The 113,914-nt window shown below is 70.1% G+C and carries 98 protein-coding genes, 3 tRNA genes and 3 pseudogenes (2 of these 104 only partly in view); 62 read left to right on the top strand and 42 right to left on the bottom strand.

From position 1 onward, the window contains the following. Window positions 1-284, top strand: the 3' portion of a protein-coding gene (locus tag QOL88_RS19350) for a DinB family protein (RefSeq protein WP_097217728.1). Its footprint begins 256 nt before the window's first position; the window shows 284 of its 540 coding nt (coding positions 257-540); its start codon lies beyond the left edge, outside the window; its stop codon occupies window positions 282-284. A 67-nt stretch (window positions 285-351) separates the two neighbouring features. Next, window positions 352-924 (top strand): GNAT family N-acetyltransferase, encoded by a 573-nt coding sequence (locus tag QOL88_RS19355; protein WP_097217730.1) that lies wholly within the window; start codon window positions 352-354, stop codon window positions 922-924. Between the two features lie 249 nt (window positions 925-1,173). On the opposite strand, the gene QOL88_RS19360 is transcribed toward QOL88_RS19355, so the two are convergent. Beyond that, window positions 1,174-5,472: a WD40 repeat domain-containing protein gene (locus QOL88_RS19360; protein ID WP_097217732.1), complete on the bottom strand. Its 4,299-nt coding sequence runs from the start codon at window positions 5,470-5,472 to the stop codon at window positions 1,174-1,176. A 413-nt stretch (window positions 5,473-5,885) separates the two neighbouring features. On the opposite strand from QOL88_RS19360, the gene QOL88_RS19365 reads away from it, so the two are divergent. The 3 genes and pseudogenes from QOL88_RS19365 to QOL88_RS19375 form a co-directional block, all read left to right on the top strand. Further along, window positions 5,886-6,377, top strand: coding sequence for a hypothetical protein (locus tag QOL88_RS19365; protein ID WP_257027824.1), 492 nt, complete (start codon window positions 5,886-5,888; stop codon window positions 6,375-6,377). A gap of 94 nt (window positions 6,378-6,471) precedes the next feature. Next, window positions 6,472-6,687 (top strand): ferredoxin, encoded by a 216-nt coding sequence (locus QOL88_RS19370; protein ID WP_097217735.1) that lies wholly within the window; start codon window positions 6,472-6,474, stop codon window positions 6,685-6,687. 9 nt (window positions 6,688-6,696) lie between these two features. Continuing rightward, window positions 6,697-6,777: pseudogene (locus tag QOL88_RS19375) on the top strand (hypothetical protein); the annotation flags it as partial. A 220-nt stretch (window positions 6,778-6,997) separates the two neighbouring features. Here the strand turns inward: QOL88_RS19375 and QOL88_RS19380 are convergent. The 5 genes from QOL88_RS19380 to QOL88_RS19400 form a co-directional block, all read right to left on the bottom strand. Further along, window positions 6,998-7,774, bottom strand: coding sequence for a glycosyltransferase family 2 protein (locus QOL88_RS19380; protein WP_179878907.1), 777 nt, complete (start codon window positions 7,772-7,774; stop codon window positions 6,998-7,000). A 40-nt stretch (window positions 7,775-7,814) separates the two neighbouring features. Next, window positions 7,815-7,946 carry a hypothetical protein gene (locus tag QOL88_RS19385; protein WP_257027825.1) on the bottom strand — a complete coding sequence of 44 codons (132 nt, stop codon included), beginning with the start codon at window positions 7,944-7,946 and terminating at the stop codon, window positions 7,815-7,817. 99 nt (window positions 7,947-8,045) lie between these two features. After that, window positions 8,046-8,125, bottom strand: a tRNA-Ser gene (locus QOL88_RS19390). An 862-nt stretch (window positions 8,126-8,987) separates the two neighbouring features. Continuing rightward, window positions 8,988-9,692 carry a GNAT family N-acetyltransferase gene (locus tag QOL88_RS19395; RefSeq protein ID WP_306456177.1) on the bottom strand — a complete coding sequence of 235 codons (705 nt, stop codon included), beginning with the start codon at window positions 9,690-9,692 and terminating at the stop codon, window positions 8,988-8,990. Next, entirely contained in the window at window positions 9,604-10,362 is a 759-nt protein-coding gene (locus QOL88_RS19400) for a GntR family transcriptional regulator (RefSeq protein WP_097217741.1), read from the bottom strand. The genes QOL88_RS19395 and QOL88_RS19400 overlap by 89 nt, the downstream gene beginning before the upstream one ends. Before the next feature lie 736 nt (window positions 10,363-11,098). Here QOL88_RS19400 and QOL88_RS19405 point away from each other — a divergent pair. The 13 genes from QOL88_RS19405 (at window position 11,099) to QOL88_RS19465 (ending at window position 21,939) form a co-directional block, all read left to right on the top strand. Further along, on the top strand, window positions 11,099-11,368 hold the full coding sequence (locus QOL88_RS19405) for a DUF6284 family protein (protein ID WP_097217743.1): 270 nt from the start codon (window positions 11,099-11,101) through the stop codon (window positions 11,366-11,368). Beyond that, window positions 11,368-11,793 (top strand): hypothetical protein, encoded by a 426-nt coding sequence (locus QOL88_RS19410; protein WP_257027826.1) that lies wholly within the window; start codon window positions 11,368-11,370, stop codon window positions 11,791-11,793. Before QOL88_RS19405 ends, QOL88_RS19410 begins: the two co-directional genes overlap by 1 nt. Continuing rightward, on the top strand, window positions 11,790-12,689 hold the full coding sequence (locus QOL88_RS19415) for a DUF2637 domain-containing protein (protein WP_097217747.1): 900 nt from the start codon (window positions 11,790-11,792) through the stop codon (window positions 12,687-12,689). Before QOL88_RS19410 ends, QOL88_RS19415 begins: the two co-directional genes overlap by 4 nt. Continuing rightward, window positions 12,689-13,024 (top strand): RRQRL motif-containing zinc-binding protein, encoded by a 336-nt coding sequence (locus QOL88_RS19420; protein WP_097217749.1) that lies wholly within the window; start codon window positions 12,689-12,691, stop codon window positions 13,022-13,024. The genes QOL88_RS19415 and QOL88_RS19420 overlap by 1 nt, the downstream gene beginning before the upstream one ends. A gap of 31 nt (window positions 13,025-13,055) precedes the next feature. Then, window positions 13,056-13,616, top strand: coding sequence for a hypothetical protein (locus QOL88_RS19425; protein WP_097217750.1), 561 nt, complete (start codon window positions 13,056-13,058; stop codon window positions 13,614-13,616). Window positions 13,617-13,715: 99 nt separating this feature from the next. After that, window positions 13,716-15,833 carry a cell division protein FtsK gene (locus QOL88_RS19430; RefSeq protein ID WP_097217752.1) on the top strand — a complete coding sequence of 706 codons (2,118 nt, stop codon included), beginning with the start codon at window positions 13,716-13,718 and terminating at the stop codon, window positions 15,831-15,833. Between the two features lie 203 nt (window positions 15,834-16,036). Next, the gene (locus QOL88_RS19435) at window positions 16,037-16,501 is read left to right on the top strand and encodes a hypothetical protein (RefSeq protein WP_097217754.1); all 465 of its coding nucleotides are present in this window, start codon (window positions 16,037-16,039) and stop codon (window positions 16,499-16,501) included. A gap of 90 nt (window positions 16,502-16,591) precedes the next feature. Next, window positions 16,592-17,659, top strand: a complete 1,068-nt coding sequence (locus tag QOL88_RS19440) for a DNA cytosine methyltransferase (protein WP_097217756.1) — start codon at window positions 16,592-16,594, stop codon at window positions 17,657-17,659. Next, window positions 17,656-18,555 carry a bifunctional DNA primase/polymerase gene (locus QOL88_RS19445; RefSeq protein ID WP_097217758.1) on the top strand — a complete coding sequence of 300 codons (900 nt, stop codon included), beginning with the start codon at window positions 17,656-17,658 and terminating at the stop codon, window positions 18,553-18,555. Before QOL88_RS19440 ends, QOL88_RS19445 begins: the two co-directional genes overlap by 4 nt. Then, window positions 18,552-18,980, top strand: coding sequence for a hypothetical protein (locus tag QOL88_RS19450; RefSeq protein WP_257027827.1), 429 nt, complete (start codon window positions 18,552-18,554; stop codon window positions 18,978-18,980). The genes QOL88_RS19445 and QOL88_RS19450 overlap by 4 nt, the downstream gene beginning before the upstream one ends. Next, window positions 18,977-20,137, top strand: coding sequence for a DUF3631 domain-containing protein (locus QOL88_RS19455; RefSeq protein WP_097217760.1), 1,161 nt, complete (start codon window positions 18,977-18,979; stop codon window positions 20,135-20,137). Before QOL88_RS19450 ends, QOL88_RS19455 begins: the two co-directional genes overlap by 4 nt. A 177-nt stretch (window positions 20,138-20,314) precedes the next feature. After that, a complete protein-coding gene (locus QOL88_RS19460; protein ID WP_097217762.1) occupies window positions 20,315-20,500 on the top strand; it encodes a helix-turn-helix transcriptional regulator in 186 nt (61 codons plus the stop codon). Between the two features lie 62 nt (window positions 20,501-20,562). Next, window positions 20,563-21,939 carry a tyrosine-type recombinase/integrase gene (locus QOL88_RS19465; protein ID WP_097217764.1) on the top strand — a complete coding sequence of 459 codons (1,377 nt, stop codon included), beginning with the start codon at window positions 20,563-20,565 and terminating at the stop codon, window positions 21,937-21,939. Between the two features lie 134 nt (window positions 21,940-22,073). Here QOL88_RS19465 and QOL88_RS19470 read toward each other — a convergent pair. Then, window positions 22,074-22,160, bottom strand: a tRNA-Ser gene (locus QOL88_RS19470). A gap of 63 nt (window positions 22,161-22,223) precedes the next feature. Then, window positions 22,224-23,684, bottom strand: a complete 1,461-nt coding sequence (locus QOL88_RS19475; protein WP_097217766.1) for a S1C family serine protease — start codon at window positions 23,682-23,684, stop codon at window positions 22,224-22,226. Between the two features lie 288 nt (window positions 23,685-23,972). On the opposite strand from QOL88_RS19475, the gene QOL88_RS19480 reads away from it, so the two are divergent. The 3 genes from QOL88_RS19480 (at window position 23,973) to QOL88_RS19490 (ending at window position 26,809) form a co-directional block, all read left to right on the top strand. Next, a complete protein-coding gene (locus QOL88_RS19480) occupies window positions 23,973-24,800 on the top strand; it encodes a glycerophosphodiester phosphodiesterase (protein ID WP_097217768.1) in 828 nt (275 codons plus the stop codon). 175 nt (window positions 24,801-24,975) lie between these two features. Then, window positions 24,976-25,614, top strand: a complete 639-nt coding sequence (locus QOL88_RS19485) for an ATP-binding protein (RefSeq protein ID WP_097217770.1) — start codon at window positions 24,976-24,978, stop codon at window positions 25,612-25,614. 205 nt (window positions 25,615-25,819) lie between these two features. After that, a complete protein-coding gene (locus QOL88_RS19490) occupies window positions 25,820-26,809 on the top strand; it encodes a DUF5926 family protein (protein WP_097217772.1) in 990 nt (329 codons plus the stop codon). Window positions 26,810-27,042: 233 nt separating this feature from the next. Here the strand turns inward: QOL88_RS19490 and QOL88_RS19495 are convergent, their stop codons facing one another. After that, on the bottom strand, window positions 27,043-27,708 hold the full coding sequence (locus QOL88_RS19495) for a hypothetical protein (protein WP_097217774.1): 666 nt from the start codon (window positions 27,706-27,708) through the stop codon (window positions 27,043-27,045). 55 nt (window positions 27,709-27,763) lie between these two features. Further along, window positions 27,764-28,429 carry a bifunctional DNA primase/polymerase gene (locus tag QOL88_RS19500; protein WP_097217776.1) on the bottom strand — a complete coding sequence of 222 codons (666 nt, stop codon included), beginning with the start codon at window positions 28,427-28,429 and terminating at the stop codon, window positions 27,764-27,766. A gap of 504 nt (window positions 28,430-28,933) precedes the next feature. Here QOL88_RS19500 and QOL88_RS19505 point away from each other — a divergent pair. Continuing rightward, window positions 28,934-30,448 carry a PP2C family protein-serine/threonine phosphatase gene (locus QOL88_RS19505; protein ID WP_097217778.1) on the top strand — a complete coding sequence of 505 codons (1,515 nt, stop codon included), beginning with the start codon at window positions 28,934-28,936 and terminating at the stop codon, window positions 30,446-30,448. 117 nt (window positions 30,449-30,565) lie between these two features. Then, window positions 30,566-32,050 carry an aminopeptidase P family protein gene (locus QOL88_RS19510; RefSeq protein ID WP_097217780.1) on the top strand — a complete coding sequence of 495 codons (1,485 nt, stop codon included), beginning with the start codon at window positions 30,566-30,568 and terminating at the stop codon, window positions 32,048-32,050. Between the two features lie 72 nt (window positions 32,051-32,122). Here the strand turns inward: QOL88_RS19510 and QOL88_RS19515 are convergent, their stop codons facing one another. Then, window positions 32,123-32,953: a triphosphoribosyl-dephospho-CoA synthase gene (locus QOL88_RS19515; RefSeq protein WP_097217782.1), complete on the bottom strand. Its 831-nt coding sequence runs from the start codon at window positions 32,951-32,953 to the stop codon at window positions 32,123-32,125. Window positions 32,954-33,217: 264 nt separating this feature from the next. Here QOL88_RS19515 and QOL88_RS19520 point away from each other — a divergent pair, with 264 nt between their 5' ends. Beyond that, on the top strand, window positions 33,218-36,211 hold the full coding sequence (locus QOL88_RS19520) for a glycine--tRNA ligase (RefSeq protein ID WP_097217784.1): 2,994 nt from the start codon (window positions 33,218-33,220) through the stop codon (window positions 36,209-36,211). Between the two features lie 248 nt (window positions 36,212-36,459). Here the strand turns inward: QOL88_RS19520 and QOL88_RS19525 are convergent, their stop codons facing one another. After that, a complete protein-coding gene (locus QOL88_RS19525; protein ID WP_097217786.1) occupies window positions 36,460-36,924 on the bottom strand; it encodes an ATP-binding protein in 465 nt (154 codons plus the stop codon). Between the two features lie 244 nt (window positions 36,925-37,168). Here QOL88_RS19525 and QOL88_RS19530 point away from each other — a divergent pair, with 244 nt between their 5' ends. The 9 genes from QOL88_RS19530 to QOL88_RS19570 all read left to right on the top strand — a co-directional run bounded on the left by QOL88_RS19530 (window position 37,169) and on the right by QOL88_RS19570 (window position 47,189). Beyond that, window positions 37,169-37,990, top strand: a complete 822-nt coding sequence (locus QOL88_RS19530; RefSeq protein ID WP_097217788.1) for a hypothetical protein — start codon at window positions 37,169-37,171, stop codon at window positions 37,988-37,990. Between the two features lie 168 nt (window positions 37,991-38,158). After that, window positions 38,159-38,902, top strand: a complete 744-nt coding sequence (locus QOL88_RS19535) for a YcnI family copper-binding membrane protein (RefSeq protein ID WP_097217791.1) — start codon at window positions 38,159-38,161, stop codon at window positions 38,900-38,902. Between the two features lie 92 nt (window positions 38,903-38,994). Further along, complete coding sequence (locus QOL88_RS19540; protein ID WP_097217793.1) at window positions 38,995-39,648, top strand: SCO family protein; 654 nt, start codon at window positions 38,995-38,997, stop codon at window positions 39,646-39,648. Next, window positions 39,645-40,151, top strand: coding sequence for a copper chaperone PCu(A)C (locus QOL88_RS19545; RefSeq protein WP_097217795.1), 507 nt, complete (start codon window positions 39,645-39,647; stop codon window positions 40,149-40,151). The genes QOL88_RS19540 and QOL88_RS19545 overlap by 4 nt, the downstream gene beginning before the upstream one ends. Before the next feature lie 13 nt (window positions 40,152-40,164). Beyond that, complete coding sequence (locus QOL88_RS19550; RefSeq protein ID WP_097217797.1) at window positions 40,165-42,264, top strand: copper resistance CopC/CopD family protein; 2,100 nt, start codon at window positions 40,165-40,167, stop codon at window positions 42,262-42,264. Window positions 42,265-42,270: 6 nt separating this feature from the next. Then, on the top strand, window positions 42,271-43,560 hold the full coding sequence (gene efeB / locus QOL88_RS19555; RefSeq protein ID WP_097217799.1) for an iron uptake transporter deferrochelatase/peroxidase subunit: 1,290 nt from the start codon (window positions 42,271-42,273) through the stop codon (window positions 43,558-43,560). A gap of 62 nt (window positions 43,561-43,622) precedes the next feature. Next, window positions 43,623-44,555 carry a prephenate dehydratase gene (pheA, locus tag QOL88_RS19560; RefSeq protein WP_097217801.1) on the top strand — a complete coding sequence of 311 codons (933 nt, stop codon included), beginning with the start codon at window positions 43,623-43,625 and terminating at the stop codon, window positions 44,553-44,555. A gap of 541 nt (window positions 44,556-45,096) precedes the next feature. Beyond that, window positions 45,097-46,374, top strand: a complete 1,278-nt coding sequence (gene serS, locus QOL88_RS19565; protein WP_097217803.1) for a serine--tRNA ligase — start codon at window positions 45,097-45,099, stop codon at window positions 46,372-46,374. Continuing rightward, complete coding sequence (locus QOL88_RS19570) at window positions 46,371-47,189, top strand: HAD family hydrolase (RefSeq protein WP_097217806.1); 819 nt, start codon at window positions 46,371-46,373, stop codon at window positions 47,187-47,189. The genes serS and QOL88_RS19570 overlap by 4 nt, the downstream gene beginning before the upstream one ends. 78 nt (window positions 47,190-47,267) lie before the next feature. Here QOL88_RS19570 and QOL88_RS19575 read toward each other — a convergent pair. From QOL88_RS19575 to QOL88_RS19600, 6 genes are all read right to left on the bottom strand, one after another. Beyond that, window positions 47,268-47,354 (bottom strand) — tRNA-Ser (locus QOL88_RS19575). Window positions 47,355-47,636: 282 nt separating this feature from the next. Further along, window positions 47,637-47,915: an SGM_3592 family protein gene (locus QOL88_RS19580; protein WP_097217808.1), complete on the bottom strand. Its 279-nt coding sequence runs from the start codon at window positions 47,913-47,915 to the stop codon at window positions 47,637-47,639. Window positions 47,916-48,017: 102 nt separating this feature from the next. Continuing rightward, window positions 48,018-48,737 (bottom strand): ABC transporter permease, encoded by a 720-nt coding sequence (locus QOL88_RS19585; RefSeq protein ID WP_031104061.1) that lies wholly within the window; start codon window positions 48,735-48,737, stop codon window positions 48,018-48,020. A gap of 9 nt (window positions 48,738-48,746) precedes the next feature. Then, complete coding sequence (locus QOL88_RS19590) at window positions 48,747-49,658, bottom strand: ABC transporter ATP-binding protein (RefSeq protein ID WP_097217810.1); 912 nt, start codon at window positions 49,656-49,658, stop codon at window positions 48,747-48,749. Beyond that, complete coding sequence (locus QOL88_RS19595) at window positions 49,655-50,572, bottom strand: hypothetical protein (RefSeq protein ID WP_097217812.1); 918 nt, start codon at window positions 50,570-50,572, stop codon at window positions 49,655-49,657. The genes QOL88_RS19590 and QOL88_RS19595 overlap by 4 nt, the downstream gene beginning before the upstream one ends. Then, window positions 50,562-51,530 (bottom strand): ABC transporter ATP-binding protein, encoded by a 969-nt coding sequence (locus QOL88_RS19600; RefSeq protein WP_097217814.1) that lies wholly within the window; start codon window positions 51,528-51,530, stop codon window positions 50,562-50,564. The genes QOL88_RS19595 and QOL88_RS19600 overlap by 11 nt, the downstream gene beginning before the upstream one ends. 180 nt (window positions 51,531-51,710) lie before the next feature. Between QOL88_RS19600 and QOL88_RS19605 the strand changes: the two genes are divergently transcribed. From QOL88_RS19605 to QOL88_RS19620, 4 genes are all read left to right on the top strand, one after another. Beyond that, window positions 51,711-53,468, top strand: coding sequence for an SDR family oxidoreductase (locus QOL88_RS19605; protein WP_097217815.1), 1,758 nt, complete (start codon window positions 51,711-51,713; stop codon window positions 53,466-53,468). 184 nt (window positions 53,469-53,652) lie between these two features. Continuing rightward, complete coding sequence (locus QOL88_RS19610) at window positions 53,653-54,201, top strand: RNA 2'-phosphotransferase (protein WP_097217817.1); 549 nt, start codon at window positions 53,653-53,655, stop codon at window positions 54,199-54,201. An 83-nt stretch (window positions 54,202-54,284) separates the two neighbouring features. Next, complete coding sequence (locus QOL88_RS19615; protein ID WP_097217819.1) at window positions 54,285-55,187, top strand: LLM class flavin-dependent oxidoreductase; 903 nt, start codon at window positions 54,285-54,287, stop codon at window positions 55,185-55,187. Window positions 55,188-55,324: 137 nt separating this feature from the next. Next, window positions 55,325-56,194 carry an HAD-IIB family hydrolase gene (locus QOL88_RS19620; RefSeq protein ID WP_257027828.1) on the top strand — a complete coding sequence of 290 codons (870 nt, stop codon included), beginning with the start codon at window positions 55,325-55,327 and terminating at the stop codon, window positions 56,192-56,194. Between the two features lie 19 nt (window positions 56,195-56,213). On the opposite strand, the gene QOL88_RS19625 is transcribed toward QOL88_RS19620, so the two are convergent. The 4 genes from QOL88_RS19625 to QOL88_RS19640 all read right to left on the bottom strand — a co-directional run bounded on the left by QOL88_RS19625 (window position 56,214) and on the right by QOL88_RS19640 (window position 63,575). Beyond that, window positions 56,214-57,287: a M23 family metallopeptidase gene (locus QOL88_RS19625; protein WP_097217823.1), complete on the bottom strand. Its 1,074-nt coding sequence runs from the start codon at window positions 57,285-57,287 to the stop codon at window positions 56,214-56,216. A 253-nt stretch (window positions 57,288-57,540) separates the two neighbouring features. Further along, on the bottom strand, window positions 57,541-61,029 hold the full coding sequence (gene cydD, locus QOL88_RS19630) for a thiol reductant ABC exporter subunit CydD (RefSeq protein WP_097217825.1): 3,489 nt from the start codon (window positions 61,027-61,029) through the stop codon (window positions 57,541-57,543). A gap of 12 nt (window positions 61,030-61,041) precedes the next feature. Then, window positions 61,042-62,046: a cytochrome d ubiquinol oxidase subunit II gene (gene cydB, locus QOL88_RS19635; protein WP_097217827.1), complete on the bottom strand. Its 1,005-nt coding sequence runs from the start codon at window positions 62,044-62,046 to the stop codon at window positions 61,042-61,044. Window positions 62,047-62,066: 20 nt separating this feature from the next. Then, window positions 62,067-63,575 carry a cytochrome ubiquinol oxidase subunit I gene (locus QOL88_RS19640; protein WP_097217829.1) on the bottom strand — a complete coding sequence of 503 codons (1,509 nt, stop codon included), beginning with the start codon at window positions 63,573-63,575 and terminating at the stop codon, window positions 62,067-62,069. A gap of 149 nt (window positions 63,576-63,724) precedes the next feature. On the opposite strand from QOL88_RS19640, the gene QOL88_RS19645 reads away from it, so the two are divergent. After that, window positions 63,725-64,117, top strand: a complete 393-nt coding sequence (locus QOL88_RS19645) for a cyclophilin-like fold protein (protein WP_097217831.1) — start codon at window positions 63,725-63,727, stop codon at window positions 64,115-64,117. A 96-nt stretch (window positions 64,118-64,213) separates the two neighbouring features. On the opposite strand, the gene hisC is transcribed toward QOL88_RS19645, so the two are convergent. Beyond that, window positions 64,214-65,293 carry a histidinol-phosphate transaminase gene (hisC, locus tag QOL88_RS19650; RefSeq protein WP_097217833.1) on the bottom strand — a complete coding sequence of 360 codons (1,080 nt, stop codon included), beginning with the start codon at window positions 65,291-65,293 and terminating at the stop codon, window positions 64,214-64,216. Between the two features lie 431 nt (window positions 65,294-65,724). On the opposite strand from hisC, the gene QOL88_RS19655 reads away from it, so the two are divergent. From QOL88_RS19655 to QOL88_RS19665, 3 genes are all read left to right on the top strand, one after another. After that, window positions 65,725-66,840, top strand: a complete 1,116-nt coding sequence (locus QOL88_RS19655) for a LacI family DNA-binding transcriptional regulator (RefSeq protein ID WP_097217835.1) — start codon at window positions 65,725-65,727, stop codon at window positions 66,838-66,840. A gap of 299 nt (window positions 66,841-67,139) precedes the next feature. Beyond that, window positions 67,140-68,231 carry a metallophosphoesterase gene (locus tag QOL88_RS19660; protein ID WP_097217837.1) on the top strand — a complete coding sequence of 364 codons (1,092 nt, stop codon included), beginning with the start codon at window positions 67,140-67,142 and terminating at the stop codon, window positions 68,229-68,231. Window positions 68,232-68,414: 183 nt separating this feature from the next. After that, window positions 68,415-69,281, top strand: coding sequence for a hypothetical protein (locus QOL88_RS19665; RefSeq protein WP_097217839.1), 867 nt, complete (start codon window positions 68,415-68,417; stop codon window positions 69,279-69,281). A gap of 120 nt (window positions 69,282-69,401) precedes the next feature. Here QOL88_RS19665 and QOL88_RS19670 read toward each other — a convergent pair. After that, window positions 69,402-69,530: pseudogene (locus tag QOL88_RS19670) on the bottom strand (thiamine biosynthesis protein ThiC); the annotation flags it as partial. Window positions 69,531-69,606: 76 nt separating this feature from the next. Between QOL88_RS19670 and QOL88_RS19675 the strand changes: the two are divergent. Then, complete coding sequence (locus tag QOL88_RS19675; RefSeq protein WP_257027829.1) at window positions 69,607-71,172, top strand: recombinase family protein; 1,566 nt, start codon at window positions 69,607-69,609, stop codon at window positions 71,170-71,172. A 135-nt stretch (window positions 71,173-71,307) separates the two neighbouring features. On the opposite strand, the gene QOL88_RS19680 is transcribed toward QOL88_RS19675, so the two are convergent. Beyond that, complete coding sequence (locus QOL88_RS19680; RefSeq protein ID WP_257027830.1) at window positions 71,308-72,084, bottom strand: replication initiator; 777 nt, start codon at window positions 72,082-72,084, stop codon at window positions 71,308-71,310. 457 nt (window positions 72,085-72,541) lie between these two features. Between QOL88_RS19680 and QOL88_RS19685 the strand changes: the two genes are divergently transcribed. Together QOL88_RS19685 and QOL88_RS38870 are read left to right on the top strand one after the other, a co-directional pair. After that, the gene (locus QOL88_RS19685; protein ID WP_097217841.1) at window positions 72,542-74,467 is read left to right on the top strand and encodes a pentapeptide repeat-containing protein; all 1,926 of its coding nucleotides are present in this window, start codon (window positions 72,542-72,544) and stop codon (window positions 74,465-74,467) included. Window positions 74,468-74,589: 122 nt separating this feature from the next. Next, window positions 74,590-74,832 (top strand): annotated as a pseudogene (locus QOL88_RS38870) (DnaA ATPase domain-containing protein); the annotation flags it as partial. Between the two features lie 1,009 nt (window positions 74,833-75,841). Here the strand turns inward: QOL88_RS38870 and thiC are convergent. Then, the gene (gene thiC, locus QOL88_RS19695) at window positions 75,842-77,644 is read right to left on the bottom strand and encodes a phosphomethylpyrimidine synthase ThiC (protein ID WP_097217843.1); all 1,803 of its coding nucleotides are present in this window, start codon (window positions 77,642-77,644) and stop codon (window positions 75,842-75,844) included. Between the two features lie 254 nt (window positions 77,645-77,898). Here thiC and QOL88_RS19700 point away from each other — a divergent pair, with 254 nt between their 5' ends. Continuing rightward, on the top strand, window positions 77,899-79,611 hold the full coding sequence (locus QOL88_RS19700; protein WP_097217845.1) for a YibE/F family protein: 1,713 nt from the start codon (window positions 77,899-77,901) through the stop codon (window positions 79,609-79,611). A 118-nt stretch (window positions 79,612-79,729) separates the two neighbouring features. Here the strand turns inward: QOL88_RS19700 and QOL88_RS19705 are convergent, their stop codons facing one another. The 4 genes from QOL88_RS19705 to QOL88_RS19720 form a co-directional block, all read right to left on the bottom strand. Continuing rightward, on the bottom strand, window positions 79,730-80,164 hold the full coding sequence (locus QOL88_RS19705) for an SsgA family sporulation/cell division regulator (protein WP_030849994.1): 435 nt from the start codon (window positions 80,162-80,164) through the stop codon (window positions 79,730-79,732). Between the two features lie 98 nt (window positions 80,165-80,262). Next, window positions 80,263-80,988, bottom strand: coding sequence for an IclR family transcriptional regulator (locus QOL88_RS19710; protein WP_306456178.1), 726 nt, complete (start codon window positions 80,986-80,988; stop codon window positions 80,263-80,265). Between the two features lie 329 nt (window positions 80,989-81,317). Continuing rightward, window positions 81,318-81,530, bottom strand: coding sequence for a DUF5326 family protein (locus QOL88_RS19715; RefSeq protein ID WP_030189024.1), 213 nt, complete (start codon window positions 81,528-81,530; stop codon window positions 81,318-81,320). Between the two features lie 165 nt (window positions 81,531-81,695). After that, window positions 81,696-82,013 carry a cupin domain-containing protein gene (locus QOL88_RS19720; RefSeq protein WP_097217849.1) on the bottom strand — a complete coding sequence of 106 codons (318 nt, stop codon included), beginning with the start codon at window positions 82,011-82,013 and terminating at the stop codon, window positions 81,696-81,698. Between the two features lie 60 nt (window positions 82,014-82,073). On the opposite strand from QOL88_RS19720, the gene QOL88_RS19725 reads away from it, so the two are divergent. The 5 genes from QOL88_RS19725 to QOL88_RS19745 all read left to right on the top strand — a co-directional run bounded on the left by QOL88_RS19725 (window position 82,074) and on the right by QOL88_RS19745 (window position 85,926). Beyond that, the gene (locus QOL88_RS19725) at window positions 82,074-82,451 is read left to right on the top strand and encodes a phage holin family protein (RefSeq protein ID WP_097217851.1); all 378 of its coding nucleotides are present in this window, start codon (window positions 82,074-82,076) and stop codon (window positions 82,449-82,451) included. 6 nt (window positions 82,452-82,457) lie between these two features. Beyond that, the gene (locus QOL88_RS19730) at window positions 82,458-82,949 is read left to right on the top strand and encodes a low molecular weight protein-tyrosine-phosphatase (RefSeq protein ID WP_097217853.1); all 492 of its coding nucleotides are present in this window, start codon (window positions 82,458-82,460) and stop codon (window positions 82,947-82,949) included. Further along, the gene (locus tag QOL88_RS19735; RefSeq protein ID WP_257027831.1) at window positions 82,946-84,187 is read left to right on the top strand and encodes a cystathionine gamma-lyase; all 1,242 of its coding nucleotides are present in this window, start codon (window positions 82,946-82,948) and stop codon (window positions 84,185-84,187) included. Before QOL88_RS19730 ends, QOL88_RS19735 begins: the two co-directional genes overlap by 4 nt. Window positions 84,188-84,382: 195 nt before the next feature. Beyond that, complete coding sequence (locus QOL88_RS19740; protein ID WP_097217855.1) at window positions 84,383-85,288, top strand: LysR family transcriptional regulator; 906 nt, start codon at window positions 84,383-84,385, stop codon at window positions 85,286-85,288. Window positions 85,289-85,443: 155 nt separating this feature from the next. Next, window positions 85,444-85,926 carry an NUDIX domain-containing protein gene (locus tag QOL88_RS19745; protein ID WP_097217856.1) on the top strand — a complete coding sequence of 161 codons (483 nt, stop codon included), beginning with the start codon at window positions 85,444-85,446 and terminating at the stop codon, window positions 85,924-85,926. Window positions 85,927-85,934: 8 nt separating this feature from the next. Here QOL88_RS19745 and QOL88_RS19750 read toward each other — a convergent pair whose 3' ends face one another. Then, the gene (locus QOL88_RS19750) at window positions 85,935-87,539 is read right to left on the bottom strand and encodes a globin domain-containing protein (protein WP_097223086.1); all 1,605 of its coding nucleotides are present in this window, start codon (window positions 87,537-87,539) and stop codon (window positions 85,935-85,937) included. Window positions 87,540-88,131: 592 nt separating this feature from the next. On the opposite strand from QOL88_RS19750, the gene QOL88_RS19755 reads away from it, so the two are divergent. Beyond that, the gene (locus QOL88_RS19755; protein ID WP_097223087.1) at window positions 88,132-88,995 is read left to right on the top strand and encodes a GNAT family N-acetyltransferase; all 864 of its coding nucleotides are present in this window, start codon (window positions 88,132-88,134) and stop codon (window positions 88,993-88,995) included. 85 nt (window positions 88,996-89,080) lie between these two features. Here the strand turns inward: QOL88_RS19755 and QOL88_RS19760 are convergent, their stop codons facing one another. After that, window positions 89,081-89,503, bottom strand: coding sequence for a GlcG/HbpS family heme-binding protein (locus QOL88_RS19760; RefSeq protein ID WP_097223088.1), 423 nt, complete (start codon window positions 89,501-89,503; stop codon window positions 89,081-89,083). Between the two features lie 68 nt (window positions 89,504-89,571). Further along, window positions 89,572-90,780, bottom strand: a complete 1,209-nt coding sequence (locus QOL88_RS19765) for an MFS transporter (RefSeq protein ID WP_097217859.1) — start codon at window positions 90,778-90,780, stop codon at window positions 89,572-89,574. A gap of 142 nt (window positions 90,781-90,922) precedes the next feature. Here QOL88_RS19765 and QOL88_RS19770 point away from each other — a divergent pair, with 142 nt between their 5' ends. Beyond that, window positions 90,923-91,387, top strand: coding sequence for a MarR family winged helix-turn-helix transcriptional regulator (locus QOL88_RS19770; protein WP_030849956.1), 465 nt, complete (start codon window positions 90,923-90,925; stop codon window positions 91,385-91,387). A 58-nt stretch (window positions 91,388-91,445) separates the two neighbouring features. Then, on the top strand, window positions 91,446-91,898 hold the full coding sequence (locus tag QOL88_RS19775) for a GNAT family N-acetyltransferase (protein WP_097217861.1): 453 nt from the start codon (window positions 91,446-91,448) through the stop codon (window positions 91,896-91,898). A gap of 57 nt (window positions 91,899-91,955) precedes the next feature. Here the strand turns inward: QOL88_RS19775 and QOL88_RS19780 are convergent, their stop codons facing one another. Together QOL88_RS19780 and dnaB are read right to left on the bottom strand one after the other, a co-directional pair. Then, the gene (locus QOL88_RS19780) at window positions 91,956-93,341 is read right to left on the bottom strand and encodes a serine hydrolase domain-containing protein (RefSeq protein ID WP_097217863.1); all 1,386 of its coding nucleotides are present in this window, start codon (window positions 93,339-93,341) and stop codon (window positions 91,956-91,958) included. 73 nt (window positions 93,342-93,414) lie between these two features. After that, window positions 93,415-94,896, bottom strand: coding sequence for a replicative DNA helicase (gene dnaB / locus QOL88_RS19785; RefSeq protein ID WP_097217865.1), 1,482 nt, complete (start codon window positions 94,894-94,896; stop codon window positions 93,415-93,417). A 460-nt stretch (window positions 94,897-95,356) separates the two neighbouring features. On the opposite strand from dnaB, the gene QOL88_RS19790 reads away from it, so the two are divergent. Then, complete coding sequence (locus tag QOL88_RS19790) at window positions 95,357-96,694, top strand: MATE family efflux transporter (protein WP_097217867.1); 1,338 nt, start codon at window positions 95,357-95,359, stop codon at window positions 96,692-96,694. A 172-nt stretch (window positions 96,695-96,866) separates the two neighbouring features. Here the strand turns inward: QOL88_RS19790 and rplI are convergent, their stop codons facing one another. From rplI to rpsF, 4 genes are all read right to left on the bottom strand, one after another. After that, window positions 96,867-97,313 (bottom strand): 50S ribosomal protein L9, encoded by a 447-nt coding sequence (gene rplI, locus QOL88_RS19795; protein ID WP_030847101.1) that lies wholly within the window; start codon window positions 97,311-97,313, stop codon window positions 96,867-96,869. Between the two features lie 18 nt (window positions 97,314-97,331). Then, a complete protein-coding gene (rpsR, locus tag QOL88_RS19800; protein ID WP_003949403.1) occupies window positions 97,332-97,568 on the bottom strand; it encodes a 30S ribosomal protein S18 in 237 nt (78 codons plus the stop codon). Window positions 97,569-97,613: 45 nt separating this feature from the next. Continuing rightward, entirely contained in the window at window positions 97,614-98,210 is a 597-nt protein-coding gene (locus tag QOL88_RS19805) for a single-stranded DNA-binding protein (protein WP_097217869.1), read from the bottom strand. A 71-nt stretch (window positions 98,211-98,281) separates the two neighbouring features. Next, the gene (gene rpsF / locus QOL88_RS19810; RefSeq protein ID WP_030847098.1) at window positions 98,282-98,572 is read right to left on the bottom strand and encodes a 30S ribosomal protein S6; all 291 of its coding nucleotides are present in this window, start codon (window positions 98,570-98,572) and stop codon (window positions 98,282-98,284) included. Between the two features lie 263 nt (window positions 98,573-98,835). Between rpsF and QOL88_RS19815 the strand changes: the two genes are divergently transcribed. The 3 genes from QOL88_RS19815 to QOL88_RS19825 all read left to right on the top strand — a co-directional run bounded on the left by QOL88_RS19815 (window position 98,836) and on the right by QOL88_RS19825 (window position 101,543). After that, window positions 98,836-99,141 carry a hypothetical protein gene (locus QOL88_RS19815; RefSeq protein WP_031102701.1) on the top strand — a complete coding sequence of 102 codons (306 nt, stop codon included), beginning with the start codon at window positions 98,836-98,838 and terminating at the stop codon, window positions 99,139-99,141. 167 nt (window positions 99,142-99,308) lie between these two features. Continuing rightward, window positions 99,309-100,430: a peptidoglycan bridge formation glycyltransferase FemX gene (femX, locus tag QOL88_RS19820; protein WP_031102699.1), complete on the top strand. Its 1,122-nt coding sequence runs from the start codon at window positions 99,309-99,311 to the stop codon at window positions 100,428-100,430. A gap of 81 nt (window positions 100,431-100,511) precedes the next feature. After that, entirely contained in the window at window positions 100,512-101,543 is a 1,032-nt protein-coding gene (locus QOL88_RS19825; protein ID WP_097217871.1) for an alanine racemase, read from the top strand. A 101-nt stretch (window positions 101,544-101,644) separates the two neighbouring features. On the opposite strand, the gene QOL88_RS19830 is transcribed toward QOL88_RS19825, so the two are convergent. Both QOL88_RS19830 and QOL88_RS19835 read right to left on the bottom strand, forming a co-directional pair. Then, window positions 101,645-103,159, bottom strand: coding sequence for a glycosyltransferase family 87 protein (locus QOL88_RS19830; RefSeq protein ID WP_097217873.1), 1,515 nt, complete (start codon window positions 103,157-103,159; stop codon window positions 101,645-101,647). Window positions 103,160-103,286: 127 nt separating this feature from the next. After that, on the bottom strand, window positions 103,287-105,938 hold the full coding sequence (locus QOL88_RS19835; RefSeq protein WP_257027832.1) for a transglycosylase domain-containing protein: 2,652 nt from the start codon (window positions 105,936-105,938) through the stop codon (window positions 103,287-103,289). Between the two features lie 402 nt (window positions 105,939-106,340). Between QOL88_RS19835 and QOL88_RS19840 the strand changes: the two genes are divergently transcribed. From QOL88_RS19840 to QOL88_RS19855, 4 genes are all read left to right on the top strand, one after another. Further along, on the top strand, window positions 106,341-107,024 hold the full coding sequence (locus QOL88_RS19840) for a PadR family transcriptional regulator (protein ID WP_097217877.1): 684 nt from the start codon (window positions 106,341-106,343) through the stop codon (window positions 107,022-107,024). A 44-nt stretch (window positions 107,025-107,068) separates the two neighbouring features. Further along, window positions 107,069-108,151 carry an inositol-3-phosphate synthase gene (locus tag QOL88_RS19845; protein WP_097217878.1) on the top strand — a complete coding sequence of 361 codons (1,083 nt, stop codon included), beginning with the start codon at window positions 107,069-107,071 and terminating at the stop codon, window positions 108,149-108,151. A gap of 89 nt (window positions 108,152-108,240) precedes the next feature. Continuing rightward, the gene (locus QOL88_RS19850) at window positions 108,241-109,503 is read left to right on the top strand and encodes an MFS transporter (RefSeq protein ID WP_097217881.1); all 1,263 of its coding nucleotides are present in this window, start codon (window positions 108,241-108,243) and stop codon (window positions 109,501-109,503) included. Between the two features lie 123 nt (window positions 109,504-109,626). Continuing rightward, on the top strand, window positions 109,627-110,139 hold the full coding sequence (locus QOL88_RS19855; RefSeq protein WP_097217883.1) for an LppU/SCO3897 family protein: 513 nt from the start codon (window positions 109,627-109,629) through the stop codon (window positions 110,137-110,139). 118 nt (window positions 110,140-110,257) lie between these two features. On the opposite strand, the gene QOL88_RS19860 is transcribed toward QOL88_RS19855, so the two are convergent. Then, window positions 110,258-111,703 carry a CCA tRNA nucleotidyltransferase gene (locus QOL88_RS19860; RefSeq protein WP_097217884.1) on the bottom strand — a complete coding sequence of 482 codons (1,446 nt, stop codon included), beginning with the start codon at window positions 111,701-111,703 and terminating at the stop codon, window positions 110,258-110,260. 280 nt (window positions 111,704-111,983) lie between these two features. On the opposite strand from QOL88_RS19860, the gene QOL88_RS19865 reads away from it, so the two are divergent. After that, window positions 111,984-113,914, top strand: partial view of a DUF6049 family protein gene (locus tag QOL88_RS19865; protein WP_097217886.1) — the 5' portion only. Its footprint extends 475 nt past the window's final position; the window shows 1,931 of its 2,406 coding nt (coding positions 1-1,931); it begins with the start codon at window positions 111,984-111,986; its stop codon lies off the right edge, out of view.

The following is a 113,914-nucleotide window of genomic DNA, read 5'->3' on the forward strand; positions in this document are numbered from 1 at the left end:
CCCGGGGCCGCCCGCCCCGCGACCGCGAGGACATCGTCTGGCCCGGCGAGGGCGCCCCCACGGTGGAGTGGCTGCGCGGCCTGCGCACCGAGTGGCTCAAGGTCCTGGACGACCTCACCGACCCGGACCTGGACGCCGCGGCCTCGTTCCCCTCGCCGGACGACCCCGAGCACACCGTCGCCCACATGCTGGCCTGGGTGAACGCGGAGCTGATGAAGAACGTGGCCGAGATCGGCCAACTGCGGCTGCTGCGGGCGGCGTCCGCACAGGGTGAGGCGCGGTGAACGCGTTCGGCCCGGTCGGGTCCCGTCTCCCGGGGCGCGACCGCCCCGCGCGTGGCATCGTGGGGGCATGAGCATCGTCGTCCGGCCGGCCGGGGACTTCGAGGACGTCCGTGCCGTGCTCGGGCCGAAGTCCCCCGGGGTGAACGTCTGCTGGTGCCTGAGCTACCGGATCCCCTCCCGGCTCAACAACGAACTGCGCGGCCCGGCCCGCGGCGAGTACGTCGCCGAACTGTGCCGCGCGGAGCCACCCCCGGGCGTGCTCGCCTACGACGGTGACGAACCGGTCGGCTGGGCCGCCGTCGCCCCGCGTGCGGACACCTCGTTCGCCCGCAACCGCAAGATCCCGCACGTCGACGACCTGCCGGTGTGGTCGCTCTGGTGCGTCCGGGTCCGCCCCGGCCACCGCAAGCAGGGCATCTCGCACGCCCTCATCGCCGGCGCCGTCGAGTTCGCCCGGGACCGGGGCGCACCGGTGATCGAGGCGTATCCCCTGGACAACGGCGACGCCAAGGTCGACCTGACGATGGCCTACGCGGGTCTGCGGAAGAACTTCGAGCGCGCCGGCTTCGTCCACGCGGCGGACACGACCTCGGTCCTGGCCGGTCATCCCCGGATCCTGATGCGGCTCGACCTGCGCTGAGAGATGCGCCTCGAACGGTGCTGAACAGGGGGCTGAACAGAGCACTGAAAAGGGCGCTGAAAAGGGCACTGAAAAGGGCACTGAAAAAGGCTCGACCGCTGGCGACGGGGGATGCACCAGCGGTCGAGCTATGGCCAAGGGTAACAAGCGCTTGCCCACCACGAGCCGACTGGCCGTCACGAAGCCCAGGTTGTGACTCGTCTCACGCAACTGTCGTGCCGGCCGGGCCCGTTGGGCGGGACGGTCTCGTCAGCCGTCGCACGGCGGATCGTAGGAGAGCCGGGGCAGGTACTCCCGCCAGGTGTCCTGCGTCAGGACGCCCCGGGTCATCGAGCAGATGCGGCGCACGGCCGTGTCGACGTCGAGATCCCAGAGCCGGATGGTGTCCGCCCCGCTCGACACCCCCAGCATGTGGCTGTTCGGGCTGAACGCCAGGAAGGTGCCGGTCTTGGAGTTGGGGCTCATCGACTGGCCGATCGCGGTGGCGTGTGAGGGGTCGGAGACGTTCCACAGCCGCACGGTGCTGTCGTTGCCGCCGCTGGCCAGGGTGCGGCCGTCCCGGCTGAACGTCAGTGACACGACCGCCTCCGTGTGGCCCGTGAGCCGCGCCTGCTGGGAGGCCTCGGCAGGCTCCGAGATGTCCCAGAGACGGACCGAGTTGTCGTCACCGGCGCTGGCCAGGGTGCGGCCGTCGCGGCTGAAGGCGAGCGCGTTGACCGCTCCGAGGTGGCCCCGCAGCGGCTTTCCGATCAGGGTCACCCGGCCGGGGGCGGTCACGTTCCACAGCCGGATCGTGCCGTCCGCGCTGCCGCTGGCGAGCGTCCGGCCGTCCGGGCTGAACACGAGATGGTTGACATAGCCCTTGTGGCCGGTGAGGGGCTTGCCGAGCGGGCGCGGGCGGGCCGGGTCGCCCACGTTCCACAGCTGGATGGTGCGGTCGTCGTAGGCGGTGGCCAGGACCTGCCCGTCCGGGCTGAAGGCCAGCGGGTCGGCGTACCGGATGTGCAGGGGGGCGGGAGAGCCGTGGCGGACCGGGTGTTCGGGGTCGCGGACGTTCCACAGCTCGACCAGCCGGTCGCCCGTCACGACCGCGAGGGTGCGGCCGTCCGGGGAGAACTCCAGGGAGCGCACGTCGCCCTCGCCCGGGCGGAACGGCTCGCCCAGCCGCACCGGCCTGCCGGGCCTGCGTACGTCCCACAGCCGGATCCGCCCGTCCCGCGCCGCCGTCGCGAGTAACCGCCCGTCCGGCCGGAACACTCCGGTCCGGCCGGTCATGTCCGACGTCGGCAGCGACCACAGGCGGACCTTGTTGTCCCCTGCCCCGGTGGCGAGGGTCCGCCCGTCGGGGCTGAAGCCCAGCGCGTACATCTCGCCGCTGCTGCCCGCGAGGGGCCCGCCGACCTGCGACGGGTACTCCGGGTCGCTGACCTTCCACAGGCTCGCGGTGCTGTCCGCGCTGGCCGCGGCGAGCATGTTCCCGTCGGGACTGAAGGCCACCGACCAGACCGGCCCGGTGTGACCGGTCAGCGGCGCGCCGATCGCGGCCGGGCGGCCGGGACCGGCCATGTCCCACAGTTGTACGGTGCTGTCCGCGCTGCCGCTGGCGAGGGTGCGGCCGTCGGGGCTGAAGGCCACGGAGTGCACGGTGGCCGTGTGCCCGGTCAGCGGCGTCCCGGCGGGCTGCGGGCGCGCGGGGTCGGAGACGTCCCACAGCCGGATCGTGCCGTCGTCGCCCCCCGCGGCCAGCGTCCGCCCGTCCGGACCGAACGCCACCGAGCGCACGGCGGCCGTGTGCCCGGTCAGGGGCTCGCCCAGGGCCCGCGGCCGGCGCGGGTCGGCCGTGTTCCACAACCGGACGGTGTGGTCGTCGCCCGCGGAGGCCAGCGTGCGCCCGTCCGGGCTGAAGGCGATCAGGTAGATCGTGCCGTCGTGTCCGGTCAGGGGCTTGCCGAGCGACTTCGGCTGCCCGGGGTCGGACACGTCCCACAGCCGGATCGTGCCGTCGTCGGAAGCGCTGGCGAGCGTCCGGCCGTCCGGGCTGAAGACGGCGCTGCTCACCCAGCTCGTGTGCCCGGTCAGGGGCTTGCCCAGCGGCCTCGGGCGCTTGCGGTCGGCGACGTCCCACAGCCGCACGGTCCGGTCGTAGCTGGCGGTGGCCAGGATCCGTCCGTTCGGGCTGAAGGTCGTGAGGTAGACGGCGCCCGTGTGGCCGCTGAGGGGAGTGGAGAGCGGTGCGTTCACGATGGAGATCAGGCGGCTGTTCGCGCCCTTGTCGTCCGGCCGCAGACCGTGCGCCACCAGGTCGAGCTGCGCGGACAGCGATGGATCGGTGTCCTGCATCCGGTCGGACTGCGCGAGCACCTGCTCGAAGACGGCCTCGTCCCGCTGCTTCCAGGCGACGACGGCCGCCCCGACGGCCACCATCGCCAGGACGACGAGCGTCGCCACCGCGCCCCGGCTGATCCAGGTGATCCGCCTGCGCAGCCGCACCGACGCGGCCAGGAACTCCACGGCGCTGCGGGTCAGGAACGTGTCCCCGGCGGACCTCGCCCAGCCGTGGGCCTGCTCCAGCCGGGAGCCCCGGTAGAGCAGCGAGGCGTCGCGGTTCGACTCCTCCCAGGCCCGGCCGTCCTCCTCCAGGCGCTGGCGCAGCAGATTGCCCTGCCGGTCCTCGTCGATCCAGTCGCGCAGGCGCGGCCAGGCGTGCAGCAGCGCCTCGTGGGTGATCTCCACGGTCTCCGCGTCGAGCGTCACGAGCCGGGCGCGGACCAGCGCTTCGAGGGACTCCTCGGTCTTGCCCGGGTCGGTCGACTCCTCGGCCAGCTGACGCCGGGTCCCGCGGCGGCGCGTGGCCTGGGTGTCCTCGCCCAGCCGGACCAGGCGGAGCAGGAGCAGCCGGGCCGCGGAGCGCGCGGCCGGGTCGAGGCCGGTCCAGGCCCGTTCGGCGGTCGCCGCGACCGCGCCCTGGATGCCACCGGCCGCGCGGTAGCCGGCCAGGGTGAGCCGGCCCGCCTTCCGGCGCTGCCAGGTGGCGAGCAGGGCGTGCGAGAGCAGCGGCAGCACGCCTGCGTCGTGCGCCCCGCGCGGGCCATCGGTGCTGACCTCCCGGACGATCAGCTCCGCGAGCCCCGGTTCCAGCTCCAGGCCGACGGCCTTCGCCGGGCCGGTCACCGCCTCGCGCAGTTCCGTGGTGGTCAGCGGCCCGAGCACCATGTGCCGGTGCTGGAGCGCGTCGGCCAGCTCGGGGTACCGCAGGCAGCGGTCGTAGAAGTCGGCGCGTATGCCCAGCACCACGATCGCCGGGGCCGGTTCGCCGGGGCCGGCGGGCGAGCAGGCGGCGTGCAGGACCTCGACGAAGGCACGCCGGTCCGCCTCGTCGGGACAGAGGGTGAACGTCTCCTCGAACTGATCCACGATGACGACCGGCCGGGCTCCGGAGGGATCCACGCGTCGGGCCCAGGCGGAGACGGCGACGCGGACGGCTTCGGGGGAGGGGGAGTCGGGCGGGGCGGTGGAGGAGCGCGGGGCGGTGGAGGGGGGTGGGACGGTGGTGAAGGGCCGATCGTCGGCGACGGGCGGGGTGGCGGGTTCCGGGGCGGTCGGGTGCCCGGGCTGCCGCGGGGCGGGGTCGTCCGCGGGGGAGGGCCCCGGGCGCTCCGTGGGGGAAGGCCCGGGCCGCTCCGCGAGGGAGGCCTCGGAAGAACCGGGCCGCTCCGCGAGGGCGGCCTCGGATCCCGCTGCCTCGGGCCGCGCCGGGGCTTTCCCGGGCGGGATCGAGGCCGAGACGACGGCCGCCAGCTCGGGGATGCACCGGCTCAGTTCCGCCAGCGGGTCGCCGCCCGGTACGAGCTGCACGACCTCTCGCGCCCGCCCGCTCCCGTCGGCGTTCCCGTCGCCGTCGCCGTCGCCGTCGCCGTCGTCACCGCCCAGCGCGCCGTCCCGCAGGGCGGGCACCAGACCGGCGTTCAGGAGCGAGGACTTCCCCGCCCCCGACGCGCCCACGAGCATGACCAGCCCGCCGGCCTCCGCGACGGCCCCGAGCTGGGTGACGAGCGCGTCGGTGCTCCGCTCCCGGCCGAAGAACCACCGGGCGTCCTCGCGTCGGTAGGAGGCCAGCCCCCGGTACGGGCACACCCCGCCGGGCGCGGACGCGGTCTCGTCCGCGGGCCGCTGACCGTCCTCGGCGGCGGACGCGGACCCCGAGGGACGCTCGCCGACCGGGTCGGCCACCGCGCTTTCCCACAGCCGCTGCCACTGGCCGAGGTCGTACAGACCGGGAGAGACCGGAGTCGGCCGCGAGCGCCGCGCGTCGGGAATCAGCACGTGCAGCACCGCCGCCAGGGCGGGGAACTGGGCGGGTACGTTCCGGGCCCGCCGCCAGTCGCTGATGCGCTGGGCGGACACCCGCACGGGCCGACCGCGTTCGTCGACGCGCTGAAGCCGGACGACCGCCTCGGACACCCGCTTGAGGGGAGGGTTGCCGGCTTCCTTGTACAGCAGTGCGAGGCGTTCCGCGAAGGCGGTGCGTGCCCCCGAGTCGGAACTCAAGGTCTCAGCTCCTTACTTCCACGCCTGGACGTCCGGACCGGAAAACTCACTCTATATGGCTGACCTGCGGCAATACCGTCCGCCAGGTGCCGGAACCTCCTCCTCCATGGCCGGAAATGGCAGGATCCGAACGCAGCAGAGCACCCATCCGGTCAGCATCCGTCCGAGTCGGACGACGGCAGCTCCACCGTTCGGTACCGGTCCCCACGAGGGGAGGGACCGGTGCCGGACGACGTGGTGAGCCTCCCCGACGGACCCCGCCCAGCAACCCCGTCGGACATCACCCCGTACCCCCGCCGGACCGTGTACGCACACCCGGCGAACCCACTCGACCGACCCTGGATAACTGACGACCCGTCAGCTATGGTCACCCTGCCGTACCGCTTCCGGAGCGATGTACAGGGGTGAGCGCAGTGGAGTCACGTCCCGAGAGCCCACGACCGCAGGGTGCTCCGCGCTGGGTCGCGATGTTCTACCGTCCGGCCACGGGCTCCTGGCGGACGGCCGCGCAGTCGCCCCACCGCACCCCCGTGCTGTACGCCCTCGGCGAGATGACCCAGACCCTGCGCGCACGGGGCGACGAGGTGACGATCGCCCTGTGGGGACCGAGGGACGGCGCATGGCACCGCTTCGACACCCCGCGGCGCCGGACCACCACTTCTCAGCCCATTCCCGAGCTGATTCCCGAGCCCGGCCCCGAGCGCTCCCCCGGCGAACCGGCCAAGCTGGCGGAACGGATGACCGGCCGCCGCCACCAGGCCCTCATGGCCGGCCTGACCAAGGCGGGCCTCTACGACCTCTCCCCCGAGGACGACACGACCGTCCAGGCCCTGGTCGAACGACTCGACGAGGCCGCCGTACGACGGGTCGCCCACTGGCTGGCGACCGCCGGAGGTACGCGGTAACCGGCCCGGTTCAGCCCGCCTCCCACTGGGCAGTCAACTCCCGACGGCCATGGGGTTCCTGGTCCCGATGCCGTCAGGAGGGGGACAAAGGGGCATGAAGGTCTTCGTGGACCGCGACCTCTGCTACGGCTCCGCCGAGTGCGCCCACCGGGCCCCGGCGGTCTTCGACTTCGTCGACGGCTTCGGCGTCGTCCGCCCGGGCCGCGAGGAGCCGGGCGAGGATCCGTCGATCCTGGAGGCGGTCGAGAAGTGCCCGAGCCAGGCGATCAGCATCACCCAGGCACCGCCGCCGGCACCGGAGCGGCCATAGCGAGAACGGATGCCGACACCGAGCCTGCTCGCGGTCTTCGCCCATCCCGACGACGAGTCCCTGTCGGCGGGCGGTGTCCTCGCCCGCCACGCGTCCAAGGGTGCGCGCACGGCGGTCGTCACGGCGACCTGGTCGGCGGACACCCAGCGCGCCGCGGACTGGCCGAGGCGCTCCACATCCTGGGCGCGGGGAGCCGCGCCCAGGCCTCGTCGCCGCCCTCCCCGCGCCCGAACGGGAACGGCTGCTGGGCACGGAGTACTACACCCGCCACGACCTGACACCGACGGCCGCGGCGCAGACCGAGTTGCTCTCATAGAGCGGCCGAGGTACTCCACCGAAGTCGGGACAGCGCCCTGGCCCTGGCCTCCACGACAGCCATCCGTACCTCGCGCTCGGCCCGGTCCACATGGGCCGCCTGGCCGGTCACCTGTCCCTCCCACTTCCGGTACAGCAGGCCCACCTCCCCCGAGAACCAGCCCCGGCTCACCGCGTTCAGCGCCAGCAACAGCCCCGTGTCCTCCGAGGCGGGCAGCGCCATCCAGCCGCCCAGGGCGAGCAGCAACTCCCGGCGCACGAACAGCGAGGCGGGATGCACCTGCGCGAGGAAGCCGTTCGCCTTCCAGTGCGCGAGCACCGCCCCGCGCTCGATCGGCCCCTGGTCAGGATCGCCCGGGAACCCGACGGTCGACCCGTCGGGCAGGAGGTCGAGCACCCGGGACGTGGCCCACCCGAGGTCCGGGTCCCCTTCCAGCACGGCGAGGTCCCGCGCGAGCGCGCCCGGCGCCAACTGGTCGTCGGCGTCGAGGACCTTCACGTACGCCCCGCCCCCGTGGGCCAGCGCCATGGTCCTCGCGACACCGGGCCCCCCGGCCCGCCCCTGCCGGAACGTCACGCGAGCGTCCCTCGGCACGTACGGCCCGACGTCCTCGCTCTCCCCGTCCTCCTGCACGACCCAGTGCCACTCCCAGCCCTCGGGAAGCCGCTGCGCGCACAACGACGCGTAGGCCTCCGGCAGGAACCGGGCATGGGGGCCGTGCACAGCGGTGACGACGACGATCCGCCGACTCCGACTCACGACGACGCTCACCCACCCTTCTCCGACCGGCACGCCCTGGTGATCGTAGTGCTCAGTACGTGCCCGGCCGCCCCGCGCCAGCCCCCCTCGCCTCGTCCTGGGCTTCCCGCCCGGCGAGGGTGATCATCACGGCGGCCCGGGCCTTGGTGTTGGTCATGGCACTCGTGGCGTCGTTGGGGTTCACGCCGGAAGACGACGCAGGGCGCCCGGCCGTTGCCCCACGCACAAGGGGCGCCTCTCGGCGAGAGGCGCCCCTTGCGTACTGCCACATCTATGACCTGCGCGGAGGCGGTGGGATTTGAACCCACGGTGACATCGCTGCCACGACGGTTTTCAAGACCGCGAGTTTGACTCACGCCGTACGCCGCTTGACCTGGTTATTCGTCCTGCCCGGTCTCACTTGGTGCCTCAGACTGGCCGCAGGTTGGCCACGAGGCACTCGGACGCGTCCGCGGAACTGGGTGGGTTTACGGTTCGCCCGCCGGGCCACCGCCGGAGGTCCCGCCCCGCCGCAGCATCTGAATCAACGGGACGAGCACAGCTACGACTCCGGCGGAAGTACCAAGCGGGGCCGCAAGCCGCGGGAAAACCAAGACCAAGGCAACTACCGTGATCCCGACGGCAGCGACTCCGATCACCAGCAGGCCCTGCCCGCGGGCCCCCTCAGAGCGCTTCGGCCCATCCCCCTTGCGGCTGACGCCGACCTGAGAATGCGGCGACTCCGGGTTCGTGGGTACGGTCATGACTAGACCTTTCTCAGCTAGGGACAAGGTCGGGGCGGCTCCCGTGCCAGCGGGGGCCGCCTTTTTCTGCGACCACGCCACCCGTTAGCGGGCAATGGTGACAGTCCTGCGACCAGCCGCCAATCTGGTTATCCACAAGGCCTGTGGATAACCAGTCAATAACTGTGCGTAAACCCGGGTTATCTGTGCACGACCCGGTGGACAAGCCTGCGAACAAGTCACAGAAGCGTCCACACAGCTGCCTCTGAGCTGGGAAAACGCGATCTACACACTGTGGAGAAGAAAAACTTCCCAGAGTGACGGTCACTACTGGCTGTAAACGCGGAAGTCCTTATTCCGCGCTTACAGCTACCCGTGTAGATCTCGAAGAAAGGGGCGAATCTTAGTGCCTGGGTCTGACAATCAGTTCTCATGCCTCACGATGGACTCCGCGCGAGGCAATGGTTCGGGATAGCCATGGAGACGGGCCAAGACGGGGCCTTTCACGGCTGGCCAGCGCGTTGACCCCTCTGAGCTGGCACCTCGGAGCGGGTGGCTTCGCCTCCATCCGGTTCCCGGTTGGGAGAGACAAGCAAAGGGTTCTCTGGCATGACCAGCTCGCCAACCGGCCGTTGCGCCAACCATCCCGACCGCCGGTGTGACGGCTCCTCCGTGCGCACGTGCCTGAAGCGCAGACGTTCGTAGTAGGCGTGCAACTGCGTATTCGTGCGCCAGGTGTCGATGCGCACCCAGGTGCGACCTTCCAGTGCTGCCAGGCGGCACATCCAGTCAATAACCCGCGTGCCGAGGTGCCGCCCGGATGCTTCGCGCGCAACGATCAGCTTGTACAGGTACAGGGCTGATTCAGGGCGGTCCGCGTCCGTCCAGAAGTCGCGGTCGACGGGGCCGCGACTCACCGTTGCGAGCACTTGGTCGTGCTCATCAACGACGACCCAAGCGCGCCCCTCATCTATGCTGGCCCGCCACTTCGTGATGGCCTTTTCGCCGGTCTCAGGATCGCTCCACTGGTCCGTGCCCTTGGTTCGGAGCCACTCCTCTGCCTCTGTTCGGAGAGCCAAGAGGGCGGGTACGTCCTCCGCCGCTGCGGGGCGGAGGTACTCAGTCGGTGCTGACTTCATAGAGGATCTTGTGCCTGTCTCCGGGGAGGATGGTGACCATGCAGCGGAGGGGACGGCCGTCCGCGTCATAGCCGGTTCGGGTGTGCTCTGCAATTGGTGTGGCCGCAGGAAGGGCGAGTAGTTCTGCCTCCTGGCGAGTCGGCATGCGGACGGAGATCTCGTCCCTGTACTTGGCCTGCACGAGCCCAACGGAGGCCAGTACGCCGCCGGGTGCGGAGACGTCGCGCGGCTCCATCAAGGGCGTGCCGGTCACGAGCTCTTGAGGGAAGTACGAGTCGGCGAGGGCGTAAGGCCGGTTGTCTATGTACCGGACACGCTTACGCGCCACGGCCAGGCCGTCTGCGGGGAGTTCGAGGCATTCGCGGACGTGGGGCGGCGGCTCCACGATCGACACTGTGATGTCCTGGCGGGGGGCGTTCCCGTTCTCCGAAATCGCACTGGCCCACTGGTCGCCGGCGGTCTGCCCTTCCACCGCTGTGGCGTGGCGACTCCGGCTCTCCAGCGTCGTCCAATTCCATACGACCGGCGGGTAGTCCTCGCGAACGTACTTCCCTTGCCCCTGTCCGGTGACTACGAGTCCTTCCTCGATCAGGAGGCGGACGCCGGCGCGGATGGTCTCGCGGCTGTAGCCGTACTGGCCCATCATCTTGGATTCGCTGGGGAGTGCCTCACCGCCCCCCAGTTGCCCGGACTGGATCTGTTGGCGCAGGTCAGAGGCGATTTCCTGAGCCTTTGTCATACCGCGTCGCACCGGTGATGCATCTCCTCTACTCCGACTCCTCCGTACAAGTTAGACCAGGGGGCTTGACTCTCCAAGCGCGACTCGTGCAATCTCTTGCCCAACGGCACTCCTCCAGACAAGGCGGACGGGGTGTCACGTACGGTTCGCCCGTACAGGCTGCGCCGGAGGAAAGCCCTGCGAGGGGTCAGTACGAAGGGAGCGGCGATTGATTGAAAAGTGAACAGTGATCGTGCGGGGCCGACGCGGGAGCGGCGGTCGCGGTAGGCGTCTAGGGCGAGGGCCCGGGGGCGAACCGCCATGACGAACGCCGCTCTCCCCCTATGTGCTTGGCAGGCGCCACCCGGATCGGGTGTGGGGAGGTGCAGCGGGGCCCCAATGCACGTGGCGGATATGAGAAGACCGCCCCCGCGACGACCGGGTGACGTCGTCGGCGGCACGCCACCCTGCACCGTTTCGTGCAGGCCGCCCTGCTGGCGTCAGAGCAGTGACGATGACGCGCCCGACATCCCGGCTCGGGATCGGTACTCCGTGGCAACGGTGCACCGGTGAAGCCAGGTCCCATCTTTCCCGCTCGCAGCGTCAATCGCTGCGGCCGGTTGCCTCCGCTGCTCGTCTCGTACGAGCAGCGCTGAGGGGAGCCGGATATTCCGACTTCAACGGCGCGCACCCCCCGGAGTTGCAGCTCCGAGGGGTGCTGTTCGGGCCGTTTCACCTGCTAGGGAGACCACGACCCATGAACCACATCGTGACTGTTCAGGACGCTGTTACCGCGTTCGCCGACTTCATGGAGCCGACGAACGCCGAGCTGGACGCGATCGAGCAGGAGATGCCCGTGATTCTCGCGGACGTCGACCTGCTTGACGCGCACATCGTCACCCTCGACCGCACGCCGACCGAGCTGGACGTTCGCCGCATCCGCCGGGCCCGGCGCCGGGCGCTGGCCGCGCGGGTCACGCTGGTCAACCGCGCGGCCGGCACGAGCCTGCCGGGCGGTGCCGCCTGATGTCCCGCTTCGACCTCACGCCCCTCGACCTCAGCACCCTCGACGCCGCCCGCCAGACGCTCGCGGATGCGGAGAGCGTGAACCTGCTGGACGGCAGCGCCATGGCCTGCATGATCGGCCGCCTTGAGGTCGCCGTGAAGCGGCTGATCGAGATGGTCGACGAGACGGACGGCGGGAACGTCGTCCGGTGCCCGGCGGCACACCCGGAGGACCCGACGCCCTGCGGTGGCCCGGTCGTCGTGACCATCATTGATGCGGAGAACGCGGGCGCAGACGGATGCGAGCACCACGCCGCCCGCATGCTGGCCTCGATCATCGGCGCTCGCCCGGTCGCCAAGCCGGACGCCCCCGCCGGGGTGGCCGTGCGCATCTTCCGCACCGCGCACCACACCCACCCGTTCCCGTGGCTGGGGGGCCGGTCATGAACCTTCACCGCAAGGGACGTGCCGCCCTCGTGCTGGCCCTGGTCGCCGTGGTCGCCATGGCGTTCCGGGTGTCGTGGAACGCGCTGCGGGACATCGCCGGCGCCGTGGGCGCGGACGACACGGCAGCGATGCTCTACCCGTTCGTGGTCGACGGACTGATGGCGCTCGCCCTGATCGCCACCCTGGTACTCGCCGACCCCGACCGCACGTTCGCCCTGCGCGTCCTGGGGGCCTACACCGTCGCTTCTCTGGTCCTCAACTACGTGCACGGCCTGGTCCCGGAGCTGCACGGCCGCACGGTCGACTGGGGACGGCTGGCCGACTGGGACCCGGCGAACTGGGCCCTGGTCCTGCTCGCCACATCGCTGCCGGTCGGGTCGATCTACTTCGGCTCCGACCTGGTCGCCAAGGTGCTGCACCACCGCCCGGCCCCGATTCCGGCCGTGAGCACGAATGCGGAGGAATCCACCGAGACCGAGAGGAAACGGTCTACGGCTGACCTCGCGGTATCGACCCCCGGGCCGATCACGCCGAACGCGACCGTACTGCCCCGACCTGTGGCCGTTGGCTTCCTGAAGTCGACGCTCCCAGCCAAGCCGCTCCCCTCGATCGAACCGCCCCTCGCCGCCCCGATCGAGCGGCGCGCGGTGGCCGCTGAGTCGACCCGACCGCGCCGCGCCACCGGGCGCGTGCCGGCGGTGGCGAAGTCGACCCGACCGAAGCGCACGCCGGAACAGTTGCTCGCCGAAGCACGCGAAGCGACAGCCGATTGGCCGGACGCGAAGGTGACCGGCGAGGGCATCCGCCGCGCCATCCACACGTCACCGGCGAACGCCCGGTCGCTGCGTGACACGATCCTCGCCGAACGCGCCACAACGGCGGCTGAGGCAGCGTGATGGCTGCGCTGCCGGTGTTCCGGTGGCGCCTGGCCCCGGACGGATACGCCACCCGCCGCCAACTCCGCGCACAGGGCTTGCGGCCCGGTGGACAGGACGTGGCCGCGACGCTCGAACGGCCACGCCGCCGCCGCGGGCCGCTGGTCGCCTACCTCTACCGCGTCGACCTCGCCAAGCCCGTACGGCCCATGACGCCGGCGAAGTGGGCGGCCCTGACCAAGGCCAACACCGCCCGCCGCACCTGCCCGTCCTGCGGGCGGGATGCGGGCTACGTCATCCCCACCTCACTCGGCATGTGCGTCACCTGCGCCTACCCCAACGAATGCGCCGCCTGACCTGCGCCAATCCCTGAAACGGAGACCAGTCGTGAAGACGACCGTGAGCACGCACAAGCTGCCCGGCTACGGCTCCACCCTGCGCACCTCCAAGCGGCTGACCGAGCAGGCCGTCAAGCTCGTCGCCCGGTCCGTGTCCGGCCGCATGCCGGACGTGGAAGTCGTCCTGACCAACGAACGCGGCATGGCCGAGTTGATGGTCGCCGCTGACATCGCACTGGCCGGCGCCGCCGACCGCCGCGCCCTCAACCGCGCCACCCGGGAAGCCAAGCGGACCGCGCGCGAGATCCAGGGAGCGGCGATCCCGCGCCCAGACGGCTCGACGCTGATCCTGATCAACGCCGACAAGCACCCCACCCCGGCTGACTTCGCCGTGACGCTCGTGCACGAACTGGTCCACGCCATGCAGTTCAGCCGCAAGGGCGTCCTGGAACGGATCGTGCGCAACACCCGCGCCGGACTCGGCATCGAGCGCCAGTCCCGCCGCCAAGCCCGCGAACACGAGCAGCTGGTCGAGCTGGACGAGAACGAGGCGCACAGCCGCGAGTACCTCGCCGAAAAGCTCGTCCCCGGCGCCCGCGCCGCCGCCTGAAGCACCCCGCACTACGCCCGGGGGTGGCCTCTCGTCGGCCACCCCCGGCGTCTCCCTCAACTCCCGCCCCTGCTCGGGGCAGTCAGGAGAACCCTCAGCATGTCCGACAACGTCGTACGCCTCCACAAGAACCCTGAACCCGCTGCTCAGGACGCCTCCGTGACGACACTGACGGTCGTGTCGGACAGTCCCACCTCGGCGCCGGTGCCGTTGTGGGTGCGCTCCGGGCGGGCCGTCAAGCGGCTCGCCACCGACGAGCGCACCACGACCGCCCTGCGCGGTGTGGCCCGGCACGGTCTCTACACGTTCAACGGGGGCCGGATCGTGGCCCGCCGTACCTGGGACGGCCGCACCGGCTCCCGCTACGAGCGCATGATCCGCGCCGCTGAAGCCGCGGGGAACCACGAGCTGGCCGAGGAGTGGGAAGAGCGTCTCCAGCGCTTCCGCGACGCGCGGCACCGGCGCCGCATGGACCTGCTCACCTCGCCCGTCGACGTGGCCAAGGGCGCCGCCATCGGCACCGGGATGAGCATCGGAACTCTGGTCGCCCTCGGGATCGTGATGGCCCTCAACACCAAGGACGTCGCCGACGTCATCACGCCGCTGACTGCGGTGATCGAGTTCATCGGCCTGCTCATCACCATCGTTCAGGTGGTCTGGCCCTACGCCGTCACCCTCGGGCCGCTGTTCGCCCTGCTGGCCCTGTGGTCGGTCGGCCGCAAGCAGCAGGCCGCACCGAACTGGGCGCTGCCCGACACCGTCCGGAATGGGGAGGGTGAGCCGATCACGCCGTCCATCGTGGTCAAGGCCCTGCGTGACCTCGGCGTGCCGGCGCTGCGCAATGCCATCAAGGAGATGGGCGATGCCGGCGCCTCGATGCTCGGACCCATCCGGATCGCCGGATGCGGTGTGGAAGTCGACGTGACACTCCCGTCCGGGGTGTCCACGGTGGAGGTGCAGAACAAGCGCCGCAAGCTCGCCGAGAATCTGACCCGGCACGAGCACGAGGTGTTCATCACCATCCCGACCGCCGCCCGCACGGTACGGCTGTGGATCGCCGATTCCGGGGCGCTGGACGAGCCGATCGGCCCGTCCCCGCTGGTCGTCGACGAGACGATGACCGCCGACTACGCCAAGGGCCGCGCCCCCTGGGGCCAGGACCTCCGTGGGGACGCGGCGCTGCTGAGCCTGTATCAGCGGATGCTGCTGGTCACGGGCCTGTCCAACCAGGGCAAGACGGCCGCGCTGCGAGCGCTCGCGCTGTGGCTCGCCTTCGACCGCACCGCCGAGTTCCGCATCGCCGACCTCAAGGGCGTGGGCGACTGGGCCATGTTCGACGGGCTGGCCACGGTGCTGATCCAGGGTCCGACCGATGAGCACGTGATCGAGGCGACCGAGATGGTCGAGGACGGGGTGGAGGAGATGAACCGCCGTCTCCAGGCCCCGCCCGGCACCGCCTTCCCGCCGCTGATGCTGCTGGTCGACGAGGCGCAGGTGGCGTTCATGTGCCCCGCCAAGGACGAGCAGAAGCGCCCCTACGGTGGGTCCAGGAACGAGTCCCGGTACTTCATGGCCTGCCGGAAGGTCCACAACCAGGGCCGTGCGGTCAACGTGCTGCTGTGGCAGGGCACGCAGGACCCCACCGACCAGAACCTTCCCAAGCTGGTCCGCGAGGGCGCCCACACCCGCGCCTCCCTCGCCCTGGGCACCGAGTCACAAGCGCGCATGGCGCTGGGGGACAAGGCCGTTGACGGCGGCGCCGCTCCGCACCTGCTGCGTCAGGGCCTGGACAAGGGAACGCTCGTCGTCGCCTCCGACGGCATCGACGTCCCGGCCGGGCAGGCGTCCATCACGGTGCGCACGCACTACATCAGCACCGACGACGCAACTGAGATCGCGGAGCGGGCCAAGGCCCTGCGCGACGGGGTCACCACCCTGCACGTCATCGAGCGGGGCGAGGAGCGTGACCCGCTCGCCGACATCGCGTCCGTCCTCGGTAACGCCTCTCGCGTCCTGACCGCCGACGTCCTCAAGCGGCTGTCCGCGCTCAGCGAGGACGCCTACGGCCGGTGGACGCCCGGCGACCTCAAGCGCGTGCTGGAGGACGTCGGCGCCGAGCCGTACAAGTCCGAGGGCCGCATGGTCGTCGGCCGCGACCGCGTCGCCCGCGCCCTCGCCAACCGCAACAACGAGGGTTCCGCTTCTGCCAACGGATGACAGGGAGCCGACCCCCAACGGGCCGGGGAGGCAGGGAGAACTCCCTCAGCGCCTCCCTGACCCGCCTCCCCTGCCCTGAGCTGCGCAAATGATCGCTCAGGGAGGCAGGGAGGCGCGCAGGTCAGACCCCCGAAACACCCCTCCACAGCACACCCGAAGGGTGTGTCTCTGCCTCCCTGACCCATGACCGGAAGGGATTCCGCATGTACCCCGACCACACCCACCAGCCGCCCACCGAACGGGCCATAGAGGTACATCAGCCGACCCCGCTCCCGCCCGCCCTCGCCGTCCCGGCACCGGTCGTACAGGTCCAGCCGAGCAGTGTTCCGGCGGTGGCGAGCATCGTCCTGCCCGACGGCCGTGTCGTCACCGGCTACGCCGTCAACCCCGCCCAGCCCGAGCCGCTCGCGGCCAAGCCGCCCGTCTCGCGTGCGGCGGTGAACGTTGCCCTCGGGGGCGTCGGGTTCCTCGCGGTGTGCGGCGGGCTCATCCTGCTCACCTCGTTCATCGCCGCACTCACCGCCTTCATCACCCAACTCATCACCCTGGCCGCCGTCATCTTCGGCGGATGGATCGCCGTGCAGATCTTCAGCGCGAGCGGCCACCAGCGCGGGACCACGGTGAACATCCGCAAGGCCACGTTCAAACGCAACCACTTCCACGGCTAGCTACGCCAAGGGCGGCCCCCGATTCCGCCAAGAACACCGGGGCCGCCCTTGTCCACCTGCCAACCACTTGACCTGTGGAGGTCTCCCAGCATGACGCAACCCACCGACATCCGGCGAGTGCCCGGCTCGCCGCCGACGATCGTCGCCCTGTGCGCCGGCTACGGCGGCTTAGAGGCCGCGATCCGGGCCCGCATCGGCGGCCAGGTCGCCGCCTACGCCGAGAACGACCCCCACGCCGCAACCGTGTTCGCCCACCGGCACCCCGAGGTGCCCAACCTCGGGGACATCCGCAACGTCGACTGGGACCAGGTCCGCGACGTGTACCGGCCGGACGTGATCGGTGCCGGCTTCCCCTGCCGCAACACCTCCAACGCTGGACGAAGGGACGGGATCAATGGGCAGTGGTCGCGGGTCTGGAAAAACGTCGCTCAGGCTGTGGGCCACCTTCGACCGCGCCTCGTCTTCCTGGAAAACGTGGCGGCGCTCCGCTCGCGGGGGCTGGACGTCGTCGCCGCGGACCTGGCCACGCTCGGGTATGACGTCCGGTGGACATGCGTACGAGCTGGTGACCCCGAAGTCGGCGCCCCGCACGAACGGGACCGCTGGTTCGCCGTCGCCCATCCCGCTGATGCCGACCCCCACCAGCTCGGACGGCACTGGCGGCCCCGGCACCAGCCCGAAACGCAAGGGCGGGTTGAACCTGCGCACCGCAGTGACCCGCCTGCCGGCACCCCCTCCCGGCGCCTGAGGCTGCTGCCCACCCCGAAGGCGTCCGACGGCCCGCACGGCGGACCCAACCAGCGCGACACCTCCGGCCGCTACTACCTCCCCGGACAGGCCGTTCGCCTGGACGAGCGGTGGGTGTCCACCGACGGCACCGACTACGGCCCTGCCATCCACCGCTGGGAGCACATCACCGGACGGGCGGCGCCCTGCCCGACCGAGCCCGGACGCCTCGGCAAGCCGCGACTGTCCCCGGCGTTCGTCGAATGGATGATGGGCCTGCCCGGAGGATGGGTCACCGCCGTGCCGGGCATCCCCCGCAAGGAACAACTGAAGATCCTCGGCAACGGCGTCGTGCCACGCCAGGCACACCACGCCTACGGATGGTTGCTTGGTACCGCCACGGCCAGGCCGTCGCTGGGGGTGGCCGCATGAGCGAGTACCTGACGCGCGCCGCCCTGAACGCCGCCGAACGAGGCTGGCACGTCTTCCCGCTCCGTCCCAACACCAAGCGGCCAGCCCTGCACGGGGAGACCGCCTGCCCCCGCACCGGGCCGTGTGTGAGCGGACACCGCAAGTGGGAGGAGCGGGCCACCACCGACCCCGACCGTATCCGGGCTGCCTGGGCGCACGCCCCGTTCAACGTCGGAATCGCAACCGGCCCCTCCGGACTGCTGGTCGTCGACCTGGACGTGCCCAAGGACAACAGCAACGCCGACGCGCCTGACGGCGCGGCGACCTTTGAGGCGCTCTGCGAGCGCACCGGGCAGCCCGTCCCCCGCACCCGCACGGTCCGGACGGCGAGCGGCGGACACCATCTGTACTTCACCGCCCCCGCCCCCGTGCGGCTGCACAACACCGCCGGGACACTCGCCCCACTGGTCGACACCCGAGCATGGGGCGGATACGTCGTCGCCGCCGGCAGCACCATCGACGGCACCCCCTACGAGCTGGAGGGGCCCGCCCTGCTGCGGCCCCTGCCCGACTGGCTCAAGACCCTGCTGGTGCCCCCGCACCCCGTCAATCGGCTGCCTGTGGCCGCACCGGCCGGCGGGCGCCGCCGCCCCTACGTCGCGTCCGCCCTGGCGAAGGAGACGGCCGCCGTCGCCACAGCTCGCGAGGGGCAGCGCAACGCGACCCTCCTGCGCGCGGGGCGGGCGCTGGGCCGGTTCGTCGCGTCCGGCGACCTGACCCGTACCGAGGTGGAAGAGGCTCTTCAAGGGGCGGGGGAGTCGGCCGGACTGTCCGCTGCCGAGTGCCGCGCCACCCTGCGCAGCGCCCTGGACTGGTCCATCGCCCACAACCAGACCCGCCCGGCGGTGGCGGCATGAGCAACTCTCCCCGCCCTTTGAAGAGCATCGCCACCGCCCCGACGGGGCTGCGCGCCGCCCGACCGGCCGCACCCCGGACGGCCGTGGGCGAACCGAAAGGCGCCGCCCGCAAGGGCGTCGTGACTGCTCTTCCCTGCTCGAACCGGCTCCCGGCCACGGAGATGCAGCCCGACGCCGACCCCACGCCGGACCGGCCCGGCATCCGCATCTACGCCCCGCCCGTCTACCGGCACCCCTACGACGGGGCCCGCTGGTCCAAGCGCTACGGCAACACCCCCACCGCCGCCTACGCCTGCACCTGCGGACAGACCGGCACCGCCACCGCGCCCAGCGCCGTGGCCGCACTGGTCACCGAGTACGACGCCCACAAGTCCGCATGCACCGGAAAGCCTGCTGCATCCCTGGAAGGGAGGGCCGCCGCATGACCCCCACCATCGACGGGGCCGCGCTGCTCAACGAGGTGGAAGCCTTCCACCGCCGGTTCAACGTCTTCCCCACCGACGCCGCGTACGTGGCGGTCGCGCTGTGGGACGCGCACGCCCACCTGCTCGACTGCTTCGACTCCACCCCTCGGTTGGCGTTCCTGTCGCCGGAGCCCGGCTCGGGCAAATCGCGTGCGCTGGAGATCGTCGAAACCCTCGTGCCGCACCCGATGGTGGCCGTGAACGCGTCGGCTGCCGCGCTCTTCCGGGCCGTGTCCGGGGCCGATGGTCGGCCCACGATCCTGTTCGACGAGATCGACACGATCTTCGGCCCCAAGGCGGGGGACAACGAAGATCTGCGCGGCTTCCTCAACGCCGGTCACCGCCGAACCGGCGTCACCTACCGGTGCATCGGAGACGGCGGCAACCAGACCGTGCAGGCCTTCCCCTCGTACTGCGCGGTCGCCGTTGCCGGACTCGGCTCCCTGCCCGACACGATCCTGACCCGCTCCATCGTCATCCGCATGCGCCGGCGGGCCCGCAACGAACGCGTCGAACCCTTCCGGGCCCGCATCCACGAGGCGGAAGGTCACAAACTCCGTGACCGGCTCGCCGAATGGGCAGAATGGGCACGGGGGTTCGTGCTCGGGGCCTGGCCGGAGATGCCCGACGGCGTCACCGACCGCCCCGCCGACGTGTGGGAGCCACTCCTGGCGATCGCGGACGCCGTCGGGGGCGACTGGCCCCGACGGGCGCGCGAAGCGTGTGTGACGCTCGTCAAAGCCGCCCAGACCACCGACAAACACAGCCTGGGCATCCGCCTGCTGACCGATTTGCGCGACCACGTTCTCATTGGCGTGGACAAGCTGCCCACCATCGCCATCCTCGACCGGCTCAGCGCCCTCGACGACGCCCCCTGGGCCGACCTCGACGGCAAGCCGCTCGACAACCGGCGCCTGGCCCGGATGCTCGGCGAGTACATGACCGCCGACAACACCCCCGTCCGATCCCGCAACATCCGCACCGCCGGCGGAGTCCTCAAGGGCTTCCACGCCGAGGACCTGGCGGACGCCTGGGCGCGCTACTGCCCGCCCCCTCCCCAGGACTCCGCTACATCCGCTACGCCGCTACAGCCCAGCTCAGAGCCCCTGAATCTGTAGCGGCACCCAAGCGTGTAGCGGCTACGCCCACCACCCCGTAGCGCATGCGTAGCCGCTACACGCCGCTCCTCCGCTACAAAAGCACCCCCGCTGACCTGCGATGTAGCGGCGTAGCGGATGTAGCGGACTTCCCAGAAGGGCCGCGAGATGCCCTCAGCCCGAAAAGGAGTCACCGCCTTGGCCAGCACCAAGATGCTCAAGCTCCCCGAAGTCCTCGAAGAGATCGAGATGAGCCGCGCCGCCTTCTACCGCATGCGCGCCCGCGGCAAGGCCCCGAGGCTCATCAAGCTCCCCAACGGACAGCTCCGCTGCCGCCGCACCGACCTGGACGCGTGGTGGGCCGAACACGAGATGTGCGCCTGACTCGCGACCGACCCGAGGGGACCCCGCTACCTGGCGGGGTCCCCTCAATGCAGAGGAGAGCAATGCACAGCTATGACGTGCGCATCTGGAGCATCCGGAAGCGTCCGAGCAAGACCGCGCCGTTCCAACTTCGGTGGCAGGTGGACGGCAAGGAGCATCAGGAGAAATTCGCCACCAAGACGCTCGCCGACGCGCGACGTGCGGAGCTGCTGACCGCGACGCGCAAGGGCGAGCCATTCGACACGGAAACCGGTCTGCCCGTCTCCGAAGTGCGCGAGCGGAACCGTACGAATTGGTATGCCCATGCCCGCTCTCACGCCGCTCGCAAGTGGCCAACCGCAGCAGCGAAGCACCGCGCGAGCATCGCTGAAAGCCTGACCATCGCCACGATGGCGCTCTGCCCCATGGGTAAGGGCCGCCCGGCGGACGACCTATTGCGTCGCGCGCTTTACCAGTGGGGATTCAACGCGGGGCGCCACGACCAGGAACCACCGGAAGCGGAGGCCAAGGCGCTGACGTGGGTGGAGCGCAACACGCCGGCCGTGGTCGACCTGGACAGCGCCCAGCGCGTGCGCACGGTGCTGGAGCATCTGGCCAAGCGGCAGGACGGCAAGCCGGCCGCCGCAAACACGTTCCGGCGCCGCCGCGCGGTGCTGAGCAACTGCCTGCGGCTGGCCGTCGAACACGAGCTGCTACCCGGCAACCCCCTGCACCGCGTCCACTGGGAGACTCCCAAGGCGGTGGAGGAACTGGATGTGCGCAGCGTCGCCACGCCAGCGCAGGCACGGGCTCTGCTGGACGCCGTTCGTGCTCAGGGCCGTCGCGGGGCCCACCTGGTCGCGTTCTTCGCGTGCATTTACTACGCGGCGATGCGTCCCGAGGAAGTCTCCATGCTCAGCGCCGACCAGTGCGACCTCCCCTCGGAGGGTTGGGGACGGCTCATGCTCGCGGGCGCCCGGCCGCAGGTCGGCTCGGCATGGACGGACGACGGCAAGCCGTATGAAGAACGGCAACTGAAGCACCGGGCCCGCCGCGCGGTCCGCCCGGTGCCCATCCCGCCCGTTCTGGTCGGCATCCTGCGGGACCATCTCGAAGCGTCCGGGACCACGACCGACGGCCGACTGTTCAGCGCCGTGCGCGGTGGTCCGGTCCGGTCGCAGGAGTACGGCGCGGTGTGGAAGGCGGCCCGCCTAGAGGCACTCACGCCCGCGCAGGTCGCATCTCCCCTGGCCGCCATCCCGTACGACCTGCGCCACGCGTGCGTTTCGTTCTGGCTCCGCTCCGGGGTGAGTCTGGCCGAGACGGCCCGCCGCGCGGGACAGAGCGTCGCAGTGCTGCAGCGCTACTACGCCAAGGTGCTGGACGGCGAGGAAGACAGGATGAACGCCCTGATCGAGCAGGGCTTGGCCGAGCACGACAGCGGGGTCGAGGAGCCCTGATCCCTGGCCGCAGGTTGGCCGCACGCACTGGTCAAAGCCGGGATGCGGGCGATTCAGGGTGAGACAAGGTGCACGCAGAGGGGGCGCCCCGACGGACGGGGCACCCCCTCTGACCTGCAACTCTATGACCTGCGCGGAGGCGGTGGGATTTGAACCCACGGTGACATCGCTGCCACGACGGTTTTCAAGACCGTTCCCTTCGGCCGCTCGGGCACGCCTCCCCGCGCCGACCGTGATCGGCGGCGCGGGGACAAGGGTAACGGGTCGGTGCGGGCGGGTGGGGGTCAGTTGTCGCCGACGCGGGAGCCGAGCGTGACGTCGACCGTGTGCTGCTTGCCGCCGCGCTCGTAGGTGATCGTGACCTTGTCACCGGGCTGGTGGGTCCAGATCTCGCCGATCAGCGTGGGGCCGGAGTCGATCACCCGGTCGTCGAGCTTGGTGATGACGTCGCCCGGCTTGAGGCCCGCCTTGGCGGCCGGGCCACCCGGCTCGACCGGTGCCGCGCCGCCCGCGCCCTGGTCGGTGATCTGCGCGCCCTCGGAGCTGTCGTCCAGGGAGACGGACGCGCCGATCTTCGCGTACACCGGCTTGCCGTTCTTGATCAGCTCCTGGGCCACGTACTTGGCCTGGTTGATCGGGATGGCGAAGCCCAGGCCGATCGAGCCCGACTGACCGGTGCCGAAGCCGCCGTTGCCGGTGGACTGGATCGCGGAGTTGATGCCGATGACATTGCCCTGCGCGTCCAGCAGCGGACCGCCGGAGTTGCCCGGGTTGATCGAGGCGTCGGTCTGTAGGGCGCTCATGTACGACGCCTGGCTGCCGCTGCCGTCGCTGGAGGCCACCGGTCGGTTCTTGGCGCTGATGATGCCCGTCGTCACCGTGTCGGACAGGCCGAACGGGGCGCCGATCGCGATGGTCGAGTCACCGACGGCCACCTTGTCCGAGTCGCCGAGGGTGAGGGGCTTCAGGTCGGAGGGGGCGTCCTTGAGCTTGATGACCGCCACGTCGTAGCCCTGCGCGTGACCGACCACCTCGGCGTTGTACTTCTTGCCGGTCGGGAAGGTCGCCGTGAGCTTGCCGCCGTCCACCGCGTCCGCCACCACGTGGTTGTTGGTGACGATGTGGCCCTGCTTGTCGAAGACGAAGCCCGTGCCGGTGCCGCCCTCGCCGCTGGTGCTCTCGGCCTCGATCGTGACCGTGCTGGGCAGCGCCTTGGCGGCGACACCCGCGGTCGTGCCCGGGTCGCGCTTGACGTCACCGCCGTTCGCGGAGGCCGAGACCGTCGTCGAGCCGGTGCTCTCGTCGTTGTCCTTCGCCAGCACGTAGCCGAGCCCGCCGCCGAGGCCGCCCGCCACCAGGGCGGCCACCAGGACCGCGGCGATCAGGCCACCGCGCCCGCGGCCGGACTTCGGCGCCGGCTGCTGGTACGACGAGCCCCAGCCGCCCGGGCCGGACCCGGAACCGCCGTCGCCGTAGGGGGCGGTCGGCGGCGGGGGCGGGGGCCAGGACGGGTCGGGGGCGGATGAGGAGGCGCCGGGGTGGCCGGCGTCACCGTGGGCGCCCTGCCCCTGGTGACCTTGGGGAGCCTGCCCCTGGTGACCTTGGGGAGCCTGCCCCTGTGCGTCCTGCCCGTACGGGCCCTGGGGGGCCTGTGCCTGGGGCGCCGGAGCAGCGGGAGCGTCCACCGGCACGGGGGGTGCGGACGGGGCGGGGGGTACCGCGGTGCCCTCGTTCTCGGTGCTCACAGCTTCTCTCCTAGATCCACGGCTGTTTTCCGGGTCGCACTCGGTCACGCTTTTCCACGCCGGTCGACGGGTCCGGCGCGCTGCAGCTGTGCTTGTCCCTTTGTATGCCGTCAGCTTTTCCCACAGGCCGTCAGAGCACCATAAGCGGTGCCTGTGTGTCCGCGACCATTCTTTATATAGGTCATTACCGGCGAAAAGGATGCAATCCCAATGCCTCCGTCCGGACCTGTCCCACCGTCGAGTCCGTCCGACCGGACGCGTACCCGCACTCGGTGGCACCATGACGCGGTGACCCACGCACGACAGCACGTGATTCAAGTCGTCGCCCACCGCGGAGCCTCCGAGGACGCCCCGGAACACACCCTGGCCGCGTACACCAAGGCGATCGAGGACGGCGCGGACGCCCTCGAATGCGATGTGCGCCTCACCGCCGACGGACACCTGGTGTGCGTACACGACCGCCGGATCAACCGTACGTCCAACGGTCGCGGAGCGGTCTCCGCGCTGGAGCTCGCCGACCTCGCCGCCCTGGACTTCGGCTCCTGGAAGAGGGGCGAGGCCTGGAAGGGACGCGACGAGGAACCCGACTGGGAGCACCGCCCGGAGGACCGCGAGGCGACGTCCGTCCTCACCCTGGAACGGCTGCTGGAACTCGTCGCCGACGCCGGGCGCCCGGTGGAACTGGCCATCGAGACCAAGCACCCCACACGCTGGGCGGGCCAGGTCGAGGACCGGTTGCTGGTGCTGCTGAAGCGGTTCGGCCTCGACGCCCCGGCCTCCGCGGAGGAGTCACAGGTGCGGGTCATGAGCTTCTCCGCCCGCTCACTGCACCGCGTGCGTGCCGCCTCGCCGACCCTTCCGACGGTCTACCTGACGCAGTTCCTCTCACCCCGGCTGCGCGACGGACGGCTGCCCCCGGGCGTAGGGATCGCCGGGCCCTCCATCCGGATCGTGCGCAACCACCCCACGCACATCGAGCGCCTGAAGCAGGCCGGACACCAGGTGCACGTGTGGACCGTGAACGAGCCCGGGGACGTGGACCACTGCGTCGGACTGGGCGTCGACGCCATCATCACCAACCGCCCGCGCGCGGTGCTCGACCAGCTAGGCCGCTGACGACCGGCGCCTGCGCCTGCGCCCTCAACCTCTCAAGTCACACCAGAACCACGCACACCTCTTGACCCCGCGCCTCGACGGGCGGGATCCTCACCTCTCGGCCACACCGATGATTTCCGGCCATGTGATTACAGGGAGTGCTCCGGCGCATTCGGTCCGTATTCGCCCATGGTGAATGCGTCACCGGACGTGGATTGGCCGGTTTCCGGTACAGGCCAATGGGGCATCCACACCGTGGCGTGGGGCGAAGGAGGTCTCGGGGGTGGCGTTGGTGGTGGCACAGGAGGTGCCCACGTCGTCGAGCATGGCCGTACCCCATGGCCCTGCGGGCGTGGGGGAAGCGCGACACCGGATGCGTACGCAGCTGCGCAGAGGTGGAGTCGCGGAATCGGTCATCGACGACGCCGTACTGATCCTTTCCGAACTCTTGAGCAACGCGTGCAAGCACGGCAGACCGCTGGGCGACGCGCTCGCCGGTGACGGTGATGTCCGTGCCGCATGGCGCGTGGAACCGGCCGGCCGGCTCGTCGTCGAGGTCACGGACGGCGGCGGCCCGACCCGCCCCGCCCCCGCGACCCCGTCGGTCACGGCACACGGCGGCCGCGGGCTGAACATCATCACCGCGCTCGCCGACGACTGGGGCGTGCGGGACGACATCCGCGGCGAGGTCACCGTGTGGGTCATCGTCCACGACGACGTCCACGACCCGGACGCGGGCCACCGCCGCGACGACTTCGCCACGCGCGTCATCGCCCCCGCGGTCTCCCAGATACCGGGGCTCGACTTCGCGGACGCCTTCGACGACATGGACTGAGAACTACAGGGACTGAGAACGGCACGGGCTGAGAACGGCACCGACCGAGGACGTCACGGACCGAGGACGGCACGGACCGAGGACGGCACCGACCGAGCTCGTACGCCGCGCTGGACCGGGTGTTGTCCACAGGACCCCGTCGCCCCGGGCACGAACGGCTAGGCTCGCGACCGTACGAGACGAGCCGTAACCGGGAGACCCATCGATGGCCAAGAAGCGACCCCAGACGAAGGCCAAGCGCCCGCAGACCACGGGCGGAGCCCGCACCGCAGGTGCCGATGGAGACGTTCCGGTCGTCGGCGCTCGTGAACCCTGCCCCTGCGGCAGCGGCCGCCGCTACAAGGCCTGCCACGGCCGGGCCGCCTCGCACGCCGCGACCGAGCTGGTGCAACGCCCCTTCGAGGGCCTGCCCGGCGAGTGCGACTGGGTGGCCCTGCGCGAGCTGGTCCCGGCGGCCACGGTCGAGCTGCCCCTCAAGGACGGCCTGCCCGAGGGCGTCCCGGCGGTCACCCTGGCCACGGTCCTGCCCATGGCCTGGCCGGCGCTGCGCCGCGACGACGGCTCGGTCCTGATCGGCCTGCAGAACGACACCTCGTCCGGCGACATCAGCCGCGACCTCGCCGACACCCTCCAGCGCGCCCTGGAAGCCAAGCCGGGCACGCCCGTCCAGGGCCGCCGCGCTCCGGCCGACAGCCCGCGGCTGCAGGACCTGCTCGACCCCGAGGGCGCCTTCGAGCCAGAAGTGCACAGCGGCTTCGAGTTCTGGGTGCCGGACCCGGAGAACGCCACGCCCGACGTGACCGCCTCCCTGGAGCGGGCCAACGCCGCGGCCATCCCGACCGTCAAGCTCCAGGGCGTGGACGCCGCGTACTGGTGCGAGACGCCGGAGAAGAACCATCTGCGGTGGGTCATGCCGCACGCCGAGGAGCTGCTTCTGGACGCGCTCGCGCGGCTGCACGCCGCGGGCCGCTCCAGCCTGGGCGAGGGCACCCGCCTGGTGGGCTCCTTCCGCGCTCACGGACTCACGGTGCCGGTGTGGGACCTGCCCAGCGGGGTCACGGCCGAGGACGTCGAGAAGCCGGCGGCGGAGTTCGCCGAGCGCCTCGCCACCGCCCTGGCGACGGACGCGCCGCTCACCCCGGAGGAGCGCCGCGCCCGCGGCGGCCTCACCAACCGGCAGGTCACGCTCAGCTGACGCCCGCCTCGGCACCCGGTCGGCCGGACCACCGGCCGGCCGGGGTGTCGCCGCCCTCGACAGATCACAACTCCCGTCGGGGACAAGCCAGTCGGTGACTGGAAAGGCGAGTTCGAATTTGCGAACCGCCGATCTCTTGTTACCGTTCCTGTAGCCCGGTTGCTGGTGCATCCCCCGTCGCCAGCAACCGGGTCTTTGCGTCTCCGCTTCCGTTCACCGAACGCAGCAGCTCGTCAACTGCCCGTTCCCACAGGTGAGTTGCTCCCCGAGCGCAGCAGCAGCGGCCCCAGCCCGCCTCGCTCGGCGAACTCCGCGACGGCCGTGTACGCCGTCGGATTCCCGCGTGCGGGCTCCCGGGGCGTCTCACAGGTCCCCGGCTCGTCCTCCGCCCCCACGGCGCACGTCATGCGCACGTTCCGGTCATCAGGACCCATCAGGCTCAGCACGGCGTCCAGCGCCTCACCCGTCGCGTTGCGGTAGTAGGTCCTCGCCCAGGTCTGCGCACCCTGCGTCACCACACAGGTCTGTGCCTCGATGCCGTCGGGGGAGGTGAGTTCGGGGCCGCAGCGCACAGCGGTCGACAGTCCCTGGCCGAGCGCGGGGAGAGCGGCGGCGACGGAGGGCTCCGGGGCCCCGGGCGCCTTGGCGTCGGCGCGCGAGGAAGGCCGTAGCGCGCCGGAACCGGATGCGCGGGTGTCGGCATCCACCGAACCCGCGACACCCACCGAACCCACGGCGTCCTTGGAACGCACGGCACCCTTGGGCCCGGCGGACCCGATGGACCCCGCGGACGCCGCCGCCAGCGGCAGTGCGATGGCGCACGCCGCCACGACGCCCGCGAGGGCGAGGAGCCTGGTCTTTCGGGAGTCCCGGGAGCGGCCCCGGGCGTGTCGCCGCATGGTTCCGGAACTTAACGCGCCGGGGCGGGCGCCGGGCCCGGCGCGCCCGACAGCCCTAGAACTCGGGCGCGCTCACACCCGTACGAGTGAGGGCTTCGACCACGGCGTCCACCACGGCCTCGACATCGGGCACCCACGGGGAGGCCGAGCCGGGCAGCGGCGCGCGCTCCCAGCGGATGTCGCCCTGACCCGTCTCGGACGGGGGCAGGGCCAGGTAGCCGCCCTCGCCGTGGAAGCGCAGGGAGCCGGGCACGAAGTCCTTGGCGTAGAGCAGCTCGCCGAGCTGCTCCATGGAGTACGGCTTGACGAGAATCGCCCAGCGGGCGGGGGAGGCGACGACCGGGCCGAGCCGCATCCCCGTCTGGTCGAGCGCCTTGAGGGCGCGGGCGGCCGGCAGGGCCGGCAGGGAGACCGCGCAGGGGGCGTGGCCGCCGGTGGCCAGGACGATCGGGGCGGTCGGCCGGTTGCCCCACCACCAGCGCACCATGCGTCCGTCGGTGGTGGCCGCGAGGAGACCGGGGTCGAAGGGGTGCGCGCCGGGCACCGTGCAGTCGTGGTCGGGGCAGCTGCAGCGGGAGTGCCCCTGCGGGTCCGCCGCCACGCCCGGGAGTACGGGCCACCGCCACTGCGTCGCATAGGTCAGGGCCGCGTCGATCAGCTCAGGCTTCCCGTCGCTGCGCTGGGACAAGAGCCTGCGTCGCCTTCCGAGGATCTCGCGCATGAGCGCTCGTTCCTTTCCGTTGCACGCCTGGCAACACCGTGGTCCACGTCACATCATGTGTCGATCACTTCACTGTGCGTACCTGTTGGCGCATCACACCCCTGCTTGAAGCAAGGGGAACCCCTATGGGTCGAGCTTTGGGCTGCCTCCGCGGCCGTACCGCCCATACTGCGTCTGTCGAAAGCACGGGCGTGGCGCAGGGGTGGCGAAGTATGGCGTTTGCCGTCGCGCGTATTTCTCTCCGCCTCCGCCACGGGAGGATGGGGCACGGTCGTCGGTGGATAGGACGCCCGGTTCCGTCACCAGGTTCCGGGTGGTTCCCAACCACCCCTGGCCTTTACCGAGTACGTACCCATCACGACCGTTGTGACGCTCCGTCGAGCAAGCCCAGTCGACCGCAATAAGCCGTCCCCTGAGGCAGTTTTAGGCCAACTTTGCATTTCCGCAAGAGGAAGGGGAGTTGTTCCCTCGCACCTCACGGACACCAGGAATCCCGGCAGGACAATGCTGGACATCTCCTCACGAGTGCGTGTACATGTGGAGACACTGCTAGCGACGCAGAATGACATGGGGGTTTGCGATGCTTTTGAGCAGTACGTACCGGTTGGAAGGCCGGACGCCATGAACGCTCCGCACCCTCCGAAAGTGGCTGGAATCGATTCAACGGTTCCGGCACCCGCACACACTGTCGCGCCCGTGGCCGCGGGTTCGTCCCCGGCCGCCCCCGCACCTCCCCCGACCCCTCCCGGCGCGGTGCTCCAGGACCGCCTCGCCGGCTGGGTCTCCGACCTCACTACCCTGCACGAGCTCACCGAACGCCTGGCCCGCACGACCACGCTCGACGAGGCGCTCCAGGAACTGCTGGGGGCCGGCGCCGCTCTGGTGGGTGCCCGGCGCGGCCTCGTCGTCCTCGAACCGGGCGACGGACTCGGCCCGGACACCACCATCGGCCTGGGTCTCGCCCGTGCCGACCTCGGCCACATCGAGACGGTGCCGCGCAGCGCCCTGTCCTACGGCCGGATCCTCGACGGCCTGCCCGGCGGCGAGGGCGGCATCGCCGTGCCCGATCTGTTCGCGGAGAAGGGGCTCGACCCCCGCCACCGCGAGGTCGCCGCCCGCCTCGGCTACGCCGCCAGCTACGCCCTCCCCCTGGCCACCGACACCGCCGGCCGCCTAGGCGCCGCCGTGTGGCTCTACGACGAGCCCGCCGAACCGGGCGAGCGGCAACGCCACCTCGCCGGCCTCTACGCGCGCTACGCCGCCGAGCACCTGGCCCGGCTCCTCGAACTGGAACGCACGCGTACGTCCATGGCCACGATGTCCGACGAGCTGCTGCCCGCGCGGCTGCCCCGGGTCGCCGGCATCCAGATCGCCGCCCGGCACCGCACCGGCCCGCGCGGCGGAGGCGACTGGTACGACGCCCTGCCGCTGCCCGACGCCGCCCTCGGCCTCGCCGTGGGATCCGTCACCGGCTCGGGTCCCAGCGCCGTCGCCGCGATGGGACGGCTGCGGGCGTCGCTGCGCGCGTACGCCGTGATGGAGGGGGAGGACCCGGTCGCCGTCCTGTCCGACCTGGAGCTGCTGCTGCGGCTGACCGAACCGGCCCGCTCGGCCACGGCCCTGTTCGGCTACTGCGAACCGGCCGCGCGCAAGATCACGCTGGCGGGTGCCGGCCACAGCCCGCCGCTGCTGATCGGACAGCGCCGCACCGAGTTCGTCGAGACGTCCGTCTCCGCCCCGCTGGGCATGCTCGCCTGCTGGGAGGCGCCGAGCGTGGAGATCCTCGCCGAACCTGGAGAGACGGTTCTGCTCTACACCGACGGGCTGCTGCACCGCACCGGCGAGGCCACCGACCGCGCCTTCGCCCGGCTGCACGCGGCGGCGGCCTCAGTGCCCCGGGCCCTGCGCGGCGACCCCGGCGCGATCGCCGACCACGTCCTGCGGAGCGTGCTGCCGGACGGGCTGGACGCGGCGGAGGGCGCGGAGGACGTCGTCCTGCTGGCGGTGCGATTCGAGTAAGGCCCTCGTCGTCCTGCCGGCAGTAGGGCTCCTCGTCGTCCCTCGTCATCGGCCCGGGCCCGCTTCCGCGCCGCCGTACAGTGGAGGACGGTCCAGTGCCGTATCGAGGAGGATGACGTGGCGGAGGAGCTCACCCCGGCAGTGCCTGATTCTGCTGCTGACGCAGCAGGCCCGGACGAGAGCGAAGAGCCGATCAAGCAGCGGAAGAACGGACTGTACCCCGGCGTGTCCGACGAGCTTGCCGAGAGCATGAAGAGCGGATGGGCCGACACCGAGCTGCGCGACCTCGAGCCCGTCCCCCAGGCCGCCGAGACCGCCGCCCGCCGGGCCGCGCTCTCCGCGCGCTTCCCGGGTGAGCGTCTGGTGATCCCCGCGGGCAACCTGAAGACCCGCTCGAACGACACCGAGTACGCCTTCCGCGCCTCCGTCGAGTACGCCTACCTCACCGGCAACCAGACGGAGGACGGCGTCCTGGTCCTGGAGCCCACGGACGGGGGCCACGAGGCGACGATCTACCTCCTCCCGCGCTCCGACCGGGAGAACGGCGAGTTCTGGCTGGACGGCCAGGGCGAGCTGTGGGTCGGCCGACGGCACTCCCTCACCGAGGCCGGGACGCTGTACGGCATCCCCGCCGCCGACGTGCGCGAGCTGGCCGGGGCCCTGCGCGAGGCCACCGGGCCGGTGCGGGTCGTGCGCGGCTACGACGCCGGCATCGAGGCGGCCCTGACCGACAAGGTCACCGCCGAGCGCGACGAGGAACTGCGGGTCTTCCTCTCCGAGGCGCGCCTGGTCAAGGACGAGTTCGAGGTCGGCGAGCTGCAGAAGGCGGTCGACTCGACCGTGCGCGGCTTCGAGGACGTGGTGAAGGTCCTCGACAAGGCCGAGGCGACCTCCGAGCGGTACATCGAGGGCACGTTCTTCCTCCGCGCGCGCGTGGAAGGCAACGACGTCGGCTACGGCACGATCGCCGCGGCCGGGCCGCACGCCTGCACGCTGCACTGGGTGCGCAACGACGGGGCAGTCCGCTCGGGCGAGCTGCTGCTGCTCGACGCGGGTGTGGAGACGCACACGTACTACACGGCCGACGTGACGCGCACACTGCCGATCAACGGACGGTTCAGCGATCTTCAACGCAAGATCTACGACGCCGTGTACGAGGCCCAGGAGGCCGGGATCGCGGCGGTGAAGCCGGGCGCGAAGTACCGCGACTTCCACGACGCCGCGCAGCGGGTGCTGGCCGAGAAGCTCGTCGAGTGGGGCCTTGTCGAGGGGCCAGTGGAGCGGGTGCTGGAGCTCGGGCTTCAGCGGCGCTGGACGCTGCACGGCACCGGGCACATGCTCGGCATGGACGTGCACGACTGCGCTGCCGCGCGGGTCGAGGCGTATGTCGACGGCACGCTGGAGCCGGGGATGTGCCTGACCGTGGAGCCCGGGCTGTACTTCCAGGCCGACGACCTGACGGTGCCGGAGGAGTACCGGGGCATCGGGGTCCGGATCGAGGACGACATCCTCGTGACGGAGGACGGGAACCGGAATCTGAGTGCGGCGCTGCCTCGGCGTTCGGATGAAGTCGAGGCGTGGATGGCGTCGCTCAAGGGCTGAGTTTCGGGTGCGGTGATCTGTGGCTCGTCGCGCCTTCGCGGCGGAGCCGCACAGTGACTCAGCCCCGCGCCCCTAAGAACTCAGGGCGTCCAAGAACAGGGCGCCGGTGAGGAGCGCCCCGCTGCCGCTGGGGGCCCACACGTGGGACGTCAGGTTCGTGTCCAGGGCTCGAAGCGCTGCCGCGCCCTGCTCCGTTGACGTACCGCCCGCCTCCAGCACACCGCGCGCTCCCGCCTGGACCTGCCGCAGGCCCCTCGGCCCCGCCGTGTAGAGCAGTTCCGTGTCCTGGAGCGTGGACATCACCGTGAGCAGGGCGTCCAGCCGGGCCTGGGGTTCGGTGGCGCCCTGACCGCGGGCCGTGGCGAGGGCGGTCAGGGCGCGGCGGACGTGCGGGAATCCCGCCCTGGCCTCTCCCCTCGCACCGGCCGCGCCGTAGCGGGCCGACACCGTGGAGCCGCGCGAGGGGCGGCGCGGGGCGCGGCGGTCCGGGTGGGCGGCCAGCTGTTTGGCCAGGGCCGTGGTGTCGGCCGGGCCGGCTCCCGGTCGCAGTGCCGCTGCCGCCACCAGCAGCCCGAGCGTCCACAGGGCGCCTCGGTGGCCGCCGCCCGCCAACGCCACCGTGTGTTCCGTGGAGCGGCCGATCGCACCCAAGTCCGTGCGGAGGCGGGCACTGGGCTCGCCCGTGCGGCGGGCCGTGGCGGCCATCGCCGTGAGGCCGGGGAGCATGGCCCGGGCCGACCAGCACAGGGCGCCGTGGTCCCGGCGGGTGGCCCTGGCCGTCAGATCGCGCGGGTCGGGCAGGCCCGGCTTGGGCGCCAGGGCCAGCTGGCCGACCAGGGCGTCGACAGCGGTCTGCGCGAGTGCCTCGTCCTCACCGCCGATCCCGTACTGCGTTCCCGTCATGGGACGGCAATGTAGGGGTGCCGCCCATCAGACGGATGGGTCCCGGCTGTGGGCCCCCTGTGCATCGCCTCTCCGGGGGCCGGAACCGCGCGACCAGCCTCATAGGACCCGCGCCCGTCCACGGCGATCCAGTGACACCCACCCCCGCGGCCCGTCCCCACACGCGTCCGACCGGTCGGTCAAGAAACAGCAGGTCAGCGGTAGTTGACGTATGAGATCATGGCCGACCTTGCCGGTCCGACTCGGGGAACAGGCGCGATCATCATGAAGAACGTATCGACGGCGCTGACCATGCAGGACGCCATCCTCACCCTCCAGAAGTACTGGAGCGACAACGGCTGCATGATCACGCAACCGCTGAACACCGAGGTCGGAGCCGGTACGGCCAACCCGGCCACGGCACTGCGGGTGCTCGGTCCCGAGCCGTGGAGCGTCGCCTACGTGGAGCCGAGCGTACGGCCGGACGACTCGCGCTACGGCGAGAACCCCAACCGGCTCCAGACCCACACCCAGTTCCAGGTCATCCTCAAGCCCGACCCGGGCAACCCGCAGGAGCTCTACCTGGGCAGCCTGCGCGCCCTCGGCGTCGACCTGAACGCGCACGACGTGCGGTTCGTCGAGGACAACTGGGCCTCGCCCGCCCTCGGCGCCTGGGGGCTGGGCTGGGAGGTCTGGCTGGACGGCATGGAGATCACCCAGTTCACCTACTTCCAGCAGGTCGGCGGCGTCGCCCTGGACCCGGTGTCGGTGGAGATCACGTACGGCCTCGAGCGCATCCTGATGAACCTTCAGGGCGTGTCCCACTTCAAGGACATCGCGTACGCGCCGGGCATCACCTACGGCGAGGTGTTCGGGCAGAACGAGTACGAGATGAGCCGCTACTACCTCGACGACGCCGACATCGACACCAACCACCGGCTGTTCGAGTCGTACGCGGCCGAGGCCCGGCGCCTGCTGGACCTGGAGCTGCCGGTCCCGGCGTACACCTACGTGCTCAAGTGCAGCCACACCTTCAACGTGCTCGACGCGCGCGGTGCGATCAGCACCACCGAGCGGGCCAAGGCGTTCTCGCTGATGCGGGGCCTGACCCATGAGACGGCCAAGCTGTGGGAGCGGCGGCGGGCCGCGCTGGAGCATCCGCTCGGGCGGGCGGCGGCGCCCGCTCCGGCCGAGCGGGCCATGCTGCCCAAGGTGCCCGGCGTCGAGACGCTGCTCTTCGAGATCGGCGTGGAGGAGCTGCCCTACGCCGACGTCCCCGCGACCACGGAAGCGGTGCGCGAGTCGGTCACCGCCAAGCTCGCCGCGACCCGGCTGGGGCACGGCGCGATCAACGTGCTGGCCACCCCGCGCCGGATCGTGATCACCGTCGACGGTGTGCAGCCCCGCGAGCGGGACACCATGAAGACCGTGCGCGGGCCGAAGGTCGCCGCCGCCTTCAAGGACGGCGCTCCCACCCCCGCGTTGCTGGGCTTCGCCCGCAGCCAGGGCGCCGAACCGACGGACGTGCGGATCGTCGAGGTCAACGGGGTCGAGTACGTGGCCCTGACCCGGCACGAGGAGGGCCGCCCGGCCGTCGAGGTGCTCTGCGATCTGCTGGCCGAGGTCGTCTCCGGGCTGCGGGCCGGGCGCAACATGCGCTGGAGCGATCCGGGGCTGTCGTTCTCGCGTCCCGTGCGCTGGCTGCTCGCGCTGCTGGGCCGTACTCCCCTGCCGGTGGTGGTCTCCTCGCTGTCGGCCGGCGACACCACGCGGGTGCAGCGGCAGGCCCCCTACCCGGAGGTCCGGGTGACCTCCGCCGAGGGCTACCCGCACTTCCTGCACATGCACGGCATCCTGCTCGACCGGGACGCCCGGCGTGGCGCGGTCGTGCGCGGGGCCCTGGAGGCCGCCGCCGAGGTGGGCGGACGCATCGACGTGGAGGGCCAGGCCGGGCTGATCGACGAGATCACCGACATCCTGGAGTTCCCGTACGCCGTGCGGGGGTCGTTCGACGAGCGCTACCTCGAACTGCCCGCGAGCGTCCTGACCACCGTGATGCGCAAGCACCAGCGCTATCTGCCGGTGCTGGACGGTGAGCGGCTCATGCCGCACTTCGTGACCTTCGCCAACGCCCTGTGCGACGACGACGTGGTGCGGGCGGGCAACGAGGCCGTGCTGCGGGCCCGTTACGAGGACGCCGCGTTCTTCTGGCGGGCGGACCTGAAGGTGGCGCCGGAGGAGTTCCGGCGGCGACTGGACAAGCTGACCTTCGAGGACCGGCTGGGCACGGTCGCCGACCGTGCCGTCCGGCTCGCCTCCCTCGCCCAGGACCTGGCCGGGCGGGCCGGGCTCCCGGAGGATTCGGTGGAGGTCGTACGGCGGGCCGGTGCGCTGGCCAAGTTCGACCTGGCCTCGCAGATGGTGATCGAGTTCTCCGGGCTGGCCGGGGTCATGGCGGAGGAGTACGCCCGCCGGGCCGGCGAGTCCCCTGAGGTCGCCCGGGCGCTGGCCGAGATGGAGCTGCCCCGGTCCGCCGGTGGCGCCCTGCCCGCCGGGGACGCGGGGGCCGTGCTGTCCCTCGCCGACCGGTTCGACCTGGTGACGGGCATGTTCCTGATCGGCGCCGCGCCTACCGGGAGCTCCGACCCGTACGGGGTGCGCCGGGCCGCGATCGGGCTGCTCAACGTGCTGCGGAGCCTGCCCGCCGTGGCCGGGGTGCGGGTGAGCGAGGGGCTGCGCGCGGCGGCCGTACGGTATGCCGCACAAGGTGTCGAGGTGCCCGCCGAGCGGGTCGCCGAGGCCGCCGAGCTCATCACCCGGCGCTATGAGCAGCAGCTCACGGACGCCGGGCACGAGCACCGGCTCGTCCAGGCCGTCCTGGTCTGGGCCGACCGGCCCGCCCATGGCGATCGCACGCTGGCCACGCTGGAGCGGCATGTCGGAAGCGAGGCGTTCGAGGCGCTCGCCGCCGCGTTCCAGCGAGTGGTGCGCATCCTGCCCGAGGGCGGTGTCGAGGCGGCGGACGCGTCGCTGCTGACCGCCCCCGCCGAACTGCGTCTCGCCGAGAGCGCGCAGGCCGTACGCCAGGCGTTGCAGGGGCGCGAGGACGATCTCGGCGCGCTGATCGAGGTGTCCGCCCCGCTGGTCGACGCGATCGGCGTGTTCTTCGACGAGGTCCTGGTGATGGACCCCGACCCGGCGGCCCGGGCGGCGCGGCTGGCGCTGCTGACGGAGGTGGCGGGGCTGGCGCGTACGACGCTGGACTGGGGCGCGCTGTAAGGACGCCTGCCCCGTCACGGGCGGTGATCCACACGGCCGCTCGCGGCCGGTGCTTCACTCAGCAGGTGACGGGCGGTGCTTCACCCAGCAGGTCACGGGCGGTGCTTCACCCAGCCGGCCACGGGCGGTGCTTCACCCAGCCGGCCACGGGCGGTGCTTCACCCAGCCGGTCACGGGCGGTGCTTCACCCAGCCGGCCACGGGCGGTGTTTCACGTGAAACACCTGAGACACCGCCCCGTCGGGAAGGTCAGACCGCCATCAGCGGTGCGCCGGAGCGCCACTTCAGGGCCTTGTCGAAGCTCACCACGGCTCCGCCCCGGCCCGGCTTGTTGCCGATGTGGACGTGGTCGGCGAGCTGCTCGATGAGGCACAGCCCCCTGCCGTTCTCCGCGTCGGAGTGGGCGGGGCGGATCGGCGGGCGGGACCGGCCGGCGGACGCCCCGGGGAAGCCCGGGCCGGCGTCCGCGACCTCGATCCGGCACTTCTCGCCGTCGAGGTACGCGGTGACCCGGTACGCCTCCGAGCCGGGGCCGCGCCCCGTGTCCCCGCCGTGCTCCACGGCGTTCGCGCACGCCTCGCTGAGGGCGACGGAAAGGTCGTAGGAGATATCGGGGTCGACGCCCGCGGTCTCCATCGTGCCGATCAGCAGGCGGCGGGCGAGCGGCACGCTCGCAGCTTCGCGCCGCAGATGGAGTGACCACCAAATGCTCATGCTCCAGCCTCCTGGCTGCGGCTCGACATACCGTTACGTATTGCCCTCCGCGCCCCTGTGTAAGCGTGAAGTTGACGTGACGCCGCCCATACGGCGGATGCGTGCTGGTCCTGATCGGTGTATGTGGGGGCAGACTTCGGCGCATCCAGGGGCGCACAGCGTCAGAACGTGACGTTCCGGCCGTACGGCATCTTGTGGACCTGCCGCACGGGGCGTACGGGGCCAGTGCGATGATGAGCCCGCCATGACTGCCCCCCACGCGCGCGCGACGCGCTCCGGACACACGCTCCGGATCCTGCGGGCCGCGGTGTTCGCCGCGGTCTGTGTCGTGCTGGCCGGGGCAGGTCACGCGCTCGCCTCCTGCGACGGCATCCCGCTGTGGACGCTGGGCGCCGGGTTCCTCGGGGTGGCCGCCGTGGCGGCTCCGCTCGCCGGGCGCGTGCGCTCGCTGACGGGGATCACGGCGCTGCTCGCGCTCGGTCAGACGGTGCTGCACACCTTGTTCGGCCTCGGCCAGCACGGTACGGGCGCCGTCACGTCCTCGGTGCCCGCGGGCGGGAGCGACGCCGCGCTGGTCCAGCAGGCCGCGCGGTTCGTGTGCGGCACGACGGCGGCGGCGATCAGCCCGGTGCAGGCGCACAAGATCCTCACCGACGCCCGGATCCAGCCTCCCACCGGGACCCACACGCATCTGGCCGCGGACGCCGTGCCCGGCTCCGCCGCCTCGCTGTGGCCGTCCCTGCCGATGCTGCTCGGACACGTTCTCGCGGCGCTCGCCGCCGGCTGGCTGCTGCGCCACGGCGACCTGGCGCTGCTGCGGCTCACCGAACTGTCGGCGCAGGGAGTCACCGAGGGAGCGCTGGTGCGCTCCCTGCGGGCCGCTCTCTCGCTGGTACGCGCCCTGCGCGCGGGGCTTCCGGGAGCCCCGGAGGCCCACCCGCGCCCGGCGTACACCGCCCGGCCCGCGCCCCCGATGCCGCACACCATGGCGCTCCAGCACACGGTGATCCGACGCGGCCCACCGACCGCCCCGGCTTCCGCAGCCGTACTCGCCCTCGCCGCCTGACGCGACGCGACCACCACCACTTCCGCTCCTCGGATACCCCGGGACCCTCCTTTTCGGAGCCCCGGCTTCCTGGATCCCGCGGAGGAGGGGCCGCCGTCGTGCGGCACGCGCGTGGGCGCGCATCCCTCCTTCCTCATCCAGACCGACTCACAGCGGAGTGCTCCTTCCATGAAGGCTTCCCGAATCGTCGCGGCCGGTGCCGCCGCCGGTGTCACCGTTCTCGCCCTGTCCGCCCCCGCCTTCGCGCACGTCAGCGTGCAGCCCGAGGGCACGGCCGCCAAGGGCGGCTACGCGGTCATCGACTTCAAGGTCCCCAACGAGCGCGACGACGCCTCGACCACCAAGATCGAGGTCAACTTCCCGACCGACCACCCGCTGGCCTCCGTCATGCCGGAGCCCATGCCCGGCTGGAAGATCGAGGTCACCAAGTCCAAGCTGGACAAGCCGCTGGAGATGCACGGCGAGAAGATCACCGAGGCCGTCAGCAAGGTCACCTGGACCGCCGACGGCAAGGGGATCGAGCCCGGCTACTTCGAGAAGTTCCCGCTCTCCGTCGGCCAGCTCCCCGAGGACACCGACCAACTGGCCTTCAAGGCCCTGCAGACGTATTCCAACAAGGAGGTCGTCCGCTGGATCGAGGTGCCGCAGAAGGGCAAGGAGGAGCCCGACAACCCGGCCCCGGTGCTGGAGCTGTCCGCCGCCTCCGAGGACGGGCACCACGGCGCGGCGGCCGATGACGACTCCGACGCCGAGTCGGCCGAGAAGGCCTCCACCCACACCGCCGCCGACGACTCCGCCTCCGCCGACAGCACCGACACCACCGCCCGCGTGCTGGGCATCGTCGGCATCGTGGTCGGCGCCGCGGGTGTCGCCTACGGCGTGCTCGCCGGGCGCCGGCGGTCCAACGCCTGAGGCCGCTTCCTTTTGACGGCGCGCACCGGATCCCCGCCCCGTGCGGGGACTCCCGGTGCGCGCCGGGTCACCGACATCTGGGACATTTTTCTATGCGCACCAAAACCTTCGCCGCGGCCGCACTCCTCGCCGCCGCCTCCCTGACCCTGACCGCCTGCGGCAGCGGCGACGACAGCGACAAGCCCGTCGCCGTGGTGTCGGAGGAAGCGGGCACCGACAAGGCCGCCACCGTCCTCGACAAGCCGTTCGAGAAGCCGGACCTGGTCCTCACCGACACGCAGGGCAAGAAGTACGACCTCCGCAAGGAGACCGCGGGCAAGCCCACGCTGATCTACTTCGGCTACACCCACTGCCCCGACGTCTGCCCGCTGACGATGAACAACATCGCCGTCGCCAAGAAGCAGCTGCCCAAGGCCGAACAGGACAAGCTGCGCGTGGTGTTCGTCACCACCGACCCCCAGCGCGACACCTCGGCCGAGCTCGGCAAGTGGCTCAAGGGCATCGACACCGAGTTCGTCGGTCTCACCGGCGACTTCGCGACCATCCAGGCCGGCGCCCGCACCCTCGGCATCAGCATCGAGCCGACGCGGAAGGACAAGAACGGCAAGCTCATCTCCGAGCACGGCACCCAGGTCATCGCGTTCTCCCCGAAGACCGACGGCGGCTATGTGCTCTACGGCGAGAACGCCAAGGTCGACGACTACATCAAGGACCTCCCCAAGATCATCAAGGGGGAGAACCCGTGAGGCGGCGGCGCGGCCCGGCGGCCCTGGTCATAGCCGGAGCGTTGGCCCTGGCGGGCTGCGGTGGCTCGGACTCGGGCGACTCCGGCTCCGGCTCCGGCTCCGGCTCCGGCTCCGGCTCCGGCTCCGGGAAGGCGGAACTCTCCGCCGGTTCCGCGTACATGCCGCAGCCGGTGTCCGACGACATGGCGGCCGGCTTCCTCACCGTCACCAACAAGGGCGGTGCCGCCGACGAGCTGACCTCGGTCACCAGTGACATCGCCGGGCAGGTCACCGTGCACGAGACCGTCGACGGGGCGATGCAGGAGGTCAAGGGCCTCAAGATCCCCGCGGGCGGCCGGCTGGAGCTGAAGAGCGGCGGCGACCACCTGATGTTCGAACAGCTGAAGAGCAAACCGAAGGAAGGTCAGACGGTCTCCGTCGAGCTGCACTTCGCCCACTCCGGCCCCATGAAGGTCGAGATGCCGGTGAAGCCGGCGACCTACACCCCGAAGACCGGACACTGAGGGAGGGACCCCTGTGACGCAGACCATCGCCCCCCGCGTCCGGACACTGGTGCTGCTGTTCCTGGCCGCGGCCTGCGCACTCCTCGCCGGAGCCGGCCCGGCCTCCGCGCACGCCGCGGTGACCGGCAGCGACCCCGGGCAGGGGGCGGTGGTCGACAAGGCCCCGGCCCGGATCACGCTCACCTTCTCGGAACAGGTCGCGCTGTCCGACGACTCGCTGCGCGTCCTGGACCCCGAGGGCAAGCGCGTCGACACGGCCGAACCGGCCACCGTCAGCGGCACGACGTACGCCGTGCCCCTGCACTCGGGCCTGCCCGACGGTACGTACACGGTGGCCTACCAGGTCGTCTCGGCGGACAGCCACCCCGTTGCCGGCGCCTACACCTTCTCCATCGGCGCCCCCTCCAAGACGTCCGTGTCGGTCTCCGGGCAGTCGACCGACGACGGGGTCGTGGGATGGCTGTACGGCTTCGGACGGTACGTGTCGTACGCCGGGTTCATCGTGATGGCCGGCGGTGCCGCCTTCGTGCTCGCCTGCTGGCGGCGCGGTGCCGGGGTGCGGCCCGTGCAGCGGTTCGTCGTCTCCGGATGGGTCGCGCTCACCGCGTCGACCCTCGCCCTGCTGCTTCTGCGCGGCTCCTTCACGGGCTCCGGGAAGGTCTCCGACATCTTCGACCTGTCCCTGCTCGGGCAGGTGCTGCAGACAAAGAGCGGTGCGGCCCTGGTGTCCCGGCTGCTGCTGCTCGCCGCGGCGGCCCTCTTCATCGCCGTGCTGTTCGGCGCCTATGCCCGCCCGACTCCCCCCACCACCCCGACCGACGGCGCTTCGCGCCGACAGCCTGATCCAAGCGAGGACGCCGAGGAGAAGCGGGACCTGACCTTCGGGCTCTCGATCGGCGGCGTCGTGGTGGCGGCCGGGCTCGCCGCGAGCTGGGCGATGTCCGAGCACGCCTCGGTCGGCCTCCAGGCGGGCATCGCCATGCCGGTCGACGTGCTGCATCTGCTGGCCGTCGCCGCCTGGCTCGGCGGGCTGGGCGCGCTGCTGGTCGCCCTGTACCGCGCGCCCGCCGAGACGCCCGTCGACGCACCGGCGGTACGCCGCTTCTCCCAGATCGCCTTCGGCAGCGTCCTCGCCCTGATCGCGACCGGGACGTACCAGTCCTGGCGCCAGCTCGGCTCCTGGTCGGCCTTCACCGACACCCGTTACGGCCAGCTCCTCCTGGCCAAGATCGCCCTGGTGGTCGTCCTGGTCGGCGTCGCGTGGATCTCCCGCCGCTGGACGGGGCGGCTGGCGCGGACGGTGCCGGTGGAGGCATCGGCGGTACGGGAGAAGGAGCGGGTCGGCGCGGGCGCTGACGGCGCCGGGGAGACCGCGGTCGTCGCAGACGGGGAGACCGCGGTCGTCGGCGACGGGGAGACCACGGTCGTCGGCGACGGGAACGCCCCTGCGGAGAGCGAGGGCGATACCGGCCTCGACACCGACGAGCAGCCCGGCCCCGAGCCCGCCGACTCCGAGCCCGCCGACTCCGAACGCGCCGCGCAGCTCGCCCGGCAGCAGGCTGCCCGGGACGCGGCCCAGCGGAAGCGGATGCGGGACGCGGACCCCAACCGCTTCGGGCTGCGCCGTTCCGTGCTGGCCGAGGCCGGTATCGCGGTCGTTCTGCTCGCCGTGACCACCGTCCTGACGCAGACCGAGCCGGGGCGCACCGAGCAGGAGGCCAAGGCGGCCACCGCGGCATCCGCGTCCTCCTCCGTCGACGAGGGCGCGTCCGGGGCGCTGACCCTGAACATGCCGTTCGACACCGGCGGCGAGGACGGCAAGGGCATCGTCACCATCGACATCGACCCCGCCCGCGTGGGCGGCAACGAGATGCACGTCTACGTGGAACGCCCCAACGGCCGGGCCTTCGACATCCCCGAGGTGAAGGTCGACTTCACCCTGAAAGCCAAGGACATCGGGCCCCTGCCCGTCGTCCCCGACCACATCGCTACCGGACACTGGTCGGCGAACGGAGTGCAGATCCCCATGGCCGGGGACTGGCAGGTCGACGTGACCGTGCGGACCTCCGACATCGACGAGGTGACCGTCTCCAAGAACGCGCAGATCGGCTGAACGACCATGCCTGACCAGTCCCTTCCGAAGGCCCGCACTCCCGAGGCCACCACGGCGCAGAGCGACGCGGCCCCCGCCCACGAGGGCCTCTCACGTCGGCGGCTGCTCGGCACCGCGGGTGCCACCGGCCTCGTCCTCGGCACGGCGGGTGCCACCGTGGGCTACGCCGCCGCCCCCTCCGAGGCGGCCGCTCCGCTCACCTCGCTCGGCACGGACCGGGCGATGTTTCACGGGAAACATCAGCCCGGCATCACCGAGGGCCTCCAGGCACGCGGCCACCTCGTGGCCTTCGACCTGGTGGCGGGCGCCGGTCGCAAGGAAGCCGCGGCCCTGCTCCGCCGCTGGTCGGAGACGGCCCGGCCGCTGATGGCGGGCGAGCCGGGGGGCCACGACGACACCGACGTGGCCCGGGACGCCGGCCCCTCCTCTCTGACGATCACCTTCGGCTTCGGCCACAGCTTCTTCGCCCGGACAGGGCTGGAGAAGCAGCGCCCCACCGCCCTGGACCCGCTGCCCGAGTTCTCCTCCGACCACCTCGACAAGAACCGCAGCAATGGCGATCTGTGGGTGCAGATCGGCGCCAACGACGCCCTGGTCGCCTTCCACGCCCTGCGCGCGATCCAGAAGGACGCGGGCCGGGCGGCCAAGGTCCGCTGGCAGATGAACGGCTTCAACCGCTCCCCGGGCGCCACCACCCACCCCATGACGGCCCGCAACCTCATGGGCCAGATCGACGGCACCCGCAACCCGAAGCCGGGCGAAACCGACTTCGACCAGCGCATCTTCGTCCCCGAGAAGACCGAACCGGCCTGGATGGCGAACGGCTCCTACGCCGTCGTACGCCGGATCCGCATGCTCCTCGACGACTGGGAGAAGCTCTCCGTCAGGGCTCAGGAGGACGTGATCGGGCGCCGCAAGTCCGACGGGGCGGCGCTGTCAGGGGGCACGGAGACGACCGCGATGGACCTGGAGAAGACGGACGCCAAGGGCAACCTGGTGGTCCCGATCAACGCCCACGCCCGCATCACCCGGCCCGACCAGAACGGCGGCGCGGCCATGCTCCGCCGCCCGTTCTCCTTCCACGACGGCATCGACGCCGACGGAGTGCCCGACGCGGGCCTGCTCTTCGTCTGCTGGCAGGCCGATCCCCTGCGCGGGTTCGTGCCGGTGCAGCGCAAGCTCGACCGCGGCGACGCCCTGTCGCAGTTCATCCGCCACGAGTCGAGCGGACTGTTCGCGGTGCCCGGCGGGGCGGCGGAGGGCGAATACGTGGGGCAGAAGTTGCTGGAGGGGTGAGAGTTCACCCCTGTATGGGCTTGTGGGGGATAGCGCTTCCGCGGGCCCATTAGGGTGAGGTCATGCCAGCGAGCTATGCGTATCTCGGTCCTGAGGGCACGTTCACCGAAGTCGCCCTGCGCACGCTTCCCGAGGCCGCCACCCGGGAGCTGATCCCTTACGTGTCGGTCCAGTCCGCGCTCGACGCGGTACGCGTCGGCGAGGCCGAGGCCGCGTTCGTGCCGATCGAGAACTCCGTCGAGGGCGGCATCACCACCACCCTCGACGAGCTGGTCGCCGGCGCGCCGCTGATGATCTACCGCGAGGTGCTGCTGTCGATCACCTTCGCGCTGCTGGTCCGCCCCGGCACGAAGCTGTCGGACATCAAGACCGTCTCGGCCCACCCGGCCGCGCAGCCGCAGGTGCGCAACTGGCTGAAGAAGCACCTCCCGGACGCCCACTGGGAGTCCGCCGCCTCGAACGCGGACGCCGCACGGCTGGTCCAGGAGGGCCAGTACGACGCGGCCTTCGCGGGTGAATTCGCGGCCGCCCGCTACGGCCTGGAGGCCCTGGAGACCGGGATCCACGACGCGGAGAACGCCCAGACGCGGTTCGTGCTGGTGGGCCGTCCGGCCCGGCCTGCCGCGCCGACCGGCGCGGACAAGACCTCGATCGTGTTGTGGCAGCGCGACGACCACCCCGGCGGCCTGCGCGACCTGCTCGGCGAGTTCGCCACCCGCGGCATCAACCTGATGCTGCTCCAGTCCCGGCCCACCGGCGCGGGCATCGGCAACTACTGCTTCTGCATCGACGCCGAGGGCCACATCTCCGACCGCCGGATGGCCGACGCCCTGATGGGCCTGAAGCGGATCTGCCTCCAGGTGCGCTACCTCGGCTCCTACCCGCGCGCGGACATGCGGCCGGGGGACATGCAGCCGCCGCGGCTGGGGACCTCCGACGAGGAGTTCGCGGGGGCGGCGGACTGGGTCGCGCGATGCCAGGACGGGCGTTTCTGACCGGGTTCCGAGCCCGTTCCCCGGCCGGTCGTACCTGCCGATAGTCGTTATCCACAGAAGTTATCCACAGGTCCGCTTCTCGACCTGGGGACAAGTCGACAACGAAGCGTGAGCCAGTCGACAAATCGCCCTACAAGCCCCTGAGGCGTCCATCACCGGGCAGGTCACCCTTCGTCCACCGTTTCCCCTTCGGTAACTCTTCGGGGTGACCTCTTTCCACTCGAAAGTGAGGGTAAAGCGGGTTTGTGGAGGGAATTCATGGGGTGGTCGAGCCGTCCAGAGTGATCAATTCCGAAGTCCACAGATCTTGCACACAGCCTGTGGATAACTCTTCCCGCGGTGTGGACCCCTGTGGACAACTGAAGCCCAAGTCCCGTCTCCCGCAAGGGATTCGAGTCAAGGTGGCGCACACCGGATGCCTCGTTCCGGGGAGAGGCGTCTTCTTTATTGACACTGTGCGCAATTCACCCATAACGGTACGTAAGTCGCTACCGGAATAGTGAGTCGTGGGCGGTCACCCCGCACCGGTAGCCTTGGGCGCGTGATTGACCTTCGCCTGCTCCGTGAGGACCCCGACCGTGTGCGCGCGTCGCAGCGCGCCCGTGGAGAGGACGTCGCGCTCGTCGACGCCCTCCTGTCTGCCGACGAGAGGCGCAGGTCGTCCGGCGTCCGCTTCGACGAGCTGCGCGCCGAGCAGAAGGCGCTCGGCAAGCTCATCCCCAAGGCGGCCGGCGACGAGAAGGCCGAGCTGCTGAAGAAGGCGGGCCAGCTCGCCGCCGACGTCAAGGCGGCCGACGCCGAGCGCGACGCCGCCGCGACCGAGACCCAGGAGCTGCTCCAGAGGCTCGGCAACCTCGTCCACCCGGACGTGCCCGTGGGCGGCGAGGAGGACTTCGTCACCCTCGAGAAGCACGGCACGATCCGCGACTTCGCCGCCGAGGGCTTCGAGCCCAAGGACCACCTGGCGCTCGGCCAGATCCTCGGCGCGATCGACGTCGAGCGGGGCGCCAAGGTCTCCGGCTCGCGCTTCTACTTCCTGACCGGCGTGGGCGCCCTCCTGGAGCTCGCTCTGGTGAACGCGGCGATGGCACAGGCCACCGCGGCCGGCTTCACCCCGATGCTGACCCCCGCGCTGGTGCGTCCGCAGTCGATGGCGGGCACCGGCTTCCTCGGCCAGGCGGCCCAGGACGTCTACCACCTCGCCGACGACGACCTCTACCTGGTCGGCACGTCCGAGGTGCCGCTCGCGGCGTACCACATGGACGAGATCCTCGACGCCGACCGCCTGCCCCTGCGCTACGCGGGCTTCTCGCCCTGCTTCCGCCGCGAGGCCGGCTCGCACGGCAAGGACACCCGGGGAATCTTCCGCGTGCACCAGTTCGACAAGGTCGAGATGTTCTCCTACGTCGCTCCCGAGGACTCGCAGGCCGAGCACCAGCGCCTGTTGGAGTGGGAGAAGCAGTGGCTGACCTCGCTGGAGCTGCCGTACCGCGTGATCGACGTGGCGAGCGCCGACCTGGGCGCCTCGGCCTCCCGCAAGTTCGACTGCGAGGCGTGGATCCCGACCCAGGGCAAGTACCGCGAGCTGACCTCGACCTCGGACTGCACCGAGTTCCAGTCCCGCCGCCTGTCGATCCGCGTCCGTGACGGCAAGCAGGTCAAGCCGCTGGCCACGCTCAACGGCACGCTGTGCGCCGTTCCCCGCACGATCGTGGCGATCCTGGAGAACCACCAGCAGGCCGACGGCTCGGTGCGCGTGCCCGAGGTGCTGCGCCCGTACCTGGGCGGCCGGGAGGTCCTGGAGCCGGTGGCCAAGTGAGCGACACGGCTTCCCCGGGAGGCTTCCCGTACCGGCTCGTCGCCACCGATCTCGACGGGACGCTGCTGCGCTCCGACGACACGGTGTCGCAGCGCACCCGTGACGCGCTCGCCGCCGCCACCGCGGCGGGCGCCGCGCACATCGTCGTCACCGGCCGTGCCGTCCCATGGACCCGGCACATCCTCGACGACCTCGGCTACCAGGGCCTGGCCGTCTGCGGCCAGGGCGCGCAGGTCTACGACGCCGGCGCGCACCGCCTGCTCACGTCGGTGACGCTGGACCGGCAGCTGGCCGGGGTGGCACTGGCCAAGATCGAGGCGGAGGTCGGCCCCCTGTATCTGGCGGCGAGCCGCGACGGCCTCGACGGCGAGGTGCTGGTCGGCCCGGGCTACGCGGTCCAGGGCACCCTGCCCGCCACGCCCTTCACGAACGCGTCGGACCTGTGGACCGCGCCACTGAACAAGCTGTACATCCAGCACCCGACCCTGTCGGACGACGAGCTGTGCGAGGCGGCCACGCGGACCGCCGGCGGTTTCGTCACGGTCACGATGGCGGGCGAGGGCATCGTCGAGCTTCTCCCCCTGGGCCTGTCCAAGGCGACGGGTCTGTCCCTCGCGGCCCGCCGGCTCGGGATGAAGGCGGCCGACACGATCGCCTTCGGCGACATGCCCAACGACATACCGATGTTCGCCTGGGCCTCCTACGGCGTCGCCATGGCGGGCGCCCACGAGGAACTGAAGGCGGTGGCCGACGAGGTGACGTCCTCCCACGACGAGGACGGCATCGCGGTGGTGCTGGAGCGGTTGCTGGGCTGAGCGCCGGGTCCGGTGGCCGGAGCCCGATGCTCAAGGCTGGTGCTCAAGGCCCGGTACTCAGGGCTCGATGGTGCTCGGCGGAGGATGCACGGATCGAACGTGCGCGGGCCTTTCGACCCGACCGCGGTTTAGCAAACCGGTGCCTTACCACTCGGCCAATCCTCCGGGTGGGCGGCCCACGCGATGTGCGATTCGCGTGCTCGAAGCGGCCGCCCCGGGCAGCTCCCCGTGTGGGGCGGGTTCGACGGAGGGGTAGTGGCTACTCCGGATCCCGCCGCGGGCTGCCCTGAAGGGAGCTGGACGTACTGCCGTGCATGGACATCGTCCCGCTCCTCTCCCAGAACGCGGCGCCGGGCTCCCCGCCCGGCCGTGATGACAACCACTGTGCCCGCCGGGCGAATTGGACGCCACTGATTAAACCTGCGGCGGGACCGGCGGTGCTGCCGGCTACTTCCTGCGCCACCTGCGCCGCCGGACCTTGCTGAAGAACCAACCCGCGGGCGGCTCGTCGGAGCGCCAGGGCTGCGGCTCCGGTTCCTCACGGCGCCACTTCGCGGCGAGCATCCGGGCACGGGCGGACGGCTCGGAGGTCCCGGCGGAGCGTATGAAGTCCTCGTCCAGGACGACCCCGTCGAGGTCGTCCGGGGCCTGGCCCCCAGAAGGGGACCCGGACTGGGAACCAGCCTCGGATCCGCGGTCTCCGTACTGAGCCCTCTCGCCCGCCATTTGCCGTCCTCCCAGCCGTCCAACTTCCGCATCGATTCGCCTACATCCCGTTCGCCCAGTGTGCCCTGACAGAGGTGAAGCCTCCGTCAGGGCCGGGGCACGTCACTCCTCGCCGGCGAGGGTGAGGGAGCGCAGCTTCTGTCCGGCGAACCAGGTGGCCAGCACCGTGACGGCCAGCAGCAGCACCGTCGCCGTGGTCAGACCCACGTCCGAGGAGACCAGGTCCCCTCCGGAGACCTTCTGGGCCACCGCCAGCGACCACTGCTGGACGCTCAGCGTGCGCGCACCGGGCACCAGGGAGCCGAACAGGGCCTCCCAGACCAGCGCGTAGACGAGACCGAACACCACCGCGTGCCGGGAGACCGTGCCGAGCAGCAGGAACAGGGCCGCGTAGGCGATGGACGCGACCAACGCGGCCACCGTGTAGGCGACGGCGACCTGCTGGCCGTTGCCGTTCAGGATGAAGCCGGCGATGAGCGTCGGCACCGCGGAGAACACCATGGTCACCGCGATCGCGACGATCAGCTTGGTGAAGATGATCGTCGGCCGCTTGATCGGCTTCGACAGCAGGTACACCACCGAGCCGTCGTCGATCTCCGGCCCGATCGCGCCCGTTCCGGCGATGACGCCGATGATCGGCACCATCGTGGCGAGGGCGAGGCCGCCCAGCAGGTCGGCCGCGGTCTGGTCGTCCGCCCCGGCCAGACCGCGCACCGCCACGGCGATCACGATCAGCAGCATCGGCAGGGCGCCGAGAATGAGGGCCCGGCGCCGGCCGAGCAGGGCCCGGTACGTGAGCCGGGCGACTGTGGGGTCGTACATCAGGGCCTCCTACGCCGCGACGAGGTACGAGAAGACGGACTCGAGGGACTCGTCGGACGGCGAGACCGTGAGCAGCCGGATGCCGTGGTCCCTGGCCACCCGCGGCAGCAGGGCCGTGAAGCGGCCGAAGTCGACGGCCTGGATGCGCAGCGCGCCCTCGGCGAGGTCGACCTCGATGCCGGCCGTCGACGGGTCGGCGATCAGCGCGGCCGCGAGGGCGCGGTCGTCGCTGGAACGCACCAGGTAGCGGTGCGGCCGGTCGGTCATCAGGCGGCGGATCTTGCGGAAGTCACCGCTGGCGGCGTGCCGGCCCGCGACGACGACCTCGATGTGCCAGGCGAGTTGCTCGACCTCTTCGAGGATGTGGGACGAGAACAGCACCGTGCGGCCCTCGTCGCCCATGCGGCGCAGCAGGTCCATCAGCTGCATGCGCTGACGGGGGTCCATGCCGTTGAAGGGCTCGTCGAGCAGCAGCAGCGACGGGTCGTGGACCAGAGCGCTCGCCATCTTCACGCGCTGGCGCATGCCCTTGGAGTAGGTCTGGATCTTGCGGTCCTGCGCGTACTCCATCTCGACCGTGGCCAGGGCCTTCTGCGCCGCCTTGGCGCCCAGGCCGTGCAGTTCGGCGTTGGCGAGGACGAACTCCTTGCCGGTGAGGAAGTCGTACATCGCCTCCCGCTCGGGGACGACGCCGATGTGCTTGTAGATCTGCTCGTTGCGCCACACGGCCTGGCCGTCGAGGGTGACCGTGCCGGTGGAGGGGGCCAGGAAGCCGCCCATCATGTTGATGAGGGTGGACTTTCCGGCGCCGTTGGGGCCGAGCAGGCCCGTGACGCCGGGGCCGATGGTCATGGTGATGTCGTTGACGGCGACCACATTGCCGAACCAGCGGGAGACGTGGTCGATGTTGAGCGTGGTCACAGTCCCACCTTCTTGTAGCGGCGCATCAGGAGGCCGTAGCTCGCCGCGATCAGACCCAGGGCGACGACGACGTAGACGACGCCCTCGGCGCTGCTCGGGCCCACCCCGCTGGGGGAGGCGGACGTCGCGCCCAGGAACGCGGACTGCACACCGTCGATGATCGTGATCGGGGAGAACAGCCCGATCCACGGCACGGCGTCGCCGCTGCCCTGCGCGTCGGCGATGGCCTGGAGGGTGGAGACCGCGCCATAGGTGATGGTCAGCACGGCGATCACGGCCGCGATACCGAAGCCGCGGCGCGGGGTGAAGGACGCGATGACGAGGCCGATGCCGGCGAAGAGCAGTGAGAGCAGTGCCACCGAGACGAGTCCCTGTGCGAATCCCTTGGTCTGATCGGCGAAGTCGAGCTTGGCCAGCAGCGCGCCCACGTAGAGCAGGAGCAGGGGGCCGGCGGTGAGGATGAAGAGTGCCGAGGCCAGCGCCGCGAACTTGGCGCGGACGTAGTCGGCGGTCTCGATGGGCCGCGAGAAGTACAGCGGCACCGTCTTGAAGCGCAGGTCGCGCGAGACGGACTGGGGTGCCTGCGAGGCGACGTAGAGGCTGATGACCGCCTGCATGATGATCGCGTAGCGCGTGTAGTCGACGGGCAGGGCGTTGGCCTTGGTGGCGACCGCGACGGCGACCATGATGGCCGCGGGCACGCACATCACCACGAAGAGCAGCATCGGCAGCACCTTGGACTTCACCGAGCGGCCGAGGCCGTAGGAGCCGCGCAGGGACTGCGAGTACAAGGAGCGCCGGGCGTAGGCGCGGCCGAGGCGGGGGCCGTCGTACTTGCGGTAGCCGATGTTGTGGATGCGGGTCTGGTCACCCGGTGCCGGGGCGGCTGTCCCCGTGGAGTGCTCAACCGCCATGGCCGACCGCCTCCTTCCGCTGCTCGCGCTCGTCGGTGCTGGTGAAGACCTCGGAGATGTGGTGCCGGCGCTGCTCCATGCGCACCAGGCCGAGTCCGAGGTCCGCGATCACGTCCCGGACCACGTCATATGTCTCCTCGCCCCGCGCGGTGAGCAGCAGGACGTGGCCGGCGCCCGGCAGGCCGCTGCCGTCCTCGACGTTCACCCCGCGCGCGTGCAGCGCCTCGCGGACCGCGCGGGTGCCGTCCGGGTGCTCGTCGGTGTCCGTGACCTCGATCGCGAGGGTGGTGGTGATCTGCGTGAAGTCCGTGGTGGAGCTGGAGCGCAGGAGTTTGCCGCCGTCGATGACGACGACGTGGTCGCAGGTGCGCTCCAGTTCGCCCAGCAGGTGGGAGGTGACCAGGACCGAGATGCCGAAGTCGGTGTGGATCCGGCGGATGAGGCCGAGCATCTCGTCGCGGCCGACCGGGTCGAGGCCGTTGGTCGGCTCGTCCAGGAGGACCAGCTGGGGGTCGTGGACGAGGGCCTGTGCGAGTTTGACGCGCTGCTTCATGCCGGTCGAATAGCCGCCGATGGGGCGGTAGCGCTCCTCGTACAGCCCGACGTGGCGCAGGGTGTCGGCCGTGCGCTCGCGCGCGGCCGTGGGCGGCAGACCGGACATGCGCGCCATGTGGACGACGAACTCGGTGGCCGAGACGTCCGGCGGCAGGCAGTCGTGCTCGGGCATGTAGCCGACCCGCTCGCGGATGGCGCCGCCCTGGGTGGCGACGTCGAGACCGAGCACTTCGGCGCGGCCCTCGGTGGCGGGGGACAGACCCAGCAGGATCTTGATCAGTGTGGACTTGCCGGCTCCGTTGGCTCCGACGAGTCCGGTCACACCGGGTCCGACGTCCACGGAGAGCCGGTCAAGCGCGGTCACCCGGGGGAACCGCTTGCTCAGGCTTTCGGTCGCGATCACAGTCACCCTTCGAAGTTAGGGGCCGTGCGCGTGGCGGGCATCACTCCGCAGAGCTGTCTTCGGATCAGCCCTGAGTATTACGGGCCCCTAGGGGAGCTGGTTCTCGAGAGTTACCACGCCGGGCGGGAGCCGGGACGGCGCGCTATTGACGAACTCTCTAACAACTGCCAGATTCGCCGGATGACGTTGCTGACGGGCGCGCGCGAGCGCAGGGTGCGGACCGGCGAAGTCGAGCTGTGCGTGGCCGAGATGGGGGATCCCGGACGGCCCACGGTCGTCCTGGTCCACGGCTACCCCGACAGCAAGGAGGTGTGGTCCGAGGTCGCCGAGCGACTCGCCGGCCGCTTCCACGTCGTGGCGTACGACGTCCGCGGCCACGGCCGGTCGACGGCGCCGCGGCCGCTGCGGGGCGGGTTCACTCTGGAGAAGCTGACGGACGACTTCCTGGCCGTCGCGGACGCGGTGAGTCCGGACGCGCCGGTGCACCTGGTCGGGCACGACTGGGGCTCGGTGCAGGCCTGGGAGTTCACCACCGTCCGGCGTACCGAGGGACGCATCGCCTCCTTCACCTCCATGTCCGGGCCGTCCCTCGACCACTTCGGCCACTGGATCGGCAAGCGGGTGCGGCGGCCCACCCCGCGCCGGGTCGGGCAGCTCCTCGGGCAGGGCGCCCGGTCCTGGTACGTGTACCTGCTGCACACGCCCGTCCTGCCCGAGCTGGCCTGGCGCGGCCCGCTCGGCAAGCGCTGGCCGCGGGTGCTGGAGCGCGTCGAGAAGGTACCCCGGGGCGACTACCCCACCGCGTCCCTGCCGTCGGACGCGGCGCACGGGGCCTGGCTGTACCGGGACAACGTCCGGCCCCGGCTTCGCGGGCCGCGCCCGGACGCGCACGCCCACGCGCCCGTGCAGATCATCACGCCCCTGGCGGACCGGTTCCTCTCGGAGCGGCTCCACGACGAACTGGAGCAGTGGGTTCCGCGGTTGACCCGCAGGACGATCCAGGCAGGGCACTGGATCCCGCGGACCCGCCCGGACCGGCTGGCCTCCTGGATCGAGGAGTTCGTGACGTCCGTCGAGAGCGGGCGGTCCCCGGCGGTGGCGAACGGGGAGCACGCCGAGCGGTTCGGCGGGCAGCTCGTGCTGGTCACCGGGGCGGGCAGCGGCATCGGGCGGGCGACGGCGCTCGCGTTCGCCGAGGCCGGTGCGCGGGTGGTGGCCGTCGACCGGAACGCGGAGGCCGCGGCCCGCACCGCCGAGTCGTCCCGCCAACTGGGCGCCCCCGGCGCCTGGGCGGAGACGGCCGACGTCTCCGACGAACAGGCCATGGAGAAGCTCGCCGACAAGGTCACCACGGAGCACGGAGTGGTGGACGTCCTCGTGAACAACGCCGGGATCGGGCTGTCCGGCTCCTTCTTCGACACCACACCGGAGGACTGGAAAAAGGTCCTCGACGTCAATCTGTGGGGGGTCATCCACGGCTGCCGGCTCTTCGGCCGGCGGATGGCCGAGCGCGGGCAGGGCGGCCACATCGTCAACGTGGCGTCGGCCGCGGCATACCAGCCGTCCCGGGCGCTGCCCGCGTACAGCACCTCCAAGGCGGCCGTGCTGATGCTCAGCGAGTGCCTGCGGGCGGAGCTCGCCGGGCAGGGGATCGGCGTGACGGCGGTGTGCCCGGGCATCGTGAACACCGCCATCACGTCGACGGCGCGTTTCGCCGGGGTCGACGCCCTGGAGGAGAAGCGGCTGCAGAAGCGCACCGCCCGCCTGTACGGGCTGCGGAACTATCCGCCGGAGAAGGTCGCCCGCGCGATCCTGCGGGCGGTGACGCGCAACGAGGCGGTGGTGCCGGTGACTCCGGAGGCGCGGGGTGCTCGCTGGCTGTCGCGGTGGGCGCCGGGGGCACTGAGGGGCCTCGCGCGGGTGAAGCCGCCGGTGTGAGGGCGAGGGCGTGGGGCTGCGGGCGTGCCGCCGGTATGTGGCCGAGGGCCCAAAACCCCTGTAGTGAGGGCCAGTTGTCCACAGAACCGCCAAATCCCCTGTGGATAACCGCACTTGGTTGTGGACCAAACCTAGGAAGCGAAACTCGATCGCGTGATTCCCGTCTCTCACGCACTCTGATGGCATGGACGAGAGACGCACCGTGAAGGTGTCGAAGTACCTGTCGAAGCATCTGCGCCACCAGCCGGAGCGCATCGGGCTCACACTCGACGAGGCCGGCTGGGTCGAGATCGACACGTTGATCGCCGCGGCCACCGCTCACGGCTTCCGATTCACCCGCGACGAACTGGACCAGGTCGTCGCCACCAACGACAAGCGGCGTTTCGCCGTCGAAGGCACCCGGATCCGCGCCAGCCAGGGCCACAGCGTGGAGGTCGACCTCGGGCTGGCACCGGCCACCCCGCCCGCCCACCTCTACCACGGCACCGTCGCCCACAGCCTGGACGCCATCCGGGCCGAGGGGCTCCGTGCGATGAACCGGCACGCCGTGCACCTCTCGCCCGACCGGGAGACGGCGACCCGTGTCGGCGCCCGCCGGGGCCGGCCGATCGTGCTGACGGTGGACGCGGACGCCATGCACCGTGACGGCCATGTCTTCCACGTGAGCGCGAACGGGGTGTGGCTGACCGGAGCCGTCCCTGCCCGGTATCTGTGCTTCTCCGAGCGGTACTGACCTGCCGCATCCAGCCGACCGCGCACGGTGACTGTTTCACGTGAAACACGGGGCACCCTCGGCGCTCCCTTACGCTCGATGCCATGAGTCTGCGTCTGAGCACCGTGATCCTCCCGTACCGCCGCTGGAACGAAGGCGGCCGTTCGGCCTGGACGCGCGCCGAGCAGCTCGGCTTCCACACCGCGTATACCTACGACCACCTGTCCTGGCGCACCTTCCGGGACGGCCCGTGGTTCGGCGCTGTACCGACCCTCACGGCCGCCGCGGGCGTCACCGACCGGCTGCGGCTCGGCACCCTGGTGACCTCGCCGAACTTCCGGCACCCCGTGACCCTCGCCAAGGAGCTGATCTCCCTCGACGACATCTCCGGTGGGCGGGTAACGCTGGGCATCGGCGCGGGCGGCTCCGGGTTCGACGCCACCGCGCTCGGCCAGGAACCGTGGACGCCGCGCGAGCGTGCCGACCGCTTCGCCGAATTCGTCCCGCTGCTCGACCGCCTGCTCAGCGAGGACGCCGTGTCCTACGAGGGGGACTTCTACTCCGCCCACGAGGCGCGGAACATCCCCGGCTGTGTGCAGCGCCCCAGGCTGCCGTTCGCGGTGGCCGCCACCGGGCCGCGCGGGATGCGGCTCGCCGCCCGGTTCGGGCAGGCGTGGGTGACCACCGGCGACCCCAAGCTGTACGAGAACGGCACGCCCGAACAGTCGATTCAGGCCATTCGCGGGCAGGCGGAGAGGCTCGACGACATCTGCGCCGAGGTCGGCCGGGACATGACCGATCTCGACCGGGTCCTGCTCACCGGATTCACTCCGGACCGTGTCGCCCCGCTCCAGTCCCTGAACGCGTTCGTGGACTTCGCCGGGCGGCATGTGGAGCTGGGCTTCACGGAGATCGTGATCCACTGGCCGATCCCCGACTCGCCGTTCGCAGCCGACCAGAAGGTCTTCGAGCAGATCGCGATGGAGGCGCCGGCGCAGCTGCGCTGAGCGTGGACGGATGTCCCGGGGGCCTCTGGCAAGGGGCTCCTGGTGAAAACTCCTGCTGAAGGCTCCCTGAGGGCGGTATCCACTCACCTGTGCGGAGCCCTGCACGCCCGTGCGGGCGTGTGCGGGACAATGGCCGGGTGACCTCAGCGACCCGACAGCCCGAGACCGCGGCCGAGACCCTCCCGCCGCGGCTGATCGCCACCGACCTCGACGGCACCCTGCTGCGCGACGACAAGTCGGTGTCGCCGCGCACGGTCGCCGCGCTGGCCGCCGCCGAGGAGGCGGGCGTCGAGGTCTTCTTCGTCACGGGCCGCCCGGCCCGCTGGATGGACGTCGTCAGCGACCACGTGCACGGCCACGGTCTGGCCATCTGCGGCAACGGCGCCGCCGTGGTCGACCTGCACGGCGGCCCCGGCGCCCACCGGTTCGTGAAGGTGCGGGAACTGGCCCGCGAGAACGCCCTGGACGCCGTACGGCTGCTGCGCGACGCGGCGCCGGGCACGGTGTACGCGGTGGAGCAGACCTACGGCTTCTACCAGGAGCCGGCCTACCCGAAGCTCCACATGGAGATACCGGACAGCCTCGCCCCGGCCGAGGAGCTGCTGGGCCCGGACCACCCGGCCGCCGCGGAGCCGGTGCTGAAGATCCTCGCCTACCACCCCGAGATCGACCCCGACGCCTTCCTGACCCTGGCCCGCCTCGCCATCGGCGACCGCGCCAACGTCACCCGCTCCAGCCCCAGCGCGCTGCTCGAGATCAGCGGCCCCGGGGTGTCGAAGGCCAGCACCCTCGCCCTGTGCTGTGCCGAGCGCGGCATCTCGCACGAGCAGGTCGTGGCCTTCGGGGACATGCCGAACGACGTGGAGATGCTGACCTGGGCGGGCCGGTCGTACGCGATGGGCAACGCGCACCCGGCCGTGATCGCCGCCGCCTCGGGCCGGACGGTAGCGAACAACGACGACGGTGTGGCCGTCGTGATCGAGCAGTTGCTGACGGAACTGCCGTAGCCGCCGCGGCCGGGGTGCCTCAGAGGGACACCCCGCGCGCCGACAGCCACGACACCGGGTTCACCGCCGAGCCCGACTCCGGTGTGACCCGGGCCTCGAAGTGCAGGTGCGGCCCGGTGGAGTTGCCCGTGGTGCCCGATTGGCCGATCCACTGCCCGGGGCTGACGCGCTCCCCCTGGTCGACCGCCAGGGAAGCGAGATGGGCGTACTGCGTGTAGTAGCCGCCTGCGTGCTTGAGCACGATTTCCATGCCGAAGGGACCGCCGCAGGACACCTTCACGACCCGTCCGGCACCCACAGCCCGCACCGGCGTGCCGATCGGTACCGCGAAGTCCTGACCGGTGTGCCGGTTCGACCACCGCGCACCGCCACTGCCGTACGACGCCGACAGTTCGTACGTCTCGACCGGCGCGACCCAGTCGCCGTCGGTGAAGCCCGTCTCCGGCTGGTCCAACCGGACGGCCCCGCGGCACGCACCGGCGGCGACCGCCGCGTCCGCCTGCCCCTGGAGCTCCGAGCGGGCCGTCTCCAGCTTCTGCTCGATGTCCGCCTTCAGAGCGGCGAGTTGGACGTTGCGCTTCTCCAGCGCCTGCCACTGGGCCGCGGCCCTGGCCTCATCCGCCGCGAGCCGGGCCTCGGCCCGCTTGTTCTTGGAGATCGCGTTGTTCACCGCGAGATCGGCCTGCGAGAAGGCATGCTGACCTCGCATCAGTCCCTCGGGACTGTCGGCCAGGATCATCTGGGCGGCCACCGGCAGCCCCCCACTGCTGCGGTACTGCGCCCGCGCGATCCGGCCCAGATCCTCGTGCAGGGCGGCGATGTGCCGCCGCTGCGTGTCCAGGAGCGCCTCCGCTCGCTGGGCTTCGGCACGCTGGTCCTCGGCCTCCTTGCGTCCGGCCTCGTACTGCTGCGTCGCCACCGCGGCCTCCTCGTACAGCCGCACGACCTCAGCGCTGAGGCCGGTGGCCGGGCCGATGCCGGTGCCGGTGTCGCTCCCGGGGTCCTTGCCGGCCGCCGTCGGCCGGGCCGCCAGCACGGCCAGCGCGCACAGCAGGACCGGAACGAGCAGCCGATAACGGCGATATGAGCGCATGTCAGCGATCGTCGCCCAGCACTGCCGACCCGGTCCTGTTCACGTCGTACGGCCGGGGGAACGGCTGCGCCGAACGGCCCAGCGCACGCCGTTTGCCGGCCGCCTGCCGAGGGCGCTGAGGAGGCGCCGGGGTCGAGGGCGCCGACGTCAGGGCGCCGGGGTCGAGGCGCGGAGGTCAAGGCGCCGAGGTCGAGGCGCGGAGGTCAAGGCGCCGAGGTCGAGGCGCGGAGGTCAAGACGCCGGGGTCGAGGGGCTACCGCGCCCCCACCAGCGACTCCGCCGCCGCCTCCCGCTCCGCCATCCCCCGCAGCGGGCCGTCCGCCGCCAGTAGCTCGGCGTACGGCCCGCGCTGCACCACCCGCCCCTCGTCCAGCACGATCACCTCGTCGACCGCTTCGAGGCCCGCCAGCCGGTGCGTGATGAGCAGCGTCGTCCGGCCCGTGGTGGCGGCCAGCAGATCGGCGGTGAGCGCGTCGGCGGTCGGCAGGTCGAGGTGCTCGGCGGGCTCGTCCAGCACCAGGACGGGGAAGTCGGCGAGGAGTGCCCGGGCCAGCGCCAGCCTCTGCCGCTGCCCTCCCGACAGCCGCGCCCCGTGCTCGCCGACGAGCGTGTCGAGTCCGTCGGGCAGGCTGTCGGCCCAGTCCAGCAGCCGGGCGCGGCCGAGCGCGGCACGCAGGTGCTCCTCGCCGGCGTCCTTCCGGGCGAGCAGCAGGTTCTCGCGCAGCGAGCTGTCGAAGAGGTGTGCGTCCTGCGCACACAGCCCGACAAGGCCCCGGACGTCGTCACTGCGCAGCCCGTACGCATCCACACCCGCCAGCGTGTACGAGCCCCCCTGGGTGTCCAGGAACCGCAGCAGCACCTGCGCGAGCGTGGTCTTGCCGGAGCCGGAGGGGCCGACCACGGCGATCCGGCGGCCCTCCTCGAGGGTCAGGTCGAGCCCGGCGAGCGCGTCCCGGTCCTGCCCGGCGTGCCGGGCGGTCAGCCCCGCGACGACGAGCGGGAACGGCGACGTGGGCGCCTGCCGGGGCCGCTCCGGCTCCCGCACGGGCTCCGTGGCATCCAGCACTTCGTACACCCGCTCCGCGCTCCGGCGCACGCGCTGCCGGTACTGCGCGGCGAGCGGCAGCCCGAGCACGGCTTCGAAGGCGGCGAGCGGGGTGAGGACAACGACGGCCATGGTCACGCCGTCGAGCCGCCCGGCGGCGACCGCCTGCGCGCCGACCAGGGCGGCGGCCGTGACGGTCAGTCCGGAGATCAGCGCGGTGAGGCCGTCGCCCAGGGCCGTGGCGGTGGCGGCGCGCGAGGCGACCCGGGTGAGTACCCCGTCGGCCTCGCGCGTCCGGGCGGTCCGCGCGGGCAGCGCACCGGCAACGGTCAGTTCCGCGGTGCCGGTGAGCAGGTCGGTCACCCGCGTCGCGAGCACGCCGCGGGCGGGCGCCAGCCTGTGCTCGGCCCGCCGGGCCACCGCGCCGGTGATCAACGGCACGCCGACCCCCGCCGCCAGAAGCCCGGCCGTGAGCACCGCCCCGGCCTCGGGCAGCAGCCACGCCGCGAAGCCGACCGACGCGGCCGACACGACGACGGCCGCCCCGGCCGGCAGCAGCCACCGCAGCCAGTAGTCCTGCAGCGCGTCCACGTCCGCGACCAGCCGGGAGAGCAGATCACCCCGGCGGACCCGGCGCAGCCCGGCCGGCGCCAGCCGCTCAAGCCTGCGGAACACCGCGACCCGGGTGTCCGCCAGCATCCGCAGCACGGCGTCGTGCGACACCAGCCGCTCGGCGTACCGGAAGACGGCGCGCCCGATCCCGAACGCCCGCGTCGCGGTGACGGCCATCATCAGATACAGCACGGGCGGGTGCTGCGAGGCCCGCGAGATCAGCCACCCGGAGGTGGCCATGAGTCCCACGGCACTCCCCAGCGCGAGGCTCCCGAGCAGCAGCGCGAGTCCCAGGCGTCCGCGCCGGGCGCCGGACATGGCCCGGACGCGTGCGAGGACATCGCCTGAGGCCGGCTCTTCGACGGGCTCCACGGGAGCGCGCAGCTCGATCTCGTCGGATCGCGTCCCGGCTGCCCTGCCCACGGCGGGCGCCGCGGGCAGGGCAGCGGTGGTCTCGGGCTCCTCGAGCCGCACCACCCGGTCCGCGACGTCCAGCAGCGCCGGCCGGTGCACCACCAGCAGGACCGTCCGGCCGGCCGCGAGGCGCCGCACCGCGGCCACGACCTCGGCCTCGGTGCCCCCGTCCAGCGCCGCCGTCGGCTCGTCGAGCAGCAGCACGGGCCGGTCCGCGAGGAACGCCCTGGCCAGCGCGAGCCGCTGCCGCTGCCCGGCGGACAGGCCTGCTCCGTCCTCGCCGAGCGCGGTGTCGACGCCCTCGGGCAGCGCGTCGACGAAGTCCAGTGCCCCGGCGTCCCGCAGAGCCCGCCGTACGGAGTCGTCGTCGGCGTCGGGCCGCGCCAGCCGTACGTTCTCGGCGATCGTCCCGGCGTACAGATGCGGGCGCTGCGGCACCCACGCGATCCGGGAGCGCCACGGTTGAAGGTCGGCATCGGCGAGGTCGACCTCACCGATCCGCACCCGACCCTCGGCCGGGCGCACGAACCCCAGCAGGACACTCAACAGTGTCGACTTGCCCGCACCGCTCGGCCCCACCAGCGCGACGGTCTCCCCGGGCTCGATGCCGAAGGACACGTTCGATACGGCGTCCGTCGACCGCCCCGGATACCGGACGGTCACGCCCTCGAACGACAGCGCACCCTCCGGTACGGCCGCGGAGCCGGACGCCGGGACGGGCGTCTCCAGGACCTCGAAGATCTCCTCGGCGGCGGCGAGCCCCTCCGCCGCCGCGTGGTACTGCGCCCCGACCTGCCGCAACGGCAGATACGCCTCGGGCGCGAGGACCAGGATGACGAGGCCGATGTACAGGTCCATCTCGCCGTGCACCAGCCGCATGCCGATCGTCACGGCGACCAGCGCCACCGAGATCGTCGCGAGCAGTTCCAGGGCGAAGGAGGAGATGAAGGCGATCCGCAGGGTCCGCATGGTCGCCTGCCGGTACTCGCCGGTGATGCGTCGGATGGACTCGGCCTGCGCCTTGGCCCGCCCGAAGACCTTCAGCGTCGGCAGCCCGGCGACGACGTCCAGGAAGTGCCCGGACAGCCGCGACAGCAGCCGCCACTGACGGTCCATCCGGGACTGGGTCGCCCAGCCGATCAGCACCATGAAGACCGGAATGAGCGGCAGGGTGCCGACGATGATGGCCGCCGACACCCAGTCCTCGGTGACGATCCGCGCCAGTACCGCCACCGGCACGACCACCGCGAGACCCAACTGCGGCAGATACCGCGAGAAGTAGTCGTCGAGGGCATCGACGCCCCGGGTGGCCAGGGCGACCAGCGAACCGGTCCGCTGCCCGCTCAGCCAGCCCGGCCCCAGCTCGGCGGAACGCTCCAGCAGCCGCCCTCGCAGCTCGGACTTCACAGCCGCGCTGGCCCGGTGCGCGGCGAGCTCCGTGAGCCAGCCGACCAGCGCCCGTCCGACCGCGACGGCGGCCAACAGCAGCAGGGGAGTGCCGAGGTCGGACACCGCCATGCGGTGCTGGAACGCTCCGACCACCACCTCGGCGATGAGCATCGCCTGCGCGATGACCAGCCCCGCCCCTACGGCCCCCAAGGCCACGACCGCCACCAGAAAGACCCGGGTGGCACGGGCGTACCGGAGCAGACGCGGATCGATTGGTTTCACGTGAAACACACCTCAGTGCGCGGTCTCGGCAATGTGCTGCGTACCGATCCGCTTGCGGAAGACCCAGTACGTCCAGCCCTGGTAGAGCAGGACGACCGGGGTGGCGATCCCGGCACACCAGGTCATGATCTTCAGCGTGTACGGGCTGGACGAGGCATTGGTGACCGTCAGGCTCCAGTCCGGGTTCAGTGTCGACGGCATGACGTTCGGGAACAGCGTCAGGAAGAGCATCGCCACCGCGGCCACGATGGTGAGTCCCGACAGGGCGAACGCCCAGCCCTCACGCCCGGCCCGGGCCGCGACCAGGGCCACGAGGAGCGATGCCACGGCCACGACCATCGCCACGAGCGACGCACCGTCGCCCCGGTCGGACTGCGTCCACAGCAGGAAGGCGAGCGCCAGCAGGGCGGTCACCAGCCCGACGCGCAGCGCCAGCTTCCTCGCCCGCTCCCGGATCTCCCCGACGGTCTTGAGCCCGACGAACACCGTCCCGTGGAAGGTGAACAGCGACAGCGTGACCAGACCGCCCAGCAGCGCGTACGGGTTGAGCAGATCCAGGACGCCGCCGGCGTAGTTGAAGTCCTGGTCGATCTTCACGCCCCGCACGATGTTGGCGAAGGCCACGCCCCACAGGAACGCGGGCAGCAGCGAGGCCCAGAAGATCGCGGTCTCCCAGTTGCGCTGCCAGTTCTCCTCCGGCCGCTTCACCCGGTACTCGAAGGCCACACCCCGGACGATCAGGCAGACCAGGATGAGCAGCAGGGGCAGGTAGAAGCCGGAGAAGAGCGTCGCGTACCACTCGGGGAAGGCGGCGAAGGTCGCGCCGCCCGCCGAGAGCAGCCACACCTCGTTGCCGTCCCAGACGGGCCCGATGGTGTTGATCAGCACCCGCTTCTCGGGCCGGTTGCGGGCGAGCAGCTTGGTGAGCACCCCGACCCCGAAGTCGAAGCCCTCCAGGAAGAAGTAGCCGGTCCACAGGACGGCGATCAGGACGAACCAGACGTCGTGCAGTTCCATGACTGTGCAGCTCCCTCGGCCTAGTACGAGAAGGCCATCGGCTTGTCGGCGTCACGGGAGTCGCCGCCGATCTTCGTGGGCGGGTTGAGGTCGGCCTCGGTGAGCTCCGGCGGGCCCGCCTTGACGTACTTGACCAGCAGCTTGACCTCGATGACGGCGAGGATCGCGTAGAGCGTGGTGAAGACGATCATCGAGGTGATGACCTCGGCCTGGGAGACACCGGGGGAGACCGCGTCACGCGTCTGGAACAGGCCGTAGACGACCCACGGCTGGCGGCCCATCTCGGTGAAGATCCAGCCCCAGGAGCTGGCGATCAGCGGGAAGCCCAGGGTGAGGATCGCGATGCGCCAGTACCACTTGGTGAGGGTCGGGCCGAGCGCCTTCTTCGGCAGCAGCACGAGATGCGGCACTTCGTCGTCGCCCGTCCTCAGGTGCTGCGGCAGCATGAACTTCTTGCGGGTCAGCCACAGCCCGGCCAGGCCGATGGCGAACGACGTCATGCCGAAGCCGATCATCCACCGGAAGCCCCAGTAGGCCACCGGGATGTTGGGCCGGTAGTCGCCGGGCCCGTACTTCTCCTGCTCGGCCTTGTTGATGTCGTTGATGCCGGGCACGTACGAGGTGAAGTCGTCCTTCGCGAGGAAGGACAGCAGGCCGGGGATCTCGATGGCGACCTTGTTGTGGCCCTTGTCGACGTCGCCGACGGCGAAGACCGAGAAGGGGGCCGGCTTCTCGCCGTCCCACAGCGCCTCGGCGGCGGCCATCTTCATCGGCTGCTGCTGGTACATGATCTTGCCCAGCACGTCGCCGCTGATCGCGGTGAGGAGACCGCCGATGACCACGGTCACGAGGCCCAGCCGCAGCGAGGTCTTCATCACCGGGACGTGCTTCTTGCGGGCCAGGTGGAAGGCGGCGATGCCGACCATGAAGGCGCCGCCGGTCAGGAAGGCCGCGGTGAGTGTGTGGAAGACCTGGGCGAGCGCGGTGTTCTGGGTGAGCACCAGCCAGAAGTCGGTGAGCTCGGCCCGGCCCTTCGCGCCGTTGATCCGGTAGCCGACCGGGTGCTGCATCCAGGAGTTGGCCGCGAGGATGAAGTAGGCCGACAGGATCGTGCCGATCGAGACCATCCATATACAGGCCAGATGGATCTTCTTCGGCAGCTTGTCCCAGCCGAAGATCCACAGGCCGATGAAGGTCGACTCGAAGAAGAAGGCGATCAGGGCCTCGAAGGCCAGCGGCGCACCGAAGACGTCACCGACGAAGCGTGAGTAGTCGGACCAGTTCATGCCGAACTGGAACTCCTGCACGATGCCGGTGACCACGCCCATCGCGATGTTGATCAGGAAGAGCTTGCCCCAGAACTTCGTCGCCTGGAGGTACTTCTCCTTCTCCGTCCGCACCCAAGCCGTCTGCAGACCGGCCGTGAGCGCGGCCAGCGAGATCGTCAGGGGGACGAACAGAAAGTGGTAGACGGTGGTGATGCCGAACTGCCATCGCGCCAGGGTCTCCGGCGCCAAAGCCAGGTCCACGTCGCCGCTCCTTACCTGCGCTTGTGAAAGCGTTCACATTCACAAGCCATTATGCAGCACGGACTTTCGAGCCCTGGAGGGGGTCCCCTGTCTCCCCCGTCACAGTCGACCCCTTGGCCCGAACTTCAACATATTGTTGAATCAGCGGCATGCAGACACCGACATCGGTACAGATACGGATCTCCTGGCCCGCGGGCCATCTCGACGCGTCGCTCGACGACACTCCAACCAGCCAGGCCCTGGTCAAGGCGCTGCCTCTCGTCTCCACCGCCCGCACCTGGGGCCAGGAGGTGTACTTCGACACGGGCGTGTCGGTTTCACGTGAAACAGGCGCCCGGGAGGTCGTCGACCCGGGCACCGTCGCCTTCTGGACCGACGGCGACGCCCTCGCCCTCCCCTACGGGCCCACGCCGATCTCGCGAGGCGACGAGTGCCGCCTCGCCGGCCCGTGCAATGTCCTGGGCCGCCTCGACGGCGACCCCGGCCTGCTCGCGACCGTGCGGGACGGCGACTCTGTACGCGTGGAACTCCTGGACGCCTGACCTGGCTCGCGGACTCTGCTGCTCCCTGTGGAGCCTCACGCTCCTTGCGGGCCCCCGCCCGGCCTCTCGCGGGCCCCCACCGCTCCACGCCGAGCCCTACAGCTCCTTGCGGAACCCTTCCGACACCTTCAGGAAGATGTCGTTCGCCTCGGCCTCTCCGACCGTCACCCGCACACCCTCGCCCGGGAACGGCCGGATCACCACACCCGCCTGCTCGCACGCCTGCGCGAACGCGACCGTGCGCTCCCCCAGCCGCAACCACACGAAGTTGGCCTGGGTCTCGGGCACCGTCCAGCCCTGCGAGCGCAGCCCGTCGACCACGCGCGTGCGCTCGCACACCAGCGAGCCGACCCGGCCGAACAGTTCGTCCTCGGCCCGCAGTGAGGCGATCGCCGCCTCCTGCGCGAGCTGACTCACACCGAACGGCACCGCCGTCTTGCGCAGCGCCGCGGCCACCGGTTCGTGGGCGATGGCGAAACCGACGCGCAGGCCGGCGAGGCCGTACGCCTTGGAGAAGGTCCGCAGGACACAGACGTTGGGCCGGTCGCGGTAGATCTCACAGCCGTCCGGCACCTCGGGGTCGCGGATGAACTCGCGGTAGGCCTCGTCGAGGACCACCAGCACATCGCTCGGGACCCGGTCGAGGAAGCGCTCCAGCTCCGCCCGCCGTACCACCGTGCCGGTCGGGTTGTTGGGGTTGCAGACGAAGATCAGGCGCGTGCGGTCGGTGATCGCGTCGGCCATCGCGTCGAGGTCGTGCACATCCCCGGGTGTCAGCGGCACCTGAACCGACGTCGCGCCGCTGATCTGCGTGATGATCGGGTACGCCTCGAAGGACCGCCAGGCGTACATGACCTCGTCGCCGGGGCCTGAGGTGGCCTGGATCAGCTGCTGGGCGACGCCGACCGAACCGGTGCCGGTGGCCAGGTGGGAGAGGGGCACTCCGAACCGCTCGGACAGCTCGTTCATCAGCCCCGTGCAGGCCATGTCCGGGTAACGGTTGAAGTTGCCGGCCGCCGCCGTCACGCTCTCCATCACGCCCGGCAGCGGCGGATACGGGTTCTCGTTGGAGGACAGCTTGTAGGCCACCGGACCACCTGCCGCGGCGGGCTTGCCCGGCTTGTAGGTGGGGATCCCCTCCAGCTCGGCGCGCAGCTTGGGGCTCGTCTCGCTCACCGCAGTCCTCCTCGTGAAGACCGGCGGCCCATGACCGCCGCCGACATCCAATACTGCTCACCTTATGAGGATTCAGCGCTGCTGCGTATAGCCACGACCGAGCGGCCGGCTCCGGCCTCGTCCGTCCCACCGGCATCAGGGGCATCACCACACCAAGGCGTACGAATCCGGGGGCGCGCTGCACATATATCTATGCGCCGGTGGTGCACGCCGTGGCGCGCATCCCCCGTGCAGGTGAGTTGAGACCTCTTCGCAACATCGCCCCCTCGACAGGCCTGTGCGTGCCGACAAGACACGTACTGGCTTGAGAGCGCTCAACACCCTTGGTTTCCCAAGCAATTGAGGTTAAATGATCATGCAGAAACGTGCCTGTCAACGCGCGCATATGCGTCCGCACTACCCCACCGCATGAGCCCTACTATCGGCTCGCCATGACAGCAGCAGGGAAGCACCAGGTGAGCCGCGCGGAAACCTCACGGCGAGGCAGTCGGCCGGGCCGGGCCGGCATCAGAGACGTGGCCGCCGCCGCCGGAGTCTCCATCACGACCGTCTCCGACGCCCTCAACGGCAAGGGCCGGCTCCCGGACGCCACCCGGCGCCATGTCCGGGAAGTCGCCGACCGGCTGGGCTACCGGCCCTCGGCCGCGGCCCGGACCCTTCGTACCGGCAAGTCGGGACTCATCGGCCTGACCGTGACCACGTACGGGGATGAACCTTTCACCTTCACGGAGTTCGCGTACTTCGCCGAGATGGCGCGGGCCGCCACCTCCGCCGCGCTCGCCCGCGGCTACGCCCTCGTCATCCTGCCCGCGACGTCCCGCCACGACGTGTGGTCGAACGTCGCCCTGGACGGCACGGTCGTCATCGACCCCTCCGACCAGGACCCGGTCGTCAGCGAACTCGTCCGGCAGGGGCTGCCGGTCGTCTCCGACGGCCGCCCGGCCGGTGCGCTGCCGGTCACGGCCTGGGTCGACAACGACCACGAGGCCGCCGTCCTCGGCATCCTCGACCACCTGGCCGACGCCGGCGCCCGCCGCATCGGCCTGCTGACCGGCACCACCACGGACACGTACACCCACCTGTCGACCACCGCGTACCTGCGCTGGTGCGAGCGGGTCGGCCAGGATCCGGTGTACGAGGCCTACCCGGCGCACGATCCGTGCGCGGGCGCCGTCGCCGCCGACCGACTCCTCGCCCGGCCCGACCGGCCCGACGCGGTCTACGGACTGTTCGACCCGAACGGCACCGACCTGCTCGCCGCCGCCCGCCGCTACGGCCTGCGCGTCCCCGAGGACCTGCTGCTGGTCTGCTGCAGCGAGTCCACGGTGTACGCCAACACAGAGCCGCCCATCACCACCCTCTCCCTGAAGCCGCGCCGCATCGGCACGGCGGTGGTCCAGCTCCTCATCGACGCCATCGAGGGAGTGGACTGCGACCACCACCCGGTGGAGCAGGTGATACCGACGGAGCTGATCGTGCGCACCTCGTCCCAGCGACGCCCGCCGCGCACGACGGTCAGCCCGCCGCGTTCACCCGAGGGGGCGTAGGCCCCGGGGTGCGGTCCTTCAGGCCCGCACCCGGGTAAGTGGAAGGTCTCACTCCTGGGGAGAAACAGGGCCGGTCCCCCGGAGAGAAGGGATCGTTCTCGCGAAGAGAAGAAGTGCGAGGACGGTCACACGGTGGTCAAAGCCCGGCTCAATCGGGGCGAAAGCCGCGGTGAACTGGACTCTTGCTCTGATTCACCACCCCTGGGTCATCACATGGCGCGATCCGCATTCCTATGATGGGCCCACGACACCCGCGGGCCGCTACGACCAGGCAGTCCGATGCGGTGCAATGCGGCGCGATGGTGGAGGGGTCGATGACTCAGGGGGCCGGTCAGGGACCCGAGGTGGAGCGGACGGCGACGTTGCGCGACTTCCGGGTGCCCGCGTACGTCCACGAGGCCGGTCCGCACATGCACAGCGCCCACCCCGGCGAGGTCGCCCCGACGCCCGAGGAGACCTACCCCGAGGGGTACACGCCGACCCAGCGCGACCTTCCCGTCGTCAACCGGGGTGACACTGTCCAGGTGACCGTGGACCCCGAGACCGCCGCCGCCCCGCAGGCCTCCACCGGGCAGGGCCCGCTGTACGTCGTGGGTGACGTGCACGGCTACCTCGACCAGCTGATGTCGGCCCTCCAGGAGAAGGGCCTGCTCGACGCCGCCGGCAACTGGTGCGCAGGCACCGCCCGGCTGTGGTTCCTCGGCGACTTCACCGACCGCGGCCCCGACGGCATCGGCGTCATCGACCTGGTGATGCGGCTGTCCGCCGAGGCCGCCGCGGCCGGCGGCTACTGCAAGGCGCTCATGGGCAACCACGAGCTGCTGCTGCTGGGCGCGAAGCGGTTCGGCGACACCCCCGTCAACTCCGGCGCGGGCACCGCCACCTTCCAGGCGGCCTGGCTGCTCAACGGCGGCCAGAAGACCGACATGGACCGCCTCCAGGACCACCACCTGCAGTGGATGTCCCGCCTGGACGCCATCGAGGAGGTCGACGGCCACCTGCTCGTCCACTCCGACACCACCGCCTACCTCGACTACGGCCGCTCCATCGAAGAGGTCAACGACACCGTCCGCGAGACGATCACCCGCAACGACGCGGACGAGGTCTGGGACCTGTTCCGCAAGTTCACCAAGCGGTTCTCCTTCCGCGACGAGGGTGGCGCCGACGCCGTGCGCTCCCTGCTCGATACGTACGGCGGCGCCCGCATCGTTCACGGGCACAGCCCGATTCCGTATCTGCTGGGCGAAGTCGGCTCCGAGGACGACGAGGACAACCGCGACCCCGTGATCGAGGGACCGCACGTCTACGCCGACGGCCTCGCCATCGCCATGGACGGCGGCGTGACCATGGCCGGAAAGCTGCTGGTCCAGCAACTGCCGCTGGATACGTGAACGTTCACCGGGCAGGCGCTCCCGGTCGGAGGACCGGGCCGGTGAGGGGCCAATTTCGGTAAACCCCCTGTCACCCCATACCGTCGCCGCTCTACCATCGGCTTATCCGTAGCAGGCTCCCCTCCGTTTCTGCCCGACGGCTCGTCAGCATGCCGAGCCCCAAGCCCTACGGAGCATCGGGGGATGCACATGAACAGCGTTCCGCAGCACCTGCTGAGCGAGGACCGCCAGGAATACGAGCGGATCCTCGATGAGGCGCTGCGCTCCGCACCACACCGTCCGGAACTGGCCGCTGTAGGACAGCGCCTCAACCCCGAACAGCTGCGCACCATGGCGCTGAACGCCACCGCACTCATCACGGCGGCCGCGTCGACCGAGTACCAGCACTACGTCAAGGTCCGCGACGAACTGCGTCAACCGGCGTCGGCCGGCTCACCGGCCCTGCGTGAATCCGGTTCCTCCGAGCCGGGTACGGGCGCGTCGGGGCTCGCCGCGACCATGGGAGGGGTCGCCGAGACCGTCGGCGCGGGCGCCGTCGCCGTCGTCGCCGTGCTCGCACCCGTCCTGGCCGGAACCGCCGCGGCGATCTTCCTGCTCGTCGGCTACATCCTGCGGATGCTCGACCCCGAGCATGGGTTCGCCCGGACCATGCTCACCACGGGCTGGGTGTTCGGCGCGGTGACCGCGGTCGCGATCCTCGTCGCCGCCGTGGGGCTGCTGCTCACCGCCCTGCGCAACAAGCCCACGGCCGAAAGCGGATCGTACGGCGAACTGCGGGGCGAGGTGGCCCAGGCCAAGGAGGCCTGGCACGAGGCCCTGCTGGAACGCGGCATCCTGCCCTTCCTGCGGGAGGCACTCGTCGACCCCGGCGCGGCCGCCGCGCTGCACCACACGCCGTCGTCGACGCCGGTCAGCCGCATGCCCCACCTCGGCTACGACCGCCCGGGATTCACCAGCCCGGACGACGGCGACCGCGGCTCGCGCCCCAGCTTCAGCAGTCCGGACTACAGCAGCCCGGACTTCGGAGGTCCGGAGCACCAGCCGGAGTAGCACCTATCGAGCCCGTCCGAGGGGGCGCATCCGAGTGGGCCGACCCGAGCGCGGGCCGACCCGAGTGGGCGGACCCACAGGCCGGGGGACCAACGGCCCCCGGGCCTGTGCGCGGCCGGGTCAGTCCGCGATGGGCAGGTACACGCGGTTCCCGCTCGCCGCGAACTCCTGCGACTTCAGGGCCATGCCCTCCTCGATCTCGTTCCGGGTGCCGCCGTGTTCACGGCGGATGTCCTGCGAGATCTTCATACCGTAGAGCATTACTAGAACCCCCACATGCGCTACGGTCGTTCCAGCAGCCCAGCCATGGACCGAGGGGGAACACGTGGGCAAGCGCGAGGAGTTGGTCAGCAAGCTGCGAGGTACGCCCGAGGGGCTGCCGTCCGTCGAGGAAGTGCGCGCCATGCTGGCTGCCGACCCGGAGCTGAAGTGCGTCGTCTGCTACGCACGGATCTCGTTCGACGGCCGAGTGAAGGACGCCCACGGCGTCGAGGACCAGCACCGGGACATGACCGAGACCGCCCGCAGGTTCGGATGGATCGTCGTCTACCGCTACACGGACAACGACAAGAGCGCGAGCAAGGAGAACATCGTTCGCGATGACTTCGAGCAGCTGCTCGCCGATCTTGCTGCCGGGACGACGCCGGACGGGTACCCGATCCACGGCGTCATGGCGGTCAACGACGACCGGCTGTACCGGCGCCCGAGTGACTGGGAGCGGTACCTGAAGGCGTTCACCACGCAGGAAGGCCGCGTCTACCACGACTCGAACGGCATCCAGGACCTCTACGCCGAAGGCTTCGAGATCAAGGGGCTTCTGGGGGTCGCCATGTCTCTCAGCGAGACGAGGAAGAAGGAGCGCAGGAGCAGGAACAGCCACCGCAGCCGGGCGATCCGTGGGCAGTCGGTAGCTGCATGGCGCCCCTTCGGATGGGAGGACGACAAGGTCTCCTTGCGCCCGGACGAGGCAGAAGCCATCCGTCAGGCAGTGAAGGACCTGATCGCGGGTGCCTCCGTCTCCGAGATCACGCGCCGGTGGAAGGAGGCCGGGTTCATCACGAGTCGCGGGAACCCCTTCCAGTACCAGACCGTCAAGCAGGTCCTGGTGAACGCGCGGCTGTGTGGATATCGCGAGATCAAGGGCGAACTTGTCCGTGACGGCGATGATCAGCCCATCGTGGGCGAGTGGGAGCCGATCATCACTCCGAAGGAGTGGTTCGCGGTCACGGCCAAGATCAGGGAACGTGGCCGCGGAACCGGGATGCCGCGCGGCGGCCTGGTCCACAAGTACCTGCTGACCGGCATCCTGCGGTGCGGCCACGTGCTGGAGGACGGCACGGTCTGCAACAACAAGATGATCGGGATCAAGGCGAACGACTGGCTCAAGTACCGGCACGCCTACATGTGCAAGAAGACCGTGGACGGCGGCTGCAACAAGACCTACAAGCGTGGCGACAAGACGGACAAGGTCATCGAGGAACTGGTCATCGCCAAGTTGGAACGCGACGCGGCGAGCAAGGCCCAGGATGTACCGGACTGGGACAAGGCCGATGCCCTGGAGCGAGCCGTCAGGAGCCGCAACGAGCTGGAGCGGCGTTGGCACGACGACGAGGACAGGGACATCGACGATGAGACGTTCTTCCGCAATCTCCCGGTCCTCGAACGGCGGATCAAGGAGCTTCGTGCGGACCAGCGGGCGCACGAAGCACTGAAGGCGGAGGCCGAGGAGGCCAAGGAAGACGTCAGGAACTCGTGGGGGTCGAAGACGCTCACGCAGAAGCGCGAGGCGATCAAGAAGGTCTTGAGCGCAGTGATCGCAGTACCGGGTGGCAAGGGCAACAAGACATTCGACCCTGATCTACTCAAGCATGTGTGGCGGACTTCCGAATGAGCTGAAGTCCGAGGATCTCCCCCACGCTCCGCAGCTGATCATCGGAGAGTGGGGGAGAGTCGCGTAGCTGTCGCTCGATCCACGCTCGTACTGCGGCTTCCTCGCGCTCAACGCTGGGCTTTGCAGAAGACGTGCTCAGTTGGCACCACCGCCAGCTCGGAGAGCCTCCCGCGCGACAGCGCGATTCTGAGCGATGTCATCGGCGATTCCGGCGGCGATGAGCGCAGCGCCCGGGGTATGACCGGAGCCGACGTACCGCCAATGCCTGTCCGTGACCGTCCCGGGGACCTCGACACCGCCTACGCGCTGGGCGCGTTCGGCCCGCAGTGCCGCGAAAGTGGTGGAGTAGGCGCGGGACTTGGTGAGGATGTGGCCCCGGTAGCCCAGTGTGTGAGCCCACGTGCGCAGGTTCAGGGGTTCGAACTCGGGCAGGCCGCCCAGGCGCCAACAGGTCCGCTTGAGAGTACGGACGTGTGCGTTCACGGACGCAGCCTCGATGTCATCCCAGGTAGTGACCCTGTAGTCGATGCCGGCGCCTGTCTCGCTCGCTCCCTTGGTGACGTACTTGGCCACGTAGGCGGCTACGGCATCATCGTCAGGCCCGTCGCCGTCAGCATGTAGTGGGCGCACATCGACTTGGACCCCCCAGCGCAGAACCAGCTCACCCACGGCGGGGCTGTACGGCGTACAGACCAGGACACGGCGAGCGGAGGCGCGTACGGCCTTGATGAGTCGGTCCGCGGCCCAGGGCGGAGGTGCGTCCGCCGGTCCGTTCGGGCCGTCGAGGCGGACGACTGCATGCACGTGGACAACCGCTCGCTTCTGGTACTCGGCGACGCGGGCGAAGGACAGCCGGGCGTGGTCGCGGAAGTGGGACTGTACGAGGCCGACCGAGGAGGCCAGAGCGTGCATGCATCTGATGAAATTTGGCTCCGTTGGCGGCGATTTCTCGGGGGGTGAGGTCATCCTGTGTGTCCCGCTGCCGCGGGAAGCGGCTCGTGCTGGACCTGTGTGAACCGGTCGCCCGAGCGCCGTCCCGGCCTGCCCCACCTCGTGACTGTAGGCGGCGACGTACCACTGGTTCCTGGCGAAGGCGGTCAACGCCGAACGAGACGAGGCCGCCGCACTCGTCCAGGACCGTCAACGCTGGCTCACCATGCGCGGCCTGCCTTCGACGGCCGGGTGCTCGCGGGCGAAGGCATGTGCGCCTCAGGGCACCGTTCCTGACAGATATCTGCGGGTCGTTCAGGCACGTACGGCATGTTCGCAACGTGGGTCCGGTCCCCGACGCTCCGCCGTCGTCGAGCCTGAACCGTTCTCGTCCCCAGGGCGTCCATAGGGGCACCTGACACCGTGGAGCTGCCGCAGCATGAGCACATCCGAACCGCCAGCCTGGCCGCACTGCGCACACGGTGCAGACCCTTCCGCCGACCCTGTCGGCTGCCGCGGCATCCACGTCCCCGGCCACACCGAATGTCTCGCCCACCTGGCCGACGCCGACCGCGACGCCTATCTGGCCAGCCTGTCCCCCGGCGCCAGCATCGACCACCGAGGCACCACGTTCACTGATGCCCTGCTCACCGCCCTGCTCAACGCCCTCCGTAACCCTGCAACGGGTAACGCTCGCTTAGGCACCACCTGGTTCAAGTCGGCGACCTTCGCGGGCAGCGCCGGGTTCGATTCGATGATCTTTGCGGGCGACGCCTCGTTCGACTCAGCGACCTTCGGGGGCAACGCCTCGTTCGGTTCGGCGATCTTTGAGGGCGACGCCTCGTTCGGTTCGGCGATCTTTGAGGGCGACGCCTCGTTCGAGTCGGCCACTTTCAAGGACGACACATGGTTCGGGTCGGCGACCTTCAAGCGCGACGGCTGGTTCGCTTCGGCGACCTTCAAGGGCAACGCCGGGTTCGAGTCGGCGACCATCAGGCAGCTCGCCGGGTTCGAGTCGGCGATCTTTGAGCGCAGTGCCGGGTTCGAGTGGGTGACCTTCGAAAGCGGCGCGCTGTTCGAGTCGGTGACCTTCAGGGGCAGCGCCTTCTTCTCTGCGGCGACCTTCAAGGACACTGCCGAGTTCGAGTCGGCGACCTTCAGGGGAGGCGCCAGGTTCGACTCGGCGACCTTCGACAGCGACGCCGGGTTCGAGTCGGCGACCTTCGAGGGTGACGCCTGGTTCGCTTCGACGACTTTTGTGGCTGCTGATCAGTTCGGGCCATTGGTGTGTGCTGGTCGGGTGGTGTTGTCCGGTGCGAGATTCGGCGGCCCGGTGACCCTCGCGTTGGCCGCGCGTCGTCTGGAGTGCCGTCGCACTCGCTGGACCTCGACAGCGGAGATACGTCTGCGGTTTGCCACGGTGGACTTCGCTCATGCAGTGTTCGAATACCCCCTCACCATCGCCACCGAGCCGGATCCATTCGTGCTCACCACTGGCCAACAGCTCACCGAAGACCTCTTGTCGAGCACGCCCGACCCCGGGGTGCGAGTGGCGTCACTGCGTGGGGTGGACGCGGCCCATCTCGTCCTGGCGGACCTCAATCTGTCGGGATGTCTGTTCGCCGGCACCGTCCATCTTGACCAGCTCCGCTTGGAAGGGGCCTGCGCCTTCGACACGACTCCGCCCGCCGTGCACTGGCGGCGCTGGCCGCCCGTGCGGTTCACCGCGCGCCGCGTCCTGGCCGAGGAACATCACTGGCGCGCAAGCCAACCGCGGGCCGTGCGGGGCTGGAACACGGCGATCCTCGGCGCGGGGCGGACGGGGCCGCTGCAGCTGGCTCCGGTCTACCGGGCGCTGCGCAAGGCCTTCGAGGACGGAAAGCACGAACCGGGGGCGGCGGACTTCTACTACGGCGAGATGGAGATGCGCCGCCACGCCGACGACATCCCCCGCAGCGAACGGGGGCTACTGACCGCCTACTGGGCGCTCTCCGGCTACGGACTGCGCGCATCCCGAGCCCTGGCCTGGCTCGGCGTCGCCATGCTCCTCACCATCGTCCTGCTGATGGCCTTCGGCATCGCGAAGGACACCCCGAAGCAGACCGCGACCGGCACCGTCCCGGCCGGCGGGGGCAAGGTCACCTTCGAGATCGACAAGGACGATCCCCAGAACCCCACCGGCAACCGGTTCACAGGCAAGTGCTTCGAGAAGGCCCTGAACGTGACCCTCAACTCGGTGGTGTTCCGCTCCTCCGGCCAGGACCTGACCACCGCCGGCACCTACATCGAGATGACCTCCCGCCTGACCGAACCCGTCCTGCTGGGCCTGGCCGTCCTCGCCATCCGCAACCGCGTCAAACGCTGACAGCCCTGCCACCACGTGGCCCTGTGCAACGTTCGACTGAACCGTTCACGTGCCTTACTTGCCTGCACCGTCGATCATGCCTCTGAACTGCACAGAAACCCTTCGCCCCCTAGATAATGAGCGCCGTCGCCGAGGCACCGGCGAAGGCCTACAACCCCTTGTTCATCTACGGGGAGTCCGGGCTCGGCAAGACGCATCTGCTGCACGCGATCGGGCACTACACGCGCAGCCTCTACCCGGGCACCCGCGTGCGGTACGTGAGCTCGGAGGAGTTCACCAACGAGTTCATCAACTCCATCCGCGACGGCAAGGGCGACAGCTTCCGCAAGCGCTACCGCGAGATGGACATCCTGCTCGTCGACGACACCTTCAACAGCCATGTGCCTGTGCCGGAGCTGACGGATCCGTCGCTGCCGAAGTTCGGCGGCCGCGACCACACGACCGTAAGACACACCGACAGCAAGATCCGCGCGCTGACAGCGGAGCGTCGCTCGCTCTACAGCTAGGTCACCGAGCTGGCCAACCGCATCAAGAACGGCTAAGGCAACCGCAGTACCGCGCCGAGGATGCTCTGGACGCGATCAATGCGTTCACTGGGCACATTCCAGGGGGTTAGCCAGCGCGATCATCGGCGTCGGTGGCAGCAAGGAGACCGACCTCATCCGACGGTACCGGGAGTTAGCTACGTACTGATGGCTGGCGGGGTGCCCTGTCAGCGTGCAATTGGATGCGCCGCATCCTCTTGACGTTGCGGTGAGGCTTTCGCTCCGTGCACGACGCCTCGCTCGCCTGCGCAGAAGCACGCATCGGCAGCCTGTTCAGTGAGCTCCTGTCCTTCCATCCCGCCTTTGCTGGGGCGCTCTTGACCTCGACAGGCACCTACTGTCAGTGCGGTGCGTCAAACTAGACCCGCGGTCGACAGGGCCTCCTCCGGAAACGGCGGCGGCCCCCTGGTCCTACGCAGGAGGCCGCCAACACCGTTAGGAACATCAACCAAGGGAGGCCGAGATTCCCAGCAACAGGAAGTGTAGGCGCACGGTCTGTCAGCGACCTACTTCGAAGATCGCCCGGACGTCGCGAAAGCGCGGCGGTAGGCACTTCCACATTGCGGAACGATCCGCCCGGCCACACTTTCGCCGGCTCCTGCATTCTGCTGGCGATGAGCTGGTGCGCGTCGCCGTGAAGGCGAGCGTGAGCGGGATCGGAGTGCTCGCGCTGTACTGGTGGAATCATCACCACTGAGCCGTGCCGAGACGCGTGCTGGTCTGCTCTACGGCCCGGTCGTCCACTACGTGTACGGCGTGGACGACCGGGCGGTCCGTACTACCGGCCAGGTTCAGGCCGCTCCAAGGCACGGACCGCCGCACGTTGGACTCAGTCCGCGATCGGCAGGTACACCCGATTGCCCGCCTCGGCGAACTCCTTCGACTTCTGCAGCATCCCCTCGGCGATCTCCTCGGACGAGGCCCCCTCAGCCGCCGCACCACCGAACCGCTCTGTGATGCTTTGGCTAATCTTCATGCTGCAGAACTTGGGACCGCACATCGAGCAGAAGTGAGCCGTCTTGGCCGGCTCGGCGGGCAGGGTCTCGTCGTGGAACTCCCGTGCCGTGTCCGGGTCGAGGGCCAGGTTGAACTGGTCCTCCCACCGGAACTCGAAACGGGCGTCGGACAGCGCGTCGTCCCACTCCTGCGCACCCGGGTGTCCCTTGGCGAGGTCGGCTGCGTGGGCGGCGATCTTGTAGGTGATGACGCCGGTCTTGACGTCGTCACGGTTCGGCAGGCCCAGGTGCTCCTTGGGCGTGACGTAACACAGCATCGCCGTGCCCCACCAGGCGATCATCGCGGCACCGATGCCGGAGGTGATGTGGTCGTACGCCGGTGCGACGTCCGTGGTCAGCGGGCCGAGCGTATAGAACGGAGCTTCATCGCAGATCTCCTGCTGAAGGTCGATGTTCTCCTTGATCTTGTGCATCGGGACGTGGCCCGGGCCCTCGATCATGGTCTGTACGTTGAAACGCTTCGCGATCCGGTTGAGTTCCCCGAGGGTGCGCAACTCCGCGAACTGCGCCTCGTCGTTGGCGTCCGCGATCGATCCGGGCCGGAGGCCGTCCCCGAGCGAGTAGGTGACGTCGTACGCGGCGAGGATCTCGCAGAGTTCCTCGAAGTTCTCGTACAGGAACGACTCCTTGTGGTGTGCGAGGCACCAGGCGGCCATGATCGAGCCGCCACGGGAGACGATGCCGGTCTTGCGGTTCGCCGTCAGCGGGACGTACGCCAGGCGCACACCCGCGTGGACCGTCATGTAGTCCACGCCCTGCTCGGCCTGTTCGATGACCGTGTCCTTGTAGATCTCCCAGGTCAGCTCCTCCGCCCGGCCGTCGACCTTCTCCAGGGCCTGGTAGAGCGGCACGGTGCCGATGGGGACGGGGGAGTTGCGCAGCACCCACTCGCGCGTGGTGTGGATGTTGCGGCCGGTGGACAGGTCCATGACCGTGTCGGCGCCCCAACGGGTCGCCCAGGTCATCTTCTCGACCTCCTCCTCGATGGAGGACGTCACCGCCGAGTTGCCGATGTTGGCGTTGACCTTCACCAGGAACCGCTTGCCGATGATCATCGGCTCGATCTCCGGGTGGTTGACGTTGGCCGGCAGCACGGCCCGGCCCGCGGCGATCTCGTCCCGCACGACCTCCGGCGCCACGTTCTCCCGGATGGCGACGTACTCCATCTCGGGCGTGATCTCGCCGCGGCGGGCATACGCGAGTTGCGTGACCGCCTGCCCGGTCCTGCCGCGACGCGGCTGGCGCGCCCGGCCAGGGAAGACCGCGTCCAGGTTGCGGAGACCGCCCCGGGGCGAGGTGTGCTTGATGCCGTCGTCCTCGGGACGGACGGGACGGCCCGCGTACTCCTCGGTGTCGCCGCGGGCGATGATCCAGTTCTCGCGCAGCGGCGGCAGGCCCCTGCGGACGTCGGTGTCGACGAGCGGATCGGTGTACGGGCCCGACGTGTCGTACAGCGTGACCGACTGGCCGTTGGTGAGGTGCACCTGACGGACCGGCACGCGCAGGTCGGGGCGGGTGCCCTCGACATACGCCTTGTGCCAGCCGATGGACTTCCCGGCCTCCTCGGACTTCTCGCCCTGAATGGAGGCAGGCGTGCGTGCGTCCTTGCTGGTCATGAGACCTACTCCCTACGCCGGCATTACCCGGTAACAGGTTCGGCGGTCGACGCAGCGATGTCCGTCCGGTGACGTTTCGTGTGAAACATCACTCGAGTCCGGCGATGTTTCATGTGAAACATCGCCGGGACGGAGGTCAGCGCCCTCTCAGCCCGGTGCTCCGAGCTCCCGCGTGTACAAAAGGTGCCTCCACGCTAGCGGCAATTCTGGCGCGGTGAACAGAGGGCCCCCCTCGTTCTTGCGATGATCGGGCGGTGACCACGACGCAGCGTCCCTCCTACCCACCGCCCGAGCCGCCCCGCGGATCCGGCGCCGGAAACGGCAACGGCCGTGGTGGCGGCCATGATTTCGTCGCCCCGGCCGGACACGGGCCGAGCAGGGGGCAGAGCCCCGGGCTCGGGTACGGGCGTGACGCGGGTTTCGATCCCGGCTCCGCCCCCGGTGGCGAGTACGGACCGGGCTTCGGCGGAGGCCAGGGTGCCGGGCCTTCCGGCGGCCACGGTGGCTCTGGCGGTCCCGCCGGTGGGCAGGGCCCCGGTGGTGGGCACGGCTCAGGGGCCCGTGGAGGTGGCGGGCACAGTCATGGCGGGGGCGACGGGCACGGTCACGGCGACGGACACGGACACGGGCCCGCCCCGGGTGGCGGGCCCGGGCACTCCCACAGCCACAACCACGGTCCGGCCACGCCCGTCTCCCGGCATCTGCGCAAGGTCATCGCTGCGATCCTGATCCCGTTCGCCGCGGCGGTCCTGGTCGGTCTCGCCGTGCTGTGGCCGGGTGGCGCTCCGTCGCACGAACGCACCGGCGTCGGCTTCGACCGGCAGACTCAGGGTGCCACGGTCACCAAGGTGGTCGAGGTGAGCTGCAAGGAGGCCGGCGCTTCGGGCGTCCCGCCGACCGGCGACACCTCCACCGCCGAGGGTTCCTCCGCGGTGCAGCAGGAGAAGGGCACCTGCAAGCGGGCGACGATCCGGGTCGACGACGGCGACGACAAGGGCCGTACGTTCACCGAGATCGTCCAGCCCGACCAGTCCCGCCAGCTGCACGAGGGCCAGGAGGTCGTGGTCGCCTACGAGCCCTCGGCGCCGAAGGACCTGCAGTACTCGGTCACCGACATCAACCGCCGTCTGCCCATGGGGCTGCTGGCCGGCATCTTCGCGATCGCCGTCGTGGTCGTCGGACGGCTGCGGGGCGTCATGGCCCTGGTCGCGCTGGCCATCAGTTTCATGGTGTTGAACTTCTTCATCCTGCCCGCGATCCTGCAGGGCTCGAACCCGCTGGTCGTGGCCGTGGTGGGCGCCAGCGCCATCATGCTCATCGCCCTGTACCTGTGCCACGGCCTGTCCGCCCGGACATCGGTGGCCGTGCTGGGCACGCTCATCTCGCTGCTGCTGATCGGCATCCTCGGCTCGGTGTTCATCGACTGGGCGGCCCTGAGCGGCAACACCGACGACAACACCGGGCTGATCCACGGCCTCTACCCGACGATCGACATGAGCGGTCTGCTGCTCGCCGGCGTCATCATCGGCTCGTTGGGCGTGCTCGACGACGTGACGGTCACGCAGACCTCGGCGGTCTGGGAGCTGCACGAGGCCAACCCCTCGATGGGCTGGCGCGGGCTCTACCGCGCGGGCATCCGGATCGGCCGCGACCACATCGCCTCGGTCGTCAACACGCTCGTCCTCGCCTACGCGGGTGCCGCACTGCCGCTCCTGCTGCTGTTCTCGATCGCGCAGAGCGATGTGGGGACGGTCGCCAACAGTGAGCTGGTCGCGGAGGAGATCGTGCGCACGCTGGTCGGTTCGATCGGCCTGGTCGCCTCGGTGCCGGTCACCACGGCTCTGGCGGCGCTGGTGGTCTCCGCCGACCGCCCCGGCACGGAGCCATCTGGGGTCGCGGGTGGGCAGGCCGTGGAAGCCTCTGCCGTCCCCGCACGCGGGGGGAGGGGCCGGCGCCGCAAGCGCTGACGTCGCCCAACTCGCAAGGAGATCGCCCGGTCATACGAAGATCGCAGGAAGAAGCGTTCCTGCACGGTTCGGCGGCATCCGGTGAAGCGTTACTCCACCGTGCCGCCGGGCCCATGTCTCAACCAGCGCCCTGCTCGGCGAGGATGCGGTCCAGCGCCTCGTCGAGGTGCGCGTCGAAGTCGGCGAGCGAGCCCTCCTGCCCCAGCGGCACCAGCTTGTCCGTACGGTCGAGGAAAGCGACGAGCGGTGCCGTCGACGACCGGAACAACGCCTGGTCACTGCCCACCTGAAGCCGGATCAGCACCTCGCCCAGCGCGTCGGGGTCGACGGGCGTGACCCGCACATCGCCCTCCCCGCACGGCCGGCCCACACCGTCGATCAGCAACTCCCGCCCGAAAGCCCACGTAACCGGGGCATCACCGGGCAAATGGAACGTCAGCCGGACGGCATAGGGATCACTGGACTCATAGCGCAGCTCCACCGGAATGCGGAAGGAGAGTTCCTCGGACACGAGAAAGCTCATCATGACCTCTGCTTGTACGGACTCGCGCATCGATAACCCCGTCATTCGCCGTGACTGGCCGGGAACGAACCTCTGACACTTGGTGGAATCTTGCTGAACGTACACAGCAGATCACAAGGAGTGAGTTTTCACATACTGATACAGAGCGCGAGTGAGCCGAGCAGCGCCCCCATCTCGGCCTGCAACTGCCGGGCCGCGGGCAGCAACCGATCGGCCTGGTGTGCGGGGAGTGAGATGGCCATCGTCGCTGCCGTGGTGCCGAGCGTGAGCGGAATCGCGGCGCAGACCGCGCCCAGGGCGTACTCCTGACGCTCGGTCACCGGTTCCATGCGCCGGATCCGCTCCAGGCGCCGGAGCAGGCTGTGGTTGTCGCGCACCGTGTACGGCGTGAGGGGCTGCACCGGGTAGCGGTCGAGGTGGTCCCGGCGGGCCTCCTCGTCCAGCTGGGACAGCAGGCACTGGCCGATGGCGTGCGCGTGCCCGGTCTCCCGGAAGTCGGCCCACTCCTCGACGGCCGGGGTGCCCGGACTGTCGGAGACGCACATGACCTCGATCTCACCCTCGCGGTAGACCGCGTAGTACACGGGCACGCCCAGGACGTCCCGCCAGTGGGCGAGCGCGTCGACGACCGTGCTGCGACGTTTCTGCCGCGCTCCGCTGCTGCTCAGCCGCTCGGCGGCCGCACCAAGGAAGAACAGGCCCTTGTCCCGGCGCAGATAGCCCTCGTGCACGAGCGTGCGCAACAGGTGGTACGTCGTGGGCAGTGCCAGCCCGGTCTCGCGGGCCAGTTGCTTGGCGGGCGCGCCGTACTCGTGCCCGGCGACGGTCTCCAGCAGGCGCATCGCGCGCTGCACGGATCCGATGAGAGTCGGCGGAGGCGGTGGTGCGGAGGGGGGTGGTGGCCCGGAGGGTGCCGCCGAGCGAGGTTGCGTGGGGACGGTACGGAGGTGGACGGGGGCGGTGTCAGCCGGGACCAAGGGGGCTCTCCCGAAGCGCGAGGGGGCAGCCCGTGCGGGGAACACGGGTGGGGGTGAATGCCGCTCGCGGGGAAGTCCCCGCGTCGAGTTCCGGACTCTATTCGCCTGCCACCGCGTGCAGACGGCCCCGCCGGAAAACTTCCCTCGCCCGAGGGAACCGGTGATTCCAGGCGTTTCCCGCTACCCCCACCGGTTTCCCACGCGTCTCACCAGTCGCTGCGCGACGAGGAACTCGAGGTGAACTTCCGTACGACGTAGATCAGTCCGCCGACCAGTGCCACGAAGACCAGCAACTTGAAGAGCAGTCCGATGACGAACCCGACCACACTGGCGATCAGCCCGCCGAACACGACCAGGGCGATGACCGGCACCGCGATCCACTTCACCCACCACGGCAGTCCCGTGAAGATCTCTCGCATCGCCCTCGTCCTTACCTCTCCGCCCGTTCGAGTGCCGGGTCCTGTCGGTCATTCTGGATCTCTGATGTCCTGCACTCGATGCTAGGTCCGGGAGGGGGTCGAACGGGCGCCTCGCATCCCTTGTCCTCCCCTGACCGAACCCCTAGGGAACCCTGAGGCGGCCCGTCACCTCTCGGGCGGAGAGAACACCACCAGCACCCTCAGGTCCTCGGTGATGTGGTGGAACTTGTGGGCGACGCCCGCCGGCACGTAGATCACGCTGCCGCGCGCCACCTGGGTCGTCTCCAGGCCGACGGTGATCGCCGCACGGCCGCTCACGATGAAGTAGACCTCGTCCTGATTGTGCGGCTTCTGTGGATCCTGCTCGCCCGCGTCGAGGGCGTACAAGCCGACCGACATGTTCTGCTCCCGCAGAAACTGCAGGTAGGCGCCCTCGTTGGCGGCGCGCTCCGCCTCCAGTTCATCCAGCCGGAATGCTTTCATCGCCTTGTCCGCCCCTGCCTCTTGTGCCCGCGTCCGATCAGGTCTGCCACGATCAGACACATGATGAATTTCGTAGTCAAGACGATCGCCAACGCGGGCGCCCTGGCGGTCGCCGTATGGCTGCTCGACAAGATCACCCTGACCGGTGACAGCACGGTCAAGGAAGTCGGCACCCTGATCATCGTGGCGCTGCTCTTCGGCCTGGTGAACTTCCTGGTCAAGCCGCTCGTCAAGCTCCTGAGCCTGCCGCTGCTGATATTGACGCTCGGTCTGTTCACGCTGGTCGTCAACGCGCTGATGCTGCTGCTCACCTCGTGGCTGGCGGACAAGCTCGACCTGAGTTTCCACGTGGAGGGCTTCTGGACGGCCGTCGTGGGCGCTCTGATCATCTCGGTCGTCTCCTGGGCGCTGCACGTCGTGCTGCCCGACGGGGACTGAGCGGACATGACGTACCGGGTCTGCTTCGTCTGCACGGGCAACATCTGCCGTTCCCCGATGGCCGAGATCGTCTTCCGCGCCCGGGTGGCGGAGGCGGGGCTCGACGAGCTGGTGGAGGTCGACAGCGCCGGCACGGGCGGCTGGCACGAGGGCGACGGAGCCGACCCGCGTACGGTGGCCGTCCTGGAGGACAACGGCTATGCCGGCGGCCACACGGCCCGGCAGTTCCAATCGTCCTGGTTCTCCCGCCTCGACCTGGTGATCGCCCTCGACTCCGGCCACCTCGGAGCCCTGCGCCGGCTCGCGCCCACGGAGCAGGACGCGGAGAAGGTGCGGCTGCTGCGCTCGTACGACCCCGCCGCCGGCGACGACCTCGACGTACCGGACCCCTACTACGGGGGCACGGACGGTTTCGAGGAGTGTCTTGAGATGGTGGAGGCGGCGAGCGTCGGTCTGCTCACCGCAGTGCGCGAGGACGTGGAGGGACAGACGGCATGAGCGATTCCGCAACGGGAGCCGCGGACGAGGTGGCGGGCGACGCGACGGGAGCCGCGGACAAGGTGGCGGGCACCGCGGACAAGGTGGCGGGCTCCAAGAGCCAGTCGGCCGTGGGCGGCGGAGACGGTACGCGCGCGGTGCGGGCCGGGCTGCCCGAGCCGGTCAAGCACGAGCCCACGCTGCCCGGCCCCGTGTTCGCCGCCCACTTCCACCTGCCGGGCGACCCGACCGGCCCCTACACCTACGGCCGCGACGAGAACCCGACCTGGACGCTGCTGGAACGCGCCGTCGGCGAGCTGGAAGCGCCCGGTGAAGACGGTGCCGAGACGCTCGTCTTCGCCTCCGGCATGGCCGCGATCTCGGCGGTGCTCTTCTCCCAGCTGCGCACCGGCGACGTGTGCGTCCTGCCCGACGACGGTTACCAGGCGCTGCCGCTGGTCCGCGCGCAACTGGAGGCGTACGGCATCGAGGTGCGCACCGCGCCGACGGGTGGCGACGCCCAGCTGGACGCCCTCGACGGCGCACGGCTGCTGTGGATCGAGACCCCGTCGAACCCCGGGCTCGACGTGTGCGACATCAGGCGGCTCGCCGAGGCGGCACACGCGCGTGGTGCCCTGGTGGCCGTCGACAACACCCTTGCGACACCGCTCGGCCAGCGTCCGCTGGAGCTCGGCGCCGACTTCTCGGTGGCCAGCGGCACCAAGCAGCTCACCGGCCACGGTGACGTCCTCCTGGGTTATGTCGTCGGCCGCAACGCCGAGGCCATGGCAGCCGTGCGCCGTTGGCGCAAGATCGTCGGTGCGATTCCCGGGCCCATGGAGGCCTGGCTCGCACATCGTTCGATCGCGACACTCCAGATGCGGGTCGACCGGCAGAGCGCGACGGCCCTGGCGGTCGCCGAGGCGCTGCGCGACCGGCCCGAGGTGACGGGGCTGCGCTATCCGGGGCTTCCCGACGACCCCTCGCACGAGATCGCCACGCGCCAGATGCGGCGCTTCGGGTGCGTGGTGTCGTTCACGCTGCCCACGCGCGGGCGTGCCGACCGCTTCCTCGACGCGCTGCGGCTCGTGGACGACGCGACGAGCTTCGGCGGGGTGCGGTCCACCGCGGAACGGCGTGGACGCTGGGGCGGGGACGCGGTGGCGGAGGGTTTCATCCGCCTGTCGGTCGGTGCCGAGGATCCGGAGGACCTGGTGGCGGATGTGCTGCGGGCGCTGGACGCGTCGTCGACCGCCTGACCATCGTCACGGACGGTCCGAGCCTCCCCCCTCGTGGCTCGGACCGTCCCCCGGTTCCTCGCGCAAGAACCGCGCGACCAAGGCTAGTTGACTCTCTGTCAGTGTCCAATCACAGTAGCGACAGAGACCTATCGACTTATTTATAGTTGAGCGCGGCCGGGGGCCTGAGCGGGGGCCGAAGAGGGAGTGTGTGCGGTGGATCTGGCCTTGCTGCGGACCTTCGTGACCGTGCACCGGGCCGGCTCCTTCACCCGCGCCGCCGCTCTGCTCGGCCTCTCCCAACCTGCCGTCACCTCGCAGATACGGACGCTGGAGCGGCAGCTGGGCCGCCCCCTGTTCCTGCGACAGGCCCGAGGCGTGACCCCGACGAGCATCGGCGACGAACTCGCCCACAAGGCCGCACCCCATCTCGACGCCCTGGTGGAGATCACCGAGACCGGCCTCGACGACGACTCCTCCTTACGGACGCTGCACCTGGCAGGCCCACCGGAGTTCACGGCAGAACGAGCCCTGCCCGCCCTCACCGTGCTGACCGGCGAGGACGGCCAGGGCTTCGCCTTGCGCGCGTCCTTCGGGAACTCCGAGGAAACACTGGAGGGTCTCTCCGCCGGGCATCATGATCTGGCCATCAGCACTGCCCAACCGCGCGGTGCCCTGCTCACGGCGACTGCGCTCTGCGACGAGGAGCACGTCCTGGTCGCCGCCCCGCGCTGGGCCGAGCAGATCGGCACCGGTCAGCCGGACCTCAGGCCGGAACCGGCCCTCGAGAAGATGCCTGTGGTGGAGGTGCACGAGTCGCTGCCGTTCGTCTCCCGCTACTGGGCCTCCGTCTTCGACTCGCCCCCGGCCGTCCCGGGCACCGTGATCGTCCCCGACTTGCGTGCGGTCCTGGTCTGCGCGGTCGCAGGCGCCGGGCTGGCGGTTCTGCCCCGTTACCTCTGCGCCGCGGCGCTGGAGCGGGGCGATGTCGTCGCCCTGTACGAGCCGGCCGTGCCCCCGCTGCGCACGTACTTCCTGGTGGTCCGCACCGGGACGCTCGCCATGCCCCATATCGCGCGGGCTCACGAATGGTTGCAGCAGGCTTCGGCCGACTGGTGCTGAGGCCCCCTGTGCGAGATCGGCCGACTCGCGCTGGGGCTCTCAGGGGCGGCTTCGACCGACGGGCCGGGGCGCTCGGGAGCGCGCTTCACTCTGGGAGCTCGGCCGGTGACGTTTCGCGATGTTTCACGTGGAACCAGCCGGGCCACATTTCACTCATGACCGTCCGACCCGTGGTCAAGCGCACCGCCCGCGCCATTCTGCTGGACGGTGCCGACCTGATTTTGATCAAGCGCACCAAGCCGGGTGTGGATCCCTACTGGCTCACCCCCGGCGGTGGAGTCGAGCCCAGCGACTCGACCGTCGTCGACGCTCTGCACCGCGAGGTGTACGAGGAACTCGGCGCGAAGATCACCGATGTGGTGCCCTGCTTCGTGGACACCATGGAGCACATCGGGGAGGACGGCGGCGCGACCGGCGTGAAGGTGCAGCACTTCTTCGTCTGCCGTCTGGAGTCCATGGACCCGTCCCTGCGCCACGGCCCCGAGGTCGACGCGCCGGTCGGCGAGTACGAGACCGTGCGCGTGCCCTTCACCCGGGTCGGGATCGCCTCCGTCCATCTCGTGCCGCTGTCGCTGCGGCACTACCTGGACGGCAACATCGAGGGCGTCCTTGCGATGCATGCGCCCGACCTGGGCTGAGGCGCGGGTCAGCTTCCGGCAGCGACCAGTTCCTCGACGGAGTCGTGCCGTATGCGGTCCGACGGGATGCCGCTGTCCCGCAGGGCGTTCACCCCGCTGCGGATCATCCCGGGCGGGCCCGAGAGGTAGGCGTCGAATTCGTTCCACGGCCCGTAGGCGCGTACGGCGTCCGGCAGCTGCTGGTGCGCCTGCTGGTCGATGATCGCTCTGACCGAGAGCCACGGGTGGGTCTGCTGGAGACGGAGCATGGTGTCGATGTCGTACAGGTCGTGGTCGGTGCGGGCCCCGTAGAAGACCTCGACGGACCTGCGTTCGCCATGCTCGGCGACGTCCTCCACCAAGGCCTTGATGGGCGCTATGCCCGTGCCACCACCCACACAGAGCAGGCCGCTGTCGGTGGTGTGATCCACGGTCATGGCACCCGCGGGCGGACCGAGCCGGATGATGTCGCCGGGGCGGGCGCGATGCACCAGAGCGTTGGAGACCCAGCCCGCCGGGACGGCCTTCACGTGGAACGACAGCAGACCGTCGGAGCGGGGCGCCGAGGCGAAGGAGTAGTGCCGCCAGATCCGGGGCCACCAGGGCGTCTCCAGGCTGGTGTACTGCCCGGCGAGGAAGGGGTACGGCTGGTCGGGGCGGACGGTGACGACCGCGACGTCCGAGGTTCTCATGTCGTGCGTGACGATCTCGGCGTACCACCAGGCCGGGGCGCGCAGTTCGTCCGCGGCCGCCGCGTCGATCATGACCTGGGAGATCGTGGTGTAGGCGCGGACCCAGGCCGCCTCCATCTCCGGGTTCCAGACCCCGGCGGCGTACTTGCTCAGTGCGCCGATCAGGCACTCGCCGACGGCCGGATAGTGCTCGGCCCGTGTGCCGTACTTCCGGTGGCCCCGGCCGAGGTTCTGCAGGTAGTCGACGAGGACGTCCTTGTTGTCGATGTGTTCGGCGGCTGTGAGCAGCGCCCTGAGCAGCCGGTCCCGCTGGGTGTCCATCGCGGCCGGGAACAGCGACCGCAGATCGGGGTGGCGGACGAAGAGCAGGGCGTAGAAGTACGACGTCACCTTGTCGGAGACCGGGGCGACCTCGGCCATGGCGCGGCGAATGAGGACAGCGTCCGCGGTCCCCGCTTCGGCCGGCGCGGGGGTGGCCTCTTCTGCGGGCGGCACCGGGGCGGTCCGCTGGGCGGGCACATGCTCCTCGGCGGCAGCCGTGGGCGGCGGAGCCACGGTGGAGGCGAAAGGCGTCGGGGTGAGCGCTGTCGGTACGGGGCCCGGCGACGTGGCGGTGGCAAGGCTCGATGCCGCGGGGGAAGGGGCGTGCTGTGCGGCGGGAGGGGCGGACCGGGGTATCGACTCCGGAGCTTCACGCCCTTGGTCCGGCGCACCGGTGCTCGCGTCGGCGGGGGCCGTGGGGGTGTCGTCTGCCGGTGCTTCCGGGGCGGCCCCGGGCCTGCCCACCGGGCGTATCGCGGCCGGTCGACGCCCTTCTGCCGACCTGTCTGCGGTTCCGGCGTCGCTGTCCGGCGCCGTGGTCGGGTTCTTGCGGGGTGTGAACCAGCCGCCCTCGCCGCCAGAAGTGCCGTTGTCGGCCGACGTGGTGGTCGGAGCGTCCATGGTGTGCCTCGCCTCGAGCATCTTTCGGTCGGTCTGCGCACTTCCCCAGTTGGAAGGTGCCTGCTTCCCCCGTGGACGGTCTGCGTTCCCATCCTTGTCGCGGCCAATGCGGCCACATTCAACCCGTATTCCGGCTCCGTACGGACAAGTAAGGCGAGAGTGTGACATTGGCCGCAGTAACTCTCATCGAGCTTCCCACTCGTCAGCACGCTTCCGTCGCATAACCGGAAACGCGGGTCTTCGATCTCTCCGTCCCGTTAGGCTGCGTTGCCCTGCCCTCGACCCACACGGGACGGGTCGTCCCATCCCGGATGCGAACCGGAGTCGACCCTACCGGCCACCGCCGTGCACACAAGTCCCCCCTCTCCTCGTCACGAATACGGGCACGCGGCGAATCATCAAGTCCGTCAACTATTGGACAAGAAGACCCCCTTCAGCGCCTCGATCGGACATCCGGTGTTCTTACGTGTTTCACGTGAAACATGCAGCGGTGGTCCGTGACGTGTGCGGGCGGCGACAACTGGCCAAAAGCTCGCACGACTCCTCTCAAAGAGGTGGACGCCAGGGGCCGATGTCAGACAGCCTGACCTGCGTGTCGACTCCTTCCCTTGCCTCATTGCCCATTCGCCGTCTGACGCTCCGCGATCAAGCCGCCTGCGCCGACTTGTCCGAGGACCGGGGGTGGCCACGGGAGGAGCACAAGTGGGGCTTCCTCCTCACGGCCGGGAAGGGCTACGGCATCGACGACCCCGACGGCGGTCTCGTGAGCGCCTGCGTCGTCACCGAGTACGGGCCCCAGAACCCCTCCCTCGCCGCGATCGGCATGGTCCTGGTCGCCGGTCGGCACGCACGGCAGGGTGTGGGGCGTCGCCTGATGCGTCACGTCGTCTCGGCGATGGGCACCACGCCCCTCACCCTGCACGCGACGCCGAACGGCCGCCCCCTCTACGAGGAACTGGGGTTCAAGGTCACCGGACGGGCCGAGATGGTCATCGGGCGTTTCACTCCCGGTGGACCGGAACCGAGGGTCGCCACCCGGGCCGCCACTGCCGAGGACCTCACCGCGATCCTCCGCCTCGACGAGCAGGTGTTCGGGACCGACCGCACGCACATCGTCACCCGGCTCCCCGCCTTCGCCGATCAGTTGCGGGTGGCCGAGGAGGGCGGGCGGGTCATCGGGTACGCGGCCGCCTGGCCCAACATGGACACCCACGTCGTCGGCCCGCTCATCGCACGCGACACGTCGGTGGCCCAGGCGCTGATCGCCGCCCTCGCCGCCCACACCGACCGCCCTCTGCGCACCGACATCGACGTGCGCCACGAGGAGCTCCTCGTGTGGGTGAAAGAGCGCGGCCTGGAGCCCGTCGCCTTCAACTCGGTGATGTCGTACGGAATCACCGAGCTGCCCGGAGACTGGACCCGGCGTTTCGCGCCGGTCACGGTCGCGGCGGGCTGACGAGTCTCGATGCGGCGACGCCGGTTCCCCGGGGTCGGGGAACCGGCGTCGCCGCACTGAGGGGCCTCACGCTGAAAGAGCCCGGTCAGGCGACGGCCTCCACGGCGGCCGTGGCAAAGCCGTGGTCCTGCTCCGGGGCACCGCCGCCGACGCCGATCGCGCCGATCAGGCGGCCATCGCGGTGCACCGGCACACCGCCCGCGATGAACAGCAGGGGGCGGTCGAGCGCGGTCGGCAGCGTGTGGAAGAGACCGCCGGGCTGTACCGCGTCGACCAGGTCGGCGGTGGGCGCGTTCAGCTGGAGGGCCGTGTAGGCCTTGCGGGTGCTGGTCTCGCCGGAGATCAGTACGGCGCGGTCGTCCCGCCGGAAGGCGAGCAGATGGCCGCCCGCGTCCAGGACGGTGACGCTGACGGTGACGCCTGCGGCCTCCGCGGCACGGTGGGCAGCGGCGACAAGGGCGTCGGCGTCCTGGGTGGACAGCGGGGCGACAGCGGTGGTGGTGCTCATGAGGGGCTTCTCCTGGAGGACTTGCTGGTAGGGCCGGATCGGGGGGTGCATCGGGGCGATCCGGTTGCTCAGTGGTGGGCAGCGGCCCGCTGCTCGGCCGGCGCGGACCCCGTGATGACGGTGCTGGAGCCACCGGCACGGCGCTCCAGGGCGGCCGAGAGGAGCGCCAGGACCAGTGCCCCGGCGGCCAGGGCGGCACCGACCCAGTTGGGGGCGGTGTAGCCGAGGCCGGCGGCGATCACGAGGCCGCCGAGCCATGCGGACAGCGCGTTGCCGAGGTTGAAGGCGCCGATGTTCACGGCGGAGGCCAGCGTCGGGGCACCGTGCGCCTGGTCGAGAACCCGCTTCTGGAGCGGCGGGACGGTGGCGAAGCCCAGGGCGCCGATCAGCACGACGGTGATCGCCGACAGCAGCTTGTCGTGGGCGGTGAGGGTGAACAGCGCCAGGACGACGGCCAGGGCGCCCAGGGAGACGTACAGCATGGGCATCAGGGCGCGGTCGGCGAACTTGCCGCCGACGAGGTTGCCGCCAACCATGCCGAGGCCGAAGAGGACCAGCAGCCAGGTGACGGAGCCGGCCGCGAAGCCTGCGACGTGGGTCATCATCGGCGCGATGTAGGTGATGGCCGCGAAGACGCCGCCGAAGCCGAGGACGGTCATGGCCATCGCGAGCAGGACCTGCACGTTCTTGAACGCGGCCAGCTCGTGCCGCAGGTGCACGCCCTCCGGCTTGGGCATGTCGGGGACGAGCCGGGCGATGCCGGCCAGGCCGATGACGCCGAGGGCGGCGACGAGGCCGAAGGTCACCCGCCAGCCGACGGACTGCCCGACCAGCGTGCCCAGCGGAACGCCGACCACGTTGGCGACGGTCAGACCGGTGAACATCATCGCGATGGCTCCGGCCCTCTTGTCCGGGGCGACGAGGTCGGCCGCGACGACCGAGCCGATACCGAAGAAGGCGCCGTGGGCCAGCGAGGCGACAATCCGCCCGATCAGCATGACGGAGAAGGCCGGGGCGAATGCCGAGAGCAGGTTGCCGACGATGAACAGGCCCATCAGCAGCATCAGCATCCGCTTGCGGGAGATCTTGGTGCCGAGCACGGTCATCAGCGGGGCGCCGAACATGACGCCGAGCGCGTAGCCGGTCACCAGGTATCCGGTCGTGGGGATGGAGACCCCGTAGTCCCCAGCGACCTCGGGCAGCAAGCCCATGATCACGAATTCCGTCGTTCCGATCCCGAAGGCCCCGATCGCGAGGGCCAGAAGCGCGAGAGGCATGGAGGGGTTACCTTTCCAGACGATTGCAGGAGCGCTTAGCGTGCGTACACAATAGTTGCATACGCGGGCTACATGCAACCGCCGTCAATTGCGGTTGTGCTCTATCCTGGGTGGCAGCCGCTCCGGGACGGAGGAAACACCAATGACAGCGACGGACCCCGCGCTCACCGCTCTCGCCCAGAGCTGGTGCGCCCTCTCCCTGCTCCACGGGAGGATCGAGGCCCACATCGAGCGCGCCCTGCAGGCCGGACACGACCTCAGCGCGCGCGAGTACTCCCTGCTGGACGTGCTGAGCAGGCAGCACGACGGGGACGGCGGGCATCTGCAGATGAAGCAGGTCGCCGACGCGGTCGTCCTCAGTCAGAGCGCCACCACACGCCTGGTCACCCGGCTGGAAGACCGCGGTCTCCTGGAGCGCTACCTGTGCCCCACCGACCGCCGGGGCATCTATACGAACGTCACCGCGGCAGGTCTTGAGCTGCTGGAAGCGGCACGGCCGACCAATGACGCCGCCCTGCGCGAGGCCCTCGACGAAGCGGCGAAGAACCCCGAGCTGGCCCCTCTGGTCCGGGTCGTGGAGACACTGAAGGCTCCGGTTCCCGCCTAGAACACGCCCCTGCGTGATCACCTCTCCGTAGCCGACTGTCTCTGCGTAGGGTGCGGCCATGGGAGATCTTGAAATACGTGCCGCCGTCGCTGACGACGTGCCGGCGATCGTCGGAATGCTCGTGGACGACCCACTGGGCGCACAGCGCGAGTCACCGGACGACCTCGCCCCGTACCTGTCCGCGCTGGAGCGGCTCAGCGCCGACCCGAACCAGCGCCTGGTGGTGGCGGTCAGGGAGGGCAGGGTCGTCGGCACGCTCCAGCTCACGATCGTTCCCGGGCTCTCCCGACGCGGCGCGACCAGGTCGATCGTCGAAGGGGTGCGCATCCACGCGGACGAGCGCGGCAGCGGCCTGGGAACCGAGCTCATCGAGTGGGCGATCGAAGAATCCCGGAGCCAGGGGTGCCAGTTGGTCCAGCTGACCTCCGACAAGACCCGCGCCGACGCCCACCGTTTCTACGAGCGGCTCGGGTTCACGGCCTCCCACACAGGCTTCAAACTCCAGCTGTGACGGGTGTGCGTGGGCGCCCTGTTTCACGTGAAACAGGGCGCCCACGCATCTCACCGCCTAACTGATGCCGCGCCATCCCTCAGGATCGACACCACCCGGCACAGGAACCCCCTCGTCGTACGGCTGACGCGTGAACACGAACGAGCCGAGGTCCAGATGACTCACGGACCCGTCCGGCCGCCGTACGGCCTTCAGGAGCTCGCCGGCGTAGTAGCCCTCCAGTCCCGTCCATGTGCCGTCCCCGTTCGGGCGGAACCGCGAGCGACGGCCGGCGCCGGTCAGCGGCCCGAGCGAGACGAGCCCGTCGGCCGTCAGCCGCAGCGCGAAGGCGTGCGTCCCCCAGTACCACTGCCCCGTCAGCTCCAGCAACGACGGGTCGACCTCACCCAGCGGCTTCCACGGTGCCGGGATACGCGGCTCCGCCTCGGCGACGATACGGACCAGGTCGGCGGCGACGGAGAACAGCAGCGGTCCGGACGTGGAGTTGGCCAGGGCGACTGCCGCAACATCGTCCTCAACGCTGATCATGAGGCACGCGAGGAATCCCGGCAGCGAACCGGTGTGTCCGACGAGGGACCGTCCGTTCCGTCGCCGGATCTCCATGCCCAGGCAGTAGGCGTAGCCGCTCGCCACGTCCGCCGCCTCGTGAGGCGCGGCCGGTGTCCTCATCTCCCGCAACGACTCGGCACTCAGCACCCGCTCGTCGCCGTTGACCAAAAAGACCGCGAACCGCGCCAAGTCACCGGTCGTCGACCAGAGTTGACCGGCCGGAGCCATCCGTCCCAGATCCTCGGTGGGCTCGGGAAGCATCACATCGGCCCAGGGATGAACGGCCCAGCCGCCCGCATGGGGCGCCTGCGGTCGTGAGCTCGTGCGATGCAGCCCCAAGGGTTCGAGCACTTCACGCCGAAGCACGTCCTCCCAGGGAGCCCCTCGGAACTTCTCGATGAGTGCGCCGAGCAGGGCATAGCCCGGGTTCGAGTAGTGGAACTGGCGGCCCGGCGGGGTCAGCAGAGGCCGCTCGCCCAGTACGTCGGCGAGCTCGGGCCGCAGGGATCCGGGACTGCGCTCCCACCAGGGCCCGGGCGTCTCGGCCGCCAGCCCGCCGGTGTGCGCGAGGAGCTCGGCGACGGTCGCCTCCCCCACGCCGGTGCCCGGCAGATGCTTCTCGAGTGGATCCCCGAGATCCAGTGCGCCCTCGTCACGCAGCCGCAGCACGAGAACAGCCGTGAAGGTCTTGGTGATCGAACCGATCCGGTACTGCACGTTCTCGTCCGGCGCGTGCCCCTCCACCGAGGTCCGTGCGCCGGTCCACACCGTCGTCCCGTCCCGCACGACGGCCGCGACGAGCGACGGGGCCCGTCCTTCGGCCTGTGCGACGGCGATGCGGTGCAGCAGAGCGCGACGCGTGCCGGGAAGCAGTTCTCCCTGAGATGTCGTCATGGGCCCAGTCCACCTGGCCCGGCGTCCCCTCGTCGAGCACATTCGGGGGCAGGGCCGGTGAGGTCGGGGCGGTTCAGGTCTGCGCCATGTCCACGAACCGCGAGTAGTGGCCCTGGAAGGCGACGGTGATCGTCGCCGTCGGACCGTTTCGATGCTTGCCCACGATGATGTCCGCTTCGCCCGCGCGGGGCGACTCTTTCTCGTACGCGTCCTCGCGGTGCAGAAGGATCACCATGTCGGCGTCCTGCTCGATGGAACCCGACTCACGCAGGTCGGACACCATCGGCTTCTTGTCCGTGCGCTGTTCCGGGCCACGGTTGAGCTGGGAGAGCGCGATCACCGGAACCTCCAGCTCCTTGGCCAGGAGCTTGAGGTTCCGGGACATGTCCGAGACCTCCTGCTGACGGCTCTCGGAGCGCTTGGAGCCCCCGGCCTGCATCAGCTGGAGATAGTCGATGATCACGAGCCTGATGTCGTTGCGCTGCTTCAGCCGACGGCACTTGGCACGGATCTCCATCATCGACAGGTTCGGGGAGTCGTCGATGTAGAGGGGTGCGGACGACACCTCGGGCATCCGGCGCGCCAGACGCGTCCAGTCGTCGTCCGTCATGGTGCCGGACCGCATGTGGTGAAGGGCGACGCGGGCCTCCGCGGACAGCAGACGCATCGCGATCTCGTTGCGCCCCATCTCCAGGGAGAAGATGACGCTCGGCAGGTTGTGCTTGATCGACGCGGCCCGGGCGAAGTCCAGGGCCAGCGTCGACTTACCCATGGCGGGACGGGCCGCGATGACGATCATCTGACCGGGATGCAGACCGTTGGTGAGCGAGTCGAAGTCGGTGAACCCGGTGGGCACGCCGGTCATCTCGCCGCTGCGCGAGCCGATGGCCTCGATCTCGTCGAGCGCGCCCTCCATGATGTCGCCGAGCGGCAGGTAGTCCTCGCTGGTGCGCTGCTCGGTGACCGCGTAGACCTCTGCCTGGGCACGGTTGACGATCTCGTCGACGTCGTCGTCGGCCGCGTATCCCATCTGCGTGATACGGGTTCCGGCCTCGACGAGGCGGCGCAGGACGGCCCGCTCGTGGACGATCTCCGCGTAGTACGCCGCGTTGGCCGCCGTGGGCACCGTCTGGACGAGGGTGTGCAGATACGAGGCCCCGCCGACCTTGTTGATCTCGCCGCGCTTGGTGAGCTCGGCCGCGATCGTGATGGGGTCGGCCGGCTCCCCCTTGGCGTAGACGTCGAGGACGGCCTGGTAGATCGTCTCGTGGGCCGGCTTGTAGAAGTCGTGGCCCTTGAGGATCTCGACGACGTCGGCGATGGCGTCCTTGGACAGGAGCATGCCGCCGAGGACGGACTGCTCGGCGTCGATGTCCTGCGGGGGCACCCGCTCGAACGACGGTGCCGCCCCGCTGTCCCACGCCCCGCTGTCCCTGCCGCGCTCGTGCTGTTCGTCGCGGCCCCGGGCTCCGTCACCCCGCCGACGGGAGGCGGGCAGACGATCACTGGGCCCGCTGTCGGCCCACGGGTCGTCCAAGGGCTCGGAAATGCTCACCGAGCCACCTCCTCCCGTCCGCCGAAGCAGACCTAGCCGTGCCCCTCTGTTCTACGGCACGGCACTGACAAATAAGAGGCCCAACTCCGGTTGGCACGCGCCGGTTTTGTGGCGTTCTGAAAACCGGCGGACGGAGCGGGCGCCGGACTACCGTAGGCCCCTCGGCACCGTCAGCCAATCTGGTTATCCACAGGCCATGTGGACGACGGCCCGGATGCTGTGGAGAACTCCGCGAAACCTGTGCACGACCCGGTGGACAGGCCTGTGAACAAGCAGCGCCCTTCCCGAGAGAAGCCATCCTGACCTGCGGCTTCGCCGTCCACCGGCTGTGCAGAAGAAAAACTTCCCCAACCGGACCAAGATCGCCTCGAACAGTGCACAGCAGTGCGCACCCCAAGACGGAAAGTAAGGGTCGCAAAAGCTTTGCATCTCTTACCTGTGGACGATTAGATTGGTGCACATGACACAGGCCCCCGTGCGCCGCCGAGCCGGCCGGAGACAGCACGACCGCGAGATCGTCGCACTGGCCCTTCCGGCCTTCGGCGCCCTCGTCGCCGAGCCCCTCTTCCTCATGACCGACACCGCCATCGTCGGTCATCTGGGCACGGCCCAACTCGCCGGCCTCGGCATCGCCTCGGCCCTGCTGATGACCGCCGTGAGCGTCTTCGTCTTCCTCGCCTACGCCACAACAGCGGCAGTTGCCCGTCGCGTCGGAGCAGGCGACCTCCAGTCCGCCATCCGGCAAGGCATGGACGGCATTTGGCTGGCCCTGCTCCTCGGCGCCGTCGTCGTCGCCGTCGCACTGCCGACAGCACCCCACCTCGTGGACCTCTTCGGCGCCTCGGACGCGGCAACCCCCTACGCGATCACGTATCTGCGCATCTCCGTGTTCGGCATACCGGCCATGCTCGTCGTCCTCGCGGCGACCGGCGTCCTGCGCGGCCTGCAAGACACAAGAACCCCGCTCTACGTCGCCATCGCCGGCTTCGTCGCCAACGGCGCCCTCAACGCCGGGCTCGTTTACGGCGCCGATCTGGGGATCGCCGGTTCCGCGTGGGGCACCGTCATCGCCCAGTGCGGCATGGCCGCGGTCTACCTCGCGGTCGTTCTGCGCGGAGCGCGGAAGCACGGTGCCTCGCTGCGCCCGGATGCCGCCGGGGTCAGGGCGTCCGCGCAAGCCGGTGTGCCTCTGCTGGTGCGCACTCTCTCCCTGCGGGCGATTCTGATGATCGCCACGGCGGTCGCCGCACGCCTGGGGGACGCCGACATCGCCGCCCACCAGATCATCCTCTCCCTGTGGAACCTGCTGGCCTTCGCCCTCGACGCCATCGCCATCGCCGGGCAGGCCATCATCGGTCGCTACCTCGGAGCCGGTGACGCCCAGGGCGCTCGGGACGCGTGCCGTCGCATGGTGGAGTGGGGCATCGCCGTCGGGGTCGTCCTCGGCGTACTGGTGATCATCACCCGACCAGCATTCCTGCCCCTGTTCACCAGTGACCCAGGGGTCAAGGATGTGGCACTGCCCGCCCTGATCATCGTCGCCCTCTCCCAGCCGATCTCCGGCATCGTCTTCGTGCTGGACGGAGTCCTGATGGGCGCCGGTGACGGCCCGTATCTCGCCTGGGCCATGCTGCTCACGCTGGCGGTGTTCACACCGGTGGCGCTGCTGGTCCCCGTACTGGGCGGTGGGCTCGCTGCCCTCTGGGCCACGATGACGCTGATGATGACCGTGCGGATGCTGACGCTGTGGATCCGCGCACGTTCGGGGCGCTGGATCGTCACAGGCGCGACCCGCTGACCGTTTCACGTGAAACGCTGCCTGTTTCACGTGAAACACGGCGTGCTCCACAGAACACGGGGTTTCACGTGAAACAAGGACGCCCCTCGGCTAGCGGGCGCCCAACGGACACGAAAAGGGCCGCACCCTGAGGGTGCGGCCCCTTCGCTTACTGCTTCAGCAGACGCGGCACTCAGGCCGCGACGACCTCGATGTTGACCTTGGCGGCAACCTCGGGGTGCAGACGCACGGACGTCTCGTGAGCGCCCAGCGTCTTGATCGGCGAGCCGAGCTCGATGCGGCGCTTGTCGACCTCGGGACCACCGGAGGCCTTGATCGCGGAAGCGACGTCGGCCGGCGTGACGGAACCGAAGAGACGACCGGCGTCGCCGGAGCGAACGGCCAGACGGACCTTGACACCCTCGAGTTGGGCCTTCACAGCGTTGGCCTGCTCGATGGTCTGGATCTCGTGGATCTTGCGAGCACGACGGATCTGCTCGACGTCCTTCTCGCCACCCTTGGTCCAGCGGATAGCGAACTTCCGCGGGATCAGGTAGTTGCGAGCGTAACCGTCCTTGACGTCGACGACGTCGCCCGCGGCACCGAGGCCGGAGACCTCGTGGGTGAGGATGATCTTCATGAGTCGGTCACCCTTCCCTTATCGCGCGGTGGAGGTGTAGGGCAGCAGCGCCATCTCACGGCTGTTCTTCACAGCCGTGGCGACGTCACGCTGGTGCTGCGTGCAGTTGCCGGTCACGCGGCGGGCACGGATCTTGCCGCGGTCGGAAATGAACTTCCGCAGCATGTTCGTGTCCTTGTAGTCCACGTACGTGACCTTGTCCTTGCAGAATGCGCAGACCTTCTTCTTCGGCTTGCGCACAGGCGGCTTAGCCATGGTGTTTCTCCTGTGTGATCAAGAAGTGTGAGTGCGAACCCGCCCCTAGAAGGGGGGCTCGTCCGAGTAGCCGCCGCCACCGCCGCCGCCGGAGTTTCCACCCCAGCCGCCGCCACCGCCCTGGTTGCCACCGGCGGGAGCACCGGTCGCCCACGGGTCGTCGGCGGGAGCGCCGCCGCCCTGCTGGCCGCCACCGGGGCCGCCGCCCCAGCCGCCGCCACCCTGGCCGGCACCGCCACCGCCGCCGTAACCACCCTGGCCGCCCTGGCCACCGCGGCCGGTGGTCTTGGTGACCTTGGCCGTGGCGTTGCGCAGGCTGGCGCCGACTTCCTCGACGTCCAGCTCGTAGACCGTGCGCTTGACACCCTCACGGTCCTCGTAGGACCGCTGCTTCAGCCGGCCCTGCACGATGACGCGCATGCCTCGCTGAAGCGACTCGGCGACGTTCTCCGCCGCCTGACGCCAGACCGAGCAGGTCAGGAAGAGGCTCTCGCCGTCCTTCCACTCGTTCGTCTGACGATCGAAGGTGCGGGGGGTGGACGCGACACGGAACTTCGCGACCGCCGCACCGGAAGGGGTGAAGCGCAGCTCGGGGTCGTCGACAAGATTGCCGACGACCGTGATGACGGTCTCGCCTGCCATGGGGGAACCTCTCGGCGGGTTTGCTCTGGCTGCTTGCTACTCGAATCCCGGGATCAGCTGAGCTGGGAAGCTCAGTGGGTCTCGGGGCGGAGGACCTTGGTCCGGAGGACCGACTCGTTCAGGTTCATCTGGCGGTCGAGCTCCTTGACGACCGCAGGCTCGGCCTGCAGGTCGATGACCGAGTAGATGCCCTCGGGCTTCTTCTTGATCTCGTACGCGAGACGACGACGGCCCCAGGTGTCGACCTTCTCGACCTTTCCGCCGCCGTCACGGACGACAGAGAGGAAGTTCTCGATCAGCGGAGAGACAGCGCGCTCCTCGACCTCGGGGTCGAGGATGACCATCACCTCGTAGTGACGCATGTGGAACCCACCTCCTTTGGACTCAGCGGCCACGGTCGTTCCGTGGCAGGAGGGTTGTGATGCGTAGCAACGGTATCGGCCACCACTGACAGTCGGGGTTTCTGGCGAGAAGCCCCTGCCATGACGTGGGCAGACACCGGTGCGGACGGTACAGAGTACCCGCACAGCGGCTTGCGGTTGAAATCCGGCCGCCAGGGCAGCCAATCTGTACACATCGGGTGTGTATGGCGCTACGGTGCGCCGACTTTCGCAGGAGGTGCCCTATGGCACAGGCATTGCGACCCAACACCGCCGGCGGCCTCTTCGCCACGGACGGCAAGCCCCATCCCCTCCAGGACGCGCTGCTCGCGGTGACCCTGGTGCTGGGCCTCACCTCGTTCCTCTCGGCGATCATCGACGAGGACCTGCATCTGCTCAGCTCCTGGGCCGGTCTCGTGGGCATCCTCACGGGCGCGTACGGCCAGTGGATCTCGGTGACGACCCGGGAGCGCTTCGGCCTGATCCTCGGCTTGGGCGCATCGGGCGTCGGGTTCTTCCTGGGCATGGCGCACGGCGGTCTCATCGGCTGACGCCAGGGCACCCCTCATCTGAACACCGGGTCACGCCCCGGCCGACCTCGGGCCGGGGCGAAGGTCAGGTACGCCCAACCGGCGCGCTTCCAAGGCGCAGTAGGCTTCGCGCGAGAGCCGGAGCCCCTGTACCCATGGGGACACACCAGCCCGAGGAGCGCCCCGAAATGAGCCTGACCCTGAGGACCATCAGTCGCGAGCAGCATCTGGCCTACATCCAGAGCCTGCCCTCGGCGAGCCACATGCAGGTCCCGGCCTGGGCTGACGTCAAGGCGGAGTGGCGCTCCGAGAACCTCGGCTGGTTCGACGACCGCACGGGCGAGATGGTCGGTGCCGGTCTGGTCCTCTACCGGCAGCTTCCCAAGATCAAGCGCTACCTCGCCTACCTGCCCGAGGGCCCGGTCATCAACTGGTTCGCGCCGAATCTGCAGGACTGGATCGAGCCGATGCTGGCGCACCTGAAGCAGCAGGGCGCCTTCTCCGTGAAGATGGGCCCGCCGGTGATCATCCGGCGCTGGGAGGCCCCCTCCATCAAGGCGGGCATCCAGAACCCGGACGTCAAGCGCCTGCGCGACATCGAGGCCGACCACATCGAGCCGCGCGCCTTCGAGGTCGCCGACAAGCTGCGCCGCATGGGCTGGCAGCAGGGCGAGGACGGCGGCGCCGGCTTCGGCGACGTCCAGCCTCGCTACGTGTACCAGGTGCCGCTGGCGAACCGCTCCCTGGAAGAGGTCCACAAGAACTTCAACCAGCTGTGGCGCCGCAACATCAAGAAGGCCGAGAAGGCCGGCGTCGAGGTCGTCCAGGGCGGCTACCAGGACCTCGAGGAATGGCAGCGGCTCTACGAGATCACGGCCGTGCGCGACCACTTCCGGCCGCGCCCGCTGTCGTACTTCCAGCGCATGTGGACGGCCCTCAACACCGAGGACCCCAACCGCATGCGGCTGTACTTCGCCCGGCACGACGGCGTGAACCTGTCGGCCGCGACCATGCTCATCGTCGGTGGGCACGTCTGGTACTCCTACGGCGCCTCCGACAACATCGGCCGTGAGGTCCGGCCCTCGAACGCGATGCAGTGGCGGATGCTGCGCGACGCCTACGCGCTCGGCGCCACCGTCTACGACCTGCGCGGTATCTCCGACTCGCTGGACGAGACCGACCACCTCTTCGGTCTGATCCAGTTCAAGGTGGGTACCGGCGGCCAGGCGGCCGAGTACCTCGGCGAGTGGGACTTTCCGCTGAACAAGCTGCTGCACAAGGCGCTCGACATCTACATGTCGCGCCGCTGATGTCCCGTTCAGTGCTTCCATACCTCTGACACACGGCAACCGCCGATTCACGGCACCGCGAGAAAGGTTCCAGGTCCGGCCATGGCGCTCACGCTCTACGTCGACACCGCGCGCTGGCGTGCGCACCACAAGCACGTGCAGGAGCAGTTCCCGGGCCTCGTGCCGGTCTGCAAGGGCAACGGCTACGGCTTCGGGCACGAGCGGCTGGCGGAGGAGGCCACGCGGCTGGGCTCGGACGTCCTCGCCGTCGGCACCACGTACGAGGCCGCCCGGGTCAAGGACTGGTTCGGCGGGGACCTGCTGGTGCTGACGCCCTACCGGCGGGGCGAGGAGCCGGTGCCGCTGCCGGACCGGGTCATCCGCTCGGTGTCGTCGATAGACGGTGTGTACGGCCTGGTCGGTGCCCGTGTGGTGATCGAGGTGATGTCCTCGATGAAGCGGCACGGCATCAGCGAGCAGGACCTGGCGCAGCTGCACGCCGCCATCGAGAACGTCCGCCTGGAGGGCTTCGCCATCCACCTGCCGCTGGACCGCACCGACGGCTCGGACGCCGTCGAGGAGGTCATCGGCTGGATGGACCGGCTGCGTGCCGCCCGGCTGCCCCTGCACACCATGTTCGTCAGCCACCTCAAGGCCGAGGAACTCGCCCGGCTCCAGCAGCAGTTCCCGCAGACCCGCTTCCGGGCCCGTATCGGCACGCGACTGTGGCTGGGGGACCACGACGCCACCGAGTACCGCGGCGCGGTCCTGGACGTCACGCGCGTCGCCAAGGGCGACCGTTTCGGCTACCGGCAGCAGAAGGCGGCCTCCGACGGCTTCCTGGTGGTCGTGGCGGGCGGTACGTCGCACGGAGTGGGCCTGGAGGCCCCCAAGGCACTGCACGGCGTCATGCCGCGCGCCAAGGGCGTCGCCCGCGCCGGCCTCGCGACGGTGAACCGGAACCTCTCTCCGTTCGTCTGGGGCGGCAAGCAGCGCTGGTTCGCGGAGCCGCCGCACATGCAGGTCTCGATCCTGTTCGTGCCGGCGGACGCGCCCGAGCCGAAGGTCGGCGATGAGTTGGTGGCCCATCTGCGGCACACCACCACGCAGTTCGACCGCATCATGGACCGCTGACCGTCACGGTCACCGACCCTCGCAGCGCAGCAAGAAGGCCGTACATGGCTTCCCGTGTACGGCCTTCGGCATTTCCGGCTACGGCATCTCGTGCCGTTCGCTCAGAGCGAACCACCCGTGGGGCCCGGCCTGCCCCACTCGACCGATGGCCCGTCGAACTGGGCATCGACCATCCGCCGCCGAGGGCGAGCCGCTGGGCCGAAGACGAAGACATCCTCGGCGCCGTCGAGCACTCCACCCGAGGGATCGTCGTCGCCTGAACGCCGCACCGGATCCCGCTCCGGCATGAAGATGTCGCGCACGACCATCACGCACAGGTACAGCGTCCCGAGCAGGTGCAGGCCGATGGCCCAGTGGTAGCCGTCGGTGGGCAGCCCCTTGTGAGCGTCTCCGCTGGTCGTGTACGCGAGGTACAGCCAGATCCCCAGGAAGTACGCCACCTCGCAAGCCTGCCAGATCAGGAAGTCCCGCCACTTCGGCCGGGCGAGAGCGGCCAGCGGCACCAGCCACAGGACGTACTGCGGCGAGTAGACCTTGTTGGTGAGGATGAAGGCCGCGACGATCAGAAAGGCGAGCTGGGCGAAGCGCGGACGGCGCGGGGCGGTCAGTGCGAGCGCCGCGACGGCCGCACAGCACACCAGCATCAGCAGCGTGGCCAGTGTGTTGACGGTGTCGGTGCTGAGCGGGTCATCCGAGTTCTGGGCCATGATCAGCCAGAAGGAACCGAAGTCGACGCCCCGCTCCTGGCTGAACGTGTAGAACTTCGACCAGCCCTCGAAGGCGAAGAGCATCACCGGCCCGTTCACGACGACCCAGGCGACGATCGCGCCCCCCAGAGCCGTACCGAACTCCCGCCACCTGCCCGCGCGCCAGCACAGCACCATCAGCGGCCCCAGGAGCAGGAAGGGGTAGAGCTTGGCCGCCGTGGCCAGCCCCAGCAGGACGCCGAACGCGAGGGAACGGCCACGTGACCACATCAGCATCGCCGCCGCAGTCAGAGCCACGGCGAGCAGGTCCCAGTTGATGGTCGCCGTCAGCGCGGCGGCAGGCGCCAGGGCGACCAGCAGGCCGTCCCAGGGACGCCGGGCGTGGGTGCGGGTCACGCAGACGACGATGACCGCCGCACACACCATGAGCATCCCGGCGTTGACCATCCAGTACCACTGCTCCTGGTCCTGGATGGTGCCGCTGCCGGGCGTGAGCCAGGAGGCCACTTCCATGAAGACACCGGTGAGCACCGGGTACTCCAGGTACTGCATGTCGCCGGGAAGCCGGTCGAAATACGGCACGAGCCCATCAGCGAAGCCCCGCCCCTGGTAGAGGTGGGGGATGTCGGAGTAGCACGCGTGCGTGTACTGGGAGCTGGCGCCGAAGAACCAGGCGCCGTCGTAGCAGGGCGCCTTCTGGACCAGGCCGAGGGCGAACATACCGATCGCCACCAACGCGATCACCCGCACGGGAGTCCACCAGGACGACCCGAGCAGGGCACGCCGCCCGAGCGGACCGCCGATCAGCTCGCTGCCGGCCGCGGCGACCTCGTCCTCTTTGGTCGGCCGCACCGGCTCCCGCTCATGGACGCTCGCTTGCGTCGATTCTGCACTGGCCATGCCGCACATCCTGCCGTACGAGTCTGGCAATACGCCGAGGGCCGCCGCACCCGAAGGGGACGGCGGCCCTCGTTTCACGTGAAACACCCTCGCGTTTCACGTGAAACACCCAAGCCGGGCGATCTGGCAGCGGGGGCTATCCTTCGGGGCCTCCGAAGATGCCTCCGTTGTCGTTACCTCTGCTATTGCCGCCGTTCTCACTCGTGTCGGTCGGTGCGGGCGGGGAGCTCACTCCTCCGTCGGCACCGCCGTTCTCCGTGCCACCGTTCTCCGTGCCACCGTCGTTCTCGCATCCGAAGAACCCACAGGTGTTACTCGGTGTGGGCGACGGAGTCGTGGTCTCGCTGGGCGTGGGGCTCGGCGACTCGGTCACGGTCTCGCTGGGCTCCACGCTGGGCGTCGGCTTCGGCGACGGAGCGCCCACTTCGTCCTGGATGACGCCGATCTTCTCGGCCTCGGGGAAGCCGACGTCGGTCTCGCCCTTGAGCGCGGCCTTCATGTACTCGGTCCACACCTGCGTGGGAGTGTCACCACCGTGGATGGATTCCTCACCCGCCGTGCCGTTCATCGAGAGCAGCTTGGCGCTCTTGGGATCCTCGCGGAACATCGCGACCGAGGTCGACAGCTGCTGGGTGTAGCCGACGAACCAGGCGGACTTGTTCTCGTCCGTGGTACCGGTCTTGCCGGCCGCTGTACGGCCCAGGGCCAGCGCGTTCTTACCCGTACCGTTCTGGATGACGTTCTCCAGAGTGTCGGTGACGTTGTTGGCCACCTGCTCGGACATCGCCCGCGTGACCCTCGGCTTCTCGAAGCCCTCGATCTCCCGGCCGTTGAACTTGACGCTGGTCACCGAGTACGGGGCGGCCTGCTTGCCCGCCGCGGCGAACGTCGCGTAGGCGTCGGCCATACGGATCGCACTGGGGGTCGACGTACCGAGCGCGAACGACGGGTTGAGCGTGGCGAAGCTGGCGTCCAGGATGCCGGACTTCTCGGCCACGTCCCGCACGTTCCTCATCCCCACGTCCATGCCGAGTTGCACGAACGGCGTGTTGACCGACTGCTCCATCGCCTTGCGCAGGGAGATGTAACCCCACGGGTGGTCGCTCTCGTTCTCCTGGAAGAACGGGGTGTTGTCCTTCTTCAGGACGTAGGAGCCGTCGTTGTTCCTGACCTTGAGATGGTCGTTGCCGTTGTACTTGCTCAGCGGCGAGAGGGGGCCCTCGCTCCGGTAGGTGCCGTGCTCCATCGCGGCGGCGAGCACGAACGGCTTCCACGTCGAACCGACCGGCACACCCGAGGTGTCCGCGTTGTTGTTGAAGTGGCCGTTCTCGTACCCGGCGCCGCCGTAGAGCGCGACGATCGCGCCGTCGTTGGGCTTCACCGACGCCGCGCCGAACTGGACGTGCTTGTCCAGCTCACGGTTCTCCGGGTCGAGCTTCTCCTTCTCGACCTTCTTGACAGCCTTGGCCAGAGCCTCGACGTTGGCCTTCTTGAAGGTCGTCTTGATCTGGTAGCCGCCCTGGTCGAACTGCTTCTCGGAGATGTTGGAGTGGTTCAGGACGTATTTTTTGGCCGTGTCCGCCAGGTACCCGATCTGGCCGGTCATGCCCTTGGACGCCTTGCGGGGATCAGGCTCGGGGTATTTCTTGATCGCGTCCTGGTACTGCTTGTCCGTGATCCTCTCGTCGTTGTGCATCTGCTCGAGGATCCAGCCCCAACGCGCCTCGGAGCGCTTACGGTTGGCTGTGGCGGTCGCCGTCTCGTCGATGCTTTCGTTACCCGCGGGGTCGTAGTACGTCGGACCCTTGAGAAGCGCGGCGAGGAAGGCGGACTCGCTCGGAGTGAGGTATCGCGCCTCCTTGCCGTAGTAGGTCTGGGCCGCGGCCTGGATGCCGTACGCGCCACGGCCGTAGTAAGAGGTGTTGAGGTACCCCTGGAGGATCTCGTCCTTGGAGAGCTTCGTGCCCACCTTGATCGAGATGAACATCTCCTTGAACTTACGGCTGAGCGACTGCTCCTGGCTCAGGTAGGTGTTCTTGACGAACTGCTGGGTGATCGTCGAACCGCCCTGCGTGTCACCGCCCCGGGCCATGTTCGCCAGGGCCCGGGCGATACCCATGGGGTCGACGCCCCTGTCCTGGTAGAAGCTCTTGTTCTCGGCCGAGATCACCGCCCACCGCATGGCTGGGGGAATCCGGTCGATCGTGACGTTCTGCCGGTTCTGGCCGCTGCCCGCCGCGACCATCTGGGAGCCGTCCTCCCAGTAGTAGACGTTGTTCTGCGACAGGGCCGCAGCGTTCTCCTCATTGGGCACGCCCACCATGGCGTAGCCGATACCCGCCACGGCCACCAGGCTGCCGAAGAAGCCGATGCACAGGCCGGAGACGAGCTTCCACGACGGCATCCAGCGCTGCCAGCCGTACTTGCCGGCCCGCGGATAGTCGATCAGCCGGTTCTTGTCGGGAACGGCGGCGGCGCGGCCTCTGCCCCGGCCGGGCCCGTTCGGCCCGCCGGGGGCGGCACGCCGGCCACCTCGAGTCGGTTCGGCCGCTCTGCGGCGGCTGCCCCCCGTACTTCTCTGCGCAGCACGGCGGGCCTCGGCACGGCCGCCGTACTGACGCTCCTCACCCCCTGAGTCGAAAGCGTCCGACCCATAGGAGTCGGACGGAGACCCGGTGGCGCCTCGCGGTGCCGCACGGCGGCCGGAGGACGAGCCGGACTGGCCGCGTCGGGCCGCGGCACGTCCGCCTCCCTGCGGCTGCGGCGGTTTGCGACGGTGCTCGCTCATCGAACGACTACTCCTCGGGCAGGCGCACCCCTGCGCGCCTGGAAACGGCGGCTAGTTTCCGGTCCCCCCGAAGTACGGATGCGGTCGGCTCCGCATTCATCGGTCCCGCATGCACCCGTACTACACCGAAGACGACGACGTTCTCAGGCGTCACTCGGTTCCCGGTGATGTGCATGGCGCACAGACTACGCACCGTCAAAACCTGCCGAGCCCCGAAGTTCACCCCAAATCAGGCAACTCGTGTCCGATGAATCGGTGATGTGATCCCGGTCACCGGACCCCCTCTTGTCGCATCCGGAAGGCCGTTCTATCGTCGTGATGTATCGACTCGATACATCAGCTCGACACATCGGTCCGACACATCGAACCGATACATGCGCACCGCGGCGAGAGGAGGCGACGATGAGCCGGCGTTCCGGGATCCTCGAGTTCGCCGTACTCGGCCTGCTCCGCGAGTCTCCGATGCACGGCTATGAGCTGCGCAAACGGCTCAACACGTCGCTGGGCGTCTTCCGTGCGTTCAGCTACGGGACGCTCTACCCCTGCCTCAAGACGCTGGTCGCCAACGGCTGGTTGATCGAGGAGCCCGGGAGCACCCCCGAGGAAGCCCTCGCCGCCCCCCTCGCGGGGCGCCGCGCCAAGATCGTCTACCGGTTGACGGCGGAGGGTAAGGAGCACTTCGAGCAGCTGCTCTCGCAGACGGGGCCCGACGCGTACGAGGACGAGACCTTCGCAGCCCGTTTCGCCTTCTTCGGACAGACCTCACGCGATGTCCGCATGCGCGTGCTGGAAGGCCGCCGCAGCCGGCTGGAGGAGCGGCTGGAGAAGATGAGCGCGTCCCTGGCCCGGACCCGGGAGCGCCTCGACGATTACACGCTCGAGCTCCAGCGCCACGGAATGGAGTCCGTGGAGCGCGAGGTGCGCTGGCTGAACGAGCTCATCGAGAGCGAGCGGGCGGGGCGGGACCTCAAGGGTCCGGCCTCCGGAGAGCCCGCATCGCGCGACACCACATCTGGAGCGTCGGGCGTCCTGCCCCGGCCGGGGGACGACCCCCGGCCGGATACGCCCGACGACACCGCCACGTGAGAGCCCACTCAGGGCCTCACTCGTACACACAGGGAGCAACCGCCATGGGTTCGGTTCGCGTAGCCATCGTCGGTGTGGGCAACTGCGCCGCATCGCTGGTGCAGGGAGTCGAGTACTACAAGGACGCCGACCCGGCGTCCAGGGTGCCGGGCCTGATGCACGTCCAGTTCGGCGACTACCACGTCAGCGACGTCGAGTTCGTCGCCGCGTTCGACGTGGACGCCAAGAAGGTCGGTCTCGACCTGGCGGACGCCATCGGCGCCTCCGAGAACAACACCATCAAGATCTGCGACGTCCCCAGCACGGGTGTCACGGTGCAGCGCGGCCACACCCTCGACGGTCTCGGCAAGTACTACCGCGAGACCATCGAGGAGTCCGCCGAGGAGCCGGCCGACATCGTCCAGGTCCTCAAGGACCGGCAGGTCGACGTCCTCGTCTGCTACCTGCCCGTCGGCTCCGAGGACGCGGCGAAGTACTACGCGCAGTGCGCCATCGACGCCAAGGTCGCCTTCGTCAACGCCCTCCCGGTCTTCATCGCCGGCACCAAGGAGTGGGCGGACAAGTTCACCGAGGCGGGCGTACCGATCGTCGGCGACGACATCAAGTCGCAGGTGGGCGCCACCATCACGCACCGCGTGATGGCGAAGCTGTTCGAGGACCGGGGCGTCATCCTGGACCGCACGATGCAGCTGAACGTCGGCGGCAACATGGACTTCAAGAACATGCTCGAGCGCGACCGCCTCGAGTCGAAGAAGATCTCCAAGACGCAGGCCGTCACCTCCCAGATCCGCGACCGCGAGCTGGGCGAGGGCAACGTCCACATCGGCCCGTCCGACTACGTCGCCTGGCTGGACGACCGCAAGTGGGCCTACGTCCGCCTTGAGGGCCGTGCCTTCGGTGACGTCCCGCTGAACCTGGAGTACAAGCTCGAGGTCTGGGACTCCCCGAACTCCGCCGGCGTCATCATCGACGCCCTGCGCGCCGCGAAGATCGCCAAGGACCGCGGCATCGGTGGTCCGATCCTCTCCGCGTCGAGCTACTTCATGAAGTCCCCGCCCGTGCAGTACTTCGACGACGAAGCCCGCGAGAACGTCGAGAAGTTCATCAAGGGTGAGGTCGAGCGCTGAGGCGCCGCAACCAGTCGCTCCTGCCAGGGCTGTGAGGGTCCCCGGGTCGTACGACCCGGGGACCCTCCCCGTATGTGAGGCTGGGCCCCATGGCCGTCGTCCGTGACCTGCGCGTCCTGTTGCGCTTTCAGGGTTTCCGGCGCCTGCTCGCCGTACGTCTGCTGTCCCAGGGTGCCGACGGCGTCTACCAGGTCGCGCTCGCCGCGTACGTGGTCTTCTCACCGGAGAAGGAGACCTCGGCGGCCGGTGTCGCCTCCGCGATGGCCGTGCTGCTGCTCCCGTACTCCCTCGTCGGCCCCTTCGCCGGCGTTCTGCTGGACCGCTGGAGGCGCCGTCAGGTCCTGCTGCTCGGCAGCCTGTTGCGCGCCCTGCTGGCCCTTGTGACGGCCCTGCTGATCCTCAGTCCGGCACCGGACTGGCTCTTTTACGTCTCGGCCCTGTGCGTCACCGCCGTCAACCGCTTCGTCCTGTCGGGCCTTTCCGCCGCCCTTCCGCGTGTGGTCGACGCCGACCGCTTGGTCATCGCCAACTCCCTCTCCCCGACGGCCGGGACGCTGGCCGCGACCGCGGGCGGCGGCCTCGCCTTCGTCGTGCGCCTGGCGGTGGCGGACTCGGACGCCGCGGTGGTCCTCGTGGGAGCCGGGCTGTATCTGTGCGCAGCGCTCGCATCGCTGAGCATGGCGCGCGAACTCCTCGGCCCTGACCGGCCCTTGCCGCGAGAGGAGATCGGAACGGCTCTCACGGGCACCGCCCGCGACCTGGCGGCGGGCGTGCGTCACCTGGCCGCGCCGCAGCGCCGGGAGGCCGCCTGGGCGCTCGCGGCGATGTCGCTGATGCGGTTCTGCTACGGCGCCCTGCTGGTCATGCTGCTGATGCTGTGCCGGTACGCGCTCACCTCGACCGCGGACGACGGACTCGCCCTGCTGGGACTGGCGTTGGGCTTCTCCGGCGCCGGGTTCTTCGCGGCTGCCGTGGCGACCCCCTGGAGCGCGGGGCGGCTCGGGCCGGGCCGCTGGATCGTCGTGTGCGCGGGAGCCGCGGCGCTGCTGGAGCCCGCGCTCGGACTGCCGTTCGCCACCGCTCCGCTGCTGGCCGCGGCCTTCGTCCTGGGGCTGACCACCCAGGGCGCGAAGATCGCCACGGACACCATCGTCCAGTCCTCCGTCGAGGACGGCTTCCGTGGCCGGATCTTCTCCGTTTACGACGTCCTCTTCAACGTTTCCTTCGTCGGCGCGGCCGCCGTGGCCGCCGTGATGCTGCCGCCGGACGGCCGGTCCGTCCCGCTGGTGATCACGATCGCCGTTATCTACGCGGCAGTAGCTGTGGCTATGGCCCGTTTTGGTCGCCAGTAAGTGTCACATCAATGACACAGAGCCACTTCCGGCTACTGCATTGTCAGTGCGGACCGCTACCTTACGTGGGTCTTATCTCGCGACATGTTCGCGTCACTCACCATGTTCTAGGGGGACCCCCAAGTGACCATTCCGCCGCCCCAGGGCAATCCATTCGCGCAGGGCCAGCCCGCGGCTGCACCCCAGGCTCCGGTCCCGCCCCAGGGCGGCTACCCCCAGCAGCCCGGACAGCCCGGCTTCCCGCCCCAGGGCGCCGCTCCGTACGCTCCGGTCCCCCCGCAGCCGTCCGGCCGCAAGCTCAGCTTCAAGACGATCAAGAACATCGTCATTGTCATAGCCGTGGCGGGCGTGGCCATCGGCGGCTACCTGGCCAGCCGGGACGACGCCAACACGGCGGCCATCGGCGACTGCATGCACCGCGGCAGCACGAGCGACGACAACCCGGACCTCGAGGTCGTCGAGTGCAGTGACGCGAAGGCCCAGTACAAGGTGCTGGCCAAGATCGAGGGCTCGTACCTCACGCAGACGCTGGCCTCCAGCAAGTGCGAGGCCGAGGCCAAGGACTTCCAGTACACGTACACCGAGAGCGGTGACGGCAAGGACTTCCTGCTCTGCCTGAAGGACTACAAGAAGTAGGCAGACGGACCGAGGGGTGGTGTTTCACGTGAAACACCACCCCTCGGTCCGTCGCCGGCAGGACGCCTGGCCGCGTGGGGGTCATGTTTCACGTGAAACATGACCCCGTTTCACAGCCTCAGCCCTCCTGCCCGGCCCACCACTCCTTGAGCGCAGCCACCGCGGCGTCATGCTCCATCGGCCCGTTCTCCAAGCGCATCTCCAGCATGTGCTGGTAGGCGCGGCCGACGGCCGGGCCGGGGCCCACGCCGAGGATTTCCATGATCTGGTTGCCGTCGAGGTCCGGACGGATCGAGTCCAGCTCCTCCTGCTCCTGCAACTTGGCGATGCGCTCTTCCAGCCCGTCGTAGGCACGCGAGAGAGCCGCCGCCTTGCGCTTGTTGCGCGTCGTGCAGTCCGAGCGGGTCAGCTTGTGGAGGCGGGTCAAGAGCGGACCGGCGTCACGGACGTAGCGGCGGACCGCCGAGTCCGTCCACTCACCGGTGCCGTAGCCGTGGAAGCGCAGGTGGAGTTCGACCAGACGTGAGACGTCCTTGACCAGCTCGTTGGAGTACTTCAGAGCCGTCATGCGCTTCTTGGTCATCTTCGCCCCGACCACCTCGTGATGGTGGAACGAGACCCGGCCGTCCTTCTCGAACCGGCGCGTGCGCGGCTTGCCGATGTCGTGAAGGAGAGCGGCCAGGCGGAGGGTGAGGTCCGGACCGTCCTCCTCCAGCGCCATCGCCTGCTCCAGGACGATCAGCGAGTGGTCGTAGACGTCCTTGTGGCGGTGGTGCTCGTCACGCTCCAGGCGCAGAGCCGGCAGCTCGGGCACCACGCGTTCGGCGAGGCCAGTCTCGACGAGCAGCGTCAGACCTGTGCGCGGCTGCTGGGAAAGGATCAGCTTGTTCAGCTCGTCCCGCACCCGCTCCGCCGAGACGATCTCGATACGCCCGGCCATCTCCGTCATCGCCGTGACGACCTCGGGGGCGACCTCGAAACCGAGCTGAGCCGCGAAGCGCGCGGCCCTCATCATCCGCAGGGGGTCGTCCGAGAACGACTCTTCCGGCGTACCGGGAGTACGCAGCACACGCGCCGCGAGGTCCTCGAGCCCCCCGTGCGGGTCGACGAACTCCTTCTCCGGCAGGGCCACCGCCATCGCGTTCACCGTGAAGTCACGGCGGACGAGATCCTCCTCGATGGAGTCCCCGTACGACACCTCGGGCTTGCGCGAGGTGCGGTCGTAGGCCTCGGAGCGGTAGGTGGTCACCTCGATCTGGTAGCCGCCCTTGTGCGCACCGACCGTGCCGAAGGCGATACCGACCTCCCAGACGGCGTCCGCCCACGGGCGCACGATCTTGAGGACGTCCTCGGGGCGGGCGTCGGTCGTGAAGTCCAGGTCGTTGCCGAGCCGGCCCAGCAGCGCGTCCCGTACCGAGCCACCGACGAGGGCGAGTGAGAACCCGGCCTCCTGGAAGCGGCGGGCGAGGTCGTCGGCGACGGGAGCGACCCGCAACAGTTCACTCACCGCGCGGTGCTGCACCTGGCTCAGGGCACTGGACGTTTCTTCGTTGGCGTTCGGCACAACAGAAGAGGGTACGTGGCCCGCGCCACCGCGAGCTCCTCCTATTCCGCACGCCATTCCCCTACGCAGATGCATGGGGACACGTCCGTCATGGGCGCACAAGCGCAACTCCCGAGCCGTAAAGAGCTGCTCCCGCCCATAGAGTCACATACTGGGCAGCACGGAGTCGGCCCCGCGATCTTGTGGGGCGGACCGCGGCACTTCCCCTCAGCGCGCATCGTTACCATGCGTGGACGCACATTCCGACGACCACTGACGACGACGAGGGACGGACGAGCGCGTGGCCGAGGCGGCAGACTTCCAGAGGACCAGTGCCTCACCTGCCCGCCGCTGGCTGCGGCGCACCGGGGCACTGCTCACCGGCGCGCCGCTGCTGGCCGGACTCCTCCAGTTGCCCGCCGCGACGCCGGCGGACGCGGCCGGGCAGGAGTCCCTGCAGGCTGCCGCCGGCGCGGGCTCGGTATCGGTCGCCGTCGACTCGCTCACCCCCAGCACCCCCTCCGAGGGCGACACGGTCACCGTGTCGGGCACCGTGACGAACAACGGCAAGCAGACCGTCACCGGCGCCCATGTAGACCTCCAGGTGGGGCCCCCTCTCGAGACCCGCTCGTCGATCGAAACCCTCGCCAAGAAGAGCGACGATCTCCAGGGGCCCTCCGGCGAGAAGGTCGGCGGCAAGTACACCGAGAAGTACTCCGCGCTCACCCCCGGCGTCGCGCGGCCCTTCAGCATCTCCGTACCGGCCGACAAGCTGGATCTCGGCAGTGACGGCGTCTACCAGCTGGCCGTCTCGCTCTCCGGGGAGACCTCGGCGCAGCCCTGGGACCAGGTTCTCGGCATCCAGCGCACGTTCCTGCCCTGGCAGCCGGAGGAAGCCGGCACCAAGACGAAGACCACCTTCCTGTGGCCGCTCGTCTCCAGCGCCCACATGGCGGCCGAGACGGGGTCGAACGAGCAGCAGACGCCGGTCTTCCGTGACGACGAGCTCGCCGAGGAGATCTCCCCGGGTGGCCGCCTCGACCAGATGGTGTCGCTGGGCAAGGGCCTCGACGTCACATGGGTGGTCGACCCGGACCTGCTGGCGTCCGTCGACGCGATGACACGGAGCTACCAGGTCCGCGCTGCGGACGGCAGCACCACGCCCGGCAAGAACCAGGAGGTCGCCAAGCACTGGCTGGCCGAGCTCCAGCAGGCGGTCACGGGCAACGAGGTGGCCGCCCTGCCCTTCGGCGACCCGGACCTGGCCTCCCTCGCCCACAACGGCACGAACGTCACCGGCTCCCTGGGCCACCTCAAGGAGGCCACCGACGTCGCCGACGAGACGGTGGACACGATCCTCCACGTGAAACCGTCCACGGACTTCGTCTGGCCGGTGGACGGCGCCGTCGACCCGTCGATCGTGAAGGTCGCCACATCCGCGGGCGCCGACAAGGTGATCACCCGCAGCGACAGCCTCCAGGACAACCTGCCGTACACACCCTCCGCGGCCCGGCCCATCGGCGGCGGCACCACGGCCGTCGTCGCGGACTCCCGGATGTCGACGGCCTTCCAGGGCGACCTGACCAAGGCCTCCGCCTCCACGCTCGCCGTGCAGCGTTTCCTGGCCCAGAGCCTCACGCTCGGCCTGCAGACCGGCAAGCAGCGCAGCGTTGTCGTCGCCCCGCAGCGCATGCCGTCCGTGAGCCAGGCACAGGCCATGGCAGAAGCGCTGGGTGCCCTCCAGGACGGGAACTGGTCCGAATCGCAGGACCTCACGGCCGCCGCCAAGGCCAAGCCCGACCCGGAGGCCGACACGAAGGTGCCGTCGGCCTCCGCCTACCCCTCCTCGCTGCGCAAGCAGGAGCTGCCGCGGTCCGCCTTCGAGCAGATCGCCCGGACCCAGGGCAAGCTCGACAAGTTCAAGGTGATCCTCACCCGCCAGTCCCGGGTGGTGACCCCGTTCGGGCGGGCCATGAACCGCGAGATGTCCACGTCGTGGCGCGGCCGGGGCATCGCGGCGGTGGGATACCGCGATGGCATCGAGTCGTACCTCAACGGGCTCATCGACGGGGTCAAGCTGATCCCGAAGTCGGAGACCAAGCTCTCCGGCCGCAGTGCCACGATCCCCGTCACCGTGCAGAACAACCTCGTCCAGGGTGTCGAGCACCTGGAACTGCGGCTCACGTCGAAGAACCCCACGCGCCTCAAGATCGACGGAGACGCCTACGAGGA

It is taken from the genome of Streptomyces sp. Ag82_O1-12 (genome assembly GCF_900182715.1).
Lineage (GTDB): Bacteria > Actinomycetota > Actinomycetes > Streptomycetales > Streptomycetaceae > Streptomyces > Streptomyces massasporeus.

What these genes read in the sequence shown, in the direction of transcription:
- QOL88_RS19830 (WP_097217873.1), bottom strand. Translation starts at nt 103,159, where the DNA reads ATGTGCGGCATGGCCAGTGCAGAATCGACGCAAGCGAGCGTCCATGAG.
- QOL88_RS19840 (WP_097217877.1), top strand. Translation starts at nt 106,341, where the DNA reads ATGAGCCGGCGTTCCGGGATCCTCGAGTTCGCCGTACTCGGCCTGCTC.
- QOL88_RS19450 (WP_257027827.1), top strand. Translation starts at nt 18,552, where the DNA reads ATGAGCAACTCTCCCCGCCCTTTGAAGAGCATCGCCACCGCCCCGACG.
- pheA (WP_097217801.1), top strand. Translation starts at nt 43,623, where the DNA reads ATGCCAGCGAGCTATGCGTATCTCGGTCCTGAGGGCACGTTCACCGAA.
- QOL88_RS19735 (WP_257027831.1), top strand. Translation starts at nt 82,946, where the DNA reads ATGAGCGATTCCGCAACGGGAGCCGCGGACGAGGTGGCGGGCGACGCG.
- rplI (WP_030847101.1), bottom strand. Translation starts at nt 97,313, where the DNA reads ATGAAGATCATCCTCACCCACGAGGTCTCCGGCCTCGGTGCCGCGGGC.
- QOL88_RS19835 (WP_257027832.1), bottom strand. Translation starts at nt 105,938, where the DNA reads ATGAGCGAGCACCGTCGCAAACCGCCGCAGCCGCAGGGAGGCGGACGT.
- QOL88_RS19465 (WP_097217764.1), top strand. Translation starts at nt 20,563, where the DNA reads ATGCACAGCTATGACGTGCGCATCTGGAGCATCCGGAAGCGTCCGAGC.
- QOL88_RS19645 (WP_097217831.1), top strand. Translation starts at nt 63,725, where the DNA reads ATGCAGACACCGACATCGGTACAGATACGGATCTCCTGGCCCGCGGGC.
- efeB (WP_097217799.1), top strand. Translation starts at nt 42,271, where the DNA reads ATGCCTGACCAGTCCCTTCCGAAGGCCCGCACTCCCGAGGCCACCACG.
- QOL88_RS19530 (WP_097217788.1), top strand. Translation starts at nt 37,169, where the DNA reads ATGACTGCCCCCCACGCGCGCGCGACGCGCTCCGGACACACGCTCCGG.
- QOL88_RS19610 (WP_097217817.1), top strand. Translation starts at nt 53,653, where the DNA reads ATGGACGAGAGACGCACCGTGAAGGTGTCGAAGTACCTGTCGAAGCAT.
- QOL88_RS19595 (WP_097217812.1), bottom strand. Translation starts at nt 50,572, where the DNA reads ATGGCGGTTGAGCACTCCACGGGGACAGCCGCCCCGGCACCGGGTGAC.
- QOL88_RS19490 (WP_097217772.1), top strand. Translation starts at nt 25,820, where the DNA reads ATGGCCAAGAAGCGACCCCAGACGAAGGCCAAGCGCCCGCAGACCACG.
- QOL88_RS19750 (WP_097223086.1), bottom strand. Translation starts at nt 87,539, where the DNA reads ATGGACGCTCCGACCACCACGTCGGCCGACAACGGCACTTCTGGCGGC.
- QOL88_RS19665 (WP_097217839.1), top strand. Translation starts at nt 68,415, where the DNA reads ATGCACATGAACAGCGTTCCGCAGCACCTGCTGAGCGAGGACCGCCAG.
- QOL88_RS19745 (WP_097217856.1), top strand. Translation starts at nt 85,444, where the DNA reads ATGACCGTCCGACCCGTGGTCAAGCGCACCGCCCGCGCCATTCTGCTG.
- QOL88_RS19730 (WP_097217853.1), top strand. Translation starts at nt 82,458, where the DNA reads ATGACGTACCGGGTCTGCTTCGTCTGCACGGGCAACATCTGCCGTTCC.
- QOL88_RS19760 (WP_097223088.1), bottom strand. Translation starts at nt 89,503, where the DNA reads ATGAGCACCACCACCGCTGTCGCCCCGCTGTCCACCCAGGACGCCGAC.
- QOL88_RS19660 (WP_097217837.1), top strand. Translation starts at nt 67,140, where the DNA reads ATGGTGGAGGGGTCGATGACTCAGGGGGCCGGTCAGGGACCCGAGGTG.
- QOL88_RS19515 (WP_097217782.1), bottom strand. Translation starts at nt 32,953, where the DNA reads ATGACGGGAACGCAGTACGGGATCGGCGGTGAGGACGAGGCACTCGCG.
- QOL88_RS19420 (WP_097217749.1), top strand. Translation starts at nt 12,689, where the DNA reads ATGGCTGCGCTGCCGGTGTTCCGGTGGCGCCTGGCCCCGGACGGATAC.
- QOL88_RS19825 (WP_097217871.1), top strand. Translation starts at nt 100,512, where the DNA reads ATGGCGCTCACGCTCTACGTCGACACCGCGCGCTGGCGTGCGCACCAC.
- QOL88_RS19410 (WP_257027826.1), top strand. Translation starts at nt 11,368, where the DNA reads ATGTCCCGCTTCGACCTCACGCCCCTCGACCTCAGCACCCTCGACGCC.
- QOL88_RS19485 (WP_097217770.1), top strand. Translation starts at nt 24,976, where the DNA reads ATGCGTCACCGGACGTGGATTGGCCGGTTTCCGGTACAGGCCAATGGG.
- QOL88_RS19445 (WP_097217758.1), top strand. Translation starts at nt 17,656, where the DNA reads ATGAGCGAGTACCTGACGCGCGCCGCCCTGAACGCCGCCGAACGAGGC.
- QOL88_RS19815 (WP_031102701.1), top strand. Translation starts at nt 98,836, where the DNA reads ATGGCACAGGCATTGCGACCCAACACCGCCGGCGGCCTCTTCGCCACG.
- QOL88_RS19440 (WP_097217756.1), top strand. Translation starts at nt 16,592, where the DNA reads ATGACGCAACCCACCGACATCCGGCGAGTGCCCGGCTCGCCGCCGACG.
- QOL88_RS19580 (WP_097217808.1), bottom strand. Translation starts at nt 47,915, where the DNA reads ATGGCGGGCGAGAGGGCTCAGTACGGAGACCGCGGATCCGAGGCTGGT.
- QOL88_RS19505 (WP_097217778.1), top strand. Translation starts at nt 28,934, where the DNA reads ATGCTGGACATCTCCTCACGAGTGCGTGTACATGTGGAGACACTGCTA.
- QOL88_RS19680 (WP_257027830.1), bottom strand. Translation starts at nt 72,084, where the DNA reads ATGCACGCTCTGGCCTCCTCGGTCGGCCTCGTACAGTCCCACTTCCGC.
- QOL88_RS19685 (WP_097217841.1), top strand. Translation starts at nt 72,542, where the DNA reads ATGAGCACATCCGAACCGCCAGCCTGGCCGCACTGCGCACACGGTGCA.
- cydB (WP_097217827.1), bottom strand. Translation starts at nt 62,046, where the DNA reads ATGGAACTGCACGACGTCTGGTTCGTCCTGATCGCCGTCCTGTGGACC.
- rpsF (WP_030847098.1), bottom strand. Translation starts at nt 98,572, where the DNA reads ATGCGTCACTACGAGGTGATGGTCATCCTCGACCCCGAGGTCGAGGAG.
- QOL88_RS19770 (WP_030849956.1), top strand. Translation starts at nt 90,923, where the DNA reads ATGACAGCGACGGACCCCGCGCTCACCGCTCTCGCCCAGAGCTGGTGC.
- QOL88_RS19655 (WP_097217835.1), top strand. Translation starts at nt 65,725, where the DNA reads ATGACAGCAGCAGGGAAGCACCAGGTGAGCCGCGCGGAAACCTCACGG.
- QOL88_RS19540 (WP_097217793.1), top strand. Translation starts at nt 38,995, where the DNA reads ATGCGCACCAAAACCTTCGCCGCGGCCGCACTCCTCGCCGCCGCCTCC.
- QOL88_RS19615 (WP_097217819.1), top strand. Translation starts at nt 54,285, where the DNA reads ATGAGTCTGCGTCTGAGCACCGTGATCCTCCCGTACCGCCGCTGGAAC.
- QOL88_RS19585 (WP_031104061.1), bottom strand. Translation starts at nt 48,737, where the DNA reads ATGTACGACCCCACAGTCGCCCGGCTCACGTACCGGGCCCTGCTCGGC.
- thiC (WP_097217843.1), bottom strand. Translation starts at nt 77,644, where the DNA reads ATGACCAGCAAGGACGCACGCACGCCTGCCTCCATTCAGGGCGAGAAG.
- QOL88_RS19705 (WP_030849994.1), bottom strand. Translation starts at nt 80,164, where the DNA reads ATGCGCGAGTCCGTACAAGCAGAGGTCATGATGAGCTTTCTCGTGTCC.
- QOL88_RS19805 (WP_097217869.1), bottom strand. Translation starts at nt 98,210, where the DNA reads ATGGCAGGCGAGACCGTCATCACGGTCGTCGGCAATCTTGTCGACGAC.
- QOL88_RS19850 (WP_097217881.1), top strand. Translation starts at nt 108,241, where the DNA reads ATGGCCGTCGTCCGTGACCTGCGCGTCCTGTTGCGCTTTCAGGGTTTC.
- QOL88_RS19395 (WP_306456177.1), bottom strand. Translation starts at nt 9,692, where the DNA reads ATGACGCGGACGGCCGTCCCCTCCGCTGCATGGTCACCATCCTCCCCG.
- QOL88_RS19500 (WP_097217776.1), bottom strand. Translation starts at nt 28,429, where the DNA reads ATGCGCGAGATCCTCGGAAGGCGACGCAGGCTCTTGTCCCAGCGCAGC.
- QOL88_RS19525 (WP_097217786.1), bottom strand. Translation starts at nt 36,924, where the DNA reads ATGAGCATTTGGTGGTCACTCCATCTGCGGCGCGAAGCTGCGAGCGTG.
- QOL88_RS19780 (WP_097217863.1), bottom strand. Translation starts at nt 93,341, where the DNA reads ATGACGACATCTCAGGGAGAACTGCTTCCCGGCACGCGTCGCGCTCTG.
- QOL88_RS19725 (WP_097217851.1), top strand. Translation starts at nt 82,074, where the DNA reads ATGATGAATTTCGTAGTCAAGACGATCGCCAACGCGGGCGCCCTGGCG.
- QOL88_RS19625 (WP_097217823.1), bottom strand. Translation starts at nt 57,287, where the DNA reads ATGCGCTCATATCGCCGTTATCGGCTGCTCGTTCCGGTCCTGCTGTGC.
- QOL88_RS19790 (WP_097217867.1), top strand. Translation starts at nt 95,357, where the DNA reads ATGACACAGGCCCCCGTGCGCCGCCGAGCCGGCCGGAGACAGCACGAC.
- QOL88_RS19400 (WP_097217741.1), bottom strand. Translation starts at nt 10,362, where the DNA reads ATGACAAAGGCTCAGGAAATCGCCTCTGACCTGCGCCAACAGATCCAG.
- QOL88_RS19765 (WP_097217859.1), bottom strand. Translation starts at nt 90,780, where the DNA reads ATGCCTCTCGCGCTTCTGGCCCTCGCGATCGGGGCCTTCGGGATCGGA.
- femX (WP_031102699.1), top strand. Translation starts at nt 99,309, where the DNA reads ATGAGCCTGACCCTGAGGACCATCAGTCGCGAGCAGCATCTGGCCTAC.
- QOL88_RS19605 (WP_097217815.1), top strand. Translation starts at nt 51,711, where the DNA reads ATGACGTTGCTGACGGGCGCGCGCGAGCGCAGGGTGCGGACCGGCGAA.
- QOL88_RS19355 (WP_097217730.1), top strand. Translation starts at nt 352, where the DNA reads ATGAGCATCGTCGTCCGGCCGGCCGGGGACTTCGAGGACGTCCGTGCC.
- QOL88_RS19845 (WP_097217878.1), top strand. Translation starts at nt 107,069, where the DNA reads ATGGGTTCGGTTCGCGTAGCCATCGTCGGTGTGGGCAACTGCGCCGCA.
- QOL88_RS19455 (WP_097217760.1), top strand. Translation starts at nt 18,977, where the DNA reads ATGACCCCCACCATCGACGGGGCCGCGCTGCTCAACGAGGTGGAAGCC.
- QOL88_RS19520 (WP_097217784.1), top strand. Translation starts at nt 33,218, where the DNA reads ATGAAGAACGTATCGACGGCGCTGACCATGCAGGACGCCATCCTCACC.
- QOL88_RS19535 (WP_097217791.1), top strand. Translation starts at nt 38,159, where the DNA reads ATGAAGGCTTCCCGAATCGTCGCGGCCGGTGCCGCCGCCGGTGTCACC.
- QOL88_RS19435 (WP_097217754.1), top strand. Translation starts at nt 16,037, where the DNA reads ATGTACCCCGACCACACCCACCAGCCGCCCACCGAACGGGCCATAGAG.
- rpsR (WP_003949403.1), bottom strand. Translation starts at nt 97,568, where the DNA reads ATGGCTAAGCCGCCTGTGCGCAAGCCGAAGAAGAAGGTCTGCGCATTC.
- QOL88_RS19415 (WP_097217747.1), top strand. Translation starts at nt 11,790, where the DNA reads ATGAACCTTCACCGCAAGGGACGTGCCGCCCTCGTGCTGGCCCTGGTC.
- QOL88_RS19405 (WP_097217743.1), top strand. Translation starts at nt 11,099, where the DNA reads ATGAACCACATCGTGACTGTTCAGGACGCTGTTACCGCGTTCGCCGAC.
- QOL88_RS19370 (WP_097217735.1), top strand. Translation starts at nt 6,472, where the DNA reads ATGAAGGTCTTCGTGGACCGCGACCTCTGCTACGGCTCCGCCGAGTGC.
- QOL88_RS19775 (WP_097217861.1), top strand. Translation starts at nt 91,446, where the DNA reads ATGGGAGATCTTGAAATACGTGCCGCCGTCGCTGACGACGTGCCGGCG.
- QOL88_RS19715 (WP_030189024.1), bottom strand. Translation starts at nt 81,530, where the DNA reads ATGCGAGAGATCTTCACGGGACTGCCGTGGTGGGTGAAGTGGATCGCG.
- QOL88_RS19495 (WP_097217774.1), bottom strand. Translation starts at nt 27,708, where the DNA reads ATGCGGCGACACGCCCGGGGCCGCTCCCGGGACTCCCGAAAGACCAGG.
- QOL88_RS19720 (WP_097217849.1), bottom strand. Translation starts at nt 82,013, where the DNA reads ATGAAAGCATTCCGGCTGGATGAACTGGAGGCGGAGCGCGCCGCCAAC.
- QOL88_RS19430 (WP_097217752.1), top strand. Translation starts at nt 13,716, where the DNA reads ATGTCCGACAACGTCGTACGCCTCCACAAGAACCCTGAACCCGCTGCT.